Source organism: Mycolicibacterium houstonense, from assembly GCF_900078665.2.
Taxonomy (GTDB): Bacteria; Actinomycetota; Actinomycetes; order Mycobacteriales; family Mycobacteriaceae; genus Mycobacterium; species Mycobacterium houstonense.
In genome coordinates, this window is the sequence record NZ_LT546207.1 from 4013678 (window position 1) to 4127844 (window position 114167).

105 protein-coding genes and 13 pseudogenes (1 of these 118 cut by a window edge) are annotated in these 114167 nt (G+C 67.0%); 59 read left to right on the top strand and 59 right to left on the bottom strand.

Features of this window, described 5'->3' with window-relative positions:
* The coding region (locus BN4332_RS20035; RefSeq protein ID WP_268811524.1) for an SGNH hydrolase domain-containing protein at positions 1-896 on the top strand (896 nt) is incomplete at its 5' end.
* Positions 897-899: 3 nt separating this feature from the next.
* On the opposite strand, the gene BN4332_RS20040 is transcribed toward BN4332_RS20035, so the two are convergent.
* The 4 genes from BN4332_RS20040 to BN4332_RS20055 form a co-directional block, all read right to left on the bottom strand.
* Positions 900-2447: a carotenoid oxygenase family protein gene (locus BN4332_RS20040; RefSeq protein WP_066900954.1), complete on the bottom strand. Its 1548-nt coding sequence runs from the start codon at positions 2445-2447 to the stop codon at positions 900-902.
* 17 nt (positions 2448-2464) lie between these two features.
* The gene (locus tag BN4332_RS20045; RefSeq protein WP_066900956.1) at positions 2465-3112 is read right to left on the bottom strand and encodes a TetR/AcrR family transcriptional regulator; all 648 of its coding nucleotides are present in this window, start codon (positions 3110-3112) and stop codon (positions 2465-2467) included.
* Positions 3113-3125: 13 nt separating this feature from the next.
* Positions 3126-5234 (bottom strand): AAA family ATPase, encoded by a 2109-nt coding sequence (locus tag BN4332_RS20050; protein ID WP_074133124.1) that lies wholly within the window; start codon positions 5232-5234, stop codon positions 3126-3128.
* 351 nt (positions 5235-5585) lie between these two features.
* Complete coding sequence (locus BN4332_RS20055; RefSeq protein WP_066900960.1) at positions 5586-6392, bottom strand: fructosamine kinase family protein; 807 nt, start codon at positions 6390-6392, stop codon at positions 5586-5588.
* A 595-nt stretch (positions 6393-6987) separates the two neighbouring features.
* Between BN4332_RS20055 and BN4332_RS34915 the strand changes: the two genes are divergently transcribed.
* The 5 genes and pseudogenes from BN4332_RS34915 to BN4332_RS20090 form a co-directional block, all read left to right on the top strand.
* Positions 6988-9375 (top strand): polymorphic toxin-type HINT domain-containing protein, encoded by a 2388-nt coding sequence (locus tag BN4332_RS34915; protein WP_268811525.1) that lies wholly within the window; start codon positions 6988-6990, stop codon positions 9373-9375.
* Positions 9376-9455: 80 nt separating this feature from the next.
* Positions 9456-10475 carry a leucine-rich repeat domain-containing protein gene (locus BN4332_RS20070; RefSeq protein ID WP_066900964.1) on the top strand — a complete coding sequence of 340 codons (1020 nt, stop codon included), beginning with the start codon at positions 9456-9458 and terminating at the stop codon, positions 10473-10475.
* Positions 10475-10888, top strand: coding sequence for a DUF4259 domain-containing protein (locus BN4332_RS20075; RefSeq protein WP_074133125.1), 414 nt, complete (start codon positions 10475-10477; stop codon positions 10886-10888). The genes BN4332_RS20070 and BN4332_RS20075 overlap by 1 nt, the downstream gene beginning before the upstream one ends.
* The gene (locus BN4332_RS20080; RefSeq protein WP_074133126.1) at positions 10885-11556 is read left to right on the top strand and encodes a hypothetical protein; all 672 of its coding nucleotides are present in this window, start codon (positions 10885-10887) and stop codon (positions 11554-11556) included. Before BN4332_RS20075 ends, BN4332_RS20080 begins: the two co-directional genes overlap by 4 nt.
* Before the next feature lie 702 nt (positions 11557-12258).
* Positions 12259-12822 (top strand): annotated as a pseudogene (locus tag BN4332_RS20090) (alpha/beta hydrolase); the annotation flags it as partial.
* On the opposite strand, the gene BN4332_RS20095 reads toward BN4332_RS20090, so the two are convergent.
* Positions 12806-12994 carry a GrpB family protein gene (locus BN4332_RS20095; RefSeq protein ID WP_074133127.1) on the bottom strand — a complete coding sequence of 63 codons (189 nt, stop codon included), beginning with the start codon at positions 12992-12994 and terminating at the stop codon, positions 12806-12808. The pseudogene BN4332_RS20090 and the gene BN4332_RS20095 overlap by 17 nt on opposite strands.
* A 349-nt stretch (positions 12995-13343) precedes the next feature.
* On the opposite strand from BN4332_RS20095, the gene BN4332_RS20105 reads away from it, so the two are divergent.
* A complete protein-coding gene (locus BN4332_RS20105; RefSeq protein ID WP_235654149.1) occupies positions 13344-14090 on the top strand; it encodes a hypothetical protein in 747 nt (248 codons plus the stop codon).
* Here BN4332_RS20105 and BN4332_RS20110 read toward each other — a convergent pair.
* The 13 genes and pseudogenes from BN4332_RS20110 to fadD5 all read right to left on the bottom strand — a co-directional run bounded on the left by BN4332_RS20110 (position 14053) and on the right by fadD5 (position 29245).
* Positions 14053-14739, bottom strand: a complete 687-nt coding sequence (locus BN4332_RS20110) for a YoaK family protein (RefSeq protein WP_066900970.1) — start codon at positions 14737-14739, stop codon at positions 14053-14055. The genes BN4332_RS20105 and BN4332_RS20110 overlap by 38 nt on opposite strands.
* A 16-nt stretch (positions 14740-14755) precedes the next feature.
* Positions 14756-15727, bottom strand: a complete 972-nt coding sequence (locus BN4332_RS20115; RefSeq protein WP_066900972.1) for a mammalian cell entry protein — start codon at positions 15725-15727, stop codon at positions 14756-14758.
* Entirely contained in the window at positions 15694-16245 is a 552-nt protein-coding gene (locus BN4332_RS20120) for an Rv1363c family protein (protein ID WP_066900975.1), read from the bottom strand. The genes BN4332_RS20115 and BN4332_RS20120 overlap by 34 nt, the downstream gene beginning before the upstream one ends.
* A complete protein-coding gene (locus BN4332_RS20125) occupies positions 16242-17216 on the bottom strand; it encodes an RDD family protein (RefSeq protein WP_066900977.1) in 975 nt (324 codons plus the stop codon). Before BN4332_RS20125 ends, BN4332_RS20120 begins: the two co-directional genes overlap by 4 nt.
* Positions 17213-17881 carry an Rv1363c family protein gene (locus tag BN4332_RS20130; RefSeq protein ID WP_066900979.1) on the bottom strand — a complete coding sequence of 223 codons (669 nt, stop codon included), beginning with the start codon at positions 17879-17881 and terminating at the stop codon, positions 17213-17215. Before BN4332_RS20130 ends, BN4332_RS20125 begins: the two co-directional genes overlap by 4 nt.
* Positions 17851-19401: an MCE family protein gene (locus BN4332_RS20135; RefSeq protein ID WP_066901186.1), complete on the bottom strand. Its 1551-nt coding sequence runs from the start codon at positions 19399-19401 to the stop codon at positions 17851-17853. Before BN4332_RS20135 ends, BN4332_RS20130 begins: the two co-directional genes overlap by 31 nt.
* Positions 19402-19407: 6 nt before the next feature.
* Positions 19408-21819 (bottom strand): virulence factor Mce family protein, encoded by a 2412-nt coding sequence (locus tag BN4332_RS35550; protein WP_074133128.1) that lies wholly within the window; start codon positions 21817-21819, stop codon positions 19408-19410.
* Between the two features lie 18 nt (positions 21820-21837).
* Positions 21838-23409, bottom strand: coding sequence for a virulence factor Mce family protein (locus BN4332_RS20145; protein ID WP_066901189.1), 1572 nt, complete (start codon positions 23407-23409; stop codon positions 21838-21840).
* On the bottom strand, positions 23406-24437 hold the full coding sequence (locus tag BN4332_RS20150; protein ID WP_066900982.1) for an MCE family protein: 1032 nt from the start codon (positions 24435-24437) through the stop codon (positions 23406-23408). The genes BN4332_RS20145 and BN4332_RS20150 overlap by 4 nt, the downstream gene beginning before the upstream one ends.
* A 61-nt stretch (positions 24438-24498) precedes the next feature.
* On the bottom strand, positions 24499-25728 hold the full coding sequence (locus BN4332_RS20155; RefSeq protein ID WP_066900983.1) for an MCE family protein: 1230 nt from the start codon (positions 25726-25728) through the stop codon (positions 24499-24501).
* A 4-nt stretch (positions 25729-25732) separates the two neighbouring features.
* A complete protein-coding gene (locus BN4332_RS20160; protein WP_066900985.1) occupies positions 25733-26602 on the bottom strand; it encodes an ABC transporter permease in 870 nt (289 codons plus the stop codon).
* Between the two features lies 1 nt (position 26603).
* On the bottom strand, positions 26604-27404 hold the full coding sequence (locus BN4332_RS20165) for an MlaE family ABC transporter permease (RefSeq protein ID WP_066900987.1): 801 nt from the start codon (positions 27402-27404) through the stop codon (positions 26604-26606).
* A gap of 180 nt (positions 27405-27584) precedes the next feature.
* Positions 27585-29245 (bottom strand): annotated as a pseudogene (fadD5, locus tag BN4332_RS20170) (fatty-acid--CoA ligase FadD5).
* Positions 29246-29375: 130 nt separating this feature from the next.
* Here fadD5 and BN4332_RS20175 point away from each other — a divergent pair.
* Both BN4332_RS20175 and BN4332_RS20180 read left to right on the top strand, forming a co-directional pair.
* The gene (locus BN4332_RS20175; RefSeq protein WP_066900989.1) at positions 29376-30068 is read left to right on the top strand and encodes a GntR family transcriptional regulator; all 693 of its coding nucleotides are present in this window, start codon (positions 29376-29378) and stop codon (positions 30066-30068) included.
* 511 nt (positions 30069-30579) lie between these two features.
* A complete protein-coding gene (locus tag BN4332_RS20180) occupies positions 30580-30882 on the top strand; it encodes a hypothetical protein (RefSeq protein WP_066900991.1) in 303 nt (100 codons plus the stop codon).
* Here the strand turns inward: BN4332_RS20180 and BN4332_RS20185 are convergent.
* Together BN4332_RS20185 and BN4332_RS20190 are read right to left on the bottom strand one after the other, a co-directional pair.
* Entirely contained in the window at positions 30879-31319 is a 441-nt protein-coding gene (locus tag BN4332_RS20185; RefSeq protein WP_066900993.1) for an SRPBCC family protein, read from the bottom strand. The genes BN4332_RS20180 and BN4332_RS20185 overlap by 4 nt on opposite strands.
* Positions 31288-31752, bottom strand: coding sequence for an acyl-CoA thioesterase (locus BN4332_RS20190; protein ID WP_066900994.1), 465 nt, complete (start codon positions 31750-31752; stop codon positions 31288-31290). Before BN4332_RS20190 ends, BN4332_RS20185 begins: the two co-directional genes overlap by 32 nt.
* 26 nt (positions 31753-31778) lie before the next feature.
* Here BN4332_RS20190 and BN4332_RS20195 point away from each other — a divergent pair, with 26 nt between their 5' ends.
* Complete coding sequence (locus BN4332_RS20195; protein ID WP_066900996.1) at positions 31779-32870, top strand: alcohol dehydrogenase catalytic domain-containing protein; 1092 nt, start codon at positions 31779-31781, stop codon at positions 32868-32870.
* Here BN4332_RS20195 and BN4332_RS20200 read toward each other — a convergent pair.
* Together BN4332_RS20200 and BN4332_RS20205 are read right to left on the bottom strand one after the other, a co-directional pair.
* Complete coding sequence (locus BN4332_RS20200) at positions 32867-34579, bottom strand: acyl-CoA dehydrogenase (RefSeq protein WP_066900998.1); 1713 nt, start codon at positions 34577-34579, stop codon at positions 32867-32869. The two genes, BN4332_RS20195 and BN4332_RS20200, sit on opposite strands and share 4 nt — an antisense overlap.
* A gap of 9 nt (positions 34580-34588) precedes the next feature.
* Complete coding sequence (locus BN4332_RS20205; RefSeq protein ID WP_066901000.1) at positions 34589-35473, bottom strand: sigma-70 family RNA polymerase sigma factor; 885 nt, start codon at positions 35471-35473, stop codon at positions 34589-34591.
* 98 nt (positions 35474-35571) lie between these two features.
* On the opposite strand from BN4332_RS20205, the gene BN4332_RS20210 reads away from it, so the two are divergent.
* Positions 35572-35952 carry a DoxX family protein gene (locus BN4332_RS20210; protein ID WP_066901002.1) on the top strand — a complete coding sequence of 127 codons (381 nt, stop codon included), beginning with the start codon at positions 35572-35574 and terminating at the stop codon, positions 35950-35952.
* On the opposite strand, the gene BN4332_RS20215 is transcribed toward BN4332_RS20210, so the two are convergent.
* Together BN4332_RS20215 and BN4332_RS20220 are read right to left on the bottom strand one after the other, a co-directional pair.
* Positions 35945-36718, bottom strand: coding sequence for an SDR family oxidoreductase (locus tag BN4332_RS20215; RefSeq protein ID WP_066901191.1), 774 nt, complete (start codon positions 36716-36718; stop codon positions 35945-35947). The two genes, BN4332_RS20210 and BN4332_RS20215, sit on opposite strands and share 8 nt — an antisense overlap.
* Positions 36719-36735: 17 nt before the next feature.
* Positions 36736-37413 (bottom strand): TetR/AcrR family transcriptional regulator, encoded by a 678-nt coding sequence (locus BN4332_RS20220; RefSeq protein WP_066901004.1) that lies wholly within the window; start codon positions 37411-37413, stop codon positions 36736-36738.
* Between the two features lie 127 nt (positions 37414-37540).
* On the opposite strand from BN4332_RS20220, the gene BN4332_RS20225 reads away from it, so the two are divergent.
* Both BN4332_RS20225 and BN4332_RS20230 read left to right on the top strand, forming a co-directional pair.
* A complete protein-coding gene (locus tag BN4332_RS20225) occupies positions 37541-37651 on the top strand; it encodes a hypothetical protein (protein WP_003883225.1) in 111 nt (36 codons plus the stop codon).
* A 351-nt stretch (positions 37652-38002) separates the two neighbouring features.
* A complete protein-coding gene (locus BN4332_RS20230; RefSeq protein ID WP_066901006.1) occupies positions 38003-38863 on the top strand; it encodes an alpha/beta fold hydrolase in 861 nt (286 codons plus the stop codon).
* A gap of 67 nt (positions 38864-38930) precedes the next feature.
* Here BN4332_RS20230 and BN4332_RS20235 read toward each other — a convergent pair whose 3' ends face one another.
* The 3 genes from BN4332_RS20235 to BN4332_RS34500 are packed head-to-tail and all read right to left on the bottom strand — an operon-like array spanning position 38931 to position 41168.
* Positions 38931-39719 carry an ABC transporter ATP-binding protein gene (locus BN4332_RS20235; protein ID WP_066901008.1) on the bottom strand — a complete coding sequence of 263 codons (789 nt, stop codon included), beginning with the start codon at positions 39717-39719 and terminating at the stop codon, positions 38931-38933.
* The gene (locus BN4332_RS20240) at positions 39700-40731 is read right to left on the bottom strand and encodes a taurine ABC transporter substrate-binding protein (protein WP_066901010.1); all 1032 of its coding nucleotides are present in this window, start codon (positions 40729-40731) and stop codon (positions 39700-39702) included. The genes BN4332_RS20235 and BN4332_RS20240 overlap by 20 nt, the downstream gene beginning before the upstream one ends.
* Positions 40728-41168, bottom strand: coding sequence for a DUF3159 domain-containing protein (locus tag BN4332_RS34500; protein ID WP_084459346.1), 441 nt, complete (start codon positions 41166-41168; stop codon positions 40728-40730). The genes BN4332_RS20240 and BN4332_RS34500 overlap by 4 nt, the downstream gene beginning before the upstream one ends.
* Positions 41169-41291: 123 nt before the next feature.
* Between BN4332_RS34500 and BN4332_RS20250 the strand changes: the two genes are divergently transcribed.
* The 4 genes and pseudogenes from BN4332_RS20250 to BN4332_RS20265 all read left to right on the top strand — a co-directional run bounded on the left by BN4332_RS20250 (position 41292) and on the right by BN4332_RS20265 (position 45249).
* Positions 41292-42299 (top strand): magnesium transporter CorA family protein, encoded by a 1008-nt coding sequence (locus tag BN4332_RS20250; protein WP_066901193.1) that lies wholly within the window; start codon positions 41292-41294, stop codon positions 42297-42299.
* Between the two features lie 118 nt (positions 42300-42417).
* Positions 42418-43274: pseudogene (locus BN4332_RS20255) on the top strand (proton-translocating transhydrogenase family protein).
* 36 nt (positions 43275-43310) lie between these two features.
* A complete protein-coding gene (pntB, locus tag BN4332_RS20260; RefSeq protein ID WP_066901195.1) occupies positions 43311-44750 on the top strand; it encodes a Re/Si-specific NAD(P)(+) transhydrogenase subunit beta in 1440 nt (479 codons plus the stop codon).
* Between the two features lie 115 nt (positions 44751-44865).
* Entirely contained in the window at positions 44866-45249 is a 384-nt protein-coding gene (locus BN4332_RS20265; RefSeq protein ID WP_066901016.1) for a RidA family protein, read from the top strand.
* A gap of 73 nt (positions 45250-45322) precedes the next feature.
* Here BN4332_RS20265 and BN4332_RS20270 read toward each other — a convergent pair whose 3' ends face one another.
* Positions 45323-48142 (bottom strand): cadherin-like domain-containing protein, encoded by a 2820-nt coding sequence (locus BN4332_RS20270; protein ID WP_074133129.1) that lies wholly within the window; start codon positions 48140-48142, stop codon positions 45323-45325.
* A gap of 123 nt (positions 48143-48265) precedes the next feature.
* Here BN4332_RS20270 and BN4332_RS20275 point away from each other — a divergent pair, with 123 nt between their 5' ends.
* On the top strand, positions 48266-49426 hold the full coding sequence (locus tag BN4332_RS20275) for an ROK family transcriptional regulator (protein ID WP_066901020.1): 1161 nt from the start codon (positions 48266-48268) through the stop codon (positions 49424-49426).
* Positions 49427-49438: 12 nt separating this feature from the next.
* Here the strand turns inward: BN4332_RS20275 and BN4332_RS20280 are convergent, their stop codons facing one another.
* Entirely contained in the window at positions 49439-49873 is a 435-nt protein-coding gene (locus tag BN4332_RS20280; RefSeq protein ID WP_160110893.1) for a hypothetical protein, read from the bottom strand.
* Positions 49874-49905: 32 nt separating this feature from the next.
* On the opposite strand from BN4332_RS20280, the gene BN4332_RS20285 reads away from it, so the two are divergent.
* Positions 49906-50487, top strand: coding sequence for a TetR/AcrR family transcriptional regulator (locus tag BN4332_RS20285; RefSeq protein WP_066901024.1), 582 nt, complete (start codon positions 49906-49908; stop codon positions 50485-50487).
* A 52-nt stretch (positions 50488-50539) separates the two neighbouring features.
* Positions 50540-51679, top strand: a complete 1140-nt coding sequence (locus BN4332_RS20290; RefSeq protein WP_066901027.1) for an acyl-CoA dehydrogenase family protein — start codon at positions 50540-50542, stop codon at positions 51677-51679.
* A 75-nt stretch (positions 51680-51754) separates the two neighbouring features.
* On the opposite strand, the gene BN4332_RS20295 is transcribed toward BN4332_RS20290, so the two are convergent.
* The gene (locus tag BN4332_RS20295) at positions 51755-52663 is read right to left on the bottom strand and encodes an alpha/beta fold hydrolase (RefSeq protein WP_066901029.1); all 909 of its coding nucleotides are present in this window, start codon (positions 52661-52663) and stop codon (positions 51755-51757) included.
* Between the two features lie 29 nt (positions 52664-52692).
* Here BN4332_RS20295 and BN4332_RS20300 point away from each other — a divergent pair, with 29 nt between their 5' ends.
* Positions 52693-54258, top strand: coding sequence for an LCP family protein (locus tag BN4332_RS20300; protein WP_066901031.1), 1566 nt, complete (start codon positions 52693-52695; stop codon positions 54256-54258).
* A 6-nt stretch (positions 54259-54264) separates the two neighbouring features.
* On the opposite strand, the gene BN4332_RS20305 is transcribed toward BN4332_RS20300, so the two are convergent.
* On the bottom strand, positions 54265-55431 hold the full coding sequence (locus BN4332_RS20305; RefSeq protein WP_066901033.1) for a sensor histidine kinase: 1167 nt from the start codon (positions 55429-55431) through the stop codon (positions 54265-54267).
* Between the two features lies 1 nt (position 55432).
* Positions 55433-56071, bottom strand: coding sequence for a response regulator (locus BN4332_RS20310; protein ID WP_235654152.1), 639 nt, complete (start codon positions 56069-56071; stop codon positions 55433-55435).
* Positions 56072-56197: 126 nt separating this feature from the next.
* Between BN4332_RS20310 and BN4332_RS20315 the strand changes: the two genes are divergently transcribed.
* The 3 genes and pseudogenes from BN4332_RS20315 (at position 56198) to BN4332_RS35205 (ending at position 58698) form a co-directional block, all read left to right on the top strand.
* The gene (locus tag BN4332_RS20315) at positions 56198-57079 is read left to right on the top strand and encodes a LysR family transcriptional regulator (protein ID WP_066901037.1); all 882 of its coding nucleotides are present in this window, start codon (positions 56198-56200) and stop codon (positions 57077-57079) included.
* 58 nt (positions 57080-57137) lie between these two features.
* Positions 57138-58310: pseudogene (locus tag BN4332_RS35200) on the top strand (MFS transporter); the annotation flags it as partial.
* A gap of 43 nt (positions 58311-58353) precedes the next feature.
* Positions 58354-58698 carry an MMPL family transporter gene (locus tag BN4332_RS35205; RefSeq protein ID WP_160110894.1) on the top strand — a complete coding sequence of 115 codons (345 nt, stop codon included), beginning with the start codon at positions 58354-58356 and terminating at the stop codon, positions 58696-58698.
* A gap of 113 nt (positions 58699-58811) precedes the next feature.
* Here BN4332_RS35205 and BN4332_RS20330 read toward each other — a convergent pair.
* Positions 58812-59162 (bottom strand): annotated as a pseudogene (locus BN4332_RS20330) (hypothetical protein); the annotation flags it as partial.
* Between the two features lie 61 nt (positions 59163-59223).
* On the opposite strand from BN4332_RS20330, the pseudogene BN4332_RS34510 reads away from it, so the two are divergent.
* The 24 genes and pseudogenes from BN4332_RS34510 to BN4332_RS33775 form a co-directional block, all read left to right on the top strand.
* A pseudogene (locus BN4332_RS34510) lies at positions 59224-59928 on the top strand (MFS transporter); the annotation flags it as partial.
* A 260-nt stretch (positions 59929-60188) separates the two neighbouring features.
* Complete coding sequence (locus BN4332_RS20340) at positions 60189-60662, top strand: hypothetical protein (RefSeq protein WP_338066784.1); 474 nt, start codon at positions 60189-60191, stop codon at positions 60660-60662.
* Between the two features lie 2 nt (positions 60663-60664).
* Positions 60665-60790: a hypothetical protein gene (locus BN4332_RS34920; protein ID WP_264077849.1), complete on the top strand. Its 126-nt coding sequence runs from the start codon at positions 60665-60667 to the stop codon at positions 60788-60790.
* A 15-nt stretch (positions 60791-60805) separates the two neighbouring features.
* Positions 60806-62500: a terminase large subunit domain-containing protein gene (locus tag BN4332_RS20345; protein WP_066901041.1), complete on the top strand. Its 1695-nt coding sequence runs from the start codon at positions 60806-60808 to the stop codon at positions 62498-62500.
* The gene (locus BN4332_RS20350; RefSeq protein ID WP_066901043.1) at positions 62497-63906 is read left to right on the top strand and encodes a phage portal protein; all 1410 of its coding nucleotides are present in this window, start codon (positions 62497-62499) and stop codon (positions 63904-63906) included. Before BN4332_RS20345 ends, BN4332_RS20350 begins: the two co-directional genes overlap by 4 nt.
* The gene (locus BN4332_RS20355) at positions 63903-64781 is read left to right on the top strand and encodes a VG15 protein (protein WP_066901045.1); all 879 of its coding nucleotides are present in this window, start codon (positions 63903-63905) and stop codon (positions 64779-64781) included. The genes BN4332_RS20350 and BN4332_RS20355 overlap by 4 nt, the downstream gene beginning before the upstream one ends.
* A gap of 63 nt (positions 64782-64844) precedes the next feature.
* Positions 64845-65360 carry a hypothetical protein gene (locus tag BN4332_RS20360; protein ID WP_066901047.1) on the top strand — a complete coding sequence of 172 codons (516 nt, stop codon included), beginning with the start codon at positions 64845-64847 and terminating at the stop codon, positions 65358-65360.
* Positions 65361-65369: 9 nt separating this feature from the next.
* Positions 65370-66386 carry a phage major capsid protein gene (locus BN4332_RS20365; RefSeq protein ID WP_066901049.1) on the top strand — a complete coding sequence of 339 codons (1017 nt, stop codon included), beginning with the start codon at positions 65370-65372 and terminating at the stop codon, positions 66384-66386.
* Positions 66387-66464: 78 nt separating this feature from the next.
* Positions 66465-66926, top strand: coding sequence for a Gp19/Gp15/Gp42 family protein (locus BN4332_RS20370; RefSeq protein WP_066901051.1), 462 nt, complete (start codon positions 66465-66467; stop codon positions 66924-66926).
* On the top strand, positions 66923-67312 hold the full coding sequence (locus BN4332_RS20375) for a hypothetical protein (RefSeq protein WP_066901053.1): 390 nt from the start codon (positions 66923-66925) through the stop codon (positions 67310-67312). The genes BN4332_RS20370 and BN4332_RS20375 overlap by 4 nt, the downstream gene beginning before the upstream one ends.
* Position 67313: 1 nt before the next feature.
* Positions 67314-67697 carry a DUF5403 family protein gene (locus BN4332_RS20380; RefSeq protein ID WP_074133131.1) on the top strand — a complete coding sequence of 128 codons (384 nt, stop codon included), beginning with the start codon at positions 67314-67316 and terminating at the stop codon, positions 67695-67697.
* Positions 67698-67700: 3 nt separating this feature from the next.
* Complete coding sequence (locus tag BN4332_RS20385; protein ID WP_066901055.1) at positions 67701-68141, top strand: phage tail termination protein; 441 nt, start codon at positions 67701-67703, stop codon at positions 68139-68141.
* Positions 68142-68156: 15 nt separating this feature from the next.
* Positions 68157-69008, top strand: a complete 852-nt coding sequence (locus BN4332_RS20390; protein ID WP_066901057.1) for a phage tail tube protein — start codon at positions 68157-68159, stop codon at positions 69006-69008.
* Positions 69009-69113: 105 nt separating this feature from the next.
* Positions 69114-69491 carry a phage tail assembly protein gene (locus tag BN4332_RS33755; protein ID WP_066901059.1) on the top strand — a complete coding sequence of 126 codons (378 nt, stop codon included), beginning with the start codon at positions 69114-69116 and terminating at the stop codon, positions 69489-69491.
* Between the two features lie 245 nt (positions 69492-69736).
* Entirely contained in the window at positions 69737-69904 is a 168-nt protein-coding gene (locus BN4332_RS33760) for a hypothetical protein (RefSeq protein ID WP_200820323.1), read from the top strand.
* The gene (locus BN4332_RS20400; RefSeq protein WP_066901063.1) at positions 69897-72368 is read left to right on the top strand and encodes a phage tail family protein; all 2472 of its coding nucleotides are present in this window, start codon (positions 69897-69899) and stop codon (positions 72366-72368) included. The genes BN4332_RS33760 and BN4332_RS20400 overlap by 8 nt, the downstream gene beginning before the upstream one ends.
* A 167-nt stretch (positions 72369-72535) precedes the next feature.
* Entirely contained in the window at positions 72536-72877 is a 342-nt protein-coding gene (locus BN4332_RS20405; RefSeq protein WP_160110895.1) for an HNH endonuclease, read from the top strand.
* Positions 72878-72886: 9 nt separating this feature from the next.
* Positions 72887-75034: a hypothetical protein gene (locus BN4332_RS34515; RefSeq protein ID WP_066901067.1), complete on the top strand. Its 2148-nt coding sequence runs from the start codon at positions 72887-72889 to the stop codon at positions 75032-75034.
* Positions 75031-75204: a hypothetical protein gene (locus BN4332_RS33770; protein WP_200820324.1), complete on the top strand. Its 174-nt coding sequence runs from the start codon at positions 75031-75033 to the stop codon at positions 75202-75204. The genes BN4332_RS34515 and BN4332_RS33770 overlap by 4 nt, the downstream gene beginning before the upstream one ends.
* Entirely contained in the window at positions 75204-76997 is a 1794-nt protein-coding gene (locus BN4332_RS20415) for a Gp37-like protein (protein WP_066901069.1), read from the top strand. Before BN4332_RS33770 ends, BN4332_RS20415 begins: the two co-directional genes overlap by 1 nt.
* A gap of 77 nt (positions 76998-77074) precedes the next feature.
* On the top strand, positions 77075-77524 hold the full coding sequence (locus BN4332_RS20420) for a phage gene 29 protein family protein (RefSeq protein ID WP_066901071.1): 450 nt from the start codon (positions 77075-77077) through the stop codon (positions 77522-77524).
* Positions 77525-77534: 10 nt separating this feature from the next.
* Positions 77535-77837 carry a hypothetical protein gene (locus tag BN4332_RS20425; protein WP_066901073.1) on the top strand — a complete coding sequence of 101 codons (303 nt, stop codon included), beginning with the start codon at positions 77535-77537 and terminating at the stop codon, positions 77835-77837.
* On the top strand, positions 77834-78142 hold the full coding sequence (locus tag BN4332_RS20430; RefSeq protein ID WP_066901075.1) for a hypothetical protein: 309 nt from the start codon (positions 77834-77836) through the stop codon (positions 78140-78142). The genes BN4332_RS20425 and BN4332_RS20430 overlap by 4 nt, the downstream gene beginning before the upstream one ends.
* Before the next feature lie 19 nt (positions 78143-78161).
* Positions 78162-80465, top strand: coding sequence for a carbohydrate binding domain-containing protein (locus tag BN4332_RS33775; RefSeq protein WP_066901077.1), 2304 nt, complete (start codon positions 78162-78164; stop codon positions 80463-80465).
* A gap of 360 nt (positions 80466-80825) precedes the next feature.
* Here the strand turns inward: BN4332_RS33775 and BN4332_RS33280 are convergent, their stop codons facing one another.
* Positions 80826-81047: a hypothetical protein gene (locus tag BN4332_RS33280; RefSeq protein ID WP_160110896.1), complete on the bottom strand. Its 222-nt coding sequence runs from the start codon at positions 81045-81047 to the stop codon at positions 80826-80828.
* A gap of 142 nt (positions 81048-81189) precedes the next feature.
* Between BN4332_RS33280 and BN4332_RS34520 the strand changes: the two genes are divergently transcribed.
* Together BN4332_RS34520 and BN4332_RS20445 are read left to right on the top strand one after the other, a co-directional pair.
* Positions 81190-82263 carry a hypothetical protein gene (locus tag BN4332_RS34520; protein ID WP_235654155.1) on the top strand — a complete coding sequence of 358 codons (1074 nt, stop codon included), beginning with the start codon at positions 81190-81192 and terminating at the stop codon, positions 82261-82263.
* A 34-nt stretch (positions 82264-82297) separates the two neighbouring features.
* The gene (locus BN4332_RS20445; protein ID WP_066901079.1) at positions 82298-82729 is read left to right on the top strand and encodes a hypothetical protein; all 432 of its coding nucleotides are present in this window, start codon (positions 82298-82300) and stop codon (positions 82727-82729) included.
* A 67-nt stretch (positions 82730-82796) separates the two neighbouring features.
* Here the strand turns inward: BN4332_RS20445 and BN4332_RS20450 are convergent, their stop codons facing one another.
* The 3 genes from BN4332_RS20450 to groES all read right to left on the bottom strand — a co-directional run bounded on the left by BN4332_RS20450 (position 82797) and on the right by groES (position 85173).
* On the bottom strand, positions 82797-83087 hold the full coding sequence (locus BN4332_RS20450) for a hypothetical protein (RefSeq protein WP_160110897.1): 291 nt from the start codon (positions 83085-83087) through the stop codon (positions 82797-82799).
* A 67-nt stretch (positions 83088-83154) separates the two neighbouring features.
* Entirely contained in the window at positions 83155-84774 is a 1620-nt protein-coding gene (groL, locus tag BN4332_RS20455; RefSeq protein WP_066901083.1) for a chaperonin GroEL, read from the bottom strand.
* 96 nt (positions 84775-84870) lie between these two features.
* On the bottom strand, positions 84871-85173 hold the full coding sequence (groES, locus tag BN4332_RS20460) for a co-chaperone GroES (protein ID WP_066901085.1): 303 nt from the start codon (positions 85171-85173) through the stop codon (positions 84871-84873).
* A gap of 219 nt (positions 85174-85392) precedes the next feature.
* Here groES and BN4332_RS20465 point away from each other — a divergent pair, with 219 nt between their 5' ends.
* Positions 85393-86682: an HNH endonuclease signature motif containing protein gene (locus BN4332_RS20465; protein ID WP_066901087.1), complete on the top strand. Its 1290-nt coding sequence runs from the start codon at positions 85393-85395 to the stop codon at positions 86680-86682.
* 25 nt (positions 86683-86707) lie between these two features.
* On the opposite strand, the gene BN4332_RS20470 is transcribed toward BN4332_RS20465, so the two are convergent.
* From BN4332_RS20470 to BN4332_RS20525, 12 genes and pseudogenes are all read right to left on the bottom strand, one after another.
* A complete protein-coding gene (locus tag BN4332_RS20470; protein ID WP_066901089.1) occupies positions 86708-87136 on the bottom strand; it encodes a nuclear transport factor 2 family protein in 429 nt (142 codons plus the stop codon).
* 19 nt (positions 87137-87155) lie between these two features.
* Positions 87156-87410 (bottom strand): annotated as a pseudogene (locus BN4332_RS20475) (tRNA (adenosine(37)-N6)-threonylcarbamoyltransferase complex transferase subunit TsaD); the annotation flags it as partial.
* Positions 87407-87868, bottom strand: a complete 462-nt coding sequence (gene rimI, locus BN4332_RS20480; RefSeq protein WP_066901093.1) for a ribosomal protein S18-alanine N-acetyltransferase — start codon at positions 87866-87868, stop codon at positions 87407-87409. The gene rimI and the pseudogene BN4332_RS20475, both read right to left, overlap by 4 nt.
* Positions 87865-88011 (bottom strand): annotated as a pseudogene (locus BN4332_RS34525) (tRNA (adenosine(37)-N6)-threonylcarbamoyltransferase complex dimerization subunit type 1 TsaB); the annotation flags it as partial. The gene rimI and the pseudogene BN4332_RS34525, both read right to left, overlap by 4 nt.
* Positions 88012-88084: 73 nt before the next feature.
* Positions 88085-88639: pseudogene (alr, locus tag BN4332_RS20490) on the bottom strand (alanine racemase); the annotation flags it as partial.
* Positions 88640-88650: 11 nt separating this feature from the next.
* A pseudogene (gene tsaB, locus BN4332_RS20495) lies at positions 88651-89193 on the bottom strand (tRNA (adenosine(37)-N6)-threonylcarbamoyltransferase complex dimerization subunit type 1 TsaB); the annotation flags it as partial.
* Entirely contained in the window at positions 89190-89657 is a 468-nt protein-coding gene (gene tsaE, locus BN4332_RS20500) for a tRNA (adenosine(37)-N6)-threonylcarbamoyltransferase complex ATPase subunit type 1 TsaE (protein ID WP_066901207.1), read from the bottom strand. The gene tsaE and the pseudogene tsaB, both read right to left, overlap by 4 nt.
* A complete protein-coding gene (locus BN4332_RS20505) occupies positions 89650-90738 on the bottom strand; it encodes an alpha/beta fold hydrolase (RefSeq protein WP_066901097.1) in 1089 nt (362 codons plus the stop codon). Before BN4332_RS20505 ends, tsaE begins: the two co-directional genes overlap by 8 nt.
* Positions 90735-91904 carry an alanine racemase gene (gene alr, locus BN4332_RS20510; protein ID WP_066901099.1) on the bottom strand — a complete coding sequence of 390 codons (1170 nt, stop codon included), beginning with the start codon at positions 91902-91904 and terminating at the stop codon, positions 90735-90737. Before alr (BN4332_RS20510) ends, BN4332_RS20505 begins: the two co-directional genes overlap by 4 nt.
* 70 nt (positions 91905-91974) lie before the next feature.
* Entirely contained in the window at positions 91975-93357 is a 1383-nt protein-coding gene (gene gad / locus BN4332_RS20515; protein WP_066901101.1) for a glutamate decarboxylase, read from the bottom strand.
* 28 nt (positions 93358-93385) lie between these two features.
* Positions 93386-94467 (bottom strand): annotated as a pseudogene (locus tag BN4332_RS20520) (NAD(P)H-hydrate epimerase).
* Between the two features lie 63 nt (positions 94468-94530).
* Entirely contained in the window at positions 94531-95421 is an 891-nt protein-coding gene (locus tag BN4332_RS20525) for an aminotransferase-like domain-containing protein (protein ID WP_066901103.1), read from the bottom strand.
* A 57-nt stretch (positions 95422-95478) separates the two neighbouring features.
* Here BN4332_RS20525 and BN4332_RS20530 point away from each other — a divergent pair, with 57 nt between their 5' ends.
* Complete coding sequence (locus tag BN4332_RS20530) at positions 95479-96459, top strand: DMT family transporter (protein ID WP_066901106.1); 981 nt, start codon at positions 95479-95481, stop codon at positions 96457-96459.
* On the opposite strand, the gene BN4332_RS20535 is transcribed toward BN4332_RS20530, so the two are convergent.
* Positions 96348-96995 carry a TetR/AcrR family transcriptional regulator C-terminal domain-containing protein gene (locus tag BN4332_RS20535; protein WP_235654156.1) on the bottom strand — a complete coding sequence of 216 codons (648 nt, stop codon included), beginning with the start codon at positions 96993-96995 and terminating at the stop codon, positions 96348-96350. The genes BN4332_RS20530 and BN4332_RS20535 overlap by 112 nt on opposite strands.
* 64 nt (positions 96996-97059) lie before the next feature.
* Here BN4332_RS20535 and BN4332_RS20540 point away from each other — a divergent pair, with 64 nt between their 5' ends.
* Together BN4332_RS20540 and BN4332_RS20545 are read left to right on the top strand one after the other, a co-directional pair.
* Entirely contained in the window at positions 97060-98019 is a 960-nt protein-coding gene (locus BN4332_RS20540; protein ID WP_096866952.1) for a PDR/VanB family oxidoreductase, read from the top strand.
* 11 nt (positions 98020-98030) lie between these two features.
* Positions 98031-98699 (top strand): MSMEG_1061 family FMN-dependent PPOX-type flavoprotein, encoded by a 669-nt coding sequence (locus BN4332_RS20545; protein WP_066901109.1) that lies wholly within the window; start codon positions 98031-98033, stop codon positions 98697-98699.
* Between the two features lie 47 nt (positions 98700-98746).
* Here the strand turns inward: BN4332_RS20545 and BN4332_RS20550 are convergent, their stop codons facing one another.
* A complete protein-coding gene (locus BN4332_RS20550; RefSeq protein ID WP_066901111.1) occupies positions 98747-99616 on the bottom strand; it encodes a formate/nitrite transporter family protein in 870 nt (289 codons plus the stop codon).
* Between the two features lie 23 nt (positions 99617-99639).
* Positions 99640-100077, bottom strand: coding sequence for a cyanase (gene cynS / locus BN4332_RS20555; protein WP_066901113.1), 438 nt, complete (start codon positions 100075-100077; stop codon positions 99640-99642).
* Between the two features lie 219 nt (positions 100078-100296).
* Here cynS and BN4332_RS20560 point away from each other — a divergent pair, with 219 nt between their 5' ends.
* Positions 100297-101073: a helix-turn-helix domain-containing protein gene (locus BN4332_RS20560; protein ID WP_084459349.1), complete on the top strand. Its 777-nt coding sequence runs from the start codon at positions 100297-100299 to the stop codon at positions 101071-101073.
* A 13-nt stretch (positions 101074-101086) separates the two neighbouring features.
* On the opposite strand, the gene BN4332_RS20565 is transcribed toward BN4332_RS20560, so the two are convergent.
* Positions 101087-102007, bottom strand: coding sequence for an alpha/beta fold hydrolase (locus BN4332_RS20565; protein ID WP_066901117.1), 921 nt, complete (start codon positions 102005-102007; stop codon positions 101087-101089).
* An 87-nt stretch (positions 102008-102094) separates the two neighbouring features.
* Complete coding sequence (glmS, locus tag BN4332_RS20570; RefSeq protein WP_066901119.1) at positions 102095-103969, bottom strand: glutamine--fructose-6-phosphate transaminase (isomerizing); 1875 nt, start codon at positions 103967-103969, stop codon at positions 102095-102097.
* 116 nt (positions 103970-104085) lie between these two features.
* On the opposite strand from glmS, the pseudogene BN4332_RS34530 reads away from it, so the two are divergent.
* From BN4332_RS34530 to BN4332_RS20585, 4 genes and pseudogenes are all read left to right on the top strand, one after another.
* Positions 104086-104361, top strand: a pseudogene (locus BN4332_RS34530) (hypothetical protein); the annotation flags it as partial.
* A gap of 98 nt (positions 104362-104459) precedes the next feature.
* Positions 104460-104636, top strand: coding sequence for a hypothetical protein (locus BN4332_RS33285; RefSeq protein WP_160110898.1), 177 nt, complete (start codon positions 104460-104462; stop codon positions 104634-104636).
* 351 nt (positions 104637-104987) lie between these two features.
* Positions 104988-105281 (top strand): annotated as a pseudogene (locus tag BN4332_RS20580) (hypothetical protein); the annotation flags it as partial.
* Between the two features lie 6 nt (positions 105282-105287).
* Complete coding sequence (locus tag BN4332_RS20585) at positions 105288-105920, top strand: hypothetical protein (protein ID WP_066901123.1); 633 nt, start codon at positions 105288-105290, stop codon at positions 105918-105920.
* 104 nt (positions 105921-106024) lie between these two features.
* Here the strand turns inward: BN4332_RS20585 and BN4332_RS20590 are convergent, their stop codons facing one another.
* The 5 genes from BN4332_RS20590 to BN4332_RS20610 all read right to left on the bottom strand — a co-directional run.
* Entirely contained in the window at positions 106025-108394 is a 2370-nt protein-coding gene (locus BN4332_RS20590; RefSeq protein WP_066901125.1) for a hypothetical protein, read from the bottom strand.
* 909 nt (positions 108395-109303) lie between these two features.
* On the bottom strand, positions 109304-110848 hold the full coding sequence (locus tag BN4332_RS20595) for a PucR family transcriptional regulator (RefSeq protein ID WP_066901127.1): 1545 nt from the start codon (positions 110846-110848) through the stop codon (positions 109304-109306).
* A gap of 66 nt (positions 110849-110914) precedes the next feature.
* The gene (locus BN4332_RS20600; protein ID WP_066901129.1) at positions 110915-112030 is read right to left on the bottom strand and encodes a CaiB/BaiF CoA transferase family protein; all 1116 of its coding nucleotides are present in this window, start codon (positions 112028-112030) and stop codon (positions 110915-110917) included.
* The gene (locus BN4332_RS20605; RefSeq protein ID WP_066901211.1) at positions 112027-113493 is read right to left on the bottom strand and encodes an aldehyde dehydrogenase family protein; all 1467 of its coding nucleotides are present in this window, start codon (positions 113491-113493) and stop codon (positions 112027-112029) included. Before BN4332_RS20605 ends, BN4332_RS20600 begins: the two co-directional genes overlap by 4 nt.
* 31 nt (positions 113494-113524) lie before the next feature.
* Positions 113525-114167 carry the 3' portion of an acyl-CoA dehydrogenase family protein gene (locus BN4332_RS20610; protein ID WP_066901131.1) on the bottom strand. 554 nt of this gene lie beyond the right edge of the window, so the window shows 643 of its 1197 coding nt (coding positions 555-1197); the start codon falls outside the window, past its right edge; its stop codon occupies positions 113525-113527.

The window sequence follows — 114167 nt, forward strand, 5'->3', positions numbered from 1 at the left end:
CGGTGGCGGCCACCGCGACACCACGCGCTGCCGAGCCGGCCCTGACCCCCGAACAGCGCGTGCAGGCGGCCGTGGCCGCCTCTGCCGACCTGCGTGCGGTGCCGTCGAATCTGTCGCCACCGCTGGACAACATCACCAAACCGGAGGCCTTCGTCAACGGGTGCGTGTTGTCCTGGAAGGACGTCGCGCTGCCGGAATGCGTTTCCGGCAACACCGCCTCGGGCACCACCGTCGCCCTGATCGGGGACTCGCACGCCGGGATGTGGCAACCGGCCCTGGAAACCACGGCGCAGCAACGGGGCTGGCGGCTGGAAACGCTGGCCAAGGTCACCTGCCCGCCGATGAAGCTGCCCATCCGCAGCCCGTACCTGGGCCGGGAGTTCACCGAGTGCAAGCAATGGCGCGCCGACGTGCTGGCCAAGGTGGCCAAGGTGGCCAAGGAACGTCCGGCGCTGATCGTGCTGGACATGGTGCGCCGTTACGGCGCCGATTTCGGCTTCGTCAGCTACGACCGGGCCTGGCTGGACGGGCTGACCCGGCTGGTGTCGCAGCTGCGCGGCACCGGCGCACGGGTGCTGGTGCTCGGTCCGGTGCCCGACCCGCACACCACGGTCCCGACCTGCTTGTCGGCGCATGTGGACGACGCCACTGCGTGCGCACCCGATCGCGGGGTCGCCGTGAACGACACCGGGATTGCCGCCGAGGCCGCCGCGGTACACGCCGGTGGTGGGCGGTACGCGCGGCTGGATCAGTACTTCTGCACCGACCGGCGCTGCCCGGTGATCGTCGGCAACACCCTGGTGTTCCGCGACGACAACCACATCACCGCCGAGTACGCCGAGTTGCTGGCGCCGGTGCTGGGCCGGTTGGCCGAAAGTGCGCTGGCGCCCAACTAGTTTCTAGAACCTGGCCACCCGGTCGGTGAAGGCGCCGTGATAGCTCATCGGCAGGTGAAACGGCAGCCAGGCCTCGGCGATCGGGCCCGCCTCGACCCGCGGCGCGTCGAACACCATCAGCCGGCTGCGGTGCTGGGCTTCGTCATAGCCCACTGTCAGCACCCAGCCATCGGCCTCGTCGGTGCTGCCGGGACGTGACACAAAGATCGGCTCGACCAGTTTGGTACCCGGTGGGCAGTACGTCTGCACCGTGCCGTCGGCATGGTTGAACCGTCCGATGCCGTCGCGGTTGCCCTCATCGTCGCTGGGCACGGTCACATAGGTGACCGTGTGCGGTTGAGTCGACCGCCGCTGATCGATCTGCGGGAATTCACAACCCATCTGGGCCAGCGGTTCGGCCACCACCCGATCGTCGGCCGTGATGCGGAACCGGGTGAGGCGCACCGCATCCGGCATCGCGTCCGGCGCGATGCCGTCATACATCCGGGCCATGTCGGTGCGGCTGTCGGACGCCCAGGCCTGCATCCCGCCGAAGGTCTCCGGCGCGAAGCGGGGCAGCTCCACCACCACGTCGGCACCGTCCTCGTAGGCGTTGGCGTAATGCCACATGTAGAACGGGTCCGTCTCGATCACCCGCACTCTGCCGCCGTTCCGCGGGGCGAGGATGAAGTACGACGGTTCGTCGTGCTCGAACCGCATGGCTTCCCAGAAGGTCTGACGTCCCAACATCGCCCACGGGTTGATCCGCAGCGGAGACAGCATGAACACGGCGTACCGCGGGGTCAGCGCCATGTCATGGATCAGGCCCATGCCGGGCAGCGGGACCGCCCTCAGGTATCGCGTCGCCCCGCTGCTGTCGGTCTCATACAGGCGCAACCGGACCCGGGGAATCGCCTCGCCGACGAGTTCGGCCAGACGTCTGAGCTTTTCGTCCCGGTTCGGGGCGCTGCGGATGTGCCGGAGGTCCAGACGGGGAAAGTACGGGTCGAAACCGAAGTTGACCCTGGTGTCCGTCGTCGCGTCGTAGGTGTAGTGCGCGGAGTAGGCACCCACCGGGCCCCTGAGCACGCCGTCCAGACTGCACATCCCAATCGTGTTGAGCGTGTCGAGGTCCATGCCGTGCGGCCGGCCGCCCTCCCACAGGGCGAGCAGTCGGTCCGGTCCGATCATCACGTTGGTGTTGGCGGTGTTGGCCGGTAGCCGGAAGGCGTTGGCGCGCATGCCTCCCGGCCGCTGGTAGGCGAAGCCACGTTTCACCATGCGGCCCGCCGCCGTGGTGGTCAGGTAATGCTGGGTGCGCACGAAGCGGTTCTTGAACCGCACGCCGTCACCGTCGATGGCGAAGGCCACCACCATGCCGTCGGCGTCGAACAGGCTGTCCACCCGTGAGGCACCGATGTTCCAGCGGCCCGAGCCGTTGCGGTAGAGCGTGCCGGTCAACCCCTGCGGAATCGCGCCGGTGATCTCGGTCAGTTTCAAGTCGTATTCGCCGGGGACGTCCTCCCAGTACCGCGAGGGACCGTCGACCTGTGGCGAGACGGGAGCAGCCATAAAAGACATAGTGTCTTTTATGACGTACCGCTGTCAATAGCCGAGACGTCGAACGGGCTGAACGGCAGGGCCGAGCCGCCGTCCCAGCACAGCGTCGTCAGGTGCTCGACGAGCTCAGCGCGCGGCATCGACGAATCCCGGAGCCACCACTGCGCGCTGACCATCGCCGACCCGACGATGGCTCGCGCCCACGGTGCCGCGGGCGCCGTGTCGGCGCCACCGGCCGCCATCGACGCCGCCAGCATCGCCTCGACCGCAGCGGCGAGTTCATCGAAGATTCCCGGCATCTCATGACCGCCGGCGGCATGCACGCTCAACGCGCGGTACAGGTTCGGGTCGTCCTGCATCCAGCCGCAGATGACGTCGAAGAACAACCACATGCGCTGACGCAGCTCGGTGGAACCCGCAGCGCGCCTGGTGATCTCGGCCAGCAATCGGTGCGCCTGACGTTCGCCGAGGGCAGACAGGATCGCCGCCCGGTTCGGGAAGACCGCGTAGACGGCCGAGCGCACGAAACCGGCCTCTTTGGCCACCTCCGCGATCCCCACCTCGGGTCCGTGAGCGCGGATCGCGCGCTCAGCGGCGTCGAGCAGGTCCGAACGCCGCTGCTCGACGTCGACACCAGGCCCGGCGGGTCGACCGCGCCCACGCTTTGCCGAAGTCACCCGGCAATCGTAGTTATGCGGCGTCGGCCTTCTTGGACTTCGTGCCGTTGTCGGTGTCGGCCTTGGTGCCCTTGACCGCCTTCTCCACCCCCTTCTCGACGCGTTCGGCCGCGGCCTCGATCTGCTTGCGGCCCTTCTCCGCGATGTCGTTCACCCGCTCCTGGGCGTCCTTGACCGCCTTGGCCGTCCGCTCCCGCGCCTGCTGCGCCGAGGATTTCGCGCGATCGCCGGCGGCCTTGACCGTCTTGTTCAGCTCGGCGCGTGCGTCGTCGGCGGTGGTGGTCAGCTTCTTGGTGTTGTTCTCGACCTGCGCCCCATCGTCCTCCTGTTCGGTGGTCAGGTTGACGGTGTCTGTGCCGAGGTCGGTCTGGGTGATCGCCTGCGGCTCGAAGCTCGTCGCCGTAAGGCTCGGTGTCCCAGCATCATTGAGGGTGTCCAACGCGTCCGGAACGAGGCTGTCCAGCGGATTGCCCACCCCGAGCAGCCCGAGCAGCTGCTGGATCGGGCTGGGCACGGGGTTCTGGTTAATCAGCCCGTCGTCGATGGCCTTCTGGATGCCGGTGATGAGGTTGTTGGCCAGGTGCCCGGGGACCTGCGCCCAATCGACATCGGCCGGAAGTGTCCCGAATGCCGTTGGGATGTCGGCCTCGTCGAGGGTGCGGTCATAGATGCCCGTCTCCTCGTCGTATTCCACGTCGGTGTAGCCGAGATTGACCAGGCTGGTCAGCACCGGGGTCAGCGCCGTGCCGATCGGGTTGTTGAAGTTCGCCCCGGTCAGCAGGTTGACGACGTCCACCACGAGGTACGTCGGCTCCAGCAGCGGCAGGCTGTTCGCCGGGATCGTAACGTAGATGTTGAGCTTGGGGCCGAGCTGTGGATCGTCCCCTGGATCGGCGAGATAGTCGGTGATATCGGCACCGAGCTGCGACACGATTTGGTCGACCAGCACTGTCGTGAGCGTGTCCAGCGACTGGTTCCGCAGGATGTAGGTCGGGAACAGCCCTGCCGCAACGTTGTTCGCCATCGTGAACGGGTTGGGCCAGGCCGCGAAGTCGGACATCGGCAGGTATTCGGCAGTGGCGTCGATCTTGATCGGGATCAGATTGGCGCCACCCGGCGTGAGCCCGAACAGCGGGATGTCCCCGACCACGGGTACGCCCTCCACGATGCTGGTCCCACTGCTCTGCACCTGGGTATCGGGTGTCACGGTGTCGATCCCGAACAACCCGAACAGCGGGTACGCCCGCGCCAAGATGCCGCCGTTGGCCCGGCCCGGGTTGTCGATCAGGATCATCGGCAAGATCGTGTAGCTGCCGAGCAGCGGATCGGTGCCGGTGTATGCCGCGCCGCCAGGCTGATTCGGCAAATCGTCGACCACCTGCTGGTACGCCGCGCCGGCCGCGAAGGCGCCGAGACCCCAGCCCGCCACGATGGGGATGCGCACATCCGCGGCATTGGTGTTGAGGTCCGGCAGCTCGATGCCGACCGCTTTGAGCGCAAGACGGATCGCCTCAAGCCCAGCGCCACTCGTGGGCAGGCCAACTGCCTCGAAGATCGACTCGAGGCTGATCTCAAGGTATTCGGTGTTGTTGATCTCGTCGGCGACCGAGTTGGGGAACGGTGCCACCCACCCGAGGTCCACGCCGAGGAGGCGCAGCAGCGTGAACACCCCGCCGGTGGTGATCAGGTTGATCCCGGCTGACGACAGCGGGTCGTCGAGGTCGATGCCGAGCTTGCCGACGTCGATGGGCAACCCCTCCAAGGCATCACCCAATGCATCGTTGAGTGGGTCCTTGATCGCGGCCGTCGGGTCGATGCCTGCCGCCTGCAGCAGTGCGGCCAGGTTGACGTTGTTGACGAACGCCGTCATGACCTGCGCGCCGACGTCTTGCGACACGTTGTAGACCTGGGTTCCGAAGCCGCCGGTGAGGTCCGGAATCTGGTCCGGCGGCGGGAAGAGATGGGCCCCGGCCTGCAGCCGCAGGTCACGCTGGACCGCGGCGGCCTGGGCCTGAGGTGGCGGAGCCACGCCCACCGTAAGCGCGGTGACGGTTGCGGTTGCCGCCCCGAGGGTCGCGACCCTCGTGATGCGCCCCCGCTGCCTACGGTGTTTGACTGCCATCTGACCAGTCCCTTCGGGCGGTTTCTCAGGTTGATCTCAGGCAACGTAACACTGATGTGACCTTCCTCACTAGATTGCTGACAAGAATTTCATCTTTCGCCTTCGCGAGTTATCGCAAACTGTTAGCGTTCGCATCAACCGGCGGTGTGCTGTGCAGAGTTATATTGACGCTTGCGACAGGCAAGCGTCGGCCGGATAGCGGTTGATCTCCCACGGCGTTGCTGCGTGCCCCGAGAAGCGGTTCTTGCCGTTGTCACTCCGCCGCACAGGTGTCAACCGATTGCGCTCGGCGCCGAAACCGCCCCGACCTGCGGCACATGACGTCGAAAGGGTCTGCGCGGGCGCGTGCACCTACTCGATCCGCAGTTTGCTGACATTCCCCAGAATGTGGTCGGCAACCGCCGCGACCTGGCCGGAATATTCCCCGCCGAACAGCACCACGTGGGCGAGCAACGGGTAGAGCTGATGCAGGCCGATCCGGTCGCGCCAGCCGTCACGCAGCCCTCGTACGCATTGATATCCCGCCAGGACCTCGTCGAGATACGGGCAGCCGAACAGCGCCAGCATGGCGAGGTCGGTCTCTCGGTGGCCGCCGTGCGCCGCGGGGTCGATGAGCACCGCTCGGTCGGCGGTCCACATGACGTTGCCGCTCCACAGGTCGCCGTGCAGCCGTGCCGGCGCGTCGTCGTCATCGAAGAGGCCAGAGCGGCACAGCTCAGCGACTTCCACGACCGCGTCGTGCACTCGGTGGCCCAGCCGTCTCGCCGCCAGCTGAGTCATGGGCGCCAGACGCTCGTCGGCATAGAACCTGCCCCAAGAACGGTGCTCCACCAACGACATTGGCAGCGGCTGCGACATCGGGCCAAAGAACCCGCTGCCTGCGTAGCCAGCGGGGGCGGCCCCGAATGCGGGTGCCCCGGCGTCGTGGGTATGTGCCAGTTGCTCACCGAACCGCCGGGCCGTCTGCGGTGTCGGCGCGGCCGGGCATAAACGCTGCAGAGTCAATGACGTTGCGTTGTAATCGATTACCTGAACACAGGGCACGCCGCCCGCGACCGCCAGCCACTTCAGCCCCGCCGCCTCCGCTGCGAAGAACCCGGGAGGCGCCGCCGGGTTGTGTTTGACGAACTCGCCGTCCGGGCCCGCGGTGTTGGGCATACCGGCCAGGCTACCGGCGTCGACAAACGGCGTTTCTCCGCGCCGTGAGGCCATTCACGACGTGTCCGGGTTATGCGACTTCAGGTGATGGTTGGGGTTGGAAGGGTTGGTACCACCACCAGTCGGCGCGTTCGCCGGGTCGGTGACCACGAGCCGGTGTGAGGGTCCGGTGATGGTGATGAGGCCCCGGTGGGGTAGCCGGTGGTGGTAGGTGCAGACGAGCACCAGGTTGGTAGCAGAGAACGGATCGCAACTGGTCCGCACTCGTTACTAAACACGGCTGTGAGCAAACGCACTCAAGATGCCAACACATTGGCTGGCGCATCGGCTTTTGAGTAGCTACTTGCAGGTGAGAACTGGCTGCAATAATTTGCCACATCGGAAATCTACTCGCGTACGCCGCGACACTCTGTTATGGCCTATTGCCTGGCAATTGACGGTTATTGGTGGTGTTGTTTACAGTCCCGTCCAACAGGCAGGGTGATAGCTGCCTGACTATTGGCGAGATTGCTGATCGGGGGATCGCATGTCGGGGGATCGAGGCTGTACGCCGGGTTCAGGGAACTTTCTGCACGACGGTCAGCAAAGTCTCTGGTTGAGGTGGCCGGCGCGCTGGCTGGCCGCGCTGTGCGCGGTGGCGGTCACGCTGGGCGGGCTGCACCTGATCACACCGGCACCGTCACAACGATCCGATCAGGCGGCACGAACAGTGTCGGCAGCCCAAGGGTTCGCCGACGCCGCGGCCGCTGCGTTCACCGAATCGGCGGTCGGCTCTGATCCGGCCCTGACCACTGAGCAGCGCCGCGCCGGATTGCCCGACGCCCCGGTGGCCGGCCTGACCGCACGCACCGCCGCCGGCCCGGTACAGGTGGTGCTGCCCGGCGGACTCGGGAACGCTCAGCACACCCCCGGCGGACAGGTCGTGTATCCGAATGCCGGTGCCGGCTTTGACATGCTCGCCGAAAACACCGCTTCGGGCACCCGCACCGTCGCCCGCATCAGCGACCCAGCCGGGCCCCGAATGGTCACCACCTTCGTTCGGACCCCCGCCGACACCGTCATGCTCGCCCACACCAACGGCTACCTGACCATCAACCGGGCCACCCCGACCGCCGAGACCATCGGCATGTTCTCCCCAGCCGAAACCCGCGACGCCACCGGCAAGTTGGTGCCCAGTTCGTATGTGGTGAAACAACTCGCCCCGCAACTCTATGCGTTGGCCGAAGTCATCGACCCCCAACCCGGCACCACCTGGCCGGTCTATGTCGACCCACCCCTGCACGTCGGCACCCCCGGCGCTCCGCTGCCCCAAGGGTTCCTCGACTCATTCACCAACACCGTCAGCTCACTCGCCGACACCGCAACCTCAGCGGTCACCACCGTCGCCTCAGCCACCGCCTCGGGCGCAAAAGCCGTCGGAACGTTCGTCAAAGAAAACCCACTCGAATCAGCCATGCTCGTCGGCGGAGTCGCACTGGCCGTGACCGGTATTGGGGGACCTGCAGGTGCAGCCATGATCACCGCAGCCACGGTCAATCTGGCCAGCGCCACCGTGGATATCGCCGCCGCCGCCCTGCCCGACAACCAAGCCCTCGGCATCGCCTCCAATGTGCTCGGCGCCGCGTCCATGGTCACCCCGCAAGGCGCAGCCAAAAAGGTCGTGAAAGAAGGCACCGAACTCGCCGTCGAACAACTGACCAAACACGCCGACGATGTCATCGACGTCGCCAAAACCGCACCCACCCCACCCGCCCAGCTCGCCGACGACGTAGCAGCCGCCGCCACGGCGAAACCGCCAGTGACACCAGGGGTTTCACCAAAGGCTCCGAATGCCCCGCCGGCGGCTAAGCCCACTGAGGTTCCGTGCGCGGGACAATCGTTCACCCCGGACACCTTGGTACTGCTCGCTGACGGCACCAACCGACCCATCAGCCAACTACGGGTCGGGGACCAGGTGTGGTCCACCGATCCAGCCTCGGGCCGGTCCGGGCCGCAGACCGTGCAGGCGGTGCTGGTCAATCACGATACCGACCTGCTCGACCTGACCATCACCAACAATGCCGGTGCGTCCTCGGTCATCAACACCACCAGCGGGCACCCCTTCTACAGCCCCAACCGCGCGGACAGCGCCACGACCGCACTGGCAGCGAGCACCACACCCGCCAACGCCTACGGGCCCGGCTGGATTGACGCGAAAGACCTGCGCCCCGGCGACGCCCTGTACCCGCCCAATGGTGCTGCCGCGCAGGTGAAATCGACCAGCCCGGTGGCCGGTGACGCTGACATGTGGGACCTCACTATCGAGAGCACCCACACCTTCTACATCACCACCCCAGCTGTATCGGTGCTTGTCCACAACTGCCCGATGCCAGCGCCCAAAGCCACACCGCCGGCACCCAAACAGCCCAAAGGCGGGGTGTACGTCATCCACGACAAGGATATGAACCCCGTCTACGTGGGCCGCTCACGCAATGTCGACAGCAGACTGCTTGCACATGCCGGCCCCAACGGCAAACTCCGAGCCGGTGACAGCGTGCAGGTGTACCGCACGGACAGCCGTCTGGCCCGGCGGGGCCTCGAACAACGGTTGATGGATCACCACCGCACTCTCAATCCCCCTTCGCGCCCCGTTCCGGGGTCCCTGGGGCGCAATTCAATTCGCGGGGTGAGGGTCGGTCACCCAAAGACCAAGAAATTCGACCAGGCAGCCGATCGGTTCCTCAGCAGCCAGCACCGCGACCCGGACATCTCACGTCTCCCACAGCGAGTGCAGCGGCGTCTAGACGCACGTGGGCAAGCTCAGCGAAGCGCCGATACGCAACGAGCAACAGCGCAGAGTTCAGCGCGTGATGCCAATCAACCGTCGCGCAGCTCAGGCAGCGACCAGTCAGGTTCTTCGGGCCGATCGGCGGACAAGCAAGACAAGGACAAAAAGAAAGACAAAAAGAGCAAGCAGAACCACCAGAAGCCGAACGGCAAATGACGAGCCTTTACGGTCACGCAGACCGCGGCCCGGGGCGAACAGACTTGCCGTGATTGATGACCGCAGAGAGAGTGGACGCTATGAGCGACATCGGTCCAGACAAGCTGCCCATGAAGCCGCGCCCGCGGCCTCCGGACCTTCAACTGCCGTGGACAGCCGACCAGCTACCCGAGGATCCCGAGTTTCAGACGATATTCGTCACCGATCTGCGGGGTGCCCCCACGCCAACGGATTGGGCGGTGCTGTCGGACTATATGCGCCGCTACCCACAGCTGACGCTGGACGTGCAGTCACACGACGGTGGAATACCGGATCTGGAGTTTCTTGCAGGTTTCGAGCGGCTGACCTGCCTCGATATTGTCGGCTGGACCATCGAATCGTTCGATGGGTTACGCCATGTACCTCGGTTACGCACACTGTCGCTATCAGAATCTAAGCGACGGGTGCCATTGGACGTCCTCACACAGCTTCCCGCCCTAGCACATCTGGCGATCACCGACCATTCCCGCGACCTCGATGTCCTGTCGGACATCCCAACGCTGCGATCGATCAGCCTGGCCAGCGTCAAACGAGACAACCTGGATTTTCTCGGTAGCGCACAGCAGCTAGGGGCACTACACACCACGCAGGGGCGGTTCAACGACCTGTCGGCGCTACCAAGTCTGCCCAACCTGCAGATGCTGTCGATGTATCGCACTAAAGTCACCGACTTGGCCCCGATCGGTGACTGTTTGCAGTTGGCCAGCCTGCGGTTGGACGGCCTGCCAGTAGCAGACGTGCCCGACCTGAACAAACTGACCAAATTAGAAGTCGTGCAGATCGGAAAGCTCAAGGACTTCCGGGATCTAGCCCCGATCGCAGCTGCCCCAGACTTGCGGTACCTCCGAGTTGAGAGTGCTACTTTGCAGCCCGCCGACTTCCAGGTCCTGGCGTCTCACCCCCGCCTGGAGTATCTGGACGCCAACCTCAAGACCGACGCCCTGAGCTACCAAACCAACGATGTTGTCGGTCGGCCCCGCGACATCGATGCGGTCTACGAGAACGACTTCCATGCCAAACTGGTCAGCCGTATCCACGAGAACGACAGAGAGGTTCCCTGATGGGTGCATGGGGGGCAGGGATTTTCGAGAACGACGACGCCGCCGACTGGGCCAACGAATTCGACGAGACCGACCCCACCGAGCGTCTCGCCTTCATCGAAGACACTTTCGCGCTCACCGATGACGTCGACCACGGCCAACTTGATATCGACGACTGCTCAGCCGTCCTGGCAGCAGCAGCAGTCGTAGCCGCTCAACTCCCTAACGGGCCACGCCTGGATACCACTTACGGTCCCCAAACCCTCGGCGACAGAACAGGATTAACTGTCACCCCGCACCTGCGTGAAAAGGCCGTCGCCGCCGTGCGGGCAGTCATACACCCAGACACCGAATGGTCTCAACTCTGGGACGAATCAGCGAACACCGACGCCCGATCAGCCGCCACCCAACTCCTCGGGATCCTGAGCCCGTGACCGCTGCCCACATCGCCGCTCGACTGCCCAACATCAAGACACTGCAGCAACGCTGCCAGGCGGTCGCCATGCTCGACGCCATTCTGAGCCCGGACGTCTGGGATAACCGCTGGTACTCCTACACCCACGACTGGGGCGATGGCGAAAGCTGCGCTCAGATGCGCAACGGGTGCGGCGACGACTGCTACATCGTGTTCACGACTGCTGGAGCCTTCATCCGCGGATTCGACCACGAATCACCGATGACTCCCTGGCGCACCGACCCTCCGCAGCTATGGCCCGGACTCATCGACGATGTTCCCGACACCTTCAGAGCTTTCCTCGCCGAGCCCGCCTTTGCTTATGACGACGTCTTCGCCGCCACGTATGTGCTATGGCACCAGAACGCCGAAAGTGGCTGGCAAACAGGACAAGTCAGCTTCAACGAAATGGACGAACAGGATGACCCTCAGGGGGCTCACCAGTTTCTCGACATCCTGACCGACGCCACCCCACGGTCCTACATCGAATTCGCCCAACGGTACTTCGAGGTATCTGTGGACCCGATCGCCGCCGCGCACATTTATGACCACCGCCCGCTCACGGAACGTATCGTCCGAACGATCAATCCCGAAGCGAGCCTCGCCGACGTCGCCACCGACATCCTCGACGCCAAGTACCCCACATAACCCGGTCAGGCCGCAATCAAACTGGCGGTCAACGGGACTGACGTGCAAGTCCCGATCGATTTGGCGGGGATCCCTGGTGCGCGAGCATGTCGGCTGGTGAGCACAGTCCACGCCCTGCCGGCGGCTTGGCCGAAGTCGAGGGCTCTGGCTCGATTGCGGTCCCCCACCGTGCTGCCGGTCAGACCGCGAGCATCACACTGGCCGGTTTGGCGATGGTCGCCGGCGGCGATGAAATCACTCTCGCAGTTCGAGCTAGCGACGATCCGCTCGACTAGAGCAGGCGCAACAAGCTAGGAGAGCCAGAAACATGTCGGCACAGCCCCTTATGCCCCCTGACGACTACCACAACCTCATCGTGCATCTGCTCCATAGCGGAGGGCCTCTGTGGGGCCCTGGGGCCAAACTGAACGCCCGCAATGAGCCGGTACCGTTCACGGCGCCGCAGTTGCCTACGACGCTGCATCCGCACCCGCTGAACCCAGGTCTTGGGTCGTTGAGACTCCCCTGGTGGGACCAGACGAACGCGGAGACTACTGGTGTGTCGCCTTGTCCCACCTGGCCCATGGCCGCGGAGAATGCGACCGCTGTGAACCCGGATAACACCCCCGCACTGATGACGGCTATGGGTGCCGACAAAACCGTCACCGCTGCCGCCGACAGGCCCGCAGTACGCATCCTCACCGTTGTCCCCCGCATCATGGTGTGGGTTATCAGCCTCCGCCCAACCTCGGCGATTCCTCGATGCTCAGCGACGATCTGGCCCAGGCCCGAGCGCCGAAGCTGACATCGTTCTTGGGTGACCTCGACGCGGCGTCGAAGAACCCCAGCCAGACCACCGCCTTGTTCGGGCATTCTTACGGGTCGCTGACTTCGGGTATCGCCATGCATGAGGGCGCCGGCCAATACCTGGACAACGCGGTGCTGTACGGGTCTCCGGGTTTTCAGGCCGACACACCAGCCGAACTCGGCATGAACGACAATAACTTTTTCGTGATGTCGGCGCCCGACGATCTCATCAACCCGATCGGTGCGTTGGCGCCTTTTCACGGCTCGGGATCAGACCCCAACGACATCATCAATGACGATGGGCACCTACGATTCCGGTTCCAGCACCTGGAAACCTCCGCCGGATTGACACCGATCGACGGCTACGAATCCAGGACCGGTGCGTCGGGGCACTCGGAGTACGGTCGCAATGCAAGCGTCACTTGCGGATTTTCGCCTGAACTCCTCGCACGAGCTATCCGCGCTATTGACGGCAGTTGAGCACTGATTCGACCAAATCTGCTTTGGCAGTCGAGTAGTCCTCGCGATCGTCTGCATGTTTGGATGCGCGAGCACGTTTCAGCGCGGCGTACAGCGCGACCAGGATCGGGTTTGCGCGTAGCGCGTCGCGAAACGCGAGCTGTTGGCGCCACCGCGGACTGCTCGGTGTCATGGAGTGCAGGTGTGCGCTGCGCCTGCCCTCGGTGACTTTGACGAAGAACCGCCGTCAGGGACTCCCACCAACGCCTGGATCGAGCGGGCGCCGGTTGCACAACTCATCACGCTCCAACTCGGCCACGCTCTCCACGATGCGGCCATCGATCGCATTGCATTGACCCGTCAGCTCCGACAACTCAGCGAACAACACCTCCGTACGCTGCGCTGGGGCCACCCCAGCGGCGAAAGGAGCTGCAGCCAAAGGCATAACACGATTGTGGCAGAGGGATACGACACGTTCTGGATGCCGATGTGCGCAGCTCGGCGGTCGAGCCGGACGACGACGAACACGACCATCCGGCAAGATGGCCACCGTGGGGATCAACCTGTTGCCTTTCACCCGTCTGTCTGACGCCGACGTCGCAGGAGCACTCGGTCATGCGGTGACCGTGATCAATCCGGCGCTCGATCTGTTCACCTGGTTCGACCCGCTGGGGTTGAAGCGGCGGACGCATCGCCGGCAGTCCTCCCAGAATGCGGTCGGCAAATCCCTGGACCTGGCGGCGGCACTTCTCAATTTCGCCGAGCTGCCCGGCACCAAGGCCTGGGACGACCTCGATCAGGACGGCCACGTGAAGTGGTGGGTGCACCGCGCGGGTGCGGTGACCACCGTGCTCGTGGCGTTCCCCGGCGCATTGGGGGTGATAGTCGACCGGCTTCCGGTTCAGGACTTCCTTGGCTTCTCCAACCAGGCCATCCTGTTGTGTGCCGTGGCTCGTGAAGAAGGCGTCACCGACCGCGGCGAGCAGGTCCGGTTGCTGGGCGCGGTCCTGTGCGACCGCCAACTCACCCGCAGTCCCGCCGAGGCCCCGGAAACACCGCCGCAACCGCTCCCGAAGAAGCTCTGGCAGTTCGCCGGCACGCTGCGCGCCGTCGGCGGCGAGTTGGCGAAAAGACCTCATCCGCAAAATGTTTACCGCTACCTCGGAATGCTCCCGGTGGTCGGCGCGGTTGCCGACTACTTCGGCGAGTTCACCGCGCTGCAGCACTCGGTGGAAGAGGGCGAGGCGTGGATCAAGGAGCACTCTCTGCCGGTGCCGGCCCAAATTTGAAGATGAGCGCACTGGCCGCCACCACCACTGCCGCCAGCGCGATCACCGGCGCGACGGTGAACCGGGACAGCGTCGCCCCCAGAACCGCGCCGCCGCACATCGTCAGCACCACGCCGTAACGCAATTTCTCGCGGTCCCCGGTGCCACCGGCCAGCCTGCTGTCGAACCCGATGCCGACGATGGTCTGCGTCAGCACCGTGGTGCTCAACTCCTGAATCCCGAATTGGCGCGCGGTGGCATTCTGGATCCCGAACGTCATCGCCAGCACGATGAGGATGAACTTCCGGTTGTCGTCGTACTGCAGTACCCCCGTGCCCGTCAGAATCGAAAGCACCGTCAGCAGAACAACTTCGACTCCCAATGCGGTGGTCAGCCAGTTCCGGACATGACTGTCCAGGTGGCGCCGCAACCGCCCGCCCACCACCGTGCCCAGCACGAACCCGACGAACGCGACCAGCGCGCCGGTCACGTCCACACCGGAGTGCGGTACGAACCAGAAGCCAAGGAAAATCACGTTTCCCGTCATGTTGGCGACGAATACGTGACCCAGCACCAACACACTGATCGCATCGACGATCCCAGTGGCACACGTCAACAACAGCAGGGCCACAACGGTGGACCGCTGCGTCACCGGTGAGGCGATGGCCATGCCTACATCCTCGCCGCTACAACTGCGGAGACAGGTCCAATTGGGTCAACGCCGGCATGTCGGTGATCCGCCAATCCCCATCGGTGCGCTGCAAGATCACGCGGTACGACATGTAACGCAGCGACGGTACGTTCTTGGTCACCGGGCTCGTCGACACGGTGTTGGTGTAGACGATCGCGGTGGCCTGGTCACGGCCGATGGTCTCCACCGCGGTACCCATCACCTCGGTGTTGTTGGTGACCTGAGCCTGCTTGTTGGACGGCACGATCGAGTCGATCAACTGCCGATACTGATCGGCGAAGCCCTTGGACAGGTACCGCTCGGCCCGGTCCGGCAGGGATTCGATGTTGTCCGGGTTGTAGGTCCACAACGTGGTGATGGCGTCCGCCGAGGTCTGCGCCACCTGCAGTTTGGTCGCCACCAGGGCGCGGTCGGCCAGATACGGCTGCAACATCGCACCGCCGAATGCCCCGGCAAGCACGAACACGCCGGCCGCAGCCGCAGCCGCGTACGTCAGTCGCTTGCCTGCCGGACGGTGGGGCACCAGGACCTGTTCCTCGGCCGGCTCGCCGTCCGCGTCGGCGTCTGAATCCTCTGTCGCCTCATCCTCTGTGGCGGCCTCGGTCTCGGTGTCGGCATCCGCCTCAACCTCTGGCTTGGCCTCTGCATCTGGCTTGGCGTCGGCGTCGGCGTCGGCGTCGGCGTCAGGCTCGGGCTCGACTTCCGGTTCCGGTTCGGCGACACCTTCCGGCTCGGCGATACCTTCTGGCTCGGCGGTGACCTTGCGGCGCTTGCCCACCGGGGTACGGCGCTCGGCCGAACCCTCGGCCTCCTCGAATTCGGCACCGTCGGACTCGGATGCCGATTCCGTAGCATCCGGCTCCACCACTTCCTCGGCACGGCGACGCCGCCCGAAACGCAGTCTGCGGCGCGGCTTGTCGGGCGCTCCGGTGGTCAGATCACCTGAATCAGCTGGCTGATCTTCCACTGCTGTCCTTCCCAAATCGTCGTCGCGATCCAACGGCTGCCGCTCTCGATCACGGACTTCCCGTCCGGCGTACGCGTACTGGTCTTGGTGGCGACCAGCACGTCGGCGCTGCCGTTGTCGTTCCAGCGCTCGATACCCGCGTCCGTGACCGAACCTTCGGTCGGCTCGGACCGCGCCACCTGAATGACGATCTCGTTCTGCTTCTCCTGGAACATCTTTCGAAAATCGCCGGTCGCCTGCGCCACGATGCGGTCGGCATAGTCGTTGGCGTGGAACGGATCGACGGTGGTGTAGACCGTCATGAACTCGCGCACGTACTCCAGCGCGCCCGCGGTCTTGATCTCCGCGCGCCGATCCGATTCGTGCTGCACCAGGATGAATGTGCTGCCTGCGATGGCGGCGGCGATGAGCAACGCCGAGACCATCGCGACGATCGGCAGCCCCCATCGGATGGGTTCCTTGGGCTCGACGGCGAAGTAGTCCCGCTCGCCGGCCTCGATCCGGCGACGCGGGCTCACTGTCCGCCTCCGCCGAGCGCAGGCCGCTTGAGCACCGTGAGGTTGTCGACGAGCCAGTGGTCACCGGACTTCCGGAACTCGACCCGCACCGTCGCCGTGATGAACTTCAATTCCTGCGGATTGGTGCCGCGCATGCCCTGCAACGCGACGAGCATCGCCCCGTCGTTCTTGGTCAGCCCCGGCAGCACCGCACTGCGCACCGCCGAGTAGTCGTTGGTGGTCGGCCCCGCCTTACGGACCGCGTCCTGCTGGTCGACCAGCTGCTGCCGGTAGTTGTCCGTGGTCAGCGACTGCGCCCGGGAGAAATCCGCATCGAGGGAATCCACCCCGTAACTGAGCAGCTGCTCGACGATCCGCGGACCTTGCTCGGTGAGCTGCTCACGAGCCTGGTCGACGGCCCGGTCCTCGCGGTACACGGCCACGTAGCCCAGACCGCCCGCGATGACGCTGAGCACCGCGACCGCCAGCAGAAGCGCACCGGCGCGGCGCCGGGCGTCGTGCTCGGGCGGATCGACGCGACGGACCTCGGTGCGGGTCAGCAGATCGGCGAAGGTCCGGTTCCGCGAGTCCCACAACGGCCACAGCCAGCCGATGAACACCGCCGCGGTGTCCAGCAGATGCGCCAGGTCACGCAGCAGCAGCCGCACCAGACCGGCGTCGCCGGCCGCGGACACCACCCGGATACCGAACACCGCACGGCCCACCGACCACCCGGTGTACGCGGGCAGCCCGATCCGGTTGACCAACACCGCGGCCGTCACCAGTGCGGCGGCCACCGTGCACACCCACCAGAACCAGCCGTACAACGGTGCCGACCACGCCAGCAGCGCCAGGATCGCGATCAATCCGGCGCCGGCGAGCACGTCGATGGCGAACGCCCCGGCCCGGGCCCGCCACGACGCCAACCGCGTCTGGTCCGTCCCGGTGCCCTCGGCGGCCACCGGGTCGGCGTTGTCCAGCACAGCGGTCACGACGTGACCTGGTCGAGCCGCGCGACCTTGTAGTTGCCGTCCTCGGCGCGGGCCATCTTCACCCGCAACCGGTACCCCTGCTCCTCGTCGGACTTCTCGCTGTTGGTGACCAGCACACGCACCGCGACCAGCAGGTCCATCGACCCGTCGTCGTTGTGCTTCTCCACCGCAGCCCGCAGGTCGGAGACCTTCACCGTCACGTTGGCGGCCTGGTAGGCCTCCAGCAGCATGCCGCTGTAGAGGCCGGCCTGTGCGCCGAAGTCACCGGTGGCGCATTCGATGATCTTGGTCTGGGCCGCGATCATCGCCTGGGTGTCGGGTGCCTGGGTGGCCGTCACGCAGTCCTTGGCCGCGGCCACGGCCTCGGCCTCGTCACTGGCGATCCGCTCACTGTCCTGATGCGCCCGCAGTGCCAGGTAGCCGCCCACACCGACGGCCGCCGCCAGGACCAGTAGTCCGGCGACGATGGCCGCCATCCAGCCCCGTCCCAGCCGCGAAGCACGCGGCTGGGACTCCGGCGACGCCTCCTCGGCGTCCGTGGCCGAGGCGTCCGGGGCCGCGATCGGATCAGCGATCTCGGTGACGGCCTCCGCGTGCGGTTCGGTGGGTTGAGGGTCCTGCTGGTCGGCGAGGTTCAGCTGGCTGGCGCCAGCATCTCCTTCCATCCGTCATCTCCTGGGTTATTCGAGTTGGTGACGGAGTACTTCACACCGCCGGGACCGACCACCTCGCCGCTGGACGGGCTATAGGTGGCGGTCGAGCCTGCTGCCGGAGTGTAGATGCAGGGGTTCGGCTGCTGTCCACTACAAGTCACATTGCCACCCCGCGGCGCGGTCAGCGGATCGCTGCGCGGCGCCGTGGATTCCGGCGGCGGGAGTTGACTCGCCGGCAACGGGTTCAGCCCATTATTCACCGAAGGCGCGGGGATCACCCGGCCCGGATCGACGGGCTGATCGCAGCGAGCGCCCGGGGCCGGGCAGTTGCGGATCTGGTTCGGATCGCCGTACCACGGGTTGGTGCCCAGCGGCTGGTAGGGCTCCTCGCTGCGGCACTCCGCGGGCGAGGCCGCCCGCTTGCCCGGCACGTCGGCACACGGGTAGTTACGCGCACCGCGCACCGCGTTCGACGCGTCCTTCGGGATCTTGCAGTACAGGCCCGACGGCAGCGGAGCCGTCGAGGTGTCCGCGGGCGAACGCCACTCCGAGGCCGGCAGGAAGCCGGTCAGGCACGGCGGCGGCATGTTGATGCCGAGACCGAAGTGCAGCAGGCCCTTGGGCGCGAATATCGTCGCGGTCTGGGCCACGGCACCACCCTGCGGCAGTGCGACCAGGACCTGCTCGACGTTCTTGTTGTAGCGCTTGAGCATGTCGATGACGATTTCCAGGTTCGCCAGCGTCTGCGGCAACGACTCACGGACGTCGCCGAACACCGAGTTCAGCTGGTCTGCCGTCGGCGCCGCCTGCTGGAGACCGCTGCGCAGCTCCGCATCGTTCTGGGCGCTCTGCGCGGCCAGCGTGTTGAGGTTGCGCGCCCACTGCGAGATCGCATCACCCGAGTTCACCTGGCTGTCGATGATCGGCCCGGAGTTCTCGATGATGTCGTTGACCGGATCGAGGTTGTCCTTGAAATCGCCCGCGATCGCCTGGGTGGAATCGACCAGGCGCTGCAGCGACGGCCCGAGCCCGCCGACGGCCTTGGCCGTCTCGTCGAGCAGGACGCCGAGCTTCTCCTTCGGCAACGCCGCCAGACCCTGCTGGGCCGCGTCGAGCGAGGGACCCACCTCGGCGGGCACAGTGCCCTTCTCGATGGTGTCGCCGTCGCGGAAGTACTCCTGCGTGCTGCCCTCGGACACCAGATCGATGAACTGCTCACCGACCGCCGACACCGAGTGCACGTTGGCACTGGCGTCCCGCGGGATGCGGAACTGGTCGTAGATGTCCATCTCCACCCGGGCGCCCTGTTGGGTGGGCTCCACGGAGGTGACCTTGCCGATCGTGGTTCCGCGGTAGGTGACGTTGGCCGTGGCGTACAACCCGCCCGAGTTCGGCAGGTTGGCGCTGAGGTTGTACATCCCCACCCCGGCCCACGTGGGCAACCGCAGGTAGAACAGCGCGAGCACGACCAGCGCGATCACCGTCAGGGTCGTGAACAGAACCAGCTGCATCTTGATGAAGCGGGTCAACAACATGTCTCACTCCCCCCTTTCCACGAGCGGGCCGCCAGGTGCGTCGTGCGGGTTCGGCGTGAACCGAACGTCCGGGATCATCGTCGCCGGATCGCGTCCCCACGCCTGTTCCAGCGCGCGGAGCATGCCCGACAGGCCGGTACCGGACAGGAACGCGTTGTCCACCGAGCTCAGCGTCAGGTCGATGGTCAGCGACACGTTGATGTAGTCGCCGCGCACGGCCTTCGGGATGTTCTCGATGTTGAACGGCACTGTCAGGATCAGCTTGAGCGCTTCGACCAGATACGGGGCCGAGCGGGCCAGCTGCTTGAGCGGCCGTTGCAGGTTCTGCAGGTTGGTGTGCAGGTTCGCGTTGGTGTTCGACAGCGTGTCGTCGGCGGCCTTCGACAACCGGCCCAGCGACGTCACCGCATCGGCGAACAAGTCCCGCGTCTCGGCGAAATGCTCGATCAGCGGCGGGAACTCGGTCAGCACCCGATCCAGCGTGTCGTTGCGCGCCGCCACGATGTTCAGCAACCGATTGGTCGAGTCGATCGCGCGGGTGATGTCGTTGCGCTGCTGGTTGAGCTCGTCGGTGAAGGTATCGAGCCGGCCCAGGAAGTCGCGGATCTGATCGGCGCGACCGTTGAGGATGTTGTACACCTCGGTCTGGATGGTCTCGATGTTCGGGATACCACCGCCGGTCAGGATGCCGGAGATACCGGCCAGCGTCCGCTCGATCGACGGATACGCCGACGACTGCGCCAGCGGGATGGTGTCCCCGTTGCGCAGCTTCTCCGGCGACGGATCCTCCGGCGGGTTGAGCTCGACGTGCTGCGAACCCAGCAAGCTCGTCTGGCCGATCTTGGCCTCGGTGTTCTTCGGCAGCTCGATGCCCGGCTCGATGTCGACGGTCAGCGTCGGCACCCAGTTGACCAGCTCGATGCTGCGGACCCGGCCGACGAACACGTCGCGCACCCGGACCCGGCTGTTGGCGTTGAGCGCCAACGTCTCCGGCATCTGCACATACAGCGTGGTGCGGCCGGACTCGGTGCCCGGCCCACCCGGCAGTGGCACGTTGGCCACACCGCGCCACTGCCCACACGAGGTGAGGATCAGCGCGGACGCCGACAACACCGCGACGCGGCGTCCCACGCGACNGCCGTGCGAGAACAAGGTGTCGCGCGACCAGATGCCGGGAACCGTGGTGTCCTTGTATCCGCCGGGCGGGTGCAGGCGCGGTTCCGAGTAGGAGATCTGCTTCGGCAGGGTCATGGCGGTGTTCGCCAGGTTCTGGCCGAACGGCAGGTAGTTGAACTTGATCGCGTCCAGGATCGGCGCCAGGTACTGCGCACACAACTCGGCCGAATCCTGGTACCCCAACCGGCTGCCTGCCTGGATGGAGCTGCAGATGAACTGCAGCGGGTTGGAGAAGTTGGTCAGACCCGGCAGGACCGGCAGACCCACGATGCCACCCTGGGTGGGCGAGACGATGTTGAGCACGTTGGCGGCCAGGTTCGGGTAGGCGTGCAGACCCGTCTCCAGGCCGTTGCGCGGCTCGGGCTGCAGGATCGCCGTCGTCGCCTCCGACAGGTTGTTCACGTCGTGCGCGAGCACGCCACCGTTCTCGTCCAGGAACTCGCGGGTGGTCTTGAGCACCCGGTTCAGATCCTGCAGGGCGGTGGCCAACTCCTGGTCGGTGTTGGTGAACGAGTTGGTGAACTGCGCCAGATCGTTGTTGAGCGCGACGAACTGCTGATCGCTCTTGTGCAGGGCATTGACGAACAACGCCAGGCTCTTGACCACCTGGAAGAAGTCACCGCGCCCCTGGTTGAGCGTGGTCAGCGCCTCCGACAACCCGTTGAGCGTCCGGTTGAGCTGCTCGCCCTTGCCCTGGAACCCGTCGGCGAACGAATCGATGATGTCGCCGAACGGGCCCTTGGGCTGCGCCGCGGTCGGGCCCAGATCGGCCAGCAGACGCGTGATCTGGTTACGCAGATCGTCGTACTCGACCGGGATCTGGGTGCGATCGAGCGGGATCACCGCGTTGTTCTTCATCTGCGGCCCACCGGTGTACGGCGGGGACAGCTGAATGACGCGGGAGGCCACCAGGCTCGGGTTCAGTACGGACGCCGTGGCGTTCTCCGGCACCTTGTACTTGTTGTTGACGTGGAAGACGACCTTCATCTTGTCGCCGTCCGTCTCGATGCTGTCGATCGCACCGACGCGGACGCCCATGATGAGGACCTTGTCCCCGGGGTACAGCGCGAGCACCTGCGGGAAGTACGCGGTGATCGTGGTGTTCGTCAGCTTCTTGTACAGGTTCATGCCGAAGTAACCCAGCACCAGGGCCGCCACCACCGCCAGCGCACCGACGATGACCGCCGCCCGGGAAGCCTTGGGCAACTGGATGTTTCGAACATTGAAAACGGTAGACATGGCTCTCTATACCCCTCCCTATCCCTGCGACCCGGGCGGAAGGAACGGCGGATTACCCGGAAGCGGCGGAGTACCCGCCGGCCCGGCGTCCGGCCCCGGTCCCGGCGGTGCCGGGGGTGCGTTCACCGGCGCCGGGTGTGGTGCGTAACCCGGCAGGGGTCCCGGCGGCACCGGCAGCGGGGCGATCGGAACGGTGCGGGCCCCGGGCGGACCGGGCGCCAGCTCGACCGGTGCACCCGGCTGATCCGGCGGCATCTGGCCGGGGATGGCCGCGCTGGGCACACCCGGCGAATGCGCGATGCCTTCTGGGTTGGGCGCCGAGGTCGCCACGTCGGGCGGGCCGAAGCCACCGGGCACCGGACCGAACGGGCCCTGAGTGGCGCCCGCGCACGGAAGCGGGTTGCCCGGCGACGGGATACCGGCCGCCGTCGGCGTGTACGAGCACGGCGATCCCGGCGGGACGGCGGGGCCCGGATGCTCCGGGGTGCCCTCCAGCGGCGTCGGGGCGGCCGGCGGAGCACCGTTCTCGTGGCGCTCGCCGTTGGGATCGGGGAAGCGGAACGAGGGCAGGCCGGCGTTGCGCCAGAACTCCTCGGGGTCGATCCCGCGCTTCTTGAACGCGGCGTCGACGAACGGCTGCAGGATCTGCGGCGGGATCAGGTTGACCAGCATCACCTTGAAGTACGGGCCAGAGGCCAGCGCCTCGGCCAGTGAGGTGATGAACTTGCCTGCCACCGTGAGGGTGTCGGCCAGATCCTGCTTGCGCTCGACCAGCAGATCGCTGACCGTGCGCAGCTGCTCCAGCACCCGGTTCAGGTTCGGGTTGTCGTTGATCAGGCCCTCGACCTGATGCGAGACCGACGACACCCGCTCGAGCAGCATGCTCACGGCCTGGCCGCGCTCGTTGACCGCGGCCAGCAGGGTCTGGGCGTTCACCAGCAGCTGGTTGACCTGGGTGCTGCGATCGCCGAGCACCGTGGCCACCTTGTTGGCGTTGGCCAGCAGCTTCTTGACGTCCTCGTCGCGCTTGCCGATCGTCTCGGAGAACTTGGCCACCCCGTCCAGCGCGGCACTGAGGTGCGGCGAGGTCTGATCGACGGTCTCGGACAGGACGTTCAGCGAGTCCTTGACCGACTTGGTGTCCCAGCCCGATGCGTTGCGCGTGACATCCAGGAAGGCGTCGTAGATCTGGTACGGCGTCGTCGTCTGGCCCAGCGGCAGCATCCCGCGCGGGGCCAGTGTCTGGCTGCCGCGCGGCTGGATCTCGATGTTCTTGCGCCCCAGGATCGTATCGGTGCGGATCGCCGCACGGCTCTCGGTCCCGATCGTCTTCCCACCGAGGGTGAAGCCGATCTCGACCTTGTCGCCGTTGATGTCCATGCTCTTCACGGTGCCGACATCCATGCCGGCGATGCGCACCTTGTCGCCCATGTTGAGGCCACCGGTATCGGCGAACTGGCCGTAGTAGGTGGGTACGGCGAACAGCATCGGCACACTCGTCAGCGTCGAGCCGACGCCGATGACGAGCGCCACCACGATGACGCCCATCAGGCCTTTGCGGAAGCGGTCGGAACCTTGCAGTGTCCTCATCGCGGCGTGCACCTACCCGACGGCTGGGAAGCGAGTTTGACGGTTCGGACGGGTCCGCCCGGCTGCAACCCGTTGAGCTTCAACGAGAGGTCGCAGGCATAGAAGTTGAAGAAGTCACCATAGATGCCACCTGCACGACCGATGATCTTCAACGCCTGGGGGAACTGCACCAGGATGTCATTGAGCTGCTGCTTCTGGTCGATCAGCGGCTGCTGGATGACCTCGAGGTAGCCCACGGTGTCCTTGAGCAGCGGGCGGTTGTCGCTCAGCAGGTCTGCCAGCGAGCCGGCCGCGTTGCTGATGTCGGCCACGGAGGATCCGATCGGATCCGCGCGGTTCTTCAGCCCGGTGATCAGCGTCTCGAAGTTCTTGAGGGTGTCGTCGAACTGCTGCTGATGCGCGACGGTGGTGTCCAGGACGATGTTCAGGTTCTTGATCACCTCTCCGATCGCCTGGTCCCGGTCGGCGATGCTCTGGGTGAGCTGTGCGGTCTGGTCCAGGATGTCGTTGATGGTGCCGCCCTGGCCCTGGAAGATCGTGATGATCGACTTGGAGATGGTGTTGACCTTCTCCGGGCTCAGGGACTGGAACAGCGGCCGGAAGCCGCCCACCAGAGCATCGAGGTCGAGCGCGGGCTCGGTGCGTTCCAGCGGGATGGTGCTGCCCGGCGGGATCTTGGTGTCGCTCGTGCCGCGCTTGAGCTCCAGGTAGCGGTTACCGATCAGGTCCTGGTAGCGGATCGAGGCCGTGGTCTCGTCGAACAACGGCAGCGACTTCTCGACGTTGAACGTGACCTCGGCCTGCTGGCCACCGTTGATCAGCTTGACGCCCGAGACCTTGCCGACCTCCACTCCGGAGGCCCGGACGAACTGCCCGGTGCGCAGGCCGCTGACGTTGTTGAAGATCGCCGAGTACTCGGAGGTCCGGTTGAACCGGATCTGGCCGAAGACCACGAAGATGATCCCCGTGAAGGTAAGCAGCACCAGTGAGAAGATGCCGAGCTTGATAAGCGTGCCCTTGATGCTCATGCGGCTCCCTCGCAGGCTCGGGTCCCGCATGCCAGCTGATTATTCGTTCCGCAAGCTTCACTCATGGGTTGATCGTGTTCTCCCCCACTTGGCGACCCCAGACGTACTCAGTCACGAGCGGTTGGCCCATTTCGAGGTGGTTGTACGGCGCGATCGAGGCACCGGTGTCCATGACCAGGTACGGCATGGGCCACAGGTCCCTGGTGACCGGCTGCCAGCAGCCGGGCCGGCCCTCGGGCCCGCCCTTGGCGTTGACCCGCGGAAGGTTGTCGGGATAGACGTACGTGTTGCCGACGCCGACCACCAGCGAATGCGTCTGCAGCGAGTAGCCGTTACCGCCAAGCGCCCCGGCCAGTTTGGGGCCGGCATCGTGGTAGTTGCGGACCGTGCAGAACAGCGCCGGGCTGTACTTGTCCAGCAGCGCCGAGGTGGGCAGCAGATCTTGTGCACCACGGACCAGGTAGGGCCCGCCGCGTTCGAAGATGTCCCCGCCGGTGTTGCCGAAGCCGACCGCGGCCACCAGCGCCTGGTCCAGGTTGCCACGCTGCTCGTTGAGGGTGCGGGCGGTGGTGACGGCGTTGGTCAACCCGTCGAACAGATCGGGTCCGGCATTCGCGTACACCTCGCCCAGATCGGCCAATCCCGCGATGTCGCGCCGGATCTCGGGCATGCGGCCGTTGAGGTCGGCCAGGATGGTGTTGCCGTTGACGATCGACTCACCGAACTTGTCACCCAGGCCGTCGAGCGCCTGCGCCGTCGCGGTCAGGGTCTGGTTCAGCTTGATCGGGTCGATCTGCTCGGAGATCGCCGTGATCGTCTCGAACAGCGTGTTGAACTCCGTCGTCACGCCCTGGGCGCGAATCGGCGTCGAAGGCGACAACCGTTGCGCCGACGGGTTTTCCGGCGACAGGAACGAGATGTACTTGTTGCCGAACACGGTGGTGGCCCGCAGCTCGGCGGTCACATTCTCCGGAATCAGCTTCAGGTACTGCGGCTCGACGTCCAGCGTCAGCTTGGCCTCGGGGTTGTCGTCGACGGTAACCACATCGACCGCGGCCAGCCGGCCGATCGGCACGCCGTTGAACGTGACCTTCGAACCCGGGTCCATCGACAGACCGGCCCGGCCGGACAGCACGGTCAGCTGCGTCTTCTCTTCGAACGACCCGCGGAACTGCATCCACGTCAGGGCCAGGACCAGCATCGTGACGAGCGCGAGCACCAATCCGGCCAGCTTGTACGGCGGGATCTTCGGCTTGTTCAAGGGTGCGTGAGGCACTGCAGGCTGAGTCATGGCGCTACACCGTGAGATTGAAGTTGGGGTCGGTGCCGTACAGCGCCAACGATGCCAACAGGACCACCAACACGATCGCGATCAACGAGGTTCGCATCGACCTCCCCACGGCCTCACCCACACCGACAGCACCGCCACTGGCGTAATAGCCGAAGTAGCAGTGGTTCAACATGACCACGATCGACATGATGATGACCTCGAGGAAGGACCACATCACGTCGTCGACGCGCAGGAACGTATGGAAGTAGTGCTCATACGTACCGACCGACTGCGAGTAGAAGATCGTCGTGACGAACTGCGCCGACAGGAACGACAGCAGGATCGCCATCGCGTACAGCGGGATGATGACGATGGAGCCGGCGATGATCCGGGTGGACACCAGGTACGAAATCGACCGGATGCCCATCACTTCCAGCGCGTCGACCTCTTCACTGATGCGCATGGCGCCGAGCTCGGCGGTGGCACCGGCCCCGACCGTGGCGGCCAGCGCCTGACCGGTGACGACCGGAGCAACGACGCGGATGTTTGCCAAAGCTGCGAAGAAGCCGGTAAATGCCTCGACGCCGATGTTGCCGAGGGAGGCGAAACCCTGGATGGCGATCAGAGAGCCCGCCGACAGCGTCACGAACCCGATGATGGCCACGGTGCCGCCGATGACGGCCATGGCGCCGGTGCCCATACCGATCTCGGCGACCAGGCGCAGCGCCTCACGGCGGTAGTGCCGGAACGCGTGCGGAATGGAGCCGATGGCCTGGACGACGAACCACGCGACGTGGCCCATGCTGTCGAGCAGCCGGCCCGGTGCACCGGCGAACTCCGAGGTGCGCGAGAACGCCCGGGGGAACCGGGAGCGAAGGACTGTCGTAGTACTCATGTCAACCCCCTGTTCCGAATCGCACGCCGATCGTGGTGAGCACGACGTTGACTGCGAACAACGCCACCACGCAGAGCACCAGGGTCTCGTTCACCGCGGTGCCCACACCCTTTGAACCACCGGCCACCGTCAGGCCCCGGTAGCAGCCGACGAGCCCGGCGATGAGGCCGAACAGCGTGGCCTTGACCACCGAGATCATCACCTCGGGGAATCCGGTGAGCAGCGTCAGCGTCGACACATAGGCGCCGGCGGAGACGTTCTGGATGTAGACGCCGAAGAAGAAGCCACCGACGAGGCCGATGGTGATCACCGCGCCGTTGAGCATGAAGGCCACGAACGTGGAGGCCACCACGCGGGGGACGACCAGCCGCTCGATCGGGTCGATGCCGAGCACCTCGAGCGCGTCGATCTCCTCACGCACGGTGCGCGCACCCAGGTCCGCGCAAATCGCGGTCGAGCCCGCGCCGGCCACCACGAGCACGGTGACCAGGGGGCCGAGCTGAGTGACGGCACCCAGCGCCGCACCGGCGCCCGATACGTCAGCCGCGCCGAACTCGGCCAACAGGATGTTGAGCGTGAAGATGATGAGCACGGTCAGCGGGATCGACACCGCGAGCGTGGGCAGGAATGCCACCCGGATCAGGAACCAGCTCTGCAGGACGAACTCTTTCCACTGGAAAGGCCGTGTTACAAAGGCCTTTCCAGTGAGCACGCTCATCTTGAAGAAGCCACCGACCATAGCCAGCGGCTTCTCCAATTGACCACGTACGTAGCCGACGAGCCCGTCGGCGGGCGCCGTCACCGGTGCACCCTCTGGACGTGTCGCACGCCCCCTCCTCGCCACCTGTCAGCTTGTGTGATCCACATCTCCCTACTCGCCAGTAGTAAGTGAGACCACCGGACTGTACCCGATCGAAACCGGGCCGTGCACCGCATCGGGTGGATTGTGCCATCAACCGTTAGCTAGAGCACCAGGTAGCAGCTAACTTTCGTCGCTACCTGCAGAAAGCGTTGACGCCGAGTTACTTTCACCGACGTCAACATCACCGGCCGCTATTGAGCCGTGATCGGGGAGCCGAAACGTTCCCTGAGTTCGGTTTTGAGGACCTTGCCCGAGGGGTTACGCGGCAGCGCGTCGACGATCTCGAGCGCCTTCGGGTGCTTGTAGCGGGCCAGCCGATCGGTGAGGAAGCCGTCGAGATCCCCGAGATCCAGGCCATCCGCCCCGTTGAGGGCGACCACCGCGACCGGGACCTCGCCCCATTTCTCGTCGTACCGGCCGATCACCGCTACCTCGGTGATGGCCGGGTGCCCGGCCAGGACGTTCTCCACCTCGGCGCAGTAGATGTTCTCCCCGCCGGAGATGATCATGTCCTTCTTGCGGTCGACGACCCAGATGTAGCCCTCCTCGTCCTGGCGAACGAGGTCACCGGAGTGGAACCAGCCGCCAGCGAACGCTTCCGCCGTGGCCTTGGGGTTGTTCCAGTAACCAGCCATCAAAGTTGGGGCGCGGTAGACGATCTCACCGACCTCGCCGACCGGGACATCGTTCATGTTCTCGTCGACGATGCGGGCGGACACCGTCGGGATCACCTGCCCGACCGACCCGAGCTTGCGAATGGCGTCGTCCGCCAACAACATACACGTGACCGGCGACATCTCGGTCTGTCCGAACGCGGCCAGAATCTGGCTGCCCGGGAACGTTTCGGCCATGGCCCGCAGCAACGTGTCCGATGCCGGTGCGGCACCCCAGGACAGGGACCGCAGGCAAAGGTTCCGCGGGTTGGCCTTCTGCTCGGCGCAAACCGCCTGCCACTGCGCGGGCACCAGGAAGATCGCCGTGACCTTCTCCGCTTCCAGCACGTCGAGCAGGGCGCCCGGATCGAACGCGCCCAGCGGATATAGCACGGTGGGCAGGCCGAGCGTCAGGCCGGTGTTCACGTTTCCCGCGACGCCGGCGATGTGGAAGAGCGGGACCCCGATGAAGCCGACATCGTTGTTGATGTCCACCCCGGTGGTGAACAGGTTGGTCATGCCTTGGCCCACCAGGTTGTTGTGGGTCAGCACCGCACCCTTGGGCCGGCCGGTGGTGCCGGAGGTGTACATGATCAGGGCGGGCGCATCGCTGGGAATGTCGACGGCGCCGGCCGGCTCGCCGTCCTCGGCGATCAGGTCCTCATAGCCCAGGACGCCGTCTTCCGTCGCGGCGTCGGCGACGACGATCGTCGACAGCGTGGCATCGAGATCGCGAACCGCGGTGGCGACCCCGGCCAGCACGGGTTCGGTCACCACCACCCGGGCGTCGCAGTCGCTGACCAGGTAGGCCACCTCGGGCGGGGTCATCCGGAAGTTCACCGGCACCGCGATGGCGCCGAGCCGGTTGGCGGCCAGCATCGCCTCGATGAACTCGGGCCGGTTGAGCATCAGGATCAGCACCCGGTCGCCGAAGCCGACGCCGCGCCGGCTCAGCGCCCCGGCCAAGCGGGTCACTCGGTGGTCGAGCTCGCCCCAGGTGATGGTGCGCCCCAGGAATCGCAGGGCGGTCTTGTCGGGCTGCATGAGGGCATGCCGGGTCAGCTGGTTGGCCCAGTTCTGGCGACGGGCGAGGTACGGCTGCTCAGTGGGAAACGGCTCGGCAGTCAACGGATCTGCACTCCATCGGGATCGAGTAGTTGCACGAAGTTGATATTTGATCAAACATTGGGGTTGCCCCGGTCACACTATGGCCTCGGGGCCTCGGCGACAAGCCCATCAGAAAGGCGACCGGTATCTCGTGAATGCACCTGCCAGAGTGGCCCTGCCACGTCGGCGTATGGGACGGCGCGAGCAGCTCTCCGACGAGGTCGCCGCCCAGCTGCGGGCCGAGATCATGACCGGTGTGCTGCGGCCCGGCACATTCGTGCGCCTCGACGAGACCGCCGCGGCGCTCGGGGTGAGCATCACGCCGGTGCGAGAGGCCCTGCGCACGCTGCGCGGCGAGGGGATGGTGCAGCTCGAGCCGAACCGCGGACACGTGGTGGTGCCGCTGACCCGCACCGACGTCGAAGACATCTTCTGGCTGCAGGCCACCATCGCGCGCGAGCTCGCCGCCACCACCACCAGCCGCATCACCGAGGCCGGCATCGATGAGCTCGAACAGCTCAACGCCCAGCTCGCGGCCGCCGTGCAGGAACAGGATCCAGAGGGGATCTCCTCGGCCGAGTTCGCCTTCCATCGCGCCTTCAACCACGCCAGCGGCCGGATCAAGCTGGCCTGGTTCCTGCTGCACGTCGCGCGCTACCTGCCCGCCCTGATCTATTCGACCGACCCGAAATGGGGCACCGAGGCCGTGGAAAGCCACCGCTCGCTGATCGACGCGCTGCGCCGGCGGGATGTGCCCGCCGCGGTGGAGCTCAACGCGAACCAGTTCACCGACGCCGCCCAGCGGCTCATCGCGCGCCTCGAGCGGATCGGGATGTGGGACTGAGCTGTCCGGCCACGGTGCCACCCGCCCTTGGCCGCTCGTCCGGCATCCTCGCCCCGCCGTCTGTCACCCTCGGCTCCCGGTCCGCCCCCCGCCACGCACGACCGACAGGCCCCAGATGTCACATCGGCACCAGTCTGGCGGCAGGTACCGAGCTGCCCGCCTGTCAGCGACAATCCAGTGACAATCGCCTCATCGGCCTCGTGTGCATCGCCGGTCACACCCGCTATGGATACTTGGGCAACTCCGTCAACAACAGCCTCGTGTGCACCAGATTTCCGGTTGCCCACCTAGCAGCGACAGAGTCGCTGATAGCCGGGCGATGGACTGACGGGTCGCACGGGGCCCGAGATGCCAGAGTGGCAAAACGGACCAGCGACAACGAGGTTGATGCGGCTGCGGCGACCAGAGTGGCGATTGTCGCTGAATTGTCGCTGACAGCCGGGCACATCGGCTGCGGCTCGGAAATCCGTGACTGGTGTGACTTGTCAGACCCAGTCGGCACCGTAACGCCATGACGGACAAACTCCTGCTGCGGGGCACCGACCTCCGCTACGTACTGACGATGCGGCTGCTGCAGTGCGGCGCGCAATCGGTCGCCGATCTCGTCGACGCGCTCGAGGAGCAAGGATTCACCACGGCGGGGCGGCCTTCGAAGGCGATCTCCGATGCCCTGCGCTGGGAGATGAGCCATGGCCGGGTCTGTCGAGTCAGGCACGGGCGCTACCGCCCCGCAGAAATTCCGCGGGGCACCGAGTACCGCATCCGCAACCGCGTGCTGGAGCTGCGCGCGGCAGCGGCCGATCGCGCCGCCTAACCGGGCAGCTGCTGCACCCTGGTGACCAGGGCGTTGGCCAGGTGGTCCAGGGTGTCGCCGATGAGCTTCTTGACCATCATGGCCGGGACCGGCAGCTTGACCTCGACCTCGAGATCGACCTGAAGCAGCGTGTTGGCCGGGCCCAAGGGGACCACCGAGAAGCGCTGCTCCTGCTTGGTGAAGTGGTCGCCCTGCTGCAGCACGGTGTAGATCTGATTCTCCGCCGGGTAGTACACGGCATTGATGAAAACCCCGGACTGGCCCTGGATCTCGACGTCGAGCCGCAGCTGGCTGGGCCGCCCGTCGTCGTAACGGGCCAGGATCCAGCAGCCCTTGATCTCGGGGTTCCACTGTGGGTAGGCCTCGAAGTCGGCGACGATCGCCATGATCTTCTCGGCGGAGGCATCAACCTCGACGGTCTTGCTGACGAGCGGCATCCGGCGAGCATATCGACTGCAGCAGATCGCGGATCACGTCGGGAATCGGTACCGGACGGCGCGTGGTCCGGTCCACGTACACGTGCACCCAGTGCCCCACCGCCGCCACCGGCCCGTCGGGCTCGAACAACCCGAGCTGGTAGGTGACGCTGCTGTTGCCCAGCCGGGCCACCGCCAGCCCGACGACCAGCGGGTCCGGGAACTTCAGCTCGGCGTAATACCGGCAGCCGGATTCGGCGACGACACCGAGCCAGGGCGCGTTGACCGGATCGACGTCACAGGTGGTGTTGATCCAGGCGTTGATCGCGGTGTCGAACAGCTCGTAGTACACCGCGTTGTTGAGATGGCCGAACATGTCGTTGTCGGTCCACCGGGTCAGCACCGGCCAGTGCACCGGAAAGTCTCCGCGGGTCAATTCGGCTCCGTCGGTCATTCCGGAAGTCTGACAGGCTGGTCGACATGTTGATCCGCGGAGCCGTCCTTGAGCACATCGGCCTTCCCCGGCCGTACGCCGAATCTCAGCCGATCCGGGTGAGCGAGCTGGAGCTCGCCGATCCCGGTCCGGGCGAACTGCTGGTGCGCATCGAGGCGGCCGGGTTGTGCCACTCGGATCTGTCCGTGGTCGACGGCAACCGGGTGCGCCCGGTCCCGATGCTGCTGGGGCACGAGGCCGCCGGGATCGTCGAGGCCGGCGACAGCGATCTGCCGATCGGGCAGCGGGTGGTGATGACGTTCCTGCCGCGCTGCGGTCAGTGCCCGGCCTGTGCGACCGACGGGCTGACGCCGTGCGGACCCGGCTCGGCCGCCAACGGCGCGGGCACCCTGATGAACGGCGATATCCGGCTGACCCGCGACGGCCAACCGGTGTTCCACCACCTCGGGGTGTCCGGGTTCTCCACCTACGCCGTCGTGGACCGCCGTTCGGTGGTGCCGGTGCCCGACGATGTCCCGGCGGTGGTCGCCTCGTTGTTGGGATGTGCGGTACTCACCGGCGGCGGCGCGGTGCTCAACGTGGGTATGCCGTGCCCCGGCCAGACCGTCGCGGTCGTCGGGCTGGGTGGCGTCGGGATGGCCGCGGCCCTGACCGCGCTGGCCCACGACGATGTTCGCGTCATCGGCGTCGACCAGCTGCCGGACAAGCTCGCCAAGGCCCGCGAGCTCGGTGTACACGAGGCCTTCACCCCCGAGCAGGCGAACGGACTCAAGGCCGACGTGGTGATCGAGGCGGCGGGGCACCCGGCCGCACTGGAGACCTCGATCGCGCTCACCGGCCCGGGCGGACGCACCATCACCGTCGGCCTGCCGCGACCCGACGCCCGGATCTCGGTGTCGCCGTTGGGGTTCGTGGCCGAGGGCCGGTCGTTGATCGGCAGCTACCTGGGGTCGGCCGTACCGTCGCGCGACATCCCGCGTTTCGTCGAACTGTGGCGGGCCGGGAAGCTGCCGGTGGAATCCCTGGTGTCCGGCACCATCACGCTCGATCAGATCAACACCGGCATGGACGAACTCGCCGACGGGCGCGCGGTGCGCCAGATCATCGAATTCGACTAGAACCAGCTGTCGCGCATCTCCAGCGTGGTGCGGTCCAGGCTCTTCAGCAGATCCAATTGCGGTGCTGTCTTGGGTAGTTCGTAGCGGAAGAAGTACTGCGCGGCCCGCCGCTTGCCGTCATAGAAATCCCCGGCCCGGCCCTCGGCGGCCAGCACCTGCTCGAGCCAGATCCACGCCACCACGATGTGCCCGAATGCCTCCAAGTAGACGGCACTGTTGGCCATCGCGGCCTCGACGTCGCCGGAGGTGAACATCGTGCCGGTGACCGCGACCAGCCGCTGCCAGCTGGCGTCGAGTTGGTCGGCGAGCTCCGGGGCCGCACCGGCGCGGGCGGCCGAGATCGTCACCGCGACCCGCTCCCCCAGCGCCGCCAGGCTCGTACCGCCGTTCTGGGTTACCTTGCGGCCCAGCAGGTCCAGGCTCTGGATGCCGTGCGTGCCCTCGTGGATCGGGTTGAGCCGGTTGTCGCGGTAATGCTGCTCGACGTCGTACTCGCGGGTATACCCGTAGCCGCCGTGCACCTGGATCGCCAAATTGTTGGCCTCCAGACACCACTGCGACGGCCAGCTCTTGGCCACGGGGGTGAGAATGTCGAGCACCGCCTGATCCCCAGTATCGACCAGCTTCGCGCAGTAGAGCGCCAGCGCCAGACCACCTTCGACATAGGCCTTCTGCGCCAACAGCATTCGCTTGACGTCGGCATGCTCGATGATGGGCACCTGTGGGGTCGACGGGTCCTTGACGCCCAGCGGCCGGCCCTGGGGCCGCTCCCGCGCATACTCCACCGACTTGAGGTAGCCGGTGTAGCCCAGCGCCACCGCGCCCATTCCGACGCCGAGCCGGGCCTCGTTCATCATGTGGAACATGTAGACGATGCCGCGGTGTGGTTCGCCGACCAGATAGCCGACGGCACCGTCGAAGTTGAGCACCGTATTGGTGATACCTCGTTGCCCCATCTTGTGATTCAGCCCGGAGATGGCCACACCGTTACGGGTGCCATCGGGCAGGAATTTGGGCACGATGAACAGCGAGATGCCCTTGGTGCCGGCCGGTCCACCCGGGATCTTGGCCAGCACCAGATTGACGATGTTCTCGGTGAGCTCGTGTTCGGCGCCGGAGATCCACATCTTCGAGCCGGACAATCGGTAGCTGCCGTCGGACTGCGGTTCGGCGCGGGTGGTGATGTCGGCCAGCGAGGACCCGGCCTGGGTCTCCGACAGCGCCATCGTGCCCGAGAACCGGCCCGCGAGCATGGGTTTGACGTACGTCTCGATCTGCTCCGGTGTGCCGAAGTGGGCCAGCAGGTTGGCGTTGGCGATGGTGAGCATCAGATAGCCCGAGGTGGACACGTTCGCCGCGGCGATCCAGGCGAACGCCGCCTGCGCCACGGTGACCGGCAGTTGCGCACCGCCGAGTTCGTCGTCGAAACCCATGGCCAGCAGGTCGGCCGCCGCGAACGCGTCCCAGGCCTCCTTCACCTCGGGGATCAGCGTGACCGTCTGCCCGTCGAACGTCGGCTCCGCGGCGTCACTGAGCTTGTTGTGCGGCGCGAAGTAGCGGGTGGCCAGCTGCTCGCTCAGGTCCAGCACCCCGTCGAATGTTTCGCGGGAGTGCTCGGTGAATCGGTCCAGCGCCGTGAGCTTTTCGACGTCCAGCCACTCGTAGAGCAGGAAATCCAGATCTCGGCGGGACAGGATCGTCGACTTCATGCAGCCAGGTTAGTCGTCGGCGGGCGGCTCGGGCAGCGACATCCGGGCCAGCCGGGCCGGATCGACGATCGACACGATCCCGACGAGCCGGCCGCCGTCGACGACGCAGGCCATCACGCTGAGCGGGCGACCGGTGGGTCCCCATGCCAGGATCCCGGGCTCGCCGTTGACCGACACGCGCCGGGCCAGCACACGGGTCCCCTGGCCGCGCCGAACCGCGGCGACGATGGCGTCCGATCCGGTCCCGACGGTCATGCCCGTGGCCGTGTACCGCTGCCAGGTCACGTCGGGATCCAGCACCCGCAGCAGGGCGTCGAAGTCGCCGTCGCGGGCGGCGGCCAGGAACGCGTCGACGACCTCCCGCTGTTCCTGCTTGTGCCGGCGGTCCCTCGTCGGCGGCGGTACGTCCTGAACCTTGCGGCGCGCCCGGCTGGCCATCATCTTGACCGCGTCGCCGGATCGGTCGAGGATCTGCCCGATCTCGGCGAACGGCACGGCGAACATGTCGTGCAGTACGAACGCGAGACGTTCGTCCGGACGCAGCGACCCCAACACGACCAGCATCGCCAGCCCGACCGAGTCGGCCAGCACCGCGGTGTCCTCCGGGGTGTCGACATCCTCGGTGACGACGAGTTCGGGGAGGTCGACGGCGGCGGACACCTCGGCGCGGCTGCTGCGCGAACGCAACGTGTCGATACAGATTCGGCCCACCACGGTGGTGAGCCATCCGGCGACGTTCTCGATCGAGGCCGGGTCCTGACGGGACAGGCGCAGCCACGCCTCCTGGACGGCGTCCTCGGCGTCGGCCCGTGATCCGAGGACGCGGTGGGCAACCGCGAGTAGCCGCGGGCGCTGTTGTTCGAATGCGTCAGCCAGTGCTGCCTCGGGCGTCATCAGTTACCTCTCCTCGCGTGGATCCGTCATAGCAGTGACGAGTCGGCAGGGCTCTACGTAACAACGAAGCCCGACGTAACCACGAAACGGAGCAAGGAATGAACATCACTCTCTGGATCATCACGATCATTGCCGGTGCCGCCTATGCCGCGGGCGGGACCACCATGCTGGTGATGTCGCGGGAGCGGTACCGGGCGATCGGCGCCACCCAGCACTGGGTCGACGATTTCGGTGACGGTCACCTCAAGGCGATTGCGACCATCAAGCTGGTCGGTGCGATCGGCCTGGTGCTACCCGCGGCGTTGAACATCGCACCGGTCCTGACCCCGGTGGCGGCCTGCGGCCTGGCCCTGTTCATGGCCGGTGCGGCCACCACCAGATTCCGTCGCAGCGAGTGGCTCTACATGGCCGGAGATGTCGTCTATCTCGGCATCTTCGCCTTCTTGGCCTGGGGCTGGTTCACCCAGCCCGTCAGCTGATGGTGCTCACGCCGCCGTCGACCGGGATGACGGCGCCGGTGATGTAGGCGCTGGCCCGGCTGGCCAGGAACACCGAGATGCCGGCGATGTCGTCGGGTTGCCCGATGCGGCCCAGCGGCATGCCGGCACCTACGGCATCGGATCCGGCCCGCAGCATCTCCTTGGTCATCCGGGATTCGAACAAACCCGGCGCGATTGCGTTGACGAGGATCTTCGGGGCCAGCTCGCCGGCCAGGTGCCGGGTCAGCATGTGCACGGCGGCCTTGCTCGCGCTGTAGGAGAAGTTGTCGCGGCCCTTGCCGGGAGCGACGATGCCGTCGATGCTGCCGGTATTGATGACGCGGGCCGGATCGTCCTCGGTGGCAGCGGCATTCAGCAACGGTGTGAGCGCACGGGTCAGCAGGAACACGCCCTTGACGTTGACGTTGTAGACCTTGTCGAACCCGGATTCCGGGAACTCTTCATACGGCGCACCCCAGGCCGCGCCGGCGTTGTTGAACAGGGCGTGGATGGCATCCTCGCGTCCGGTGACGGCCGCGGTGAGCGCCGCGACGCCTTCGGCAGTCCCCAGATCGGCAGGCACCGCGGATACCCGTCCGAGTGGGGACAGCGCCTCCACCGCCGCGTCGAGTTCGGCCTCCTTGCGGCTGGAGAGGTACACGGACGCCCCGGCCTGCAACAGGCCGCGGGCCATCATCAGGCCGATGCCACGGCCACCCCCGGTGACGACGGCAACCTTGCCGTCCAGTCGGAACAGATCAGTCATGCTCACCAGCCTGAGTTCTAGGACGTCTGGTTGACGTCGATGCCGAGCGGGGACTCGTTGCGCACGGTCTCGTCGCGGATCAGGCCGCGTAGCAGCGCGGTACTGAACTCCACGGCGATTTCCTGCGCGGTCCTTCTGCCGTGGGGGCGGAGCCAGCGGTAGGAACCGAGCGTCATCCCGATGTAGCCGAGCGCCAGGACGTGCGAATCGCAGTCGTAGAACTCGCCGCTGGCGATGCCGCGGTCGATCACGTCGCGAACGTGCTCGTACACCTGGGTCTCGGCGCGCCGGATGTAGGCGACCTGCTCCTCGGTGAACCACTCCGCGATGTAGGGGCCCTCCTGGAAGTACACGGCCGCACGCTCGAGGTCGTTTGCGATCCCGACCATCAACCGGCGGGTGAAGTTGTAGATGGTCTCCCGGGCCGAGGCCGTCGGATCGTCGTGCAACGCCTCGACGGTGAAGTCCGCGGTGCCCTTGTAGATGTCGTACAGGATCAGCGACTTGCTCGAGTAGTAGTGGTAGACGGTCGCCTTGTTCAGCCCGACCGCCTCGGCGACGTCGTCCATCCGGGTGCCGTGATATCCGCGGGCAGCGAAGAGCTTGGCCGCTACGGTCAGCAGCTCATCGCGGCGGGATGTCCCGTTGGCAGCCGCACCTCCGCGGCCCCGGCCGCTCTCTGCATCGGATGACATAACACACTCACTATCAGCATCGCCCGGACCTTGCCCAGGAAATCAATCAACCAGATGGTTGAAGAGTGTAGGCAATTCTGCCTGCGACGCTGTTCCACCCTTGCCTTCCAGTGTCTAGACTGCGGGGATGGATCCGAATCCTGACTACGACCTCAGCGACGAGAGCGACTTCTTCTTCCCGTGGCTGGCCTGGGGTCTGCGCGGCGTCTACCCGCCGCCGGCATATCCCCCGGTGTGATCAGGGCCGTTCGCCAGTCTGGCGCGCTGGTGATCCCGGCGCGCCTTCATGCTCTTTCCGCACCAGCCATCGCGCGCCCATATGCGGTGTGCCACTTGCCGCGAGCCATCACGAACAACCAGTAATCCGGGTTGGCGGTCGCGCGTAATCGCCCAGGACTCTTGGCCTGCGCATCCCATCTCGGGATCGATCAGGGCTTTTCGCCCCCTTCCGCGCTCCGATTCGCAAACCAGCCGCTTTCGTCCTGCGTATCCGCGCGCCCTCATTTCCTAACCCGTATAGAACTATTGACAGGTTAGGTCACTCGGCGTTAGATATCGCTAACCGATAAAACGACTTGAGGAGTTAGGCATGACCGTTCACCATCGCTACGCCACCGTCGACGGGCAGCGGCTGTTCTACCGCGAGGCCGGGGTCCCGGACGCACCGACGATCGTGCTGCTGCACGGCTTCCCCACCAGCTCGTACATGTTCCGCGACCTCATCCCGCGACTGGCCGAGCGCTACCACGTCATCGCGCCCGATCACCTGGGCTACGGGCACTCGGACGCACCCGCGGTCACCGAGTTCGACTACACCTTCGACGCGCTGGCCGACCTCACCGACGGCCTGCTGAACCAGCTCGGAGTGTCCCGCTACGCGATCTACGTCCAGGACTACGGCGCCCCGATCGGCTGGCGGCTGGCCCTGCGGCATCCGGAGGCCATCACCGCGATCGTGAGCCAGAACGGCAATGGCTACGACGAAGGTTTCGTCGAGAGCTTCTGGACGGGCGTGTGGGCCTACCAGCGTGAGCAGACGCCCGAGACCGAGGCGGCAGTGCGGACCGCATTGAGCGTGGACGGCATCAAATGGCAGTACCTGACCGGGGTTGCCGACGAGACCCTGGTCAACCCGGACACCTGGGTGCACGACGCCGCCATGGTGTCGCGCCCCGGTAATGACTTGGTGCAGCTCAAGTTGTTCCGCGACTACGCGACCAACGCACCGCTGTACCCGACGCTGCACGAATACCTGCGCACCAGCGCGGTTCCCGTGCTGGCCGTGTGGGGTGAAGGGGATCCGATCTTCGGCCCGGACGGGGCGCGGGCCTTCGGCAAGGACGCCGTCGACGCCGAGATCCACCTGCTCGACGGCGGGCACTTCCTGCTGGAAACCCACCTCGACAAGGTCGCCGGCCTGATCGACGACTTCCTGCAGCGCCGCGCCTGACACGAGAGTGACGCCAGGGTCGTTGCCCGCGAGGGTTTACGACCATGGCGTCACTTTCGGCGCATGCTCAGGCTGCGGCGAGCTTCACCGCGTCACTCACCTCGGTGCGCACCTTGAGGTATTCCGGGGAACGACGCAGTTCGTGTGGGTCGACGCCGGTGCGCGGGAGGTCGACCGGCAGGTCCAGCGCGACCTTTCCCGGGCGCCGGGTCAACACCACGATTCGTGACCCGAGGAAAGCGGCCTCGTCGGCGCTGTGGGTGACGAAAACCGTTGTGCGACCGGACTCCGCGCTCACCTGCCGGACATCCTCCTGCAACCGCTCGCGGGTCAGCGCGTCCAACGCCGCGAACGGTTCGTCGAGCAGGAACAGCGGCGTCTCGGCGGCCAGCGCCCGCGCGATCGCCACCCGCTGCTGCTGGCCGCCGCTGATCTCCCAGATCTTGCGTGCGGCAATGCCTTCCAGGCCNCCCGGTGCCAGAAGTTCCTCGCGCCGTTCGTCCCGCCGGTCCCGTGGCACCCCGGCGTACTTGAGCGCCAGATCCACGTTGCCGCCCACCGTGCGCCACGGGAACAGCCGCGGCTGCTGGAACACCACACCGGAGCTGACCCCGGGCGTGGGACGGGCGCCGGCCACCTCGACCCGGCCCTCCGACGGCGTCTCGAATCCGGCGATCAGGCGCAGCAATGTGCTTTTACCGCATCCGGACGCCCCGACCAGGACGACGAAGGATCCCGGTTCGACATCGAGGTCCACCGGGCCCAGCGCGGTGACCTCATCCGGACCATGCCCGTAGCGGTGCGCCACGTCCTTGATCCGCAGCCCACCCGAGGCATCACTGCTTGGCGATGACATCGGGCAACCCCTTCGTATAGATGGCATCTTTGAAGACCTGCAGCGGCGCAGCTTCGGGGATCTGCTTCTGATCAGCCAGGAACTGCGATGCGCTCTGCAGATTGGCGGCCAGGTTGCCCGGTGTGCCGTCGGTACCCAGCCACTCGGGCGAGGCCACCTCGGCCGGCGTCAGGTAGACACCCTGCTTGAGTTGTCCCGCAACATCTTCGGGGCTGAGGCCGACCTCGGCCGCGATCGCCTTGGCGGCGGCCTGCGGGTCGTTCTTGATCACATCGAGCGCGCGGGCCTGCTGCTGCCGCCAGATGTCGACGACCTCGGGGTGGGCGGCGGAGAAGTCGTCGGACACCGCAGCCAGGTCCAGCGTCGGCTTGCCGTCCTTGGCCAGCTGCCGGCTGGTGATCAGATCCTTGCCGGTCTTGCGCAGCTGATCCAGGGTGGGCAACCAGCTGTAGGCCGCGGCGATGTCGCCGCGCTCCCAGGCCGCCAGGATGGCCTGCGGCTGCAGGTCGATCAGCTGAACATCGCTGGGCGACAAGCCGTTCTGCGCCAAGGCAGCCAGCAGACTGTAATGCGCGGTCGACGCGAACGGCGTGGCGACACGCTTGCCGCGCAGGTCGGCGATCGAGTTGACCCCGGCGCCGTCACGGGCCACCAGGGCCTCGTTGTCACCGGCGACATCGAGCACGAAGGCCACCTGGTACGGAATGTTCAGCGGGGCCGACAAGCCGCGGGCCACCGGACTCGAACCCAGGGCGCCGAAGTCCAGCTCCTTGGCGATGAACGCGGTGTTCACGTCGGCACCCGAGTCGAACTTGGTCCACTTGATGTTGTAGCCGGGCAGCGCCTCTTCCAGCCACCCGTTGTTCTTGACGATCAGATCCCCACTCGGAAAGGACTGGTAGCCAAGGCGAATGGTCGGCTTCTCGGTGTCCCCTCCGGAGCCGCCCACCGCGCAGCCGGCCAGCGCCACCGTCGCGGCCGCCAGCAGCGTGAGCAGTTTGTCGATTCTCATATTTTTCCTCTCCAGGGGACGCTGCGCCGTTCGGCAGCGCGCAAGCCTGCGTCGATCACCAGACCCGAGATCCCGATCGCGAAGATCCCGACCAGCACGACCGGTGTGTTGTTGTAATTGCTTGCGTCCTTGACCAATCCGCCGATACCGGGGATGCCGTTGAACAGCTCGGCGGCCACCACCGACGAGTACGCCATGCCCNACAGCGCGCAGGCGGCCACGCCGACGAATCCCCACAGCGCGGGCCGGACCGATTCGCGGCGCACCAGCTGCCAGCCGAACACCAGGGCCGCGGTCACCAGTGCGGCGACGATCGCGGGCACGCGCCCCGAGAGCGCCGAGACGATTGCGTACACGGTGACCGGTAGGGCCGAATAGATCAGGCCGCTGACACCGCCGACACGCGCCATCAGTCCGTCGAGTGGGGAATCGGTCATCGGAGTGTGGGCCTCGCGTTCAAGATCAGCAGGTCCCCACCGAGCGTACCGAGTACGGATGCATCCATCTCGCGCCGACGGAACCGCCGGTACGCCGATCCCATGGTGCTTGACTGGACAGTCGTGACACAGGTGCAGGGGCGGGTGTGGCGATCAGGACAGCCCGTCGACGGATTCACGTTCTCGACCATCTCGGAGTGCCTGGCCGACGAGGACACGCTGGTGTGGGCCGACATCTACGACCCGGACGCCGACGCGCTTCACGAACTCGCCGAGGAATTGGGCCTCAACATGTGGGCGGTGGAAGACGCCGTCGCCCCCAAGGAACGCACCAAGGCCTCGGTGTACCGCACCCACACGTTCTTCACGGTCTACGCCGTCGACACCCGCAGTCCCGGTACGGATGCCGTCGCGTCGCTGTTGGTGAAACATCGCATCTCGGCCTTCGTCCTGCCGCGCGGCCTGATCACCGTCCGGCTGCCCAGCGTCAACGGTGCGGCCACCGAGTTCGACGTCGGCCAGGTGTCGCAACGGTTCGATGACCTCGGCGGTCAGAACTACGGCGTCGGCGCCCTGGTACACGGCCTGCTCGACGTCGTGGTCGACGGCCACTTCGAGGCGGTCGAGGCGCTCGATGACGCCATCGAATCCCTCGAGGATGAGTTGTTCGCCGACGGCGGTCCGCGCCGCGGCCTGCAGCGCCGGACCTTTCAGCTCCGCAAGGACCTGGTCGAGCTGCGCCGCGTGGTGCTGCCCACGCGGGAGGTGGTCAGCACCATCCAGCACCGCAGGCTCGACTCACCCACCTCGGCCGAACTCGACCCGCTGTACGCGGACCTCTACGACCACGTGCTGCGCGCCTCGGAGTGGACCGAATCGCTGCGCGACATGGTCACGACGGTGTTCGAGACCAACCTGTCCCTGCAGGACGCCCGGCTCAACACCGTGATGAAGAAACTCACCGGCTGGGCCGCGATCATCGCGGTGCCGACAGCCATCACCGGCTTCTACGGACAGAACGTCATGTACCCGGGAATCAACACCGTCGTGGGCTTCATCGCCAGCAGCATTTTGATTGTTGTGCTGGTCATCCTGTTGTATGTGATGTTCAAACGTCGTGACTGGCTGTAGCCGCACCAGGGCCGGCAGTCACATCCCCCAAAAGGGGCATGCGCGCCATCTGAACACAAATGCGACACTCTTCCAGGCTGAACGAAGAGGCCTGGACACATAGAACGGAGCGGATTCGATGCTCATCGGGATCCCGCGCGAGTCCCTACCTGGGGAAACGCGCGTCGCCGCCACACCGCAGACAGTCGGGCAGATCATCAAGCTCGGGTACGCGGTAGTCGTAGAAAGTGGTGCCGGTGCTGCCTCGAGCTTCTCCGACGCCGCCTATGTAGAGGCCGGTGCCGAAATCGGCTCGCCCTGGGACGCCGACGTCGTCCTCAAGGTGAACGCACCCGATGATGCCGAGATCGGCAAGCTGCGCGACGGAGCGACGCTGGTGAGCTTGATCTCACCCGCGCTCAAGCCCGAATTGGTCGAGAAGCTGTCCGAGCGCCCGATCACCGTGCTTGCCATGGACGCGGTGCCGCGTATCTCGCGCGCCCAGTCGCTGGACGTGCTGTCCTCGATGGCCAACATCGCCGGCTNGACGGGGAGACCACCTGGCCCCCGCCACCGGTGCAGGTCTCGGCTGCCCCGGCCGCGCAACCCGCGGCCGCCGCTCCGGCGGTCAAGGAAGAGAAGAAGCCGATGTCCACCGGGCGCCGGCTCGGGCTCACCTTCGCCGTGGCGGCCGCGATCTTCGCGCTGATCGCGATCTCACCGGCCGCGCTGCAGGTCCACCTGACCGTGTTCGCGCTCGCGATCGTGATCGGCTACTACGTGATCGGCAACGTGCACCACGCCCTGCACACCCCGCTGATGTCGGTGACCAACGCGATCTCCGGAATCATCGTGGTGGGCGCGCTGCTGCAGATCGGCCAACGCGACGTGGTCATCACGGCGCTGGCCTTCGTGGCGATCCTGCTGGCCAGTATCAACGTATTCGGCGGCTTCGCGGTGACGCGTCGCATGCTCGCGATGTTCTCCCGCAGCTAGAACCTGCGTGCCCACAGAGATTTTGGAATGGATTCCATGTTCACCTTAGAAAACGTTGCCACGGCCGCTTACGTCGTCGCGGCTCTGCTCTTCATCCTCGCTCTGGCCGGCCTCTCGAAACACGAGACGTCGCGGGCCGGTAACACGTTCGGCATCGTCGGCATGGCCGTCGCGCTGATCGCGACGATCGCGCTGGCCTTCGACCGCAAGATCGAGCCGCTGGGCCTGGCCCTGCTGATCGGCGCCATGGTCGTCGGTGCGGCGATCGGCCTGTGGCGGGCCAAGGTCGTCGAGATGACCGGCATGCCCGAATTGATCGCGCTGCTGCACTCGTTCGTGGGTCTGGCCGCGGTGCTGGTCGGCTGGAACGGCTACCTGCACGTCGAGAACCACCTCGGCGGCGCCGAGGCCACCAAGCTGGCCGGCGAAGGCATGCTCGGCATCCACTCGGCCGAGGTGTTCATCGGCGTGTTCATCGGTGCGGTGACCTTCACCGGCTCGATCGTGGCCAACCTCAAGCTCTCGGCCCGCATCAAGTCCGCACCACTCATGCTGCCCGGCAAGAACTTCCTCAACATCGGCGCGCTGATCGTCTTCTTCGCACTGACCGTGTGGTTCGTCATCGAGCCGCACCTGTGGCTGCTCATCGTGGTCACCGTGCTGGCGCTGCTGCTGGGCTGGCACCTCGTCGCCTCGATCGGCGGCGGCGACATGCCCGTCGTGGTCTCGATGCTGAACAGCTACTCCGGTTGGGCCGCAGCCGCATCCGGCTTCCTGCTCGGCAACGACCTGCTGATCATCACCGGTGCGCTCGTCGGCTCCTCGGGTGCCTACCTGTCCTACATCATGTGCAAGGCGATGAACCGGTCGTTCATCTCTGTGATCGCCGGCGGGTTCGGCATCGAGGCCGGGCCGGCCGAGGACAAGGATTACGGCGAGCATCGCGAGATCACCGCCGAGGGCGCCGCCGAGCTGCTCAGCTCGGCCGACTCCGTGATCATCACGCCCGGGTACGGCATGGCCGTGGCCCAGGCCCAGTACGGTGTCGCCGACCTGACCCGCAAGCTCCGCGACCGCGGCGTCAACGTCCGGTTCGGCATCCACCCCGTCGCCGGCCGCCTGCCCGGCCACATGAACGTGCTGCTGGCCGAGGCCAAGGTGCCCTACGACATCGTGCTGGAGATGGACGAGATCAACGACGACTTCGACGGCACCTCCGTCGTGCTCGTGATCGGCGCCAACGACACCGTGAACCCGGCCGCCGCCGAGGATCCGGGCAGCCCGATCGCCGGCATGCCGGTGCTGACGGTGTGGAACGCCGACCACGTCATCGTGTTCAAGCGCTCCATGGCCTCGGGTTACGCCGGCGTGCAGAACCCGCTGTTCTTCCGGGAGAACACCCAGATGCTGTTCGGCGACGCCAAGGACCGGGTTGATGCCATCAACGCCGCCCTGTCCGTCGCGGAGCACGTCTAGGTTCCTCCGCCTCGCGGACGTCGAAGCCCCCTATTTCTGCGGAAATAGGGGGCTTTCGCGTCTTTCGCGGTCAGGCCCGAGTACTTCGCGCAACTGCGCTGAACAGGAGTCACAGATGAAAATTGTTGTCCCGCAGTGGATGCGGCCGATGTGCGACGCCCACCATTTCTCCCCAGCGGTGATCGACGGCGAGCACCTGCGCTGCTCGGGGATGATCGGGATCCGGCCCGACATGACCGTGGCCGAAGATCCTCGAGCCCAGTTCACCCAGGCCTTCGAGAACCTGCGCGGGCTGCTCGCCGAAGCGGGCCTAACGTTCGCCGACGTCACCGACATGACCAGCTACCACGTCGGCCTGCAACGGCACGTGCAGGTATTCAGCGAGGTCAAGGAGGAGTTCGTGGCCGCCCCGTATCCGGCCTGGACCGCGGTCGGCGTCACCGAGCTGGCGGTGCCCGGCGCGCTCGTCGAGATCCAGATCATCGCCCGGATGCGCTGAACACCAACCGCTCCGACGCACTCACCGTGCGGTGAGCGGGCCGGAGCGGTTGGGTTACGCGGCTTGCGCCGGACTACATGTTTGCCCGGTCCTCGTCAATCCTGTCCTGATCGTTGACGCTCTGCACGTCACCGTCCAGATCGGAGGTGATGTAGCCGGTCATCGTGCGCTGGAGCTTGTTGACGGTAGCGTCCGCCTTCAGATACCCGGTGTGCTCACCGGTGACGGTGATGTCTGCGACGTAATGGATGTTGGACTGGCTGGCGGTGGTGTCGGTTGATTCGGTGCCGTTGAGGATCATTCCTTCGGCGTTGACGTAATCGGTGTAGGTGACGGTGCGCACGATATGGCCTGTCGTCGGATCTGTGGACTCGGTGACCACCGCGGTACCGCCACCGGCGCCGGCGTAGGTTCCGGTCGGGGGCAACGGCGCCGTGCTGGGCACGTAGGTCTTGAGTTCGGGGGCCCACGTCGGGTCTGGCGTTCTCAGATCACCCTCCACCGGCCCGACGCTGGTCGCGTAGTTCAAATTGGCGATCACCAACCGGGTGTCTGTCTCATCTGCCCCGCTGGCTTCCCAGAATGCCACCGCATCGCCGGTGTCGTTCCAGCTCGCCATGCTGCGGGCGGTATATCCGTCGCCATCGACGAACACCGGAATCCCGTTCTCACCCTTGAGGTCATCCTCAATTGCGACGATCCATTCCTGGTTCGTGATGTTGGTGGAATCCCCGGTTCCCCGGTACTTCTCGTACACCGCACCTTGGATGTCCGCCGGCAGGAACGCCGGCCGCACGATCCGTGACATCGGTGTCAGCGCGTCATACCCACGCGTGCTGCCGACCGCGATCCACTGTCCATTGGGCGACATGTCGATGTCCTCGTCGTAATCGAGGTTGCCGGTCAGCCGGGTGACCTCGCCGGTCTCCAGGTCAACCACGATGTCGTCAACATTGCCCGCCTCGTAGCGACCGCCGAGGATGATCACTCCCTTCCCGTCGGGGGTCCACTGCTTGCCCTCCCCGACGGGGTAAACCACACGGGCGTCGGCGATTTCATATCCGGCGTCGGTGCGCTCCAGCCGGCCCACCACCGGCACCGCCGTGATCAGACCCGTCGAGGTCATCTGGATCTGGCTGAACAACACATGCGTGCCGTCGGGCGAGATTCTCATCTCACGTTGCGGATCGATGGCACGTGCACCGGAAGGCGGCGTGATGACCGGAACCAGTTGCTTGCCTTCTGCGGTTTCTTCGTAGACGACGTAGGAGTTCGGGCTGGTCCTGACTTGGATCATCAGCCGTCCCGAACCGTCGTCGAACGGATCGACTCTCCCCAGCCCCCCAGTGATGTCCGTAGACACGCCGCAGGTGATGCACTCGACGTCGGTGCCGTCGACGTTGATCCGATAGATCTCCTCGCGACCGCCCTCCGCCGGGGTCGCGGCGAAGTAGAGCGATTGCCCGTCTCCGGCGAAGCGCGGAGTGTTCGGATTCGTGATGTTGTCGGGCAGGTCGAGGATCACCCGCTCGAGGGTGGGGTTGAGCACCGTGACGTCGATGTCGTTCTGGGCGGTGCGGGGCTTGAAGAGTGCCAACAGGTTGATCTTGTCACCGTCGGTCACCGACACGGTGAACGAATCCAGCTGCGCCGCATCGTAATCGATATCATTCGGAGTGTAGGTGAACTCCCCGGTCTCCTGATCAATGGTCACCGTCCCGTACTTCGGCTGCTCGGTCACGGTGTAGGTCAACTCATCACCTTCGGCGTCGGTCACCCCGATATTGCCGGTCACCGTCTGGCCGGTCTGCACCGTCGTGGTCGGGCTGCTGACCACCGGCGCCTGGTTGAACAGATTGCGCCGCACCCAAGCCAGCACCGCCCAGCTGGCGGGGTTGACCGGCTCCGGCGCGGACCGGTCCGACGTCAAGAACGGGTTGATCACGCTGGTGACAATGCTGTTCAAGACACCGACGACACCGTCGTCCGGCGTCGCGACCCGGTCTACCGGCGTGGCGATGGCACTGGACGCGGCACGGACACCACTTGCGGCAGAGGCGAACACGCCCTCGGCTTCCCGCGCCGGCCGCGCCAATGCCGTCTCGCCGAACTTCTCGGCGAGCTTTTCGGTTACCCGCTCGCCGATCGTCCCGGTGACCTGCTCCACCCGGTCGCTGACCTGCTCGGCCTTGGTCAGCGCCCGATCAAGGGTGGCACTGAGCTTGACCGGCCCGACCGGAGCCGCGGTCTTCGAATCGGCGTCCGCCACAGCATCTGCGGCCCGCGGCGACGCAACCTCCGGCAACGAAACTTCCGGCAGTGAGAGCGTCGGAAGCGACAACTCCGGCTTCACCTTGCCGTCAGTGCGGGGCAGCACACTCTCCCGCACCTTGTCCGGTATCGACGCCAACGACTCCAGATGCGCATCGATCGCCTCGACCAGCCCCGGCGCCTTGCCCGGCTCCTTCTGCGCCCCACCGCTGCTACTGACCGTCACCCCGGGCGCCAACTCCCTGGTCGACGACGTCATCCCGCTCCGCTTCGGCTTGACCGGCTTCTTGGTCCCGCGCTTGACGGGGCCATTCGCCGCCGTTCCGCTCTGGCCCGGTGAATTGCCGGCGCCTGGATTCTCGGTGGCCGTCTCGCCCGATGACGACGGGCTCGACGAACTCGCAGTCGAGGCGTCCGAGGACGACGTTCCGGTGGTGTCGGCGGTGGCCACACCGGTGCCCGTGGCGAGCGCGGCGACGAGCCAACCCGTCACGACGATGCCGCTGTAGGCGCCGATGCGCCCGGTAGCTTGAAGTGTTCGGCGCGACAGGGCCGAACCTGCCGGCGGGACCGACGAAGAGGAGGTGGAGTGCTGATTGAAGAGCGGATTTCCAGCGGTCATGACGAGGCTCCGATGCCCTAGTGGCCGATTTAATTTCTGTGACGAATTTAATAGCAGCATATTGTTGAGGCCGTCAAGGAGGTTCCGCTGAAACGGTCAGAATCGGCACGGCAAGAGACGCAGGTGCTGCACCTGTTGCATCGCCAGCGTGTCGTTCACCTGTTGCGCACGGACGGCCCGCTGGCCCGGGCCGACTTGGCCGACCGCCTGGGACTCAGCCGACCGTCGATCACCGCGATCGTCAGCGAGTTGATCGACGAGGGCACCCTGGTCGAGTTGGACTCCCGCGTGGAAGGACCGGGCTACCGCGGCCGTCCCCGCAAACTTCTGGGCTGCAACCCGGAGGCGCGGCGGGTTCTCGCCATCTGGGTCGACGAACGCCGGGCCCGCGTCCTCATCGCCGACGCCACTGGCAACATCTCCCATGAGGACGAGACGCCGACCGCCGACCGAACCGCAGCTTCCGTGATCCGTTCGATCATCCGGATCGCCGAGAAGATGATCAAGGCCCCCACGGGCGGGCCAGTCGCCGCCGTCGGTATCTGTGTGCCCGGATTCGTAGACAGCACAACCGGATTCGTTGTCGAGTCGAAGGCGCTCGGGTGGGCCGGGGTGGAACTGGGCAAACCGGTCGCTCGCGCGCTCGGAGTGCCGACGGCCGTGCAGGATGCGACGCAGGCCATGACGCTCGCCGAAACCATCGCCGGTGAGGCGCAGGAGGTGCGCTCCGCGGTGGTTCTCAACTGCGGTGGCCACGTTGATGTCGGGCTGATCATCGGCGGCCGCCCTTACGCCGGCGCAACCGGGGTCGCCGGCGCGATCGGACATATGCCTGTCGCAGGCAGCAACGCGAAGTGCACCTGCGGGCGCGTCGGTTGCGTCAACGCCAGCATGTCCCTGCACGCCATGCAATCGGTCGCCCCGCAGACCGAGGGGATGCCGCTGAAGGACATCGACCTTGCCGCCGTCGCACACGACACAAGCCAGAACCCGCACTCCCAGAAGATCATCCACGAGGTGATCGACCAGATCGCGCGCACCGCACTACTCATCGAAGCTGTGCTCGACCCGCAGGTCCTCATCCTGTCCGGGCTCATCACCGAGTTCGAACCACTCATCGAGGCCCTCGAAGCGCGCATCGAGGAAGTCCGACCGCCCGAACGGCGCGGCCGCACCGTCACGGTGCGCTCACAGATCGGACGTGACTATCGGGTCGCGGTCATCGTCGCGCTGCAGCAACTCGATCCGGACATCGCCGGGCTGCTGCGCACCCCGATCCCGTGATCGAGCGCCCTGTCAGATGTCGCCACGCTTACCGGATCGGGACTGCCGGGGCACCTTTGTCGGTCCGGCCTCGCCACCACCGGCGCACGCCTTCTTCTTCCGGTCAGCCGCCAATTCCCACTGGATCTTCAGGTAGTCCTGGTTGACCGGATGAGCATCGTTCATCATGGCGTTGACCATCTTCTTGTAAGCAGCTGATTCCTCGGAACTTGCGGTGGCACAACCACTGCCGTCCTTGGGCTTCGCTTCGGCGGTGCCTGCGACGGGTGCCATGACGAGGCCGAGTCCGATCATTCCGATCGCCAGATAGCGGTGCATTTCCAATCTCCTTTGATTGATTACTGCTTCCAGGCGGCGACCGCCTTTTCGGTCGTCGTCGTCGCTTGTTGCGGCGGCATGCCGCGCGTTGACGTGAGATGAGCCGTTATTGAGAGATCGTTCAAGCATTCTTGAGTGATCACTCCAGTAAAGTCAAGAGGGTGCCTCGCCCGGATCGCAGTCGGACCGCGCTCATGCAGACCGCGGGTAGTTTGTTTCGCCGTCAGGGCTATGCCGCGACCGGGATCAACCAGATCCTGGCCGAAGCCCAGGTCAAGCCGGGCTCGCTGTATCACCACTTCCCCGACGGCAAACAACAACTCGCCGCCGCGGTGGTCGAGGTGGTAGGTGGCGACATCGAGCAGCTGCTACGAAAACTGCTCGAGCGCGGAGCACCGGTCGCCGACGTGGTCGACGGCTGGATCAACGTCCTCGTGGCCGGCCTGGCCGCCGACGAACGCGACGGATGCCCCATCGAGCCGATCGCCAGCGAGTCGGTACACGGCAGCCCCCTGATCCGAGAGGCTTCGGCGAAGGTGTTCGCGAGCTGGTCGAACGCCGTCACCGAGAGGCTGGCAACCGATGGGTGGGCGCCGGCGGATGCGGACCGCACCGGACTGGCGGTCGTCGCACTGATCGAAGGCGCGCTCATCCTGTCCCGCGTGGCCGGTAACCCGGATGCCCTGCACGCCGCCCAGGTCGCGGCGCGGTCACTGCTCACCGACCAGGCCGACAGAAGCTGACGGTCAGGTCGGCCGATAGAGTGCGAGGAGCCAGAAACTAGGAGATGCAACTATGTCGGTGGACCGCCTGCTCCCGTCCGATGAGGCCCGCGAACTCATCGAGCTCACCCGCGACATCGCCGACAAGGTGCTCGATCCGATCGTGGACCAGCACGAAAAGGCCGAGACCTATCCCGACGGGGTCTTCGCGCAGCTGGGCGCGGCGGGACTGCTGAGCCTGCCCCAGCCCGAGGAGTGGGGTGGCGGCGGGCAACCCTACGAGGTCTACCTGCAGGTCCTCGAGGAGATCGCCGCGCGGTGGGCCGCGGTCGGCGTCGCGGTCAGCGTGCACAGCCTCTCATCGCACCCGCTGCTGGCCTACGGCACCGAGGAGCAGAAGCAGCGCTGGCTGCCCGGCATGCTCTCCGGCGAGCAGATCGGCGCCTACAGCCTGTCCGAGCCCCAGGCCGGCTCCGACGCCGCGGCACTGAGCTGCAAGGCGACCCGTGACGGGGACTCCTACGTGCTCAACGGCTCGAAGGCGTGGATCACCCATGGCGGCCTGGCCGATTTCTACACGCTGTTCGCCCGCACCGGTGAGGGCAGCAAGGGCATCTCCTGCTTCCTGGTCCCCGGCGATCTCGACGGCCTGAGCTTCGGCAAGCCCGAGGAGAAGATGGGCCTGCACGCCGTGCCCACCACCTCGGCGTTCTACGACAACGCGCGCCTGCCCGCCGACCGGCTGATCGGCCAAGAGGGACAAGGCCTTTCGATCGCCTTCTCCGCGCTGGACTCGGGGCGCCTCGGCATCGCCGCGGTCGCGGTCGGCATCGCTCAGGCCGCCCTGGACGAAGCCGTCCGCTACGCCAACGAACGCACCACCTTCGGCCGCAAGATCGCCGACCATCAGGGGCTCGGGTTCCTGCTGGCCGACATGGCGGCGGCCGTCGTGAGCGCGCGGGCCACGTATCTGGATGCCGCGCGCCGTCGCGACCTCGGCCTGCCCTACTCCACCCAGGCCAGCGTCGCGAAACTGGTCGCCACCGACGCCGCGATGAAGGTCACCACCGATGCCGTGCAGGTGTTCGGCGGCGTCGGGTACACCCGCGACTTCCGGGTCGAGCGGTACATGCGGGAAGCCAAGATCACCCAGATCTTCGAGGGCACCAATCAGATTCAGCGCCTGGTCATCTCGCGGGGGCTGGGGTCCTGAGTCTCGCGAGCAGACGCAAACTCGCACATTCTCACCCGAAATTCTGCGACTTTGCGTCTGCTCGTGGACGGTTGTTTAGGCGGCTGGGCTCTTGAGGAAGGGCGTCACCGCGGCCAGGAACTGATCGGGCTGCTCGATCATCGGCGTGTGCCCGGAACCGCCGATCAGCACTGGCGGCAGACCGGCAGCTGTATAGCGTTCGGCGTTCGGCGCCGTCGGGGTCAATACGTCCTCGTCACCCCACACCACCAGCACCGGCTTGTCCAGTGCGGCAAGAGTTTCCACGACAGGCCGCGGACCGTTGGTCGAATCGCACACCCCGGCATACGTGAGCCGCTGCAACGAGCGGTACGCATAGTCGGGCACCGGGTAATCCGCGGCGAACCCGGTCTGCAGGGACCCCTCGGTGATCGCGTCGACGCTGCGGAACCGGTCCAGCGCCGGCCCGATCACCGGCCAGCACACCATCTGTCCGAGCAGCGGCATGGTGACCAGATCATCGGAGCCGGGGGTGTCGGACACCACGACCCGCTCCACGAGATCCGGATTCTGCCGCGCCACTTCGGCCGAGACCGCTCCGCCCATCGAATGCCCCACCAGCACTGCCTGTCGCACGCCCAGTGCCGCCAGGGCGTCCCGTACCGCCGCGGCCTGCGCCGAGGCCTCGTAGGCCGCGCCGTCCCGGGGCGCCTCCGACCCGCCGTGGCCGATCAGGTCGATCGCGATCACCCGCTGATCCCGGGCCAGCTGCGGCGCGACCCGGTCCCACCACTCGATCGAGGCCGAGTAGCCATGCAGCAGCACCACCGCACGCTCACCGGGCGGCCCGTACTCCCGCACATTGAGGTCGGGGCCGTCCAACTCCAGGACATGACCGCCTGCGAAAGGCCCGGCCGCGCGATGGGTCCGGCTCACCAGCAGTTGGTTCACCAGCAGTGCCAGCACCGCCACCACCAGCCCGGTCACAGCGATACGGAGTTTCATGCTGCGCACGCTAATGCCGAGACAGCGGNGTGCGGGCGGCCCGGCGCGCGGCCATCGGCCTGATCGCGGCATCGGTGCTGGCCGGGACCGGGGTGGGTTGGGTGTCCTACCACGGCGCGCTGGACGGCATCACTACGTCGAACGCGCTCGAAGGTGGCCCGGTCTCCTCCGGGGACACGGAGAACATCTTGATCATGGGTCTGGACAGCCGGCTGGACCAGCACGGCAATCCGCTGCCCGAGGACATCTACCAGGCGTTGCACGCCGGTGACGAGACCGTCGGCGGCTACAACGCCAACGTGCTGATCGTCGTGCACCTGCCCGGCGACGGCAGCCCGGCCACCGCGTTCTCCATTCCCCGTGACGACTACGTCGACCTGGCCGGCTGCGACGTCGACCCGTGCAAGGGCAAGGTCAAACAGGCCTACGGCTGGGCCTATCAACGCGAGATGGAATCGCTGGACGCCGAGTCAGAGGATCCGCAGGCCAACGAGCAGCAGGCCCGCGAGGCCGGGCGCCGGGCCCAGATCGCCACGGTGCGCAATCTGCTCGGCATCCCCATCGACCATTTCGTCGAGGTCACCCTCGGCGCGTTCTTCCAGATCGCCAAGGCGGTGGCGCCGATCACCGTGTGTCTCAACGCCGACACCTCAGATCCCTACTCCGGAGCGGACTTTCACAAGGGCGTACAGCAGATCGACGCCGCGCAGGCGATGGCGTTCGTGCGCCAGCGCCGCGACGTCAACGACGAGAACTTCACCGATCTCGACCGCACCCGCCGTCAGCAGGCCTTCATCGCCGCGCTGGTATCGGCCCTGGGGAACAGCGGCGCCCTCTCCAGCCCGGGCAAGCTGCGCGATCTGCTCGACGTGACCAAGCAGAACGTCGCCCTGGATTCCGGCTTCGACCTGGCCAGTTTCGCCAGCCGGGCCTCAGCCTTGACCGGCGAACCACCGACCCTCTACACGCTGCCGATCAAGGAGTTCGGGCAGAACTCGATGGGCGAGGACATCAACATCGTCGACGTCCCCACCATCCGGGCCATCGTCCGCGACCTGGTCGCCGAGCCGGGAGCTCACACCAGCGCCCCCACCGCACCGGAACATGTGCTCGAAGGCCACGGCGCGGTGCTCGACGTGATCAATGCCTCCACCTACATCGGGCTGGCCGCCCAACTCGAAACCACCTTCGCCGCAGACGGTTTCACCCAGGGCCAGATCGGCGACGCCGAATCCCTGGCGGCCGTCACCACCATCGAGTACGGGACCGGCGCCGAGGCCGGCGCCCAGTCCCTGGCCGACGAACTCGGACTGATCGCCACGCCGTCGTCCGAGGTGGCCGACGGGACCGTGCAATTGACGCTGGGAACCGACTTCCCCGGCGAGGACTACCTGACCGGATCCGACGAGACCACCACGGAGACCTCGAGCGCCGAATCGGATTCGAGCTGGGATTCGACCGGCGCGACGACGACGGACGAAACCACGCCGAGCACACCGGTGACGACCGTGGCCGCGACCGCCACCGGGACGGCCACCGCGGCGCCCACCGACCTCAGCCAGATGAAGGTCTCCGGCATCCCCTGCGTGAAGTAGCCAGGCCTACAACGCGACCCGGACCTGTGTGCCGTATCCGGCCGCCGAGCTGATCGCCATCGAGCCGCCCATGGCCTCGATGCGCACCTGCAGCGACGCCAGCCCGATGTGCCCCTCGGCGACGGATTGGGCCACCGTCGACGGGTCGAACCCCTTGCCGTCGTCGGCCACACTCAACACCACCTGGTCCCCCGACCGGCGCAGGCCGACCGAGATCGTGGCCGCCTCGGCATGCTTGTTGATGTTGGCCAGCAGTTCGCGAGCCGCCCGGTAGAGCAGCGCCTGCCCGTCGGGACGGCCGACGTCCTCCAAGTCCGCGCGCACCGTCACCTCGGGCCGGTTCTCGTACTGGCGCAACAGTTCCCGCACCGCCGGGGTGAGCCCCAGCTGAGCCAGCACCTGCGGATGCAGCGCCGTCACCGTGGAGCGCAACCCGGCCGCGGTCTCCTGGAGCGCCGCATGCACCCGGTCCAGCCCGGGGTCCGGGATGCGTTCGCGGATCTCGTCGAGGTCCAGGCGCGCGGCGAGCAGGGTCTGCAACGGCCCGTCGTGAAGATGTTCGGCGAGCTCGGCGTTGCGCAGGTTCTCGGCCCGGGTCGACTCAGATACCAGCTGACGTCGCACCTCCAGCAATGCCTGCACCCGGGCCGAGCGGCGCGCCAGCACGAACGACAACGCGGCCGACGCGACCGCGAGCCAGGCCAGGAACCCCACGTGGGTGTAGACGATGTCGGGCAGGCCGACGTGGTCGTCCCGCTTGGAGTAAAGGATCCACAACACCAGGTAGCCGAGGGCGGTACTGGCGCCCAGAATCGCCGTGAGCACCGGACGGTCCTGGAACGCAACGGATATCGGCAACAGGAAGAACACCGGCAGCAACGCCGCGGTGGCGCCCCCGGACACCGCGCACAGCGCCACCAGCACCAGCACGTCGACCGCGGTGGACGCCCACTCGGCCCACGGCGGCATCGGCCCGCGGAACACCACCGCCAGCCACAGCGCCGCGGCGGCCGCGTAAGCGCTCAGGATCACCGCGTACAGACCGGGCAGCCAGTGGTCGACGTCCCACACCGACACCAGAATCACGATCAGGCCGATCAGCGGCAGCCGCAGCAGCGCCGAGACCCGCACGGGTTGCGTGGTGAAGAAGTCGACGACGCGCCCGCCTGTCATGTCAGTCCAGCAGCCTGCGGCGCATCGCCTCCGCGACCGCCGCGCCGCGGTCGCTCACCCCGAGCTTCTCGTACAGCCGCTGGACGTGGGTCTTGACCGTCGACGGCGCCAGGAACAGCTCCTTGGCCATCGCCGGGATGGAACGGCCCTTGGCGATCAGGTCGAGCACCTCACGTTCGCGCGGGCTCAGCGCCGGGACGTCGGGTTCGTTGCGGCGACGGATCTCGCCGGCCAGGCCGGCCGCCAGGTTCGGGTCGATGACGTCACGCCCCTTGGCGCAGGACAGCACCGCGTTCACCAACTCGCCGCGGGTGGACTCCTTGGACAGGAACCCGGCCGCGCCCTGCTGCAGCGCCGTGTAGACGATCGCCGACTCGTCGTGGGCGGAGACCAGCAACACCCGGGTGGGCAGCCCGTCACGGGTGACCGCGGCGGCCACCTGTGCCCCGTCGAGCTGGGGCATCCGGTAATCCAGCAGGGCCACCTGCGGCCGATGGGTCTTGATCAATTGCAGGGCATCGGCGCCGTTGTCGGCCTCGGCCACCACGTCGATCTCGCCGCTGGAGGTCAGAGCGCGCACCACACCGTCGCGGAACATCGGGTGGTCATCGCCCACCACCACCCGAACCTTGGCGGCCATGCGGCTCAGCATCGCACAGCGGCATCCCCGGCAATGCCCGATTTCTCTCGCCGGACAATCCCGAAATCACCCGACACGCCGCGACAAACCGGGCGTTTGCGCCTGCCCGGCGGAAAGGTCAGCCCTATGCATCTGGACGAGCTGCAGTGGTTCGTCGTGCTCGCCGAAACCGAGCACGTCACCGATGCCGCAGCTGAACTCGGTATCAGCCAGCCCACCCTGTCGCGGGCACTGGCCCGGCTCGAGGAACAGGTCGGGGTACCGCTGTTCGATCGGGTTCACCGGCGGCTGCGCCTCAACGCCTACGGTCACATCCTGCTGGAGCATGCCCGCCGCAGCGTCGCCGAAATCCGCACGGCCACAGACCGAATCGCGCAGTTGCGCGATCCCGACACCGGCACGGTGCGGCTGGCGTTCCTGCATTCGCAGGCCGGCTGGTTCGTGCCCGATCTGCTGCGCCGGTTCCGGGCCGAGGCCCCGCTGGTGCGCTTCGAGCTGTTTCAGGGCGCTGCCCATCAGATCGTCGAGCGCCTGGCCAACGGGGAGTCCGACCTGGCGATCACCTCACCTCGCCCGGACGGGCTCCGCTGGCGCGGCCTGTACGTGGAGCGGTTGTGCCTGGCCGTTCCCCGTGAGCATCGCTTCGCGCGGCGGTCCCGGATCCGGTTGTCCGATGCCGGTGCCGAACCGTTCGTGGCGCTGGCCCCCGATTTCGGCCTGCGCCAGCTCACCGACGAGCTGTGGGCCGAGGCCGGTATCTCGCCACCCGTGGTGTTCGAGGCCATGGAGATCTCGACCATGGAGGGTCTGGTGGCCGCGGGTTTCGGGGTGGCCGTGGTGCCGGTGCCGCGGGCCGAACGCGCCGAACCAGGCGCGGCATATGTGCCGTTGTCGGAAAGCTCGGCCAAGCGCCAGATCGGTCTGACGTGGTCCGCGGACCGGCAGCTGCCACCCGCGGCGGCGCGGCTGGCGGAATTCGTCATGCAAAATATTCATGACTTTGAGTAGATCCATGCATTGGACACATCTTTGCCGGAGTCCTACCGTCGGCTGAGTGTCCGCCTCCCTGACCTCCGTTACCTGGCCGGGGCATTCGCGTGGATCGACCGAGTACCGACGCCTGCTGGCCGCGCTGTTCTGCGCCGGCGTCGCCACCTTCGCCCAGCTGTACTCGCCCCAGGCCGTACTCCCGCTGATCGCTCGTGACCTGGGCACCGGTGCCGCCCATGCCGCGCTGACCATCTCGGCGGCCACCGTCGGCCTGGCGCTGGGCGTGATCCCGTGGTCGGCCCTGGCCGACCGGATCGGTCGCGTCCAGGCCATGACGATATCCATCACCGCGGCAACGGTTCTCGGTCTGATCGTGCCGATGGCCCCGGGGGCGGCACTGCTGCTGTCGGGCCGTCTGCTCGAAGGGCTGATGCTGGGCGGTGTCCCGGCCGTCGCCATCGCCTACCTCACCGAGGAGATCGAAGCCGGACATGCCGCCCGCGCCGCGGGCACCTACGTCGCCGGTACCACGATCGGCGGTCTGGCCGGGCGGCTGATCACCGGACCGATCGCGGAGTTCGCCGGCTGGCGGATCGGCGTGCTGGTGGTCGCCGCGCTGTGCGGCCTGTCGGCATTCGCGTTCGTCAAACTCGCCCCGCCCGCGCAGGGCTTCACCCCGACCCGCAGCCACAACCTCGCCGGCAGACTGGCCGAGAATCTGCGCTCCCCACGTCAACTCGTGCTCTACAGCCAGGGTTTCCTGCTGATGGGCGGATTCGTGGCGATGTACAACTTCCTCGGGTTCCGGCTACTGGCCGCACCGTTCGAGCTGCCGCAGACCGTGGTCAGCCTGGTATTCGTGGCCTACCTGTCCGGCACCTGGGCCTCGGCCAGGGCCGGCGCCGAGGCCACCCGATTCGGCCGCAAGCCCGTGCTGCTCGGCTCGATCGCCACCATGATCGCCGGCGTCGCGATCACCCTGGCCGGAAACGTCGTCCTGGTCCTGATCGGCTTGGTGATCGCCACCGCGGGATTCTTCGGCGCGCACGCCATCGCCTCGGGCTGGGTCGGTGCCGCCGCGGGCGACGGCAAGGCCCAGGCGTCCTCGCTGTACAACCTCTTCTATTACACGGGGTCCAGCGTGATCGGCTGGGCCGGCGGGCTGGCCTTCGACGCCGCCGGGTGGCCGGCGGTGGCCGGCACCGTGATGGGCCTGGCGATGCTGGCCGGGGTGCTGGCGTGCACGCTCACCTCNCCCCGCCGATTCCGGCGCCACTCAGGCGGCGCAGCGGATGGGCACCCGATTCGGCGATTCCGACAGCAACAACATCGCCTACGTCGTGCTCGACGCGGACCGGACACTCGGGGAACCCGACCGCAGGTACTACCGAGCGCTGGCCGACCGGCTGCGGACCGCCACGCCGGGCGTCGAGTCGTTGATGGACCTGTGGGATGACCCGGCGGCGGCCGCGGTTTTCGAGAGCCGGGACCACAAGGCGGCCTACCTGATGGCCCGGCTCTCCGGACAGCTCGGCAGCAGCACCGGTACCGACGCCGTGTCCCGCGTCTTGGTTCTTCCGTTGCGTGAGCTGTACGCGGTGCTGTGGCGCTGCGGCGTCATCGACATCGACGACTGAGGCGACGACGCCCCTGAGGCCTGGGCCAGCTTGGGCACCAGTCTCGGTGCGACGGCGGCGATGCCCGTGGCCACGCCGGCCGCGCCGAGCGCCTGGGCCCACCCGAGCGGGTCCAGCGGAGTGCAACCCAGCAGCTGGCTGACCCCCGGTGTGCTGATCGCCGCCCCCAACGTGAGCAGGGACCCGGCTGCGGTGGCGATCACCAGGGGGCTGTGCGAGTCGATCAGGGTCTGGGCCAGCTGCGTCGAGACCAGGGCCACCAATCCCACCGTGGAGGCGCGACGGGGTACCACCGGGAAGCCCGCCGACAGCCATGCGCCGGTGGCCGCACCCGCCGTCGCGACACCTCGGATCGCTACCGTCCGCCACAGTTCGGCCTGATCGGGTCCGTGACCGACGCCGCCCACCGCACGGGTGGTCGGGCTCACCGCCAACGCCGCCGCGGGAAGCGCATCGGTCATCATGTTGACCAGCAACAGCTGCCGCGTGTTGAGCGGGGATCGGCCGGTGAGCGCGCTGCCCACGATCGANTACCTCACCGAGGAGATCGAAGCCGGACATGCCGCCCGCGCCGCGGGCACCTACGTCGCCGGTACCACGATCGGCGGTCTGGCCGGGCGGCTGATCACCGGACCGATCGCGGAGTTCGCCGGCTGGCGGATCGGCGTGCTGGTGGTCGCCGCGCTGTGCGGCCTGTCGGCATTCGCGTTCGTCAAACTCGCCCCGCCCGCGCAGGGCTTCACCCCGACCCGCAGCCACAACCTCGCCGGCAGACTGGCCGAGAATCTGCGCTCCCCACGTCAACTCGTGCTCTACAGCCAGGGTTTCCTGCTGATGGGCGGATTCGTGGCGATGTACAACTTCCTCGGGTTCCGGCTACTGGCCGCACCGTTCGAGCTGCCGCAGACCGTGGTCAGCCTGGTATTCGTGGCCTACCTGTCCGGCACCTGGGCCTCGGCCAGGGCCGGCGCCGAGGCCACCCGATTCGGCCGCAAGCCCGTGCTGCTCGGCTCGATCGCCACCATGATCGCCGGCGTCGCGATCACCCTGGCCGGAAACGTCGTCCTGGTCCTGATCGGCTTGGTGATCGCCACCGCGGGATTCTTCGGCGCGCACGCCATCGCCTCGGGCTGGGTCGGTGCCGCCGCGGGCGACGGCAAGGCCCAGGCGTCCTCGCTGTACAACCTCTTCTATTACACGGGGTCCAGCGTGATCGGCTGGGCCGCCGGCGGCCGTGGCTGTTCACGGTCCACGGCACCGGCCAGCCCGACCCGCTCGGGCCCGGTCTGCCCGCGGACACCGCGCGCCTGGTACTCGACCTCTACCGCTGGCAGCCGATCGGCAACTACCCGGCGTCCGCGTTCCCGATGTGGACCTCGATCATGCAAGGCGTCGAGGAGCTGGTTAAGCAGCTGGAGGCGAAGCTCGGCGCCGACGACTCGGACGCCGCACTGGCTGGCTACTCGCAGGGCGCCGTGGTGGTGGCCTACGTGCTGAAGCACGAGATCATCAACCCGAAGGGCCGCCTGCACCGGTTCCTCGGCCGGATCAAGAAGGTCGTCTTCTGGGGCAACCCGATGCGCCAGCAGGGTATCGCCGCGTTCGACGAGTGGATCCACCCGCTCGCCGCGCCGAACACCCACGGCATCCTGGACGACCGGCTCGAAGACCTGGAGCACATGCCGTTCGAGGTCCGCGACTACGCGCACGACAACGACATGTACGCCGCGATCCGCGACGACCAGACCGACGAGTACAAGATCGCCATCGCCAAGATCGTCATGCTAGCCACCGGCTGGTACTCCGGCGAGAACTCGATCTTCTCGCAGCTCAAGGAGCTGGGCTTCAACCCGTTCACCGAGATCCCCGCGATGTTCCGCGCTATCGCGGACGCGATCCGGTTCTTCACCGGCACCGCGCACGGCTACAACATCTACCCCGCCGTGGCCTTTTTGAGGAGCTGAACTTGACATACAACGTCGAGAAGTGCCGCTGGTGCGGCGCCCACGACCCGCGGCTCTGGGAGGTCCACAAGAAGTCCTTCCGCCACCGCGCGTGGGTCGCCGTGACCGCCCTGTTCTGGATGGCCTGACCGAAGGAGGTGGGGATGCCGGTCCACTACCCGGAGACTCTGCTCCCCGCCCCCAGCCACATCACCGGCCCGACCTGGCGCCAGTACGAGGACGGCTCGTGGTTCCTGCCCGAGAGGACCCTCGGCTGGGGCGTGATCTCGTGGCTCGCTGAGTACGTCAACTCCCCCGACGGCAACGGCCCGTTCATGCCGACGCTGGAACAGGCGCGGTTCATCGTCTGGTGGTACGCCGTCGACGAGAACGGCAAGTACGCCTACCGCGAAGGCACGCTCCGCCGGATGAAGGGCTGGGGCAAAGACCCGCTCGTGGCCGCGTTGGCCTTGGCCGAGCTTTCCGGGCCCGTCGCCTTCTCGCACTTCGACGCCGAAGGTAACCCCGTCGGCAAGCCGCGCCACGCGGCCTGGGTGACGATCGCCGCGGTCTCGCAGGACCAGACGAAGAACACGTTCTCGCTGTTCCCGATAATGATCTCGAAGCGGCTCAAGGCCGAGTACGGCCTGTCCGTCAACCGATTCATCATCTACTCCGAGATCGGCGGCCGGCTGGAAGCCGCGACGTCGTCGCCCGCCTCGATGGAGGGCAACCGCCCCACCTTCGTCGTCCAGAACGAGACGCAGTGGTGGGGAGTCGGTCCAGGCGGAGAGGTGAACGACGGCCACCAGATGGCCGAGGTCATCGAAGGCAACATGACCAAGGTCGACGGCGCCCGAACGCTGTCGATCTGCAACGCCCACCGTCCCGGTGACGACACCGTCGCCGAGAAGTCCTACCAGAACTGGCAGGACGTCCTGGCCGGTGAGGTCATCGACACCGGCATCTTCTACGACGCGCTCGAAGCACCCGCGGACACCCCGGTGTCCGAGATCCCGTTCCCGACCGAGGACCCGGAAGGCTACGAGGCCGGCGTCGCCCAGCTGCTCCGCGGCCTGGAGATCGCCCGCGGCGACTCGGTCTGGCTCCCGCTCGACGACATCCTGATGTCGGTCCTGACGGCGAAGAACGACATCATCGAGTCCCGCCGCAAGTTCCTGAACCAGGTCAACGCGGCCGAGGAGTCGTGGATCGCCCCGCACGAGTGGGACGCGAACTACGACCACGAGAACCCGCCGCGCCCGCTGGCCAAGAACGACCGGATCACGCTCGGCTTCGACGGCTCGATCTCCAACGACCACACGGCCCTGACGGCCTGCCGCGTCGACGACGGCGCGCTGTTCCTGATCAAGACCTGGGTCCCCGCGAACTACGAGCGCGAGCGGATCCCGCGCGAGGACGTCGACGCCTACGTCCGATCGACGTTCGAGAAGTACGACGTCGTCGGGATGCGCGCGGACGTGAAGGAGTTCGAGGCCTACGTCGACCAGTGGGGCCGCGACTTCCGTCGCAAGCTCAAGGTCAACGCCTCTCCCGGCAACCCGGTCGCCTTCGACATGCGCGGCCAGCAAAAGAAGTTTGCGCTCGATTGCGAGCGATTCCGGGACGCGGTCCTGAACCGCGACGTGCTGCACGACGGAAACCCCGTGCTCAAAGCCCATATTACCAACGCCCACCAGCATCCGACCGTGTACGACGCCATCTCGATCCGAAAGCCTGGCAAAGAGTCCAAGCGCAAGATCGACGCGGCTGTCACCGCGGTGCTCGCGTGGGGTTCCCGACAGGAGTTCTTGATGAGCAACCGGAACACCGGTCGAGGCGTGGGAGTTCTGAAGTGACCTCGTTCGAGGAGCACGTCGAGCACCTGTCCGGCATCCTGTCCACCGACCTCCCCAACCTGCTGGCCTCCCAGAACTACCGCAACGGCGAGCACCGACTCCGGACCATCGGCATCGGGGCTCCGCCCGAGATGCGCTACCTGGAGACCACGCCCGGCTGGCCGGCGATCTACCTCCGTGCCCTCTCCGACCGGCTCGACATCGAGGGCTTCCGGATCGCCGAGGAGTCCGAGGGGATCGAGGAGCTCTGGGACTGGTGGCAGGCGAACAGCCTGGACGAGGAGTCCACCCTCGGCCACGACGACGCGTTCACGTTCGGCCGCTCGTACATCACCATCAGCCGTCCGTTCGACGACGAAGACGACCCCGACGTCCCGCTGATCCGGGTGGAGTCGCCGCTGTACATGTACGCCGAGATCGACCCGCGGACTCGGCGCGTCACGCGCGCCGTGCGTCTGTACAAGACCGCCGCGGACTCGGCCGTCGCTGACAAGGCCACGCTCTACCTCCCGAACCAGACTGTCTACCTGGCGCGCGACGGCGGATTGAACTCGCAGTGGGTCACGGACGGCGATCCCGTCGATCACAACCTCGGCGTCGTACCGGTGGTGCCTCTGACGAACGACGGCCGTCTGTCCAACCGCTACGGCCGCTCCGAGATCACACCCGAGCTCCGCAAGCTGACCGACGCCGGCAGCCGCACGCTGATGAACCTGCAAGCGGCCTCCGAGCTGATCGGAACTCCGCTGCGCGGTTTCTTCGGAGTCACCAAGGAGGAGCTCACCAACGACGGTGAGAACACCACCGCGGACATCTACTACGGCCGGATCCTTGCAGTAGCCAGCGACGTCGCCAAGACCTTCGAGTTCACAGCCGCTGAGCTTCGGAACTTCACCGACGAGCTCGACGCGCTGAAGAAGGAAGTCGCCTCCCTCACAGGTCTGCCACCGCAGTACCTGTCGTTCTCCTCGGATAACCCCGCCTCGGCCGAAGCGATCATCGCGACCGACTCGCGGCTGGTCCGGACGGCCGAACGCAAGGCACGGATGTTCGGCGGCTCGTGGGAGCGCGCGATGCGCATCGCCAAGAAGGTGATGAACCAGCCCGTGCCCGCTTCGTGGCGCCGCCTGGAGACCGTGTGGCGCGACCCGTCGACGCCGACGGCCGCCGCCAAGGCGGACGCCGCCGCGAAGCTCTACGCCAACGGCCAGGGCCCTGTTCCGAAGGAGCAGACCCGGATCGACCTCGGCTACACGTCCACTCAGCGCGACCAGATGCGCGAGTGGGACAAGCAGGAGACCGAGGACATGATCGACACCCTGTACTCCACGACGAAGGCGCAGGCTGACGCCCAGCCGAAGCCGACGGTCACCGAGTCCAAGACCGAGACGAAGACCGCGGCGTGACGCCGGAGGAGTACGCAGCCCAGCAGCTGATCATCTCCGCCGGCATCGCTCGATACGTCCAGTCGTTCACGCAGTTCTTCGCCCGCCCCGCCCTCACGGTGGCCGAATGGCTCCGCTTCCTGAACCTGCTGTTTCCAGAGGTCCAGCGGCGGCGCGACGAGGCCGCGGCGCTGGGGCGCCGGTTCTACGACGACCAGCGGCGACTGAACTACCCCGACCTGCCCCGGAACGACCGGCCCCTGGAGGGCACGACGTTCGAGGTGTTCGTCGAGAACATGGAGCCGGCCCGGCGGCGGATGTCCCAGGCGGACTCCCCGCAGGACGCGCAGACCCTGCTCACCCTGCGAGTGGTGCGCGAGGTCGAGAACGCCGGACGCCAGCAGATCATCCACGCCGTCGACAACGACCCCCAGGTCCTTCGGGGCTGGGCCCGCGTCGCCACCGGCCGGGAGACCTGCGCCTGGTGCCTGATGCTCATCTCCCGCGGCCCCACCTACGTGCTGCCGGAGACCGCGGGCATCGACCTCGACGAGGAACACGCGCTGGAGCTCTTCCAGAACAACGACCTCGAGACGTACTTCGAGGACATCTCGGAGCACATGGAGCAGTGGCACACCGGCTGTGACTGCAAGGTCATCCCGGTCTTCAAGGCCCAGGAGAACTGGTTCGGCAAGGAAGCCGCCGACCGCGCCCTGGAGCTGTGGAACGAAGCCACCAAGGAAGCCATCGCGCTGGAGGACGAAGGCCTCGTCCACCGCGCCGGCAAGAAGAAGGGGCAGCCGTTCACCCGCAACGAGCTGGCCATCAACGCACTTCGCCGCCGCCTGGAGCGGGGCGAGATAAACCCCTCTGAATTCGCGGCACTCGCCGCATAGCCCGCCAAACCCCCGGACGACCGCCAGGAGCGGTCCCCGACCCATGCCCAGGAGGCAATCCCGATGACCGAACACGTCACCCCTGCTGAGACGCCCGCAGCCCCCACGGCCCCGGCCGCCCCCGCGGCGCCCGCTCCCAAGAGCGGGCCCGCCGAGCTACCCGACTGGGCGCGTCAGCAGATCTCCAGCGCCAACGCCGAAGCCGCGCAGAAGCGCGTCGAGCTGAAGGCCGTCAAGGAGGAACGCGACGCGCTGCAGGAACAGGTCGCGACGCTGACCGCAGAGAAGGCCCAGGCGGCCGGATCCCACACCGCGGTCCAGTCCGATTTCGACAAGTTGGCCACCGCCGTCAAGGCGCTGGTGCCCAACCCCGAGCACCTGTTCACGTTCGCCAACACGTTGCAAGGCGACTCCGACGACGCGCTAGCGGCTCACGCCGACGCGCTCAAGTCGATGTTCGGCATCCCCAGCGGCCCCGCTCCCGCGGTCGATCGCTCCCAAGGCCAGGGGTCAGGTGCCCCCGCCAACGATCCCGCGGCGCAGTTCGCCGCGCTCCTCCAATCACAACTAGGCAAGTAAGGAGCCCCTGTGGCAACCCTGAACGAGCTGTCCCCGAATACCGTCGGGACCAACCACCAGGGCCGTTTGGCCCACGTCCCTTCCGACCTTCTGCCCAAGACCCTGGTCGGGCCCATCTTCGACCAGGCCCAGGAGAGCTCGCTCGTCCTGCGGCTCGGCCAGCAGATCCCGGTCACCTACGGCGAGACCGTGATCCCCACCACGACCAAGCGCCCCGAGGTGGGCCAGGTCGGCGCCGGTACCTCGAATGAGCAGCGAGAGGGTGGCCGGAAGCCACTCAGCGGCACTGCGTGGGCCACCAAGGCGTTCTCTCCGATCAAGCTGGCGACCATCGTCACCGTGTCGGAGGAGTTCGCTCGATCGAACCCCCAGGGCCTGTACACCCAGCTGCAGGGTGATCTGGCCTACGCCATCGGCCGCGGTATCGACTTGGCTGTGTTCCACGGCAAGTCCCCGCTGACGGGCTCCGCTCTCCAGGGCATCGACACCACCAACGTCATCGCCAACACCACGAACGAGAACTACCTGCAGACCGGCACCGACTCCCTGTACGACCGTCTGCTGGACGGTTACGACTTGGTGGCCGCCGACTCCAGCTTCGAGTTCAACGGCTGGGCGGTTGACCCCCGGTTCCGGGCGCACCTGCTGCGCGAAGGCGCCTATCGCGACGCCAACGGCAACATCGACCCGGCTCGGATTAACCTGGCTGCCAACATGGGTGATGTGCTGGGCCTGCCCGCTCAGTTCGGCCGTGCGGTCGGTGGAGACCTGGGTGCCGCGACTGACTCTAAGGTCCGTGTCATCGGTGGTGACTTCTCGCAGCTGCGCTACGGCTTCGCCGACCAGATCCGCGTGAAGATGAGCGACACCGCAACGCTGACCGACGACACCAGCCCGACCCCGCAGACCATCTCGATGTGGCAGACCAACCAGATCGCCATCCTGATCGAGGTCACCTTCGGCTGGGTGCTGGGTGACAAGCAGGGCTTCGTCAAGTTCATCGACGACGTCGACCCGACTCCGTGACCCTAACTTGACATGCAACGTAGGGGGCTTCTTCGGAGGTCCCCTACCGCGCGTTCTACCTAGCCCGGAGGAGGCAACGTGGCACACGCTCAAGCCAGCGACGTAGCCGCCCGGCTCGGCCGCACCCTGACGGCCGACGAGACCACGCAAGTCGAGGCGCTCCTCGACGACGCCGAGCAGGACCTCCTGGAGCGGATCCCCGATCTGGAGGACCGTATCGCGGCCGACGCCGCCTACCTGGCGAAGGTCATCCGGGTGGAGGCCAGCGCAGTTGCACGCCTGGTCCGCAACCCCGACGGCTACATCGGCGAGACCGACGGCAACTACAGCTACCAGCTGAACTGGCGGCTGAACACCGGCGCGATCCAGTTCACTGACCAGGAGTGGGCGCTGCTCGGGCTGACGTCCGGCGTGTCTGCGTTCGACGTCCGGGCCAAGACCCCGTTCGAGCGGGCCGGATCGGAGATGCCTGCGTACGGGACGCCCGAGTGGGTCGTCTGGCAGCAGAGCTCCCCGTTGTTCTGGAACGACGTCCTGTGAGCCTGCTCGAAGACAGGGCCAACTACGAGCCCTGCACGGTGTTCCCCGAGGAGACGGCCCGGGACGAGGACGGCAACCTAATCACCCGGCCCGCGGCCGTCGGCATCTCGACCATCCCGGGCTACGGCCCCGTGGTCGGTCGTTTCCAGCCGGCGTCGATGTCCGGCACCTCGGCGCGGCGCGCTGAGCAGGACAACGAGGGCTTCGAGTCCGAGCAGATGTACAAGCTGCGGTTCCCCCGGAAGCTGGACGAGCTGCTCGGCGAGCTCGGCGCCCAGTCCGAGATCGAGTGGCGCGGCAAGCGCTGGACGATCTTCGGCGACCCCTACCGCTTCAACGGGTCGCGCCGGACCGCGCACATCGACTACCTGCTGCGGCGGTACTGACGTGGCACACCTCTACTACGGCCGCTCTGGCTTGAACAAGGTGATCGCCCACATGCCCGGGGTCCGGGACGCGATCCACGACGAGGCCAAGCAGATCGGCCGCCGCGCCGAATCCAACCTGGCCCAGGTCCGCGCGTCCACGCGCTGGCACAAGATCTACGGTCCGGACCACCTGACCCGGATCACGGTCACCCAGGGCTCCGTCGACGCGTTCGCCAATCTGGAGGCCCCCGGCCCCGAGGCCATCGAGTTTGGCCACGCCCCCTCGGGCGTGTTCGAGGGCACCGACACCCGGGCCCCGGCCGGTCTGTACATCCTCACCGGTGCCGCGGGATTCGCCCGCCTGGCGCACTCCTCGTCCGGCCTGAAGCGCGGGAAGAGGTAGCCGATGTCAGCGATCCCCCGCGTACAGGCGATCGTGCTGCCGCTCCTCCGCGGTCACACGGACACCGACGACCCGATCAGCATCCTTCCCGGCCTGGAGAACACCAAGGTCGGGTCCTGGATCGAGGACATCGACTACAAACACCTGCCGATGCTCAACGTCCGGCGACTGGGCGGTCCCCGGTATGCCGGCGGACCGAAGAAGCTGTCGTTCCCCGTGATCGAGCTGACCGCATACGGGAACGAGAGCCTGCCGAAGACCGAGCAGCTGTACGAGGACGCACTGGAGGTGCTGTACGACGCGCGGCGCAAGCAGACGCTGACACCCGCCGGCTACATCCACTCGATCGGTGAACCGATGGGTGCGACGCAGTTCAGCTCCCTATCCCAATCTTCCTGGCGCATCCAGGGCCTGATCCGGCTCGGTATCCGCCCTCCCAACTAACCCCGAGAGAAGCACATGGCACAGAACGACGATGCCGTATTGCTCGCTGCGGTCGGATACGTGTACACCGCCCCGGTGGGCACCCCCGCGCCGACCCCCGCGCAGCTCAAGACCCTGAACCCGGAGAACCCCGCGTCCTGGCCGGTCGCCAACTGGGAGTCCACCGGACACACGTCCGAGGAAGACCTTCCCGAGTTCGGCTTCGACGGTGGCGACACCGAGGTCCGAGGATCGTGGCAGAAGAAGAAGCTGCGCGAGATCACGACCGAGGAGATCGCTGACTTCGTCACGGTCAACCTGAACCAGTTCGACGAGACCGGCCTGTCGCTGTACTACGGCGCCAACCAGTCGGCCACGCCCGGCGTGTTCGGCGTCCGGTCCGGCCAGGTCACCAACGAGCGGGCCTTCCTGATCATCATCGTGGACGGCGACGACCGGCTGGGATTCCACTCCCACAAGGCCTCGCTGCGGCGCGAAGACGCGATCTCGCTGGCCACCGACGAGTTCGGCGCCCTGCCGGTGCGCGCGACGTTCCTCGACCACGAGGACGAGCTGCTCTACACCTGGATCAACGAGGACTGGTTCAACGTCTCGGCCACCCCGGTGGTCTACACGCTGGACCTGGGCGCGGCCACCGGCGGCTCCTTCGTCCTGGACGTGAACGGCGTGGACACCGCCGCGATCAACTTCGACGACACCGATACGGAGATCCGGGCTGCGATTGCCGCCGTCGACGACGGCCTGGCGCTGTCGGCGTTCACGGTCACCGCGGCCGGCGCGGACTTCGACATCACCAGCCCGGTCCCGATCACGGTCGCGACCGACAACACCACCGGCGGTACCGGAGTCACGGTCACCGTCGCGTAACCAGCTTGACATGCAACGTCATGTCAGGACGGGGAGCCCCTGCCTATGGCGGGCCCAGGGGCTCCCCACACCCCTCTTCGCCCGCCGCCCAACGAAAGGCCTGCCATGTCCAGAGTGTTCACCCTCGACTCGATGCGCGAGGAAGCAGACAAGAAGTACGGCGCCCCGGTCGAGATCGGGCTCAGCGACGGCTCCACGGTCACCCTCCGCAACATCCTCCGGCTGAGTAAGCCGACCCGCGAATCCATCCGCAAGAGCCTGGACCAGATCCAGGCGCACAACGACAAGCCCGAAGACGACCGCACCACCGAGGATGCCTTCGTGCTCGGTGACGCCGTGTTCCACATCCTGGAACTGGCGGCCGGCGCCGACAGCAAGAAGCTGCTCAAGGAGCTGGACGGCGACGTCATCGTGGGCATCGAGGTCCTCAACGCCTGGCTGGAGGACAGCCAGGTGGGGGAAGCCTCCAGCTCGGAAAGCTGATCGACGACTACGGCGACCTGCTGCTGGCCGACTTCCGGACCGAGTACGGCATAGACCTCACGGATCTGTTCGATCCGGAGTCCAGCCTCGGCCCCCTCCAAGTCCTGGCGCTGATCAAGGAGCTGCCGACCGCTTCCCGGTTCTACGCCGAGAAGCGGGGCGGCGCCCAGTTCCGCGGCTGGGACGAGTCCCGGTATGCCACGGCCGCCGTCGTCAACGCTGTCCGAGCACTCCAGCACGCATTGTTGCTGGTCAACACCGATCCGAAGAAGCGGAGCCGAATCCCCACGCCGGAGCTGTACCCGCTGCCGGAGATGACGGCACGCGAGAAGAAGCACAAGCCCGGTTCGTTCGGCGCGATCGTCGCCGGCTGGCGAGCGGCACGTAAGAGAAGGGGGGAAGCCAATGGCTGACGGCGCAGGCAAGGAAGTGGGGCGCATCAGCATCAAGGTGACCCCCAATCTCAAGGGGTTCTACCGCGAGCTGAAGACCGAGCTGGAGAAGATCGAGCGGTCGCTCTCCGCCAAGATCCAGGTCGAGCCGGACATGGGCAACTTCCGGTCGGAGGTTGCCGCCAAGACCAAGGGCATGCGGACCAAGGTCAAGGTGGACGCCGACGTCGACCGCAGCTTCATCGGCCGTATCACCCAGACGCTCAGCAACATCAAGGGCCCCTCGTTCGGTTCCGGGATCAACCCGGCTGGGTACGCCGCCCTGTTCGCTGGTATCGCCGTTGTGGCGGCTCCGCTGATCGGCCTGCTGACGTCGGCGCTGCTGACCCTGCCCGGACTGATTGCGTCGGTCGCTGTTCCGATCGGGGCCCTCGTCGTCGGCATCGACGGCATCAAGGCCGCGGCCAAGGGCCTGGGTGAATCGTTCGCTCAGCTGAAGAAGGACATGACGGCGCCCGTCGAGGCGCAGTTCAAGCCCGTCTTCGACAGCCTGGCCAAGGTCCTCCCGGCGCTCAAGGCGCCGCTGCTGGCGGTGACCCAAGGCCTGGCCGACATGGCCAACGGCTTCGTCACCGCGGTCACGTCCGGTCCCGGCCTGGAGAAGCTGCAGGGCACGATCCGCAATATCGGCGCCGCGTTCTCGAAGATGGCGCCTGGGATCAGCAGCTTCACCGACGGCCTGCTGACGCTGGCCGAGAAGTTCACCTCGAAGCTGCCCGACTTCGCCGACTGGTTCAACAAGACCGGCGACGACTTCCGGAAATGGGTCGACAAGCTCAAGCTCGACACGGTGTTCGAGGGCCTCGGCTCCACGCTGAAGACGCTGCTCGAAGGCGCCGGTCGGATCCTCTCCGAGGGCCTCAAGTTCATGGAGGACCCCAAGAAGATCGAGGGGTTCAACAACGGCCTGAAGTCGATCGCGGACACGCTGCAGTCGATTGTCAATCTGTCGAACCAGATCAACGAGTCGAAGCTGTTCCCGGACAAGGACACCCCGAACCCGCTGACCGGACAGGGCATCAAGGACGACCTGACCAAGCCGTTCACCTCGCCCGACGCCCCGTGGCGCGGGTACATGGAGTCGCTGTCGCAGGCCTGGGACGGCATCCAGATCAAGGCCCAGCAGGTCTGGGCGCAGATCCCGATGTTCGCCAGCACGGCGTTCACCACCATCCAGACGCTTTTCACCACGTTCTCGACCAGTCTGTCCACCGTTTGGACCGGGATCACTACGGCGGCGACCGCCGCGTTCACCGGGGTCCAGAGCGCCGTCTCGGCTGCGTGGCATAGCGTCGTCTCTGCAGTCACCTCGGGTGCTCAGCAGGTCGTGAGCGCGATCTCCGGTGCATGGTCCGCCCTCCCGGGCTTGGCCGCCGCCGCGTTCGGCGCGCTGGTCAGCACCGTCACCTCGGTGATGTCGCAGGCGCTGTCAGCCGTGGTCGCAGGCGCCGGTCAGATCGTCGCCGAGATCGCCGCCCTGGGTGGCAAGATCGCCGCGGCGGCCGGGAACATGGGTGGCGCCCTCGTCGGCGCCGGCCGCGCGCTGATGGACGGTCTGCTGTCCGGTATCAAGGCCGGTCTCCAGGCGGTCCTGAGCTTCGCGAGCGGCATCGCCGCCAAGATCGCCGCGGTCAAGGGCCCTCTGCCGAAGGACCGCAAGGAGCTGATCCCCGCCGGTAACGCCCTGATGGAGGGCCTGGGTACCGGCCTCGAACAGGGTTTGGATCCGGTCCTCGACCGGGCCAAGTCGATCGCCAAGCAGATCTTCGAGGCGTTCAAGGAGACGTTCGGCACGGCGCCGCAGGGCCTGACCCTGAACCTCGGCAACCTCCAGTCCGGACTCCAGGCCGTCACGGACACGTCGAAGGACTTCTCCAAGGCCCTCGCTCCGACCGCAGACCTGGCCAAGGGCTCGTCTCTGGTCGGACCGGAGACCAAGGCCGAGGTCGCCGACCTGAAGCAGCAGCTCGCGGATCTGGAACTCCAGCGCAAGCGCCTGGCCGTCCAGAAGGACCAGGCCGGGACGAAGGATGAGAAGGCCGGAATCCAGGCCCAGATCGACAAGATCAACGAGCAGAAGCGTCTACTCGACCTGCGCAAGGCCGAGCTCGGCACGCTGCAGGACCAGACCGGCGAGCTCGGGAAGCAGAAGACGCTCGGCCAGACCATCGCCGAGATGATCGACCAGGGCTGGAGCTCTGGCGTCGACGCCATCGCAGGCTTCGGCCGCGCCAACCTCGACCAGGCCATGTCCGATCTGGGTATCGGCGGCGGCGCCCTGACCGCGGCGCTCGACCAAGGCCTGGATTACGGCCAGCAACTCGCGGGCAACGTCTTCAACTTCCAAGTCAGCTCGGTCGACGACGCCATCGCCGTCAAGAACAACCAATTGAATAAGGCCGCGTTGCAGTACAACAGGGCCTGAGAAAGGCCCGCGTGAAGACCTGCAGTAAGTGCCGAACAGAGAAACCCCTAGAGCAGTTCTACCGCCACAGCAAGCGTGCGGACGGGCGCCAGAACTACTGCAAAGCCTGCTCAACAGCGTCCGCCTTGGGATGGGCCGCGGCCAATCCCGAGCGGCATCTACAGAACATGCGGCGCCACCTCCGGGCCAAGCGAGAAGTAGCCCCGCTGTTCGGACGCCTCAGCGCCATGCCCGCACGGGCGCGACGGTTCAACGCCCCGGTCGAGGACTTCGATTCGATCGACCTGGAGCTGTTCTGGCTGGCGAACGGGATCAGCACGACCCGGTGCTACTACACCGGGGAGCTGCTTGGCCCTGACTTTCACCTTGATCACATGACACCGCTGTCCCGCGGCGGCGCTCACGCGGTGGACAACATCGTGCCCTGCACCCCGGCCGCCAACATGGCCAAGGGCCGGCTCACCGCCAGCGAGTTTCAGGCACGCCTCGAACTTGACATACAACGCTGAAAGGCATCTATGGCAACCGTCGTCCGCCTGAAAGGCGTAAACGGCGTGTGGTTCAACCTGACGGACGGGAATTACGAAACCGAGGGCGGCACTGTCCTCGGTCCGTCAGGGATCTACCTGGCTACGGACGTCTCCGGGATCTTCGACCCGCCCGTCAAGGCGGTCTACGAGGAGCCCGGGAACTTCCCCGGCGCCCGGTACCTGAACCACCGCATCCTCCGCCGCGACGTCGTGTTCGGCGTCGAGATCCTCAACGACGAGAAGGACGGCCCGGAGCACTCGTGGTCGCGGCGCGACTCGATGTGGCGCCGCGCCTGGTCGTTCTCCGAGGACGCCGAGCTGCACATCACCACCGACGAGTCCGGCACCCGCTACCTGAAGCTGCGGCTGTTCGAGTCCCCCTCGGTGGAGATGGCCCACGACCCGAACATGAACGTCATCAACCTCACCAAGATGGTCACCGTCGCCGGAGACCCGTTCTGGTACGAGGACGACGTCGTCTACCCGGCCGTGACGACCCTCGACACGACGTTCGACCCGAACCCCCTGCCGTGGCCCTGGCCGCAGGAGGACCTCCCGACCGAGACCCTGACCATCACGGTCCCGAACGCAAACCCCACCGACCAGATTCTCTGGGCGAAGTGGACGCTGCCAGGCTCCTCGTTGGCGCCGTCGGAGCCGTACGTGCCGGGGCTGCCCTGGCTGGGCGCCCCGAACTCTCCGGCCACCCGCTGGATCGTCCCGGACTACAAGTTCGAGCTGGAGCCGGACGATGACCCGGCTATGGCCACCCGTCGGATCCAGATGCCGGACCTGATCGGCGGTCTGCGGACCGAAGAGGTCCAGAAGATCTACATCGACGGCCGCCCCACCGGCGGCACGTTCACGCTCAGCTACGACGGTGAGACCACGGCCCCGCTGGCCTACAACGCCAGCACCGCGGCCGTCGAGTCCGCCCTGATCGCGCTGGCCGGCATCTCGGCCAACGACGTCGACGTCACGATGGACGCAGCGACCAACGAGGTCCAGCTGCTCCGCCTCACAGGCGGGTCCACCGGTGGCACGTTCACGCTCACCGTCAACGGTGAGACGACCGCGCCGATCGTGTTCAACCCGTCCGACATCGGCCTGAAGTCGGCGATCCAGGCGCTGCCCAGCGTCGGGCAGCTCGACGTGGCCGTCTCCTCCGAGCGCGTCAACGAGGTGCAGACCGTGCGCCTGGTCGGGGAACCGACTTCGGGCACGTTCACCCTGACGTTCTCCGGAGAGACCACTGCTCCGATCCCGTACAACGCGACGGCCGCCCAGGTCGAGTCCGCGCTCCGCGCGCTGAACTCGATCGGAAACAACGACGTCCGGGTAGAGGCCGGGAACGACTGGTTCAACAGCCCGTACACCATCACGTTCGGCGAGACCGGCGGGATCGTCGGCGGCATCGTCGACGTGATCGCGGGCCTGGTCAACAACATCCTCGACTTCCTCGGCCCGATCGGGGACTGGATCGAGGAGCTGACCCAGAACGTCGCCTCGCTGATCGGCATCGGTGACTTCCTAGACGGCTCCCCCGGCCTGTCGGGCGTGAACGTCCGGCCGCTGACCGGGAACGCCTCCGGGCTGTCCGGCGGCGCGGGACTGGCGATCGAGGTAGAGACCGTCACCGAGGGTGACCGCGTCTACACGATCGAGTTCAAGTCCGGCCTGGCCGGCGTCAACATGCCGCTGATCACCGGGAACACCTCGGGCCTCACCGGCGGCGTCTCGCCGACCGTCGAGGTGGCCACCAGCCGTGACGGCTCCCGGCCGTACGCCGTTCGGTTCACGAGCGATCTGTCCGGTATCGACGTTCCGCAGATGACGATCGACACCTCCGCGCTCACCGGCGGCTCCGGTGTCACCGGCCGCGTGATCACCACGCGCGAGGGCGCGACTGCCCCGGCCGAGAACGTCGTCGTCGACACCGACCCCCGCGTGGAGCAGGTCTCGTCGGAGTCCGGATCACAGATCTGGGCCCGGATGAACGGCGTCCGCTTCCTGAATTACATCCCGCCCTACACCGGCGAAGTGACCTTCGAGGTCACGGTGTCGGGCGCCGTACCTGGCCAGATGATCACGCTGCGGTTGCCGCGTGCCTGGTCCCGACCCTGGGGGCTGGAATGAAGCTGACCATGCGGACCCTCGGGATCCCAGTCTTTAGCCTCCACCTGGCTGACGACCCCGGGGAGGAGTACGTCTCCAACCTCGGCGGCGCGTTCGACTTCGCGCCCGAAGAGACCGAGTACGAGGAGTACGAAGAGGAGTCGACGGGCTTCGGCTTCGGGGTGACCTGATGCCAGCGGATATGACCACCCTGGAGGGCCACCAGGCCCTCTGGGGCACGATCCAGGCTCGGCGCCGCCAGATGGAGCTGGAACGGCTCAAGCCCCCCGTCACCCGCCTCTGGGACGGCGACTACACCCTCCGCGGTCAGATCGTCGGCGAGCGGGCGCTGGAGTTCGAGTTCATCGAGAACGAGACCGGTACCGCGTCGATCGAGCTGTCGCTCGACCACTACCTGGCCAAGTGGATCATGAACCACCGCGGCCGTGCGAAGCGCAACGTTCACGTGACGTTCGACAAGCAGGGCGCCCGCTGGGCCGGCCGGATGGACCACTACCGCGTCGTCCGTACCAAAGAAGGCGACGTCTACCTCGAAGTCGTGTTCAAGCACGACTACGAAGAGCTCAAGCACATCTACGTCTGGGCCAACCCGTTCCTGCGGGCGGAGTTCCAGTTCCCGAAGATGTGGGTGATGTTCGGGCCTGCCAAGTGGGCCCTGCTCCTGACGCTGTTCGTGAACATCCTGCGGCTAGAGACGTCGCTGTGGACGCTACCGGACAACCCGCTGGACCCCACCGAGTGGATGCCGTTCAGCTTCAACCCGGGCGTCTGGCGCAACATCGTGAAGCCGTTCCCGTTCATCGGCGACAACACCGGCCTGACGATCGTGTTCTCGCGGTTCAAGTCGTTCCACGACGTCGCCAAGACGATCCTGGCCGACAACCAGCTGACGCTGGTCGGCCGCCGGTACCTGCACGGGGAGGACCGCCACCCGTTCGCGGACCTGCAGGGCGAGCTGAACATCGACCTCGTCGAGGACCTGTTCTCGCTGATCCCGCTCCGGCACGGCGTGCTGGTCTGGGACATCGTCGACAACTCCGGCTGGGGCACCGAGACCGCGTTCGGCGGCTCGCTGCTCGTCGGTCTCGTGCGCGCGGTGATGAACATCGGCTCCGACGGCATGACCGAGGGGATCGACGTCTACACCGGCGCCCCGACCTACCCCGGCGAGTACTACACCCCGTGGTTCCTAGGCACCAACCCGCGGTCTCCGCACGTGGTGTTCATGGAGTCCCCGTACAACGGCATCGAGTCCTCGGAGTTCATCTACACCGAGGCCACGGACACGTCGTTCATCATGGGCGGCCGGTCGATGCCGGGCGTCAACGAGGCGATCTCGGCCGCGATCAACATGGGCGGCGACTTCCTGACCTCGCTGATCAACTCGCAGCTGGCGGCGCTCGGCGCCTTCGGCGGCGCGATCGACCTACCGCCTCTGGGCGGCCTGATGGACGCTGTCGCTCAGCCGCTGTACTCCGACGTGATCCTCGCGTTCATGGAGATCCCCACGCTCCGAGCGGCCGGCCTGAGCCTGCCGATCGCGGGCCTGGAAGACATCGTCACCGGGCTGGGCGACTTCCACTACAACGAGGGCTGGGCGGACGGCGCCGACAAGGCGTTCACCATCTCCGCCCTCCTGGCGGCCCGCGCCAAGCAGTGGGCCACGCGGGCGCATCACGCGCACACCGTGAAGATCGCGGACGCCGCCCCGTACATGATCGGGGACAACGGTCGCGGCCACTTCTGGCTCGGCTCCCGCGTCGGCACCTCGCCGCTGGGCTACCCGATCCCGTACACCGTGTTCGTCGAACGCGTCACGCAGATCAAGTACCGCGTCGGCAAGGACGGCCCGGAGGGCTGGAAGATCACGATCGGCTACCGCGAGCCCGAGGACCCGATCCTGAAGGCGTTCGAGCTCATCCAGACCATCAACTCCGGCCTGGGCCAGCTCGGCATCTTGTAGCCCGAACTTGACATGCAACGCGTTCAGTGATCCGCGCTGTTCAGCATTCCTGAACGACTGAACAAAGGACCCGCCACATGCAGCACACCCAAGACACCGCCGACTGGAGAGATCCGAAGAAGGCCCTCGCATGGGCCCTCGTCGGGCTTCCGCACCCCAACGGAGGCAGTAACCAGGTCACGCACCCGGCCATCATCGAGGCCTGGTCAGAGCACCTGGTGCGCGTCGGGCTGCTGCATGTGGACCAGGTCCGTGCGTTGGCCGACGCCGACGGCAACATCCACGTCTCCAAGCTCCCCAAGCAGGAGCTGAAGTACCAGCCCGCGGTCCGCGGCCCCCGCGGGACCCCGTACAACCCGGCCGCCCGGTGGGTCCCTATGGACACGCCGGAGCCCCCCAAGTTCCGCATCCAAGACCCTCGCACCATGACCCAGCAGGAGCGCGAGGCGCAGCTAGCCATCTACCGCGCGGAGGGCTGGCTCCCTGACAACCGTCCGGTCCCGAGCACTGCTCGGGTCGTGAACTGAGAGGCCCGCCATGACAGCTCCCTTCCCCGTCGACGACTCGCCCACTATCCCGATCGTCTCTACCCAGGACCTGGCCGCCGCCCTGGGCTGGGACCTAGACGGGGACGGCGACATCGAAGGCATCGAGACCAAGATCCCCGAGCCGGCCGTGGTCCGCGGCCTCGGCGCCGCGGTCCTCCCGATCATCGGCTGGATCGTCGGCAAGTCGCTCGACGTCGCCTGGATTGATCAGGCGGTCGCGGCCTACGCCGTGGTAGCGCCGGTGGTGCTGGGCTTCCTGATCCGCTCCAAGGTCACCCCGGTGAAGAAGTGAGCGTCATCCTCGACGTCGCCCTGGCCGTCTCCGGCCCGGTCGGTGTCGCTCTCGGCGCCTTCGGCCAGCGCATGGCCACCCGGCGCCTCGACCGCGCGGTGGCCAACAAGTCCGACGCCGACGCCGCGCAGGCGTTCGCCGTCGCCGCGGTCACGCTCGTGAAGCCGCTGGAAGAGCGCGTCTCGAAGCTGGAGGCGCAGCACTCGCTGGCCATCGCCTACATCCGCGACCTGTGGTCCTGGATCGACCGGCACATGCCCGGCCGGAAGCCTCCCGCTCCGCCGGAGGCCCTGAACCTGACTTGACATACAACGGAGGCACGCGATGGCCGACTGGCCACTGACAGCGCCTGACGGCGCCTACGAGCTCGGCGGCGGCGACTTCAGCTTCGGCCAGAACATGACCGAGAGTATCGCCCGATCGCTGTTCGAGATCCCCGACTTCAACGCCCTCAACGCGCTGACGGTACTGCCGGAGCTCCTACTTCGCCTCCCGCTGGAGGCGTTGCAGCGGTTCCAGGCTTTCATCCCGGACGTGCTGGACGGGGCCTTCAACACCGTCACCGGCGCGGTCGACGCCATTATGGGTGCGCTGACCAACGCCCCGCGGATCCTCAGCGCGATCATCCAGCAGCTGAACGCCGTGCTGTCGGACATCTTCGGCGGCCTGGACCTCGGGGATCTCCCCACGCCGGAGGAGTTCTGGAACTGGATCGTCACCCAGATGATCGAGCCGCTGGATCTGCTGCTCGGCCCGAACTCCCCCCTGAACGTCCTGAACCTGGTGGGCCAGCTTCCGCAGTCGTTGTTCGGGCTGATCCCTGCATCGGCGATCAGCGGCTCGAACCCCAACCTGTTGACCAACCCCGGGTTCGACGGCTCGGCGGCGCTGGCAGGCGCCGGCATCTGGGCGTGGGACAGCACAACCGGCCGGAACACTCCGGGATCTGCGAAGACCACCGCGAACGGCACGATGCGAGCGATCCTGTCGAACCCGGCCGACGTCGAGGCCGGGCAGGTTCTGGCTCCCTCAGTGTGGGTGAAGACGGCAGCGTACTCCGGCTCAGGAACCCCGATCCGCCTGGACGTGCGCACGTACAATGCCGCGGGCACCGTCGTAGGAACCTCCACGATCGCGGCGATTGCCGGGCCCGGCGCGATGTGGACTCAACTGTCCGGCAGCTACACCGTCCCGGCTGGTGTCTCCCAGGTTCGTTTGCGTCTGGTCGTCGATAGCACGGCTACCGGTGGAGATGTCTGGTTCGACGACGCCACGCTGGCCAAGACGGGCAACGGCCCCTTCGACGGCATCCTGGAGCTGTTCGGGCTCGGAAACCTCAGTCAACTGTTCGGGCTGGACGTCGATTCGGTCTGGTCCTCGGTGATCACCGCGATCCTCAACCCGCTGTCCCTCCTGGAAGACTCAGGGATCCGAGCCACCGTCGAGGACTTGATCGACCAGCTCCTGGGCGCCATCGGGCTCGACCCACTCGGCAGCATCGTCGACAAAATCCTGGACCTGACCGACGGGATCGGAGACTGGTTGCTGGATACCGAGGGGACGTCGGCGAACCTCGACAATCTGATCGGCGACCTGCTGTCGGACCCGGCGTCGGTGATCGGCTCGATTCCCCAGGCGCTGGTGTCGGGGCTGACAGGTGCGCTGGGCAATATACAGACCACGCTGAACCAGATCGGCGACGTTTTCAACGGCTTGGTGGTGACCCCCATCAACTCGATTGTCGGCGCAGTGTCGTCGTGGTTTAACTCTTGGTTCGGCGGAGGATCGTCGCAAGCGATCCCGGTGTCTCAGAAGGGTGTCGCTTCCGGTGTGGCCCCGTTGAACTCGTCCGCGAAGCTGGAAACGTCGTTCCTCCAGACGAACGTCGCCAACGGCGTCCCGAAGCTCACCAGTAGCGGGAAGCTGGACCTGGCCTACGTCCAGACCAACGGCACGGGCGACCTGCTTCAGCTTGACGGTAATGGATTGGTCCCCGTCGCTAAGCTACCCAACCTTACCGGCACCTACCTGTCGTCGAGTGAGAAAGGCGCCTCTAACGGCGTAGCTCCCCTAAACACGAACTCGGTGGTCCCGTTAATAAACCTGCCAGCAGAGGTGGGCGGCTCTGGCGGCTCGGGCGATGGACGCCCGTACGTGGTCATTTATTCCGGGACGTACCAGGATATTCCCAACAATACGGAGACGGTGTTAACGAACCTGAGTCAGTACGGAACCGCGTCGGTGACGTTCGAGAACAGCTCAAACACGCGGTTCAGGTTTAACACCCCCGGAATGTGGTTTGTCACCGGTCAGATAGCGTATCCGTCGACAGCAGGCGGGACGGGTATTAGAGAGGGCTCTCTTCGACGGGTGAGCACCTTCATGGGTTCACCGTTCACTATCAAAATCGTTACCGTGCAGTTTCCGGGTGTGGCCGGTCGCCTGCAAGCGTCAACCTTTTCTGCAATGGTGCGCGTCGCGGATTACAACCCAATCCCCGAGTTCTCTTTGTCGGAGGACGATTTGTTCGACCTAACGACATTCCAGAATAGTGGGGCGACAACCCCCAAGCTGAGCTCGGACGGCATGAGTAACACGATGCTGACTTGCGTCTACCTGGGCGCCTAACGCCACGTATCGCCGCGACAAACCCGGCCCATAGACATGGGGTGCATCCGGTACAACCGCCCAAGCTCGATGTACGAGTAGCCCTCTTCAGCACGTAGGCGACGGATCTCATCGACATCATCCTGGGACAGCTTCGCCGCCCAGTGCTCCTCGCCTCGTCGGTGAGCCGTCACAAGCCGAATCTTGCCACTCGCGCCAAGCGGGGGCGCACGAATTGAACAAACGGAGGTGAGTTGTGCCTTGGTCTCCCGATGAAGGCGACGCGCCGCATACTCCTCCGACAGGCTGGTGGGCGGAGGTTACGCTCCAGCTCACGCCCGGACCTGCCGCCCTGACGATCACCGGCTCCGTGCCCGGGGTCTACACCAGCAGCATCCTGCAGCCGGCCAGCGCCAGCCTGATCATCACCGGCAGCGCGCCGACCGTGGCCATCACCCAGCACCGCCTCCTCTCCCCGGCTCCCGCGGAGCTGCAGCTGATCGGATCACACCCCGCGCTGGAGGAGACGTTCCGGCCGGTAGCCGCGGCGCTGACGGTGACCGGCGGGGTTCCCGACGTCCGGATCACTGGGCACAAGTTCATCGCCCCGAGCCCAGCGACTCTCGGGCTGTCCGGCTCAGCGCCAGGAATAGCCACGACATCACACCGGCTGATCGCCCCCACCGCGGCACCGATGGCAATAACAGGGGGACAGCCCGCGGTCTTCGCCAGTGACCAGCAATCGGTGGCCCCGTCACCGGCTGTGCTATCGCTAACCGGCGGCGAACCGTTCGCTTCGGTTGGCCTAGTGGTTCGGCCGGATCCTGCTTCGCTCACCCTCAGCGGATGGCAGCCCGCGGTCGCTACTCCTGTCCGAGCCCAGCCCGGGACCGCCGTCCTGACGCTGGTGGGATCCCACCCGGCGCTCGGCACAACCGTACGGCCCAGCGCCCCGGCCCTGACGCTCGTCGGCAGTCAGCCGACCATCCAGGTGTCCGATCACAAGCGGCTAACGCCTACAGGCACCGTTCTGACCCTGACAGGCAACGCAGCATCAGTGACCGCGACCGCGCACAAGGTCGTCACCCCCTCGGGCCCGGCCCTCACCGTCATCGGTGGAACACCAACGGTAACGGTGTCGAACCACAAACTGGTCTCACCCACCACGTCCCCCCTGGCGTTCACCGGGGGTACGCCGACCGTCACTGTGGCCTCCGCTGCGGTGTCGATCATCGCGACCAACACGTCCACCGCCTCGACATCGATCGCCATACCGGCTCACCAGGTCGGCGACATCATCATCCTGGTCGCAGCTCAAACTGGGGTGTCCGCAGCACCCACTAAGCCGGCTGCCGGCGGGACCGTCCCGGCCTGGGTCACCATCGATCAGACCTCTGCCGCCGGTGGCATGCACACCGTCAGCCACGTGGCCACCGCCACCAATACCACCTCGGGGTCCTGGACCGGCGCGGACGCAATGGCCGCGATTGTTCTACGCGGTCAGCGCAGCACCAACCCCGTCGGCGGACACGCAATCACCGCCAACATCGGCACAACTTTCACCGCACCCGCGGTCACGCTTGCAGTGACCGATGGCACCTCAGTTCTGATCCATGCGTACGCCACGTCGAACCTAACCAGTGCGTGGCCAGCCGCCCCGTCGGGCTACACCAAGCAGTCGTCCGCGGGCAGCACCAGCACCAAGGGCGGGATGGTCTTGACGAAGAACGTCACTACCTCGGACGGGTCAGTCGCCGTCACCGCCGGTGGCGGTTTCTCGGTCTGGCAGGCCGCTTCCATCGAGGTCGCTGCTCATTAGCCCCAACTTGACATACAACGTAAGGATTCTCTGAATGGCTGCAGGAACTTGGACTGTTACCAACGCAGGCCGCACGAGTCTGCTCAACGGCACGTTCGACCTCGACAGTGACAGCTGGAAGGTTGCGCTCGTCACCTCCGCGTCCAACATCGGCGCCGCTTCCACCACGTTCGCCGGGGTGACCAACGAGGTCGCCAACGCCAACGGCTACACCACCGGTGGGATCGCGGTATCCCTCGTGCTGGCAGGCACCACCAGCGTCACGGTTTCGTTCGCTTCAAACCCTGTCTGGACGGCTACCGGCTCAGGTATCACCGCCCGCTGGGCTGTGCTGTACGAGGTCGGCGGGAACGTCCTGGCCTACGTCCTGCTGGACAGCACCCCGGCGGACGTCACGGCGACCGCAGGGAACACCCTGACGATCGACTCCGACGGCACCCCGTCACCGGTCCTGACTCTGGCCTGATACAGCAAAATCGCCCCCTCTCCGGGAACCCATCACGGGCTCTCAAGGAGGGGGCTTTTTGCGTTGGTCAGCCCTTGCAGCCGTTAGGCGCCGGAGCGCCGGCTGCGTCGAAGCACTCGGGTGGGTTCCAGCCGAGGGGCTGCAGCATCCCTTGCATGTACCCGGTCTGCCGGAGCTGGGTCCCGTCGGGGAACGGCTCGCCGTGACAGTACGGGGTCACGAGCCCGGCGGTCCCCTTACCGCCCCAGCACCACAGCGCGTCGCCGTTGGGCACGTGCGTATCGGGTTCGGCGTGAGCGGCGGGCGCTAGGAACAACGCCGCCACGAAGGCCGCCGCGGCCACCACTGCTGTTCTCATGGCGAGAGTCTAACGACGAAGCCCCTCCCCCGGAGTGGAGTTTCCGAGAGAGGGGCCTGGTCAGGGGTTAGTGCGCGTGCCCGTGGTGGTGACCGTGGGCGTCATCATCCTGGCTTACCAATTCGACAACTGCGGTCTCGGTCGTCAGGATCATGCGAGCCACGGAGGCGGCGTTGAGCACCGCGGAGCGGGTCACCTTGGCCGGGTCCACGATGCCGTCGGCGACCAGGTCACCGTAGGTCAGCGTGGCGGCGTTGAAGCCGTTGCCGTTGCCGAGCTCGCTGACCTTGTTCACCACGACCGAGCCGTCCAGGCCCGCGTTGGTGGCGATCCAGTACAGCGGGGCCGACAGCGCGGCGGCGAAGACGTCGACGCCGATGGCCTCGTCGCCCTTGACCTCGCTGCGCAGCGAGTCCAGCGCCGCGCGGGCCTGCACGAGCGCCGCGCCACCACCGGTGACGATGCCCTCCTCGACGGCAGCCTTGGCCGCCGCGACGGCGTCCTCGACGGCTTCCTTGCGCTTCTTCAGGTCGGTCTCGGTGGCCGCGCCGACCTTGATCACCGCAACGCCGCCGGCGAGCTTGGCCAGCCGCTCCTGCAGCTTCTCCCGATCCCAGTCGGAATCGGTGGTCTCGATCTCGGACTTGAGCTGCTTGACCCGATCGGCGACCGCATCGGCAGAACCGCCGCCGTCGACGATGACGGTGCTGTCCTTGGACACCACCACGCGACGGGCGGAGCCCAACACGTCCAGGCCGGCCTCACGCAGCACCAGGCCCACGTCGGGGTTGACCACCTGGCCACCGGTGACGATGGCGAGATCCTCCAGGAACGCCTTGCGGCGATCGCCGAAGAACGGCGCCTTGACGGCGACGGCCTTGAGCGTCTTGCGGATGGCGTTGACGACCAGCGTGGACAGGGCCTCGCCCTCGACGTCCTCGGCGATGATCAGCAGCGGCTTGCCGGCCTCGGCGACCTTCTCCAGCAGGGGCAGCAGGTCGGGCAGCGAGCTGATCTTGTCGCGGTGCAGCAGCACCACCGCGTCCTCGAGCACCGCTTCCTGGGCGTCGAAGTCGTTGACGAAGTAGGCCGAGATGAAGCCCTTGTCGAACCCGACGCCCTCGGTGACCTCGAGCTCGGTGTTCAGGGTCGAGGACTCCTCGATGGTGACGACACCATCGTGACCGACCTTGGTCATGGCCTCGCCGACCAGCTCGCCGATCTGCTCGTCGCGCGAGGACACCGTGGCGACCTGGGCGATGGCGGTCTTGTCCGACACCGGGGTGGCCGCGGCCAGCAGGGCCTCGGACACCGCGTCGGCGGCCTTGCCGATCCCCAGACCCAGCGCGATCGGGTTGGCACCGGCGGCCACGTTGCGCAGGCCGGCCTTGACCAGGGCCTGGGCCAGCACGGTCGCGGTGGTGGTGCCGTCACCGGCGACGTCGTTGGTCTTGGTGGCCACCGACTTGACCAGCTGGGCGCCCAAGTTCTCGAACGGGTCTTCCAGGTCGATCTCGCGGGCGATGGTGACACCGTCGTTGGTGACCTGCGGGCCACCGAAGGCCTTGGCCAGCACGACGTTGCGGCCGCGCGGTCCGAGGGTCACCTTCACGGCGTCGGCGAGCTGGTCGACCCCGGCTTCCATGGCCCGGCGCGCAGTTTCGTTGAATTCAATCTGCTTGCTCATAAGTCTCTTTCATGACTCCTGACGCATACCGCCCCGGAAATCACCCGCACATGTACGGGGATCTCCGGGGCGGTTACACGAGGTCCTTAGAAGGAACTACTTGGCGACGACAGCCAGCACGTCGCGGGCCGAGAGGATCAGGTACTCCTCGCCGTTGTACTTGATCTCGGTGCCGCCGTACTTGCTGTAGATGACGGTGTCGCCCTCGGCAACGTCCAGGGGGATCCGCTTCTCGCCGTCCTCATCCCAGCGGCCGGGGCCAACTGCGACGACGGTGCCTTCCTGCGGCTTTTCCTTGGCGGTGTCGGGGATGACCAGACCGGAAGCGGTCGTGGTCTCGGCCTCGTTGGCCTGAACGAGGATCTTGTCCTCGAGTGGCTTGATGTTGACTGCCACGATGGAAGCCCTCCACTTGTTGGGTATCGAGTCCCGGTGTGCTCCGGGGCCCTCGGGTTAACCAGGTGTTCGGCATGCGTCCGTGCCCTCGCTCCGTCGTCGCGGGTGCCGGCGCTGGGGTTGGCCGCGTGCCACCTAGCACTCTATACATGCGAGTGCTAGCACTCAAGGATGGGTCTGTGCGGACTTCCCGAGCCCGCGAATCGTGATAGAATCGAACACATGTTCGAGTCGGGTTTCGTTGTTGATCCCGACGCCACGGAGGCGGCGTTGGTCGATCAGCTCGCCGCAATGGCCCGCGCTACCGCCACCCTTGCGGCGACGCAGGTACGGGTGACGGCGCTGCTGGAAGCCAAGCGCCTGGCCCGCGAATCGGCGCAGGGTGTGCCCGCCGCGCGTCGGGGCAGAGGCCTGGCCTCCGAGGTCGGGTTGGCCCGCAAGGCTTCTCCGTGGCACGGGGCCAAGTTCCTGAAGACCTCCCGGATCCTGGTCGAGGACATGCCCTACACGCTGGCGGCCCTGCAGTCCGGCACGCTGACCGAGAACCGGGCGATGATCATCGCGGACCACGCTGAGTGCCTGCGGCCGGAAGACCGGCGCATCATGGACGCCGAGCTGTGTGCCGATCCCTCAGGCCTGGACGGCCTCGGGGACAGAAAGGTCGAGGCCGAGGCCGGGCGGGTGGCATTTCGGCTCGACCGCGACGCGGTGATGGAGCGCATCAGCCGCCATCAGTGCGATCGCACTGTCACGCTGCGTCCAGCACCGCACGGCATGGCGTACGTGACGGCGCTGCTGACCGCGGCCGAAGGCGTCACGGCCCATCAGGCGTTGCAGGCGGAAGCTGCTGCGGCCGCGGCAGCTTCGATCGCAGCCGGAAACGGATGCGAGGGCCGGGGCCCGTTGATGGCCGACGCCTTCTACCGGCGGGTCACCGGGCGTGAAGTCGGCGCCGCGGTCCCGCTCAACCTCAATCTGGTGGTGTCCGACGAGAGCTTGTTTGCCCACGGTGCCGACCCGGCGGCACTGCAGGGATACGGCCCGATCCCGGCAGCGGTGGCCCGAAAGATGGCCTTGGCGGCACTGTTGGACCCCGAGGTTGAGGCCGCGGTGCGCAAGCTCTACGCCGATCCGGCCACCGGCAACCTGGTCGCCATGGAGTCCACCGCGCGGGCGTTCCCGAAGGGGCTGCGCTGGCTGATCGCCATGCGTGACCAAAGGTGCCGCACCCCTTACTGCGACGCCCCCATCCGGCACATCGACCACATCACCCGGCACGCCGACGGCGGCCCCACCAGCGCCGAGAACGGCCAAGGACTGTGCGAACGATGCAACTACATCAAGGAAAGCGCCGGTTGGACCACCACTACGAGCTACGACGGATACGGCCGGCACACCACGGAAATCACCACACCGACCGGCCGAACCTATCGAAGTACGGCCCCGCCCCTACCGACCGGCGCGCGGGTACTGACCAGCGACATCCACGTCGTGAGAATCCACGCCGCGTAGGCGCGGTCGACCTGACGCGCCGCCGCTACAACGCGATCATCAGATGTTCGGACACGTCCCCGACCATCTCCACATCGACCGTGCGCTCGGTGAAGTACCAGCCGTGCTCATCGCGGGCGAACGCGTCGGCGTAACGCCCGACCACGATGGGCTGCAGCGGCACGTTGTCGGTGTTCTGCACGACGCAGAACGTCGAGCGGGCCGTCGCGCGGGCACCGTCGACGTCGACGATCGGGTTCAGCACCAGGTGCCGGGTCCGCGGAGCATTGCCGTGGTCTGGAAACCGGCGGGTGGTCGAGGCGAACAGCGCGGCGATGGCCGACGCACCCGACACCCCCATGAACGCACCGCGGCCCAGCAGCTCGCCGACACCGTCGAAATCGCCTGCGTCGATCAGCTCGGCGTAGCGGTACAGCAGTTCGGTCACCTCAAGCTTGTCGGCGATCGAACTCATGCCACCTGCCCCTTCANAGGCCGGGTCCGATCGTCGCGGCGACCACGTCGGGCCGTTCGATGCCGGCGGCGTCCAGCGCACGGCGCATGGTCGGGCCCAGCGCCTCCAGATGTGCGCGTGAGGCGATCTCGGGGACGACGCCGCCGAACCGGGCGTGCTCGTCGACACTGGAGGCGACTTCGTCGGCGAGCAGCCGCACCGTGCCATCCTCGGCGAGGTCGGCGATGCCAACTCCGGTTTCGTCACAAGAACTTTCGATGGCCAGGATGATCACGTCGGGCCCCCTTGGGGAAGGCGTTGCATGGTGTAGGCGTCGGCGCCGCTGGCCCGGTAATACCGCTTGCGCAGGCCGATGTTGACGAATCCGAAGCTCTCGTACAGTGCGATGGCCGGTTCGTTGTCGGTGCGGACTTCGAGGAAAACGGTTCCGCCCGAGGCATAGTCGAGCAAATCGCCGAGGAGGCGACGCCCGATGCCCTGCCCCTGGAAGTCGGGATCGACACCGATCGTGTGGATCTCGTACTCGTACGGGCGCATTCGGCCCAGCCGGGAGATACCGGCATAGCCGACCAGCACCCCGTCGCTGCGGGCCGCGATGTAGCGGTTGTGTTTGGCGTCGAGCTCGGCCAGGAACGCCCGCGCCGGCCACGGGTCGTCACCGGCGAACAGCTTGGCCTCCAGCTCGGCACACCGGGCGGCGTCAGCCCGGGTCAGCGCGTCGAATACCGTCATTTCCGCACCGCCACAGAGGGTTTGGGCACAGAGGGTTTGGCGTCGGGCCGGCGCAGATACAGCGGCACCAGCGGCTGTGCGTCGTCCCAGTCGGTGACCGCGCGCACGAGTCCGGCCGATGTCGGGTAGACGACATCGAGCCGNCCACCGCGGTGCCGGCGACCGTGCCCACGGCGGTCAGCCCGGCCGCGCCGGCCAGCCATTGAGCGTTGCGACTCAACGCCCGTGACCTGCCTGCAGATACGTGCGGGTGATCCGGCCGCGCGGGCTGGTCACCACCTCATAATTGATGGTGCCGAGCAGCTCGGCCCAGTCCTGGGCGGTCTGCTCTCCGTGGGTACCCGGGCCGAACAGGATCGCATCGTCGCCTTCGGTGACGTCGGTGGCGTCCGGTCCGAGGTCGACGACGAACTGATCCATGCAGATCCGCCCCACGGCCGGGCGGCGCCTGCCGTTGATCAGCACCTCGATGCGCCCGCTCAACGAGCGGAAGATGCCGTCGGCGTAGCCCACCGGCAGCAGCGCGAGCGTGGTGTCACGGTCGGCGATCCAGCGGTGCCCGTAGGATACCCCGTCGCCGGCATGAACTGAACGGACCAGCGCGACAGGGCATTTCAGAGTCATCGCGGGGATCAGGCCCATGTCGCCGCGTTCCGGGATCGGGCTCAGGCCGTAGACCGCGATACCGGGCCGCACCATGTCGAACGCCAGGTCCGGCCGGGTCAGCGCCGCCGGCGAGTTGGACAGGTGTGCCATTTCGAACACCACGCCCTGCGCGGCGNCGCGCGCACGAGTCCGGCCGATTTCGGGTAGACGACATCGAGCCGGGGCACGGCGAACAATGCCGCGTGATCGGGTGAGCCGGCCACCGCCGCTGCGGAATCCAGCGCGACGTCGGCGGGTGCGTTCACCGCGGGACCGTCGACCCGGATGCCGTCGCGGTAACGCGCCCAGTACACCTCACGCCGGCGCGCATCGGTGACCACCAGTACGTCGCCCTCGGTGTGGATCCCGATGGCGTCCAGGCTGCACACCCCGTGCACCGGGATACCGAGGGCATGGCCGAACGCCGCAGCGCTGGCCATCCCGACGCGCAGCCCGGTGAACGGGCCAGGCCCGCACCCGACGACGACGGCGCCAAGGTCCGCGACGGTGATTCCGGCATCGGACACCGCACCCATCACGTTCGGGGTGAGCTGCTCGGCGTGGGCCCGGGCGTCGACGGTGACGCGCTCGGCGAGGGTGTGCACCGTGCCGTCCTCATCCCGACGGACCACGCCCGCCGTGACGGCCGGGGTGGCGGTGTCGATGGTCAACACGTTCATGGGGTGCTCCACTGCCAGATCACCGTGCGCGTCTCGGTTTCGGTGTCCCGTTCGATGCGGATGTCCAGGTGATGATCGGAAAGCCGTTCGGCCAGGCCCTCACCCCACTCGACGACCACCACGGCGTCGTCGAGATCGGTGTCGAGATCGAGCGCGTCGAGTTCCCCGAGCAGATCGACGCCGGGATGGTCGAGCAATCGGTACATGTCCACATGCACCATCGACGGGCGGCCGGGCTGCCGCGCCCGGTGCACCCGGGCCAGCACAAACGTGGGTGAGACCACCGGCCCGTCCACATCCATGGCCGCGGCGATGCCCTTGGCCATCACGGTCTTTCCCGCGCCCAGTGGACCCGACAACACCACCACGTCGCCCGCCTTCAGCCCGGCACCCAGGGTGGCGCCCAGGGCGATGGTGTCTTCGGCGGTGGCCAGTTGGGCGGTACCGGCGCTGCGCTCAGCCACGGAACCGGACCCGATCACGCACCCGGCGCGTCAGCGTGACCAGCTTGGAGGGGGTGGCCCGCTCCACGAGACGGACCAGTGCGTCGTCGATCACCGCGGGCTCCTCGAGCTGAACCAGGTGACCCGCTCCCCCGACGACCACGAGTTCGGAGCGCGGTAACTGTGCGGCCATGGCCTTTGAGTATTCCACTGGAGTGAGCAGGTCCCGGTCACCACAGGCGATCAGTGTCGGTACCTTGGCGAGCACGCGCAGCGCCCCGGCCTCGTCGTGCACCTCCAGGGCGTGCAGGAACTCGACCAGGGTGGTGATCGACGTGCCGTGCATCATGCGCTGGGAGAACTCGACCACGCTCGGGCTGACCGCCTCGTCCCCATAGGACGCGGCGCGCAGGATCGGCCCGATCACCGAACGGGCCGCGCCGCGGGTGTGATGCACCGCGCCCGGGGCATAGCGGGCCAGGAACCGCACCGCTTCCAGCGCCGGGTTGCGAAGGATCTCCCCCAGCGGCGACCGCGCCACCCCTTCGGCCGCCGACGAGATCACCGCGGCGCCCACGATCTGCTTCGGATAGCGGCGCGGGAACTGCCTGGCGTGCGAAAGCACCGTCATGCCGCCCATCGAATGGCCGACGAGCACCACCGGCCCACGCGGAACCGTCACCGCCAGAACCGCTTCCAGGTCACGTCCCAGTTGCTCGACGGTGTAGGTGTCCGGCGGTGCCGATCCGGACCGGCCGTGGCCACGCTGGTCGTAGAACACCATGCGCACCTGCGGGCCCCATTGTTCGGCCAGCCGGGTGCGCTGAAAGTAGAAGGCCCCCATGCGCAAACAGAAACCGTGGGCGAACACCACCGTCAGTGGCGCGTCATTGGGCCCGACTTCGCGCACCGCCAACGGCACGCCGTCGTCCGTCGTCACCACCGAGCTGCGGTCGGCGTCGAGCCGCTCGAAATCCTCACCGCGGTAGGGGTCCTCGCCGGCGGCGCGCCGGGTCAGGGACCGCACCACCGCGGTGCCGGCGACCGTGCCCACGGCGGTCAGCCCGGCCGCGCCGGCCAGCCATTGAGCGTTGCGACTCAACGCCCGTGACCTGCCTGCAGATACGTGCGGGTGATCCGGCCGCGCGGGCTGGTCACCACCTCATAATTGATGGTGCCGAGCAGCTCGGCCCAGTCCTGGGCGGTCTGCTCTCCGTGGGTACCCGGGCCGAACAGGATCGCATCGTCGCCTTCGGTGACGTCGGTGGCGTCCGGTCCGAGGTCGACGACGAACTGATCCATGCAGATCCGCCCCACGGCCGGGCGGCGCCTGCCGTTGATCAGCACCTCGATGCGCCCGCTCAACGAGCGGAAGATGCCGTCGGCGTAGCCCACCGGCAGCAGCGCGAGCGTGGTGTCACGGTCGGCGATCCAGCGGTGCCCGTAGGATACCCCGTCGCCGGCATGAACTGAACGGACCAGCGCGACAGGGCATTTCAGAGTCATCGCGGGGATCAGGCCCATGTCGCCGCGTTCCGGGATCGGGCTCAGGCCGTAGACCGCGATACCGGGCCGCACCATGTCGAACGCCAGGTCCGGCCGGGTCAGCGCCGCCGGCGAGTTGGACAGGTGTGCCATTTCGAACACCACGCCCTGCGCGGCGGCCTGCTCCCGCATCGCGGTCAGGCGCCGGCCCTGCAGCTCGTTGAACGGATTGTCGGGGTCGTCACCGTGCACCAGGTGACTCATGATGGCGCGCGCCCGGACCGCGCCGTCGGCCTGGGCGCGGCCGAGTCCGGCGATCACGGCCGGGAAGTCAGCCGGGCTGACCCCGTTGCGGCTCAGTCCGGTGTCGACCTTGACCGTGACGGTCGCGGTGCGGCCGGTGCGCTGTACCGCGGCCACCACGTCATCGACCTGACGTACCGAGGACACCGCGATCTCCACATCGGCCAGCAGCGCCGGGGCGAAGTCCGTGCCGGGCGGATGCAGCCAGCACAGCACCGGCGCGGTGATCCCACCGGCCCGCAAGGCCACCGCCTCAGCGATCGTCACCACGCCGAGCTCGGCGGCCCCGGCAGCCAGAGCGGCCCGGCCCACCTCGACGGCGCCGTGCCCGTAGCCGTCGGCCTTGACCACCGCCATCACCTGGGCATTGCCGGCATGCTCGCGCAGCAGGCGGACGTTGTGGTCGATGGCGCCGAGGTCCACCATCGCCTGCGGCGAGAGGTGCGGGCTCAGCGAGGTCTCGAGTTCGGTCGTCTGCATGTCATATCACCGCCGACCATTGTCCCAGAGGCGGGCGTCCGGGCAGTTCGGCGGACCGGTCAGGGCCTGTCTAGTGCGCAAACGGCTGCAGGTCGTTGAACGCACCACGCGGTTTGAGCGCGTCGAGCCGCCCGAGCACCGTGATCGTGTCCTCCTTGAGCGCGCGGGCCAGATCCGCCGAGAAGCCCTCCCGCACGACGACGCGCAGCACCACGACGTCGGTGGCGCCCTCGGGCATCGTGTAGGCCGGCACCTGCCAGCCGAACGAGCGCAACCCTTCGGACACGTCGAACTCGGTGTATCCCGGTTTGCCCTTGAGCCGGAAGCTGACCACGGGGATGGCCGAACCATCGGTGATCAGCTCGAAGTGCTCACTGGCGCGCAGCTCGTCGCCCAACCAGCGAGCGGTCTGCGACAGGCACTGCATCACCTGGGTGTAGCCGGCCCGGCCCAACCGCAGGAAGTTGTAGTACTGGCCGACCACCTGATTGCCGGGCCGGGAGAAGTTCAGGGTGAACGTCGGCATGTCCCCGCCGAGGTAGTTGACGCGGAACACCAGATCCTCGGGCAGGTGCTCCTTGCTGCGCCACACCACGAAACCGATACCCGGGTAGGTCAGCCCGTATTTGTGTCCGCTGACGTTGATGGACACCACGCGCGGCAGCCGGAAATCCCACTCCAGGTCGGGGTGCAGGAACGGGACGACGAACCCGCCGCTGGCCGCGTCGACGTGCACGGGGATGTCCAGGTTCTTCTCCTCGGCGAGCTGGTCGAGCGCGGCACAGATCTCGGCGATCGGCTCCAGCTCACCGGTGTAGGTGGTGCCGAGGATCGCCACCACGCCGATGGTGTCCTCGTCGACCGCGTCGAGCACCTGTTCGGGGGTGATGACATAGCGCCCCTCCTCCATCGGCAGATAACGCGGCTCGACGTCGAAGTACCGGCAGAACTTCTCCCACACCACCTGGACGTTGGCGCCCATCACCAAGTTCGGGGTCCGCCCCTTCCAGTCTTTTCCGACCTTTTCGCGCCACCGCCACTTGAGGGCGAGCCCGCCCAGCATCACCGCCTCGCTGGACCCGATGGTGGAAACCCCGATGGCACTGGACGGGTCGTCGTCGCGCAGATCCTCGGCGTGGAACAGGTCGGCGACCATGCTCACGCACCGCGCTTCGATCGCGGCGGTGGCCGGGTACTCGTCCTTGTCGATCATGTTCTTGTCGAACGTTTCGGCCATCAGTTTCTCGGCCTCGGGGTCCATCCAGGTGGTGACGAACGTCGCGAGGTTCAACCGGGAGCTGCCGTCGAGCATCAGCTCGTCGTGGATGAACCGGTATGCCGCAGCGGGATCCATCGCCTCATCGGGCAGGCGCAGCGACGGCACCGGCGCCATCGCCAGCCGGCCGGTATACGCCGGTGAGATGTGCGGGGTGCGAGGGTGCTTGTGCGACATGGAGTTCCTTTTCGTTGCGGCGAACTGGTTACAGCGAGGCGATGGCGGCGCGGACGTGAGCGAGGATGCGCGACGCCGACGTCGGCGCCGGACTGGGACCAGGGTCGGCCGCCGACAGGTTGGCGGCCCGGGCGTGGACGAAGGCGGCCGCGGCGGCGGCCTCTCCGGCGGGCAGCCCGGCGGCCAGCAGGGCGCCGATCATGCCGGACAACACGTCACCGGATCCGGCTNCCCGACCACCCAGGCCTGCACCCGGCCCGCCTCCCGCGGGCTGGGCGCGGCGACCACCTCGGGCCAGTGTGAAAGCACTTGCGGTGCAGCACTTCCGGCATAACGGACCATGCCGGATGTGGCGGCGACCGCGGCGCCGGTGCTCAACACGGCCGCGCCGGGATAGGTCGCCGAACCGGAGACCACGCCCGTCACCCCCTGGGTGTACTTGTCGTCGTGCGGTCCCGGGACCGGCCACCGTGCCCGCACGTCGGCCACCTCCAGCCCGGCCAGGTCGGTGGGCGCCAGGTCCAACCCGATGTCGACGAGTTCGACGCGGCCGCACTCGCCCAGGGCGTGTACCGGTTTGAGCCCACCGAAGGTGACGGTCAGGACGGCATGCACGTACGGCCCGCCGGCTGCCCCGGTCTGCACGTCGAGTCCGCTGGGGATGTCCACGGCGACCACGGGCGCGGTGTTGGCCTCGAATACCGCTGCGGCGTCGGGTCGCAATCCCCCGCGGCCGGAGATCCCGACGACGCCGTCGATCACCAGATCGGTGCCGGCAGCGATGCCGGACACCACGCGCCCGCCGGATCGCCGGAACGCGGCCAGTCCCTTGGCGTGGGTTTTCTCCGGGTTGAGCAGCACGGCATCGGCGGCCGCACCCCGACGCCGCAGGAACGTCGCGGCCCACAGGGCGTCGCCGCCGTTGTCACCGGAGCCCACCACCGCGCAGATCCGCCGCCCCGCGATACCGCCGGTGCGAAGCTTGAGTTCGGCGGCGATCGCCGTCGCCAAACCATAAGCGGCACGGCCCATCAACACGCCGTCGGGCAGCGATGCCAGCAGTGGGGCCTCGGCGGCACGGATCGCATCGGCCGAGTAGTAGTACCGCATCAGCTCCCGCCCGTTCGAGGTGTCGTCGACTTTGCCGCGCGCCAACAGGTTACGTGTGTTTGCTCAGCGCGGGCTGAGATTCGCGCCGACGATCCGCGCGATCGTGGTTGCAGCCTCGCGTAATCGGTCCGGCGGATGCGACGCGTAACCAAGCACCAGACCGGGTGGTCCGGGCAGTCGCCGGTGCCACGACACGGGATGCACCAGGACGCCGGCGTCACGCAGGTCGTCGGCCAGCGCGACGTCGTCGACGCCGTCGGGCAGCACCACCAGCAGATGCAGGCCGGCTGCCACGCCCGTCACCGTCGCCGTGGGCATTGCGGCCGACAACACCTCCAGCAGGGCATCGCGCCGGGCCCGGTGGCGCGCCCGCACCAGCCGGACATGCCGGTCGTACTCTCCGGATTCCAGCAGCCGGGCCAGCACGAGCTGCGGCAGGGTCGGGCTGCCGAGATCGGTGGCGTGCTTGGCCGCCACCAGATCCGGCTGCCGTCGGTGCGGCGCCACGAGCCAGCCCAGCCGCAGTGCGGGGGCCAAGCTTTTCGAGGTGCTGCCGGCATACGCGATACGGTCCGGTGCCGAGGGATGCATCGCCGGAACCGGCGCCCGGTCGTAGCGGTACTCGGCGTCGTAGTCGTCCTCGATGATCAGCGCCCCATCCCACGCGAGCAGCTCGCGACGACGCTGTGGGCCGAGCACCACGCCCGTCGGGAACTGATGCGCCGGGGTCAGGAAAACGGTGGGCGCCCCGGTGCGGGCCAGCTCGGTGACGAGAATGCCGTCCNTCGCGAGTTCGCCGGCCAGCACCCGGGTCGCCGGGAAGCGGGTGCCGGCGGTGAGCCGGCCATCGGCGATCGCGCTGCGCAACGCATCGGCGAGCCAGTCGGTCAGGCCCCGCGCCGGAGCGGTCGCCGGGTCGAGCTGCAGAAAGTCCGCACCCACCACTTGGTCCATGACAAACACCCAGACTTGGTTCTACTTGTTGGACCATGCTGGCCCCAGCATGGAAATATGTCCAGCCCCACTCGCGCCGGCCTGTCCGGCGCCCTCGGCATGGTTTTCGTCGGTGGCAGCGTGGCCGTCTCCGGCGCACTCGCCGACGCACCGCTGTACACAGCGCAGGCCCTGCGCTATGCCATCGCCTGCCTACTGTTGCTCGCCTGGGTCCGGCTGACCGGCCGAACCCTGCGCCGCCCCCGTGGCGCCGAATGGTTCTGGCTGTCGGGCGTCACCGTCAGTGGCCTGGTGTTGTTCAACGTGGCGCTGGTGTACGGATCACGCCATGCCGAGCCTGCGGTGTTGGCGGTCGCGGTGGCGTGCGTGCCGGTGGCGCTGGCCGTGGCCGGCCCACTCCTGGAAGGGCGCCGGGTCCGAACCAGGGTGCTGGCCGCGGCCATGGTGGTGAGCGTCGGGGCGGTCGTGGTGGAGGGCCTCGGCCATACCGACGGCATGGGCCTGCTCTGGGCGTTGGTGGTGTTCGGCTGCGAAGCTGGCTTCACCCTGCTGGCGGTGCCGGTACTGGCTTCGCACGGGCCGGCCGGAGTGTCGGTACACACCACCTGGTTGGCCGCGGCGATCTTCGGCGCGCTCGCACTGGGCACCGAGGGGTGGCGTGCCGCAGGCGATTTCGACACCGGCGAGATCCTGGCGATCGGGTATCTGGCCGTCGGCGTCACGGCGGTGGCGTTCATCCTCTGGTACACCTGCGTGCGCCGGCTCGGCGCCGGGGCGGCGGGGCTACTGACCGGGGTGGCACCGGTGGCGGCCGCGGTGATCGGGATACCCGTCACCGGCGCCCTGCCCGCCGCGGCGGTATGGGCCGGCGTCGGCCTGATCGCGTGCGGCCTGGCGTTGGGGCTGCGCGACTCCGGAGTCACCGGTCAGGCGCCACCGTCCGAGCGCATGCCCGACATCAGCAGGTTCAGCCCGAAGTCGAATCGCGCGTCGAAGTCGAGCAGCTGCTCGACGGGGCTAGATGCCAGGTGCGGATAGTCGCCGGCATCGACCACGCCTTCGAGCGTTTCGATCTCGCCACCGGAGGCGCCCTGCTGCTCGAGGACTTCACCCAGGACGTAACAGAACAACGAGCTGGCGGCCCACAACGCGCGTTCACGTGTCAGACCACCGGCCTGGATGCAGCCGACGAGGGTGTCGACGAAGGTGAGGTTGGCCCGCTTGGCGGCGTAGTTGCCGCCGACGATGCGGGCTCCGTCCCGTTGCGCCAGTAGGGCCGAACGCAGGCCCACGGCAAGGCTTTTGGCGCGATCGGTCCATGCCGGCTGATCGGTCCGGGCGTTTTCGAGCGCCTTCGCCAGGATCGTCTCGGCCATCTCGTCGATCAGGGCGTCCTTGCCGTCGACCAGCCGGTAGATCGTCGGCAGATGGGCCCGGAGCCGGTCGGCCAGCCGTCGCATCGTCAGCGACTCCAGCCCGCCCTCGTTGACCAGCGCCAGCGCCTCCCCGACCACCCGGTCCACCGGCAGATTCGCCAGCGTCACGCGATCACGTCCTGGGGAGGCGGTTGACACGTTAACAACGTTATCAGTACGCTCTGACCTGCAATTAACATTGTTAATTGAGGAAGGGCGTGACGTGGGAGACGAAGTGGCAGGCGATGGGATCGGCGTCGCCGTACGACAGCTGCGGTGGGAAGCCGATGGCGTGGTGTCGGTGCAACTGCAGCCGTGTTCGGGTGAAACACTGCCGGCCTGGGAGCCCGGCGCCCACATCGATCTGGTCCTGCCGACCGGGATCCAGCGCCAATACTCGTTGTGCGGGCCGGTCGGTGAGCGGTCGTACTACCGCATCGGGGTGCGGCGAGAACGAACCAGCCGCGGCGGCTCCGAGTACGTGCACGCATTTCTGCGGCCCGGTCAACGGCTCACGGTCGCCGGGGTGCGGAACACCTTCCAGCTGCAGCGGGCCACCTCATATGTGTTCGTGGCCGGCGGCATCGGGATCACTCCCATTCTTCCGATGATCCGCCAGGCCGAATCATGGGGCCTGGATTGGGAACTGCTCTACGGCGGGCACACCGCCGCCTCGATGCCGTTCTCCGAAGAACTGCGGCAATACGGATCAAAGGTGAGCTTCTATCGCTCCGACACCGACGGTCGCATCCCGCTCGGCGAGCACTTCGCCGAGGTTCGGAGCGGGGTGAAGATCTATGCGTGCGGCCCGGCCGAACTGCTGTCGGCGCTGCAGGACGCCGTCGCCCACTGGCCGGCGGACAGTCTGCATCTCGAGCGCTTCAAACCGCGCAAGCGCGCGGCCGAGGTCGATGACAAACCGGTCGAAGTGGTGTGTGCGGCGTCGGGCAAGACCGTGAATGTCGAAGCGGGCCAGAGCATTCTGACCGCACTCGACGGTGCCGGGGTCAGCGTGCCGTCGTCGTGCCGATCGGGTATCTGCGGCGCCTGCGAGACCACCGTCGTCGACGGGGTGCCCGACCATCGCGACGACATCCTGTCCGAGTCCGAACGCGCCGCCAACGACCGCATGTACGTCTGCGTTTCCCGAGCGAAAACTCCCCGCCTCGTTCTCGACGTGTAAAGGATCCGGTGATGACAACCACAGGCACAGCCGCGGACTCGTACACCCCCGTCTCGATGGAGCGGATCAGGGAGATCGTCGGGCACCCCGAGCGGTTCATTGCGGAGAAGAAGGAGCCGAAACTCGGAGAGTTCTCGGCCCGGTTCATCGCACACAGCCCGTTCTTCTGCATGGCCACCGTGGGCGCCGACGGTCAATTGGACACGAGCCCACGGGGTGACCCACCGGGTTCGGTGCGGATTCTCGATCCGTGGACACTCGCCATCCCGGACCGTCCCGGCAACAAGCTCGCCGACTCCCACGAGAACATCACCAAGCACCCGGCGGTGGGCCTGGTCTTCTTTGTGCCCGGCCTCCGCGAGGTGATCCGGGTCAACGGTGACGCGTTCGTGACCGACGACCCCGACCTGCTCGAAATGCTCAGCGCCGACGGCAAACCCGCCGTGCTGGCCACCATCGTGCGTATCCGCGAGGTGTTCGGGCAGTGCGGCAAGGCCGTTATCCGGGCCAAGCTGTGGGAAGGCGACAGCCGCGGGCTGGCCGATGCCGTGACGTTGGGTGGGGACTTCTACACCCTCTCGATCACCGAGAGCGCGGCGAAGATGGCCGAGAAACTCGGTGACCTGGCCGGCTCACTCCATGCCGTGATCGACGACCACTATCAGAACGAGCTGTACTGACCGGAGCCCATCGCCTCGCGATCGTCTTCACGTTCGGGCTGACAGCGCTATTCCACCGTGACCGACTTCGCCAGGTTGCCCGGCTTGTCCACAGAGACCAGCCCCGCCGGCCGGGGCCGGGACGGCGCGGTCTTACCGTGGGTCGCGTAGATCACCAGTCCGACGAACGCGAGACCGCCGACGAGATTGCCCAGCACCGTGGGAATCTCGTTCCATAGCAGGTAGTCGCCGATCGTGAAATCCCCACCGAGCATCAGCCCGGAGGGAAACAGGAACATGTTGACGATCGAGTGCTCGAAACCGAGATAGAAGAACACCGTGATCGGCATCCACATCGCGATCACCTTGCCGGGCAGACTGTCGGACATCATCGCCCCGACCACTCCGGTGGAGACCATCCAGTTGCACATCACACCGCGTAGGAACAGCGTCAACATGCCTGCGGCGCCATGGTCGGCGTATCCCACGGTGCGGCCCTCACCGATCTGACCGATGGCCTGCCCGACTGCATCTGGCTCGACGCTGAAACCGTAAGTGAAGTAGATCGCCATGAACACCGCAACGGTGAGCGCACCGGCGAAGTTGCCGATGAACACCAGGCCCCAGTTACGCAGCAGCGCAGCAATACTCACACCGGGACGCTTGTCGAGCCACGCCAACGGTACAAGGGTGAACACGGCCGTCAACAGGTCGAATCCGAGCAGATGCAGGATGCAGAAGCCGACCGGAAACAGTACGGCCCCCAGCAGTGGCTCACCGGTCCGGACGGAGATCGTCACCGCGAACGCCGCGGCCAGGGCGAGGATCGCCCCGGCCATGTACGCGCGGATGAGGGTGTCACGGGTTGACATGAAGACCTTGGACTCGCCCGCGTCGATGATCCGGGTGGCGAGTTCCTGGGGCTTGACGTAGGACATGGGCACGCTTCCTTCCTGAAGGGCTACCACTGGTAAGGCAGGAACTTGCCGTCGATGGTCACGACAACTCGATCGCCGTCCGGATGTTGACGTCGCGCGAATGACACATTGCAGTTGATTGCGCTCATGATCCCGTCACCGAATTCCTCGTGGATCAAAGCCTTGAACGCCGGGCCGTACACATTGATGAGTTCGACGAAACGGTAGATCGTCGGGTCGGTCGACAGCGACGGATCAGAAGTCCGGTATGGCTGACGCTGCAGCGCGGCAACAGTTTCGTTACTCAGGCCGAGCAACTCCCCTACCGCCGACGCTTCCTGCTGCGGTACGGGGTGGCTTCCCAAGAGTGCGGCGACAGTCCAGACGAGTGGCCGGTCAATGTGGTCCGCGATCGCCTGCCAGCCGATGCCGGTCTCGATGCGACGATCTTCGATCTCGGTGGTCCCAGGGGCATACGTCACGAGACGTCTCCTTGTCGTTGCCGAATTCACGCGGTCACTGTCGACCGCTGGCCTTCCATGTCACCGCGTCAGAACGGGCTGCGCCAATGGCAAAAGACGCGCCTGGTAAGGCATTTCGCGCATAGCCGTCGGTTAACCAGGGTGTAACAGGCGGGGAAACACGTCGAAACGCCTCACACCTACTGTCTTTGCAAGTTCAGGAGAAGTCAGGTGGGACCAATGGGCACGCGGACAAGCCTCACCATGAACGCACTCGGTGCGGACGCCTTGTCGGCCGTGATCGATATCGCGCCAACCCCGTTGTGGGTGATCGGCGCTGACGGCACTGTCGCCCTGGCCAATCGAGCAGCACTCGACATGCTCGGCTACAGATCTGCTGGTGAAGTGATCGGTGCACCCAGCCACGACACACTGCACGAGTGGCGACCTGACGGGTCGCGGTACCCATCACATTCCTGCCCGATCATGCATGAGCGGGTATCCGTCACGCCAGATCCCGAATGGTTCATCACTCGTGCCGGTCAGCCGATTCCGGTCACCTGGTCCGCGCGTCCACTGGGAACCGACGGGTCGCGGCTGCTGTCCTTCTGCGATGCGACGGAACGCATAGCGGCCGAAGATGCCACCGCCGACGATCTCGATGTCCGGACCGCGGTCGAAGCTACCGCTGTCCCCTCCCGCGCTCAGTTGCGCGCGCACCTGCTCGCCCACATTCGTGCCCGATTCCGCGACCCGGACTTCACCGCGACCACCCTGGCGTCCGAAGTGCATCTGTCGCTGCGCTCGGTGCAGCAGTTGCTGGCCGAGGACGGTCGCTCACCCGCTACCGAGATCCGACGCCGGCGCGTGGAATTCGCCGGCTCCCTGATCTCGCGAGGATCTCCGGTGAGCCAGGCCTGCCGAGCCAGCGGCTTCACCGAGACCGGCACCTTCAACCGTGCCTTCCGCCGCCAGTTCGGTTCATCGCCGAGCGAATGGGCGCGACGGTTCGACTGAAGACTGCACTCGGTTACGCCTCGTCCCAGAAGCGCCCCGCACGCTGCGCGATCTCGTCCGGGTATTCGCCGTTGATGGCGTGAGAGGCCTCGGGCCACAGTTCGATCTGGCCCCGCGGCAACAATTCTCGCGCCCGGGCGACGGCGCCATCCGGGTGGAGCATGACGCTGCGGCCCGCGATCAAGGCCAGCACGGGGGCCTCGATGGCGCGCAGCTGATCGTCGGTGAAGAGCTTCGGCATCGGCATGCGCAACGTGAAATCCTTTGCCCCGGCGTCGATCAGCGCGGCCTCGATCGCGGCGGCCTGCATATCGGCGCCACCCGATATCCAGCTCATCACCCGAAGGCGCCAGCGCTCCGGCACGCCAGGACCGAGCATGGCCACCGAGGCCAGGATCGCCTTGACCGGGATTGCGGTGAAAGTGAACACCGGGTCGAGCAAGGTCAGTGACGCAATCCGCGTGGGCCTATGCACCGCGCAGTTCGTGGCCGTCCAGCCACCCACCGAAACTCCGAGGAGGTGGGCCCGGTCCAGGCCGAGACCGGCCAGCGTCTCGTCGAGCCACCGGGCCTGGTCGCGGGCGTCGCGAATCTTGTTGTGCTGCACCGACAGGCCGGCCTCGCCGAGCAGGTCGATGCCGTACACGGTGCGGTGCCGCAACAGCGGCCCGAGGTTGGTGGCGTACATCGGTGTCGACGCATTGCGGCCGGGCAGCAGGACGGCCGGGGTGCCCTCCCCCGCGCCGGCGAACCGGTAGGCGCGCACGGTGCCGAACGCGGTTGGCACGTCGAACAGTTCGAAGTCCGGCAGGGCCGCCATCCCGGCCTCGTAGGTACGCAGGAAATGAGCGAAGGCCGCGTCGGAAACAAACGCCCCGAGCCCGCCACGGTCCCATCGCCCGGCGACGTTGACCTCGGGGACGCGCAGATCCACTAGGAGACCCCCACGCCGAACGTGAAGAAGATGGCGAGATTTCCGGGAAATTTCGCCATCTTCTTCACGTTGGACAGGCTGCCCGCGCTACTCGACCGTGACGGACTTCGCCAGATTGCGCGGCTTGTCCACGTCGTACCCGCGGGCCCGGGCCACCCCGGCGGCGAACACCTGCAGCGGGATCGTCGACAGCAACGGCTGGAACAGCGTCGACACCGCCGGGATCTCGATCAGGTGATCGGCGTAGGGCCGCACCGTGTCGTCGCCTTCCTCGGCGATGACGATCGTGATCGCGCCGCGCGCCTGGATCTCGCGGATGTTGGACAGCAGCTTGGCGTGCAGCATCTGCGCGTTCTTGGGCGACGGCATCACCACGATCACCGGTAGGTCCTCGTCGATCAGCGCGATCGGCCCGTGCTTGAGCTCGCCGGCCGCGAAGCCCTCGGCGTGCATGTACGCCAGCTCCTTGAGCTTGAGCGCACCCTCGAGCGCCACCGGGTAGCCGACGTGCCGGCCCAGGAACAGCACCGTGGGCGACTTCGCGAAGCGCTGCGCCAACTGCGCCACCGGTTCGATGCCGGCCAGCACCCGGCTGATCATGTCCGGCATGGCTTCCAGGTCGCGGTACTCGCGCTCCACCTCGTCGGGGTACTTGGTGCCGCGGGCCTGCGCCAGGGCCAGCCCCACCAGGTAGTTCGCCGCGATCTGCGCCAGGAATGTCTTGGTGGCGGCCACGCCGATCTCCGGCCCGGCCCGGGTGTAGAGCACCGCATCGGCCTCACGGGGGATCTGGCTGCCGTTGGTGTTGCAGATCGCCAGCACCTTGGCCTTCTGCGTCTTGGCGTGCCGCACCGCCTCCAGGGTGTCGGCGGTCTCGCCGGACTGCGAGATGGCGATCACCAGCGTGCTGCGGTCCAGCACCGGGTCCCGGTACCGGAACTCGCTGGCCAGCTCGACCTCGACCGGCAGCCGGGTCCAGTGCTCGATGGCGTACTTGGCCAGCAGGCCCGAGTGATACGCCGTGCCACAGGCCACGATGAAGACCTTGTCGATCTCGCGGAGTTCCTGATCGCTCAAGCGCTGCTCGTCGAGCACGATGTGGCCGTCGAAGTGGCCCAGCAGGGTGTCGGCAACCGCGGCCGGCTGCTCGGCGATCTCCTTGAGCATGAAGTAGTCGTAGCCACCCTTTTCGGCGGCGTCGAGATCCCAGTCGATGTGGAATTCGCGGTAGTCGCGGCCGGCCTCCAGGTCGTCGCGGCCGGCGAAGTCGGTGATCCGATAGCCGTCGGCGGTGATCACCACGGCCTGATCCTGGCCGAGCTCCACGGCGTTCCGGGTGTGCTCGATGAAGGCCGCGACGTCGGAGCCGACGAACATCTCGCCGTCGCCGATGCCGACCACCAGCGGGGTGGACCGGCGCGCCGCGATGATGGTGCCCGGATCGTCGGCGTTGGCGAACACCAGCGTGAAGTGGCCTTCGAGGCGCTGCAGCACGGCCAGTACGGAGGCCGGAAAATCTCCGGCAGTCGGCCCCTCGCGGTACTGCCGGGCGACCAGGTGCACGGCCACCTCGGAGTCGGTGTCGCTGGCGAACTCGACCCCGTCGGCCTCCAGCTCGGCGCGCAGACCGGCGAAGTTCTCGATGATGCCGTTGTGGACGACGGCGATCTTGCCCGCGGCGTCGCGGTGCGGGTGCGCATTGCGGTCGGTGGGCCGGCCGTGGGTGGCCCAGCGGGTGTGGCCCAGGCCGGTGGTGCCGGTCAGCACGCCGTCGTCGGTCTCGGCGAGGGTGGCTTCGAGGTTGGCCAGGCGACCGGCACGGCGGCGTACCGTCAGCCCGCCATCGCCGTCGATCAGCGCAATCCCCGCGGAGTCGTAGCCCCGGTATTCCATCCGGCGCAGCGCGTCGACCACGATGCCGTGGGCCGGGCGCGCCCCGACATAGCCGACGATTCCACACATAGGGTCCCAGGGTAGTGCAGTCGGCCGCCCGGCCCGATTCCGCGAGACGGCGGTTGACGCAAATCACCGTCGTCGCACCCGGGCGCGGATTCGCCGCCCTGCGCTACGGTCATCGCGTGGCCAGCACAAAGAAGCTCTTCGCAGGGTTGACCCGCCGAGGACCGCACCGCGTCCTGCGTGGCGACCTGGCTTTCGCCGGCGTGCCGGGAGTGGTGTACACACCGGAATCCGGCATGAACCTTCCAGGCGTGGTCTTCGGCCACGACTGGATGGCCCAGGCCGCCAATTACACCGGCACGCTGGAGCACCTCGCCTCCTGGGGCATCGTCGCCGCGGCGCCCGACACCGAGAAGGGGCTGGCGCCCTCGGTGCTCAATTTCGCCTTCNCGCTCGCGCCGGCGCCGACGGAACGCTCGACACCGCGCGATACCGCCGCGCCGGGGGCTATGCGCGGCCCGCCGCTTCGCCCCACGACCAGCCGCCGTGGAGCATGGACACCGACGAGTTCATCGAGCACTTCGGGCCTGCCGAACTCACTCATCGGTACTCCCTCACCGACGAGGTCCTGCCCGCTCACGAGGTGTACGACTTCGAATGGAACGGCAGGCGCTACGGCGCCGGCTTCAGCTGGGGCGTGTTCCTGCTCGCGGGCCAGTACTGGGAATGAGACGGAAATAGGGAACGGCCCCGTTTCCTGTGCCTGCGTCGGGGAGCAGGAGGAAACGGGGCCGGTACCGGGCGGGGTTAGGGAGAGCTACCCGGTACGTCTACCTATTCAGAGCCGCCGCCGGAGCCGCCGTTGCCGGAGCCGCCGTTGTTGGAGCCGCCCCCGGAACCGCCGTTGTCGGATCCGCCGTTGCGCTGCTGGCGCTGTGTCTTCCTTTCCTGCTTGTCGGCCTGCCGCTGCGTCTTGCGCTCGGCGGCCTGCGCCTTGCGTTCTGCGGTGCGCTCGGCCCGGGTGGACTCCTGGTTGTCCGCCCGGTCGGCCTTCTGCTCCGCGCGGGTGGCCTTGCGGTCNCTGGCCCGGGCCTGGGACGGCGCCACCCTGCGCACGGTCAGCAAGGCCAAGGCCGGCGGCCTGATCCAGGGACGGCGGCTGGCGCGGTTCCTCGGCCTGCCCGGCGCCGACCGCGAGACCCAGAAAATGGTGCGCGCCCTGCTCACCGGTTATCTGCTGGCCACGCTGACCGGCGACAAGACCTATCGCGATTTCGCCGATCCCGAGGTTGCCCTGCCCCACACCGAGACGGCCGACCCGAACGCCGATCCGGTGGCGCTCGAGGACAAGGTCGTCGCATTGCTCAAGCCCTGATGCGGCATGCCGGAACGAGACGATCCAATCCCCGACGACGTCACGTGGGTGCCCGCCGCGGAGCCTATCGAGCCGCCGGCGCTGCTGGTCCGGAAGCCATCCGGGGTACCGGATTTCGAAGTCCACCAGCTGATGACGATGAAGTGGGGCATGTTCCCGAGACGGGCCATGATCGAATGGACGCTGTCGGAATACGGGATCACGCTCGACGACGCGCAACGCATCCATCAGCGGGTCGCCCGGCTGCTCGAAGATGAGTCGTCTCGCTTCGACAACCTCAAGCAGATTGTCGGCGTGGCGAAACACGAGTCGACAGCGTTGACCTTCAGCAGCGTGTTGTGGCCGGGATTCGAGTTCACCGCTCGCGCCGGCGCCGACGGAACGCTCGACACCGCGCGATACCGCCGCGCCGGGGGCTATGCGCGGCCCGCCGCTTCGCCCCACGACCAGCCGCCGTGGAGCATGGACACCGACGAGTTCATCGAGCACTTCGGGCCTGCCGAACTCACTCATCGGTACTCCCTCACCGACGAGGTCCTGCCCGCTCACGAGGTGTACGACTTCGAATGGAACGGCAGGCGCTACGGCGCCGGCTTCAGCTGGGGCGTGTTCCTGCTCGCGGGCCAGTACTGGGAATGAGACGGAAATAGGGAACGGCCCCGTTTCCTGTGCCTGCGTCGGGGAGCAGGAGGAAACGGGGCCGGTACCGGGCGGGGTTAGGGAGAGCTACCCGGTACGTCTACCTATTCAGAGCCGCCGCCGGAGCCGCCGTTGCCGGAGCCGCCGTTGTTGGAGCCGCCCCCGGAACCGCCGTTGTCGGATCCGCCGTTGCGCTGCTGGCGCTGTGTCTTCCTTTCCTGCTTGTCGGCCTGCCGCTGCGTCTTGCGCTCGGCGGCCTGCGCCTTGCGTTCTGCGGTGCGCTCGGCCCGGGTGGACTCCTGGTTGTCCGCCCGGTCGGCCTTCTGCTCCGCGCGGGTGGCCTTGCGGTCCTGGCTCTGCTGGTCGCGGAGTTGCTTGCGCTCATCCCGCTTGGTGGGTGCCGGTGCGGTGTCGTCGCCGTCGGTGGCACTGCCCGCTCCGGTTCCACCGGTCGAACCGGTGCCCCCTTCGCTGCCGGTGCCGGTCGAGCCGGTGCCGGAGCCACTGCCGGTCGAGCCACTGCCGCTGTCGGTGCCGCCGGTCGACGCGTTGTCCGTACCGGTCCCGGTGCCGGACTCCGATCCACCCGACCCGGTGGTGTCGCTGCCGGCACCGGCCTTGCCGTCGGTGGCGTCCGTGCCGGGCGCCGAGCCCGCCGACGTGCCCTCAGATCCCGTGGCAGAACCGCTTTCCGACCCGGCCGTGGTGTCCGTCTTGCTCTCGGAGACCGGCTTGACGCCGGCGTCGACTGCGCCCGCGGAAAGTTCGGCCTTGGGCAGCGAAACGTTCACCAGCGCCTTGGTCTGCGGAAGAGCCGCCGGCCCAACGGTTTCTGGCGCTTCGGGCTGCGGCACCTGGAAGCCGATGGCGGCCAGGAAGCCGGCGGTGAGCGCGGTCGCAGCGGTTTGCCCGGTCTGCGCCAGCGAGGCGGAGATGTCCGAGAACGCCACCGCACCGATGTCAGCCACATCGGCCAGCCCGGCCAGGCTGGCATTCAGCGCCGCGAGCCCACCGAGGGTGAGGTTGCCGACCGCATCGCGGACGGTGCCCGCACTGACCAAGGACGCAGCTGTCGCGGTGGCCTGCTCCACCGGCGGCTGGAAGCCGATGGCGGCCAGGAAGCCGGCGGTGAGCGCGGTCGCAGCGGTTTGCCCGGTCTGCGCCAGGGAAGCCGCGATGTCCGAGAACGCCACGGCCCCAATGTCAGCCACATCGGCCAGCCCGGCCAGGCTGGCATTGAACGCCGCGAGCCCACCGAGGGTGAGATTGCCGACCGCATCGCGAATGGTGCCAGGACTGACCATCGCCGCGCTCGCCAGCGTGCTGGTCTGCTCCTCCGTCGGCACCTGGAAGCCGATGGCGGCCAGGAAGCCGGCGGTGAGCGCGGTGGCAGCGGTTTGCCCGGTCAGGGCCAACGAGGCGGCGATGTCCGAGAACGCCACCGCACCGATGTCAGCCACGTCGGCCAGCCCGCCCAGACCCGCGTTGAAGGCACCGAGGAAGCCCAGCGTCAGGTTGCCCACGGCATCACGGATACCGCCGGGGCTGACCATCGCCGCGGCCGCCGTCGCCGGTGTCGTCGAGTCCGGAACCTGGAAGCCGATGGCGGCCAGGAACCCACTCGTCAGCGCCGTCGCAGCGGTCTGGCCGGTGACGGCCAGAGATGTCACGATGTCGGAGAACGCCACGGCACCGATATCGGCCGCGTCGGCCAGTCCGCCGAGGGTGGCATTGACCGCCGTCAGGAAGCCCAGGGTCAGGTTGCCCACCGCATCGCGAAGATCGTTGGTGCTGACCATCGTTCGTGCCGCGGACGCGGTGACGACGCCGCCCTCGGCCGGCATCTCGAAGCCGATGGCGGCCAGGAACCCTGCGGTCAGCGCGGTCGCGACAGTCTGGCCGGTCAACGCCAGCGAGGCGGCGATGTCCGAGAACGCCACCGCGCCGATGTCCGACACATCGGCCAGCCCACCGAGGCCGGCGTTGACCGCCGTCAGGAAGCCCAGGGTCAGGTTCCCGATGGCGTCGCGGATGTCGGCCGTGCTGACCAGAGTGGTCGCCGCGGCGGCCGAGGCATTGTCACCGGCCGGAACCTCGAAACCGATCGCGGCCAGGAATCCCGCCACCAGAGCGGTGTTCATGGTCTGCCCGGTCAGCGCCATGGACGACGCGATGTCCGAGAATGCCGTCGCGCCAATGCCTGCGGCATCAGCCGCGCCCGCCAAGGCGATGTTGAACGCCCCGAGCCCACCGAGGGTGAGGTTTCCGAGCGCGTCACGGATGGCGGCCGTGCTCGGCAGGCCCAGCAGCGCCGAGCTCAGCGCCGTCGGCGTGTAGTCGGCGAATACGGCCGACAGATCGTCCGCCCTGACCGTGATGTCCGGCGGCGCGGGAGCGATCGGAGCAGCAATCAATGCTGTCGCCCCGACCGCCGCGATTCCGGCGGTGAGATATGACCGTGCAGCAACTTCCATGGCTTCCCCTTTGGGAGGTGTGGATCTTGGACGAGCAAACCGTACCTGAGAGCCAGATAAGTAACCAGCCCAATTCGCGGAAGTTGTTTTTTCAATTTTCACCGCCCCAGCTGCACGTTTGCTCTTTTTCCGTAGCGGAATGGTGGGGATCATCCCGTGCCGACATGTTTCGGCAAACAATTGTTGAAACGTTTCCGAGTAGTGACGACCAGTCCGTGCGGCCGGCTTTTCCGTGGGGTGACGCAATAGCTGAACTCGCGGCTCAGTGCGGATGAGCGATGCCAAGGGCGCCGCGCCGGCATGGGCGGCGCTTTGCGTGAATCTCCTGCGCCTGGCCCAGCCGAAAGGTTGCCGTCGTCGCGCCGGTCGGCGGGCCCCCGATTCAGCAATCCGAGTCCGAACCACCGGCCAGGTCGGCGGCGGGTAACTGTACCCGCTGGTAGGAACGATTTATTCGCTCGAAGTAGCGCCAGTATCACGGCGAGGACACCGGAGTGTTGCGGTCGTGTCGGACTACTTTCGGACCCGCCGGGCAGGTTCGGCGGTCAGTTGCGATGCCGTGAACTCACCGCTTTGGAGGGACTGCCGACTCGCTGTTGCCTCCAGTGCCGAGCGGGTTCGCGGCCCACCGTTGACCGGTGTCGGGTGGTCGCCGCAGCACTGTGGCCGAACGCTGTACGTGCATCGAAACCGTTAACGATTACTTGATGCACGGCCCGCCCGGGGTTCCCGAGTAACGCGCGCCGTCGTAAGGTTGCTATCGGTGTCTGGCGCCCATGCGAGGACCATGGGTGTCATTTTTTGGCGCCCGACTGTGGCCGCGGTATCACAACCGTTCACCATCCGTCCAGCAAATGTTATTGAAGGACGTTTCGGCTAACTTGTCCCCGCCGACTGCGCGCGGCTCCATCAGTCCGGACAGTCGATCCGCAGAAGCTCGCGGGCCCTGATCGCAAGGAGTAGCTGAGCCCGAACGTCGGGGCTTTGCAGGTCTCGCCGGGTGAGCTGAGCGATCTTGGCGACCCGGTTGCGCATGGTGTGGCGGTGGATGCCCAGTTCGGCCGCCGCGCCTTCCAGGTGACCGTTGTGCCGCAGGTAGCTTTCCAAGGTGGCGAGCAGTCCGTCGCCGGTGCTGTTGAGGCTCGTGTCCTGATCGACAAGCGGAGCAATGGCTTCGGCGATCAGGCGCAACTCAGCCGCGCTGCGCCCGCCGAGGATGACGTCGAAAAGCCCGATCTCCGAATAGTTTTGGAACGCATCGTCGCCGTTGCCGATCAGCGCGGCAGTGCGGGCCTGATTCACCGCGGTGCCGATGTCGTCGAAAGTGGCAGGCTTGCTCAGGCCTCCGCGCACCCGCTTCTGCAACTGGGCGCTGATCTCGGTGGCCAGCAACGGCGCGGCGGCGGATTCGGCGGCAGGCAGGATGACGATCAATTCTCCTGCGCGGGAACAGATCAGGTAGCGGGATTGCCGGGACTCGAGCACGCGAAGCGCGTGCGTCTCGGCGGTGAGGCTGGGGCCGGTGCCGGCCAACGCCACCACGACGATGTCCTCGTCGGGGTCGAACCGGAAGTATCTGAGGACGGCGTGATCGATGGTCGGCGGGTCGGCGATGAGTCCGGCGGTGGTGGCGACCCGCAGCCGGTGCTCGGCGTCCAAGATCTTGGCGGGCTTGCCCATTTCGATGGAGATCAGCGATACGGCATGGGCGACGAGCAGGCGTTCGGTGGGAGACGGTGGCTCGTTGGTCTTGACGGCCAGATACCCGCGCAGCGGCTGGGCCGCCTTGAGCGCCTGCAGCGTGCAGTAACCGGAGCCGTCGGCGATGACGCGGCTGGCGTGTTTGGCCCGCCTGTTCGCACCGTCCTCGGTCAACTCTGCGGCCAGCGTGCAGACATGATCGGTTTCGGATCCGCTGGCCGCCAAGGCATTACCGTCGACGTCGATGACGACGACGGTGGCCGAGAGCAGCTTGCTCAATGCGGCGACGACAGCGGGGATACCGTTTCTCAGGGTTTCCCGGGCCAGCACCTCCTGTTGATCGACGACGCGCTGGACCGAGCGGAGTTGGTCGGCGGTGACTTCATCGATGATGGCCCGGGTGATGGCGATGAACGGGGTTTCCGGCGGAACGCTGAGCACCGGCAACCCCAGCGCATCGCCCGCGGCGATGATGCCGGCCGGCACGGCCCGGTGCGTGGTCCCGGTGTCGAAGGCCAACGCGGCGACACCGGCCGAGGACAGCCGAGCCAGGTATTCGAACTGTCGGTCGGCGGTGTCCCCCACGTTCATGCCGGTCGTCATGACGAGTTCGCCGCCCGAGAGGTACGGCGTCGGGTCTTCGAGTTCGATCGCATGAGCCCACCCGATCGAGCGGTCACCCCCGTCGCGACCGGCTATCAAGGTCAGGCCCAGCCCGGGAGTCTGCGCGAGTCGGCGCACGGTCATCGTCATGGGCACACCCTCGTGCCGTCACCCGGGGAAGCACTGTGCACCACAGTTCTAATGTAAGGGCGCTCGTCAGGTGGTGCCCTGTCCCAGCCGGGGCGGGCCGCTGCGGTACTGCGGCGGTGTGACCGACAGCGAGACCGGGTTGGCGACCTGCGGGGTGCTGCTGCCGGGAACCGGCACGGTCACCGTCAGCCCCAGCTTCTCGGCGAACGTGAACGCCTCCGCCATGTCGTTGATCGGACCTGCCGGCACGCCCGCGGCTGTGAGCACCTCATACCAGTGGTCGGCACCATGGGTGATGAGCCGGGCCTCCAGCAGGGCACAGAGTTCGTCTCGGTGCCGCACCCGTAATGCGTTGGACGTGAAGCGTTCGTCATCGACGAGGCCGCCGAGTTCCAGCGCGGCGGCCAGCAGCCGGAACTGCTTGTCATTGCCGACGGCCAGCGCGATGGGCCGATCCGCGGTGTTGAAGGTCTGGTACGGCGCAATGCTGGGATGGCGATTTCCCATGATCGTCGGGACGCTTCCCGCCCCCAGGAAGCCAGAGGCCTGGTTGACCATGGAGGACAACAACACCGAAAGCAGGTTGGTGTCGACGCGTTGTCCCTGCCCGGTGCGGTCGCGGTGGGCCAGCGCCACCAGGATGCCGGTGACGGCGTGCACGCCGGTGAGCACGTCGACCATCGCGACCCCGACCTTGGTGGGTTCGCCGGGTTGCGGGCCGGTGATGCTCATCAGACCGCCGACAGCTTGGACCAGCAGATCGTAGCCGGGCAGGGCCGCCCCGCCGTCGTGCCCGAATCCGGTGATGGCGCAGTAGATCAGGTCTGGCTTGACCTCACGGAGGGTGTCATAGCCGAGTCCGAGCTTTTCCATGGTCCCCGGCCGGAAGTTCTCGACGACGATGTCGGCGTGGCTGACCAACTCGCGGGCCCGGGCGACATCGCCGGGATCGGTGAGATCGAGCACCAGAGACCGCTTGTTGCGGTTGACGGAATTGAAGTAGGTGGCGACGCCGTCGGCATCGTAGGGCGGTCCCCATTCGCGGGTGTCGTCCCCGACGCCGGGCCGCTCGATCTTGATGACATCGGCACCGAAATCGCCGAGCATCATCGTGGCGTACGGGCCGGCGAGCACGCGACTGAAGTCGACGACGGTGATTCCGTCCAGCGCACCGGCGCTCATGAGCGCGGTGCTCCGCCGCGCAGATACACCGTGGTGGTGTGGGTGAAGAACTCCCGGGCCGCCGATCCTTGTTCCTTGGGCCCCAGCCCGCTCTTCTTGGCGCCACCGAACGGCACGTGCGGATCGGCCCCGGCGGATTCGGAGTTGACGTGCAGTACCCCGACGTCGAGGTGTTCGACCGCCTGCAGCGCGCGGGTCAGGTCCTGGGTGAAAACCGCGGCCGAGAGGCCGAATTCACTGTCATTGGCCAGTGCGAACGCTTCCTCGGCGTCGGTGGCGCGGCGGACCGCGAGCACCGGGCCGAACAACTCATCGGTCCACAGGTCGGCGGGCTGGTCGCCGAGTTCGACGACGGTGGGCGCGACAAAGTAACCGCGGGACCGGATTTCGTCGGTGTAGGGCTGCCCGCCGGCCAGAACGGCCGCTCCCTGCGACCGCGCCGTTTCGATCCCGGTCGTGATCGTCTTGTGCGCCGACTCGCTGACGACCGGTCCCATCTGGGTGGCCTCATCGACAGGATCGCCCACCACGAGCGCCCCGGCCCGGTCAGTGAGCGCATCCAGGAAACGGTCGGCGATCTTCTCGGTGAGGATCAACCGGGATGTGGCGGTGCACTTTTGACCGGTCGAGCGGAACGCACCCAGCATCACCTGCTCGACCGCCAGGTCCAGATCGGCATCGTCGAGCACGACAGCGGCGTTCTTGCCGCCCATCTCGGCCTGCGCGGGCACGCCGCGCTCGGCCGCCAGGCTCGCGATCCGGCGCCCGATGCCGGTCGATCCGGTGAAAGTAATGGCATCGACGTCGGGATGGTTGACGATTCCGTCGCCGATGGCCGAGCCACCGATGAGCAGATTGAGCACACCCGCCGGCAGACCCGCGGTGTCCAGCGCGCTCGCCAGGTGCATCGCGAGCAACGGCACGGTGCTGGCGGGCTTCCACACCACCGAGTTGCCGTAGATCAGAGCCGGCGCGATCTTCCAGGCCGGGATGGCGATGGGGAAGTTGAACGGCGTGATGACCCCGACGACGCCAACCGGCTTGCGGGTGACCAGGATCTGTTCACCGGCACGCGGCGAGGCGTAGATCTCACCGGCCTGGCGATCGCCCTCGTTGCCGTAGTAACGCAGGATCTGGGCCGCACGACGCACTTCACCGACGCCTTCGGCCAGCGTCTTGCCTTCTTCGACCGACAGGTCACGCCCCCACTCGGCGGCCTTCTCGTCGAGGATCTCGGCCGCGGCCAGCAGCACGCCCCCGCGCGCGGCCATCGGGGTGGCCGCCCACCCGCGAACCGCGTCGCCGGCCGCGGCCACCGCTGCGTCCAGATGGTCCGTGCTCGCGGCGCCGCCTTCGGCGACGATCGACTGCGGCCGCGAAGGATCGACACTCCGGACACCGTCACCCTCGCCGGAAATCCATTGCCCGGCAACGAGGTGCTGCAGCCGTACAGGAGTCTGCATGGTCATTCGGTTGCTCCAATCAGGTTGCGGCTCAGCGGAAGGCGGCTTGGCCGGTGAGTGCTTTGCCGATCGCGAGCAGGTGCATCTCTGAAGTGCCTTCGTAGGTCAGCACCGATTCGAGGTTGTTGGCGTGACGCAGCGGCGAGTACTCCAGCGTGATGCCGCTGCCACCCAGCAGGGTCCGGCATTCCCGCGCGATGGCCAGCGCCTCGCGCACATTGTTGAGCTTGCCCAGGCTGATCTGCTCGGGCCGCACCCCGTCGGCATCCTTGATCCGGCCCAGATGAATCGCCAGCAACATGCCCTTGCCCAGCTCCAGGGTCATGTTGGCCAGCTTCTCCTGGGTGAGCTGATAGCTCGATAACGGTTTGTCGAACACCTCACGGCTGTGCGTGTAGGCGATCGCGGACTCCAAACTGTCCCGCGCAGCGCCCAGCGCACCGAACACGATCCCGAACCGGGCCTCGTTCAGACACGACAACGGACCCGACAATCCCTGGGCCAACGGCAACTGCGCCGAGGCGGGCAGGCGCACATTGTCCAACACCAACTCCGAAGTCACCGACGCCCGCAACGACAACTTGCGGTGGATCGCGTTGGCGGTGAATCCCGGGGTGTCGGTGGGCACCACAAAGCCGCGGATCCCGTCATCGGTCTGCGCCCACACCGTGGCC

What these genes read in the sequence shown, in the direction of transcription:
- BN4332_RS35205 (WP_160110894.1), top strand. Translation starts at nt 58,354, where the DNA reads ATGGGCACCCGATTCGGCGATTCCGACAGCAACAACATCGCCTACGTC.
- BN4332_RS20230 (WP_066901006.1), top strand. Translation starts at nt 38,003, where the DNA reads ATGACCGTTCACCATCGCTACGCCACCGTCGACGGGCAGCGGCTGTTC.
- BN4332_RS20200 (WP_066900998.1), bottom strand. Translation starts at nt 34,579, where the DNA reads ATGAAGTCGACGATCCTGTCCCGCCGAGATCTGGATTTCCTGCTCTAC.
- BN4332_RS34515 (WP_066901067.1), top strand. Translation starts at nt 72,887, where the DNA reads ATGGCAACCGTCGTCCGCCTGAAAGGCGTAAACGGCGTGTGGTTCAAC.
- BN4332_RS20360 (WP_066901047.1), top strand. Translation starts at nt 64,845, where the DNA reads ATGACCGAACACGTCACCCCTGCTGAGACGCCCGCAGCCCCCACGGCC.
- glmS (WP_066901119.1), bottom strand. Translation starts at nt 103,969, where the DNA reads ATGTGTGGAATCGTCGGCTATGTCGGGGCGCGCCCGGCCCACGGCATC.
- BN4332_RS20405 (WP_160110895.1), top strand. Translation starts at nt 72,536, where the DNA reads ATGCGGCGCCACCTCCGGGCCAAGCGAGAAGTAGCCCCGCTGTTCGGA.
- BN4332_RS20415 (WP_066901069.1), top strand. Translation starts at nt 75,204, where the DNA reads ATGCCAGCGGATATGACCACCCTGGAGGGCCACCAGGCCCTCTGGGGC.
- BN4332_RS20070 (WP_066900964.1), top strand. Translation starts at nt 9,456, where the DNA reads ATGAGCGACATCGGTCCAGACAAGCTGCCCATGAAGCCGCGCCCGCGG.
- BN4332_RS20190 (WP_066900994.1), bottom strand. Translation starts at nt 31,752, where the DNA reads ATGACCGACGGAGCCGAATTGACCCGCGGAGACTTTCCGGTGCACTGG.
- BN4332_RS20265 (WP_066901016.1), top strand. Translation starts at nt 44,866, where the DNA reads ATGAAAATTGTTGTCCCGCAGTGGATGCGGCCGATGTGCGACGCCCAC.
- BN4332_RS20040 (WP_066900954.1), bottom strand. Translation starts at nt 2,447, where the DNA reads ATGGCTGCTCCCGTCTCGCCACAGGTCGACGGTCCCTCGCGGTACTGG.
- BN4332_RS33285 (WP_160110898.1), top strand. Translation starts at nt 104,460, where the DNA reads ATGGACACCGACGAGTTCATCGAGCACTTCGGGCCTGCCGAACTCACT.
- BN4332_RS20425 (WP_066901073.1), top strand. Translation starts at nt 77,535, where the DNA reads ATGACAGCTCCCTTCCCCGTCGACGACTCGCCCACTATCCCGATCGTC.
- BN4332_RS20130 (WP_066900979.1), bottom strand. Translation starts at nt 17,881, where the DNA reads ATGGAAGGAGATGCTGGCGCCAGCCAGCTGAACCTCGCCGACCAGCAG.
- BN4332_RS20445 (WP_066901079.1), top strand. Translation starts at nt 82,298, where the DNA reads ATGGCTGCAGGAACTTGGACTGTTACCAACGCAGGCCGCACGAGTCTG.
- gad (WP_066901101.1), bottom strand. Translation starts at nt 93,357, where the DNA reads ATGTCGCACAAGCACCCTCGCACCCCGCACATCTCACCGGCGTATACC.
- BN4332_RS20225 (WP_003883225.1), top strand. Translation starts at nt 37,541, where the DNA reads ATGGATCCGAATCCTGACTACGACCTCAGCGACGAGAGCGACTTCTTC.
- BN4332_RS20075 (WP_074133125.1), top strand. Translation starts at nt 10,475, where the DNA reads ATGGGTGCATGGGGGGCAGGGATTTTCGAGAACGACGACGCCGCCGAC.
- alr (WP_066901099.1), bottom strand. Translation starts at nt 91,904, where the DNA reads ATGCAGACGACCGAACTCGAGACCTCGCTGAGCCCGCACCTCTCGCCG.
- pntB (WP_066901195.1), top strand. Translation starts at nt 43,311, where the DNA reads ATGTTCACCTTAGAAAACGTTGCCACGGCCGCTTACGTCGTCGCGGCT.
- BN4332_RS20385 (WP_066901055.1), top strand. Translation starts at nt 67,701, where the DNA reads ATGTCAGCGATCCCCCGCGTACAGGCGATCGTGCTGCCGCTCCTCCGC.
- BN4332_RS33775 (WP_066901077.1), top strand. Translation starts at nt 78,162, where the DNA reads ATGGCCGACTGGCCACTGACAGCGCCTGACGGCGCCTACGAGCTCGGC.
- BN4332_RS20055 (WP_066900960.1), bottom strand. Translation starts at nt 6,392, where the DNA reads ATGCCCAACACCGCGGGCCCGGACGGCGAGTTCGTCAAACACAACCCG.
- BN4332_RS20280 (WP_160110893.1), bottom strand. Translation starts at nt 49,873, where the DNA reads ATGCTTGAACGATCTCTCAATAACGGCTCATCTCACGTCAACGCGCGG.
- BN4332_RS20465 (WP_066901087.1), top strand. Translation starts at nt 85,393, where the DNA reads ATGTTCGAGTCGGGTTTCGTTGTTGATCCCGACGCCACGGAGGCGGCG.
- BN4332_RS20050 (WP_074133124.1), bottom strand. Translation starts at nt 5,234, where the DNA reads ATGGCAGTCAAACACCGTAGGCAGCGGGGGCGCATCACGAGGGTCGCG.
- BN4332_RS20145 (WP_066901189.1), bottom strand. Translation starts at nt 23,409, where the DNA reads ATGAGGACACTGCAAGGTTCCGACCGCTTCCGCAAAGGCCTGATGGGC.
- BN4332_RS20545 (WP_066901109.1), top strand. Translation starts at nt 98,031, where the DNA reads ATGACAACCACAGGCACAGCCGCGGACTCGTACACCCCCGTCTCGATG.
- BN4332_RS20470 (WP_066901089.1), bottom strand. Translation starts at nt 87,136, where the DNA reads ATGAGTTCGATCGCCGACAAGCTTGAGGTGACCGAACTGCTGTACCGC.
- BN4332_RS20195 (WP_066900996.1), top strand. Translation starts at nt 31,779, where the DNA reads ATGTTGATCCGCGGAGCCGTCCTTGAGCACATCGGCCTTCCCCGGCCG.
- BN4332_RS20310 (WP_235654152.1), bottom strand. Translation starts at nt 56,071, where the DNA reads ATGGCCGCCAAGGTTCGGGTGGTGGTGGGCGATGACCACCCGATGTTC.
- BN4332_RS20270 (WP_074133129.1), bottom strand. Translation starts at nt 48,142, where the DNA reads ATGACCGCTGGAAATCCGCTCTTCAATCAGCACTCCACCTCCTCTTCG.
- BN4332_RS20315 (WP_066901037.1), top strand. Translation starts at nt 56,198, where the DNA reads ATGCATCTGGACGAGCTGCAGTGGTTCGTCGTGCTCGCCGAAACCGAG.
- BN4332_RS20095 (WP_074133127.1), bottom strand. Translation starts at nt 12,994, where the DNA reads ATGACACCGAGCAGTCCGCGGTGGCGCCAACAGCTCGCGTTTCGCGAC.
- BN4332_RS20605 (WP_066901211.1), bottom strand. Translation starts at nt 113,493, where the DNA reads ATGCAGACTCCTGTACGGCTGCAGCACCTCGTTGCCGGGCAATGGATT.
- BN4332_RS20585 (WP_066901123.1), top strand. Translation starts at nt 105,288, where the DNA reads ATGCCGGAACGAGACGATCCAATCCCCGACGACGTCACGTGGGTGCCC.
- BN4332_RS20530 (WP_066901106.1), top strand. Translation starts at nt 95,479, where the DNA reads ATGTCCAGCCCCACTCGCGCCGGCCTGTCCGGCGCCCTCGGCATGGTT.
- BN4332_RS20345 (WP_066901041.1), top strand. Translation starts at nt 60,806, where the DNA reads ATGCCGGTCCACTACCCGGAGACTCTGCTCCCCGCCCCCAGCCACATC.
- BN4332_RS20420 (WP_066901071.1), top strand. Translation starts at nt 77,075, where the DNA reads ATGCAGCACACCCAAGACACCGCCGACTGGAGAGATCCGAAGAAGGCC.
- BN4332_RS20450 (WP_160110897.1), bottom strand. Translation starts at nt 83,087, where the DNA reads ATGAGAACAGCAGTGGTGGCCGCGGCGGCCTTCGTGGCGGCGTTGTTC.
- BN4332_RS20155 (WP_066900983.1), bottom strand. Translation starts at nt 25,728, where the DNA reads ATGACTCAGCCTGCAGTGCCTCACGCACCCTTGAACAAGCCGAAGATC.
- BN4332_RS20215 (WP_066901191.1), bottom strand. Translation starts at nt 36,718, where the DNA reads ATGACTGATCTGTTCCGACTGGACGGCAAGGTTGCCGTCGTCACCGGG.
- BN4332_RS20160 (WP_066900985.1), bottom strand. Translation starts at nt 26,602, where the DNA reads ATGAGTACTACGACAGTCCTTCGCTCCCGGTTCCCCCGGGCGTTCTCG.
- BN4332_RS20590 (WP_066901125.1), bottom strand. Translation starts at nt 108,394, where the DNA reads ATGGAAGTTGCTGCACGGTCATATCTCACCGCCGGAATCGCGGCGGTC.
- BN4332_RS20220 (WP_066901004.1), bottom strand. Translation starts at nt 37,413, where the DNA reads ATGTCATCCGATGCAGAGAGCGGCCGGGGCCGCGGAGGTGCGGCTGCC.
- BN4332_RS20595 (WP_066901127.1), bottom strand. Translation starts at nt 110,848, where the DNA reads ATGACGATGACCGTGCGCCGACTCGCGCAGACTCCCGGGCTGGGCCTG.
- BN4332_RS20560 (WP_084459349.1), top strand. Translation starts at nt 100,297, where the DNA reads ATGGGCACGCGGACAAGCCTCACCATGAACGCACTCGGTGCGGACGCC.
- groL (WP_066901083.1), bottom strand. Translation starts at nt 84,774, where the DNA reads ATGAGCAAGCAGATTGAATTCAACGAAACTGCGCGCCGGGCCATGGAA.
- BN4332_RS20550 (WP_066901111.1), bottom strand. Translation starts at nt 99,616, where the DNA reads ATGTCCTACGTCAAGCCCCAGGAACTCGCCACCCGGATCATCGACGCG.
- BN4332_RS20185 (WP_066900993.1), bottom strand. Translation starts at nt 31,319, where the DNA reads ATGCCGCTCGTCAGCAAGACCGTCGAGGTTGATGCCTCCGCCGAGAAG.
- BN4332_RS20390 (WP_066901057.1), top strand. Translation starts at nt 68,157, where the DNA reads ATGGCACAGAACGACGATGCCGTATTGCTCGCTGCGGTCGGATACGTG.
- BN4332_RS20305 (WP_066901033.1), bottom strand. Translation starts at nt 55,431, where the DNA reads ATGACAGGCGGGCGCGTCGTCGACTTCTTCACCACGCAACCCGTGCGG.
- BN4332_RS20105 (WP_235654149.1), top strand. Translation starts at nt 13,344, where the DNA reads ATGGCCACCGTGGGGATCAACCTGTTGCCTTTCACCCGTCTGTCTGAC.
- BN4332_RS20290 (WP_066901027.1), top strand. Translation starts at nt 50,540, where the DNA reads ATGTCGGTGGACCGCCTGCTCCCGTCCGATGAGGCCCGCGAACTCATC.
- BN4332_RS20295 (WP_066901029.1), bottom strand. Translation starts at nt 52,663, where the DNA reads ATGAAACTCCGTATCGCTGTGACCGGGCTGGTGGTGGCGGTGCTGGCA.
- BN4332_RS20240 (WP_066901010.1), bottom strand. Translation starts at nt 40,731, where the DNA reads ATGAGAATCGACAAACTGCTCACGCTGCTGGCGGCCGCGACGGTGGCG.
- BN4332_RS20600 (WP_066901129.1), bottom strand. Translation starts at nt 112,030, where the DNA reads ATGAGCGCCGGTGCGCTGGACGGAATCACCGTCGTCGACTTCAGTCGC.
- BN4332_RS20110 (WP_066900970.1), bottom strand. Translation starts at nt 14,739, where the DNA reads ATGGCCATCGCCTCACCGGTGACGCAGCGGTCCACCGTTGTGGCCCTG.
- BN4332_RS20180 (WP_066900991.1), top strand. Translation starts at nt 30,580, where the DNA reads ATGACGGACAAACTCCTGCTGCGGGGCACCGACCTCCGCTACGTACTG.
- BN4332_RS33770 (WP_200820324.1), top strand. Translation starts at nt 75,031, where the DNA reads ATGAAGCTGACCATGCGGACCCTCGGGATCCCAGTCTTTAGCCTCCAC.
- BN4332_RS20210 (WP_066901002.1), top strand. Translation starts at nt 35,572, where the DNA reads ATGAACATCACTCTCTGGATCATCACGATCATTGCCGGTGCCGCCTAT.
- rimI (WP_066901093.1), bottom strand. Translation starts at nt 87,868, where the DNA reads ATGACGGTATTCGACGCGCTGACCCGGGCTGACGCCGCCCGGTGTGCC.
- BN4332_RS20205 (WP_066901000.1), bottom strand. Translation starts at nt 35,473, where the DNA reads ATGACGCCCGAGGCAGCACTGGCTGACGCATTCGAACAACAGCGCCCG.
- BN4332_RS20400 (WP_066901063.1), top strand. Translation starts at nt 69,897, where the DNA reads ATGGCTGACGGCGCAGGCAAGGAAGTGGGGCGCATCAGCATCAAGGTG.
- BN4332_RS33755 (WP_066901059.1), top strand. Translation starts at nt 69,114, where the DNA reads ATGTCCAGAGTGTTCACCCTCGACTCGATGCGCGAGGAAGCAGACAAG.
- BN4332_RS33280 (WP_160110896.1), bottom strand. Translation starts at nt 81,047, where the DNA reads ATGAACTTGTGCCCAGTGATCCGGACGTCGGGAACCCCGCCGGTCACC.
- BN4332_RS20150 (WP_066900982.1), bottom strand. Translation starts at nt 24,437, where the DNA reads ATGAGCATCAAGGGCACGCTTATCAAGCTCGGCATCTTCTCACTGGTG.